Genomic DNA, 115,343 nt, shown 5'->3' with positions numbered 1-115,343 from the left:
AGGCCGGATCCTCGATCAGGGTGAGCAACCGCCGGTGCAGATCGTCCAGCTCGTCGTCGCGCCTGCCGATCTCGGCGGCCAGTTCGGGATCATGCGTGCGCAGAACCCGTTCGGCGAGGCCGGCCAACTCGGCCGCCACCCGCCCCATCTCGGAGAGCAAATCCTCCGCCGCACCGGAAGCGACGTGCTCGGGATGACGCCGGCGGACACTTTCGGCCACATGCTGCACCAGCCCGCCCATCCGGCTCAGATCCGCCACCAGGTGCACACCAGTGACCACCTGACGGAGATCACGCGCCACCGGGCCCTGCAACGCCAACAGCGCCATCGCCAAGTCCTCACACGGACCGCGCAACTCCTCGATCTGTTCGTTCAGGTCGAACACCCGCTCCGCCAGCGGCAGGTCAGCGAGCACCAGGGCCTCGGTCGCCGCTCGGACCGCCCTCCCCGGCCAGGCGGCACATCGACGCCAGACGGTCTGTCAGCTCGTCGAGCTGCTCGTGAAACTTCATCCGCATACCCATCATCCTCGCGCACCTGCCGAAGACAGCACCGGACGTGTCATCTCCCCAGGTCAGAGCGCTCACTCAGGCCGCGGTTCTACCCCGTCCATCCACGCGATCACATCAAACACCCGCAGCGCGAGACCTCTTCGGGGAGGCCGGCCTCCCCGCGGAGCGACAGCAACCGGCGATGCAACACCCCGCGTCGGCGCAAAGGGCCTCCCGGCCGGATTCGGATGTGCCCGCTCGGTGCCCAGGACCTGACTGACCACCGAGTCCGAAGATCGGATACAGCCGGGGACGTGTGCGGGCGATCAGGTTCGTCGCCTTCATCCCGGCGATCCCCGGCAACGCCCACAGGGCCGTTTCCAGGTCCCAGGCGCGCCATCCCGGGGTCAGCGGGTCCGGTACGTCAAACTAGGTTCCGATCCGGGCCCACCGCCCCTGAGAAGGGCGTTCAGTGCCTCTGCTTTCCTGTCGAGGATCGCGCGGGTCGCCCTCGCTGGGACCTCCCGCCGACAAGAGGTGGTGCAGGCCGATCACGATCGCCCCGCGGTCTGCGTCCAGACTTGGTCCGGCGCGGCTTCGTCCCGATCAGCCGCAGCCGTCGTCGAATTTCTCGAGGCCGGCAAGCCAGTTCCGGGCACGACCGAGTGCTACATCCTTGTCCGCGTCGTAGCTGTCGGGCCACTCGATCCCGTAATCGTCGATGCGGCCCAGAATCTGGGTGGCAGTGACGATCCCATCCTCCACGAGAGCCGCCACGAACACGCGGTCCTTCTCACGACCAGCAATGGCCTTGGACGCACACAGGTCGACCGGATCGAGACAAAAGCCCGTCCACCCGTATTCCGACCCCTCCTCGACCTTCACCGCGACCAGCCGGTTGTCCCATTGCTTCGGCAGGACCACCACGTCCTTGTGGATCCCCTCGACGTACACGCCGAAAGACTCATGAAACGGTGAGCCTTCACCGAGGCGTCCGTTGAGCATGAGGATCTTCTCCACCACTGCCGGCGACGCCGGAGCGTCGATGCCGCTCCGCGGAAACACATCGACCTCACGCGACAACGTCGCGTACTCCGGCAACTCCGTTTCGTCATAGGACCCGAGGATCGACTGGGAGCCGAAGACAATCACCTGACCCTCGTCGAGGTTCGCGCAGGCCGCCTTGATGACCTGCTCGAGCTCCTCGCGGTTCACTTCAGGACGAGCTCACGCAGATCATCGAGGACCTTCATGCGTTCATCCTCGGTCAGCAGCACGTGCAGCGGGGAAAGGTTGCGCATCTCGCTCCCGGTCTCGTCGTCCGACTCCACGATCCGACGAAGGGTCTCGACGTCGTTGTCGTCGACGATTCGTTCCCACCGATCCAGGAAGTCGGTGAAATACGGGCTGCGACTCACATGCTCGCGGACACTCTGCAGACTGCGGCGAACGCGGACGGTGTCGAGGGGCAGATGCTCACGCTCGACCTTGTTCAGGATCGCGGTCTGCATGAGCTTCTGCCGGGTGACCTTCATGTTGACGACGGTCATCTCTCGCTCCCTCATTACTTCAGCCCACTACCGCTGCGGTCGGTGCCCACAGTGTACGGGTCCGGCCACCATTTACGCAGGTCACCCCATGCTCATGCAGCGACAGCCCAACCCCCACCCGCCGAGACGAACACGGGCTCACAGAACCATCCGCGCCACCGCGATCATCCCCAATCGATACAGACCGGCCGCCGACGACCGCAGCCCGCACAGCGGGCGCGGAGCACAAAGGCACCCAGCCTCGTCTGATGTAGCTGATCGAGCCCGTCATCAGTCGGCTTCGGCATACGGTCTCCTGTTCTGTCCGGCCGTGTGGATGAACCGTCATCTCCGTACGCTGCCGGTCGTCGATGATCACTCGACCAAGATAGCGCAATTTTGTACTACAGAAATTACGAATTTTGTAGTACAGTATTCGCGTGGCAGTCGAATGGGCGAACAGCGCGAACAAGCACGGGATCGACCACGAAGACGCGTTGCACGCGATCGAGAACGCGGTCTACGTCGAGCAGGAGTTCGACGAACCCCGCGTCCCCGGTTATGCGAAGCCCTGGCTGTTCATCGGCCCCCCGCGGACACTGGGTGGGCCGCTGCTCGAGGTCATGGTGGAGATCGTTCCACCGCGGGGCATGGTGGTCTTCCATGTGATGGAGGCGCGAGAAAAACACCTCACCCGCATGCGAGACCGGCGCTGATCCTCCATGGCGCCGGGGCGAAGGCGCCCGGCACCGCGACTCGATGCACCACCGTCCACGCGGGTACCCGAAGGGATGACCCAGCACCACCACCTGAAAGAGGTGACATACCGATGAACAGCAACGATAAGAACACCGATTACGACGAGCTCGGCGAGTGGGCCGAGCACGACATGACGCTGCCCAAGGACTCGGCGACCGCCAAGCGCGGCGACGACGCCGCCGCCGCCGGTAAGGCCCTGCTCGAGAGGGTCGGCGCCGGCCGCCCGTCCCTGGCGCAGGACGCGGGCATCAGCGGCGCCTCCCCCAAACGGCAAGTCCGGCTTCCGCAGCCGCTGAGTAACAAGCTCGACGAACTCGCGCAGCGCCAGCACCGCAAGCCCAGCGAACTCATGCGCGAGGCAGTCGAGGAATACATACAGAAGCACTCCGCCTGAAAGGACCTCCGCGAGTTTTCCGGCCTACCCGAAAACGCGCGGAAACACCTACCTCGCCCTCAGAAGGGCGGTCAACACCTCCGCCTCGGTGTCGAGGGTCGCCCGGGCCGCCCGCGGCGGGATCTCCCGCCGACTATCCCAACGTCAGAGTGAAATCATCGAGGAGCGAGGCGGTCACCGCATCCCGTGCCCATCCATCGGTGTCGAGTGGTGCCGAGCACACCACCGTCAGCGCCGGTGCTGTTCGCCCGTCGATCAGCATGAGCGCAAGTTCGTTTCGTCCGTGCCGGCACTCGTATCGAAGCCCGCGAGCCGCAGGAGTGTTCGTCAGAATGTCGGTTGCGGTCCGGCGAGTCTGCCCGTAGTCCCGCCAGGTGCACGCCGTCAGGGAGGCGTCCTGGCCGAGGCGGATCAGATTCCGCTGCCCGTCCAGGACTGCGATGTCGACGTCCTCGTCCAGCACGAGTTGCGCCAACGACTTGCCGGCCAAGAGCCGCTTGCGGATGATCAGATCCGGTGGGATGTCCTGGCCACGCAGAATCGCCTTCGGCGACCACCGCGCCCACGGACAACCCGAGATACAGGTACCCGCCCAACGCGGCCCCACCCGGGCACACGGCAGGGTCGTGGACCGAATCGAACCGCCCCTGCACCGGAATGGACGTCTTCCGGAGATCGAGGGTGCGGGCATCGACCCAAGGTGCGATGTTGCTGCGGCCCAAACGCATTCGGAGGATAGGACGAGGACGTCCAGTGCACCCGCCACACCGGTGTCCCCGCCGCGATGATGTCGGTATTCGCCGGATTGCCGTTATAGGCCCCCACCCGCCTACATTCCCCGCTCGGCCAGGTCGATCATGTTGTCGACGGCGACCTCCGTCAGACCGCCGTCCTCGAGCTCCTGCAACGGGGTCCGGCCGTCGAGGACGTCGGAAGGGGTCCGCCACCAGGACGTGACCCCCCACGGATCCTCAGCAGCCCCCAACCTACTGTTCGCATACGCCACGATCGGCCACACCCGGTGATGCACCGAATCGAACTGGAACGCCGGATAGTGATAATCGGGGCGCCGCCCCAACGGCAAACCCAGCAACACACCCTCATCCCGCAACTTCTTCACCAGGGTCCTCGACTCCCTCGCCCGCGGGGCCAGCACCCGGCCCACCTCCCCGGCCTTGAGGGTCGCCACCTGCTCGAGCAACGACTGCCGCCGCTCGGCCGCCGCCGCCCCCGCGAGCTCCGCGGCACGAGTTCCCACCGGGTCGGCGAACGCCTCATCGAGAATCAACTTCGCGATCAGCGCCCACTCCTGCCGCGGCGCATTCCGGGTCACATACTCGGCGAACCCGCCAGCCACCTCCGCGCCACGGCTCTCACCTGCGGGGCGGGCAGCGCTCAACCGGTGACCGCGCCCGGCAACCGCCCGCGGCCCACCCCCGCTCTTCGCGGCCGGCACTTTGATCACCTTCCGCCGTGTTCCATTCCCCGCCATCCCACACCCCCGATACGTGAAGTACGTATTGATAATCGTACTCCACGTACATGCCGGCGGCACCGACGGTGGAGGCTCGTTCCGGCTTCCGCCGCACCCGGGCGCCGGTAGGGGACGGTTCCGCATGGAGACCGGATGCACCGGGACCGTGCATTGGCGCAACCTCACCACCGGCGCGACCGGGGATGCTGAGGTGCGAGCATCCAACTCCCAGCAATCACCGCCACCGGCGGCCGCCGCGACCGGGTCCGGTGTCCTCGTCGCCACCATCACCCTGGGTATCCCCTACAGCACCACATTTTGGCCGGGGATGGGTATGTGGACTGTGCCCTGACCCGGACACTTGGGCTGGTTTCCAGGCACGCGGGTGACGTGGCAGCTGATACCTAGCCCGGTGACGTCCTCGGGGCGCGGCCAACCCCGTGCCCGCCGCCCCTTCACACCGGTGACCAGCACCCCCGGGCCCTGTACGGCATCAGGTGGGATCCCCCGGTGATCGTTCGAGTCTGTTGAGCTCATCTAGGACCTGGTCGACGGCGCTGGTCGGGATGCGGAAGTCGCTCCCCTCCGAAGCCCGCAGGCGGCCGCGCACGTAGGCGAGCGTGGCGAGCTCACGCTCGACGTCTGCTGCGGTTCGGTCGCTCACGGTTTCATCCTGCCCTGAGTGGGCGGTGATCAACAGCATGCACCCCTGGCTACTCGTCGCAACGAAAGCAACGATGTAAGATTGCGGTGCAAACGTAGCAAGGAGTGCCCATGTCGACCCACCGCTCGACCTCTCCCAGGCGACACCACAAGCTCGCCGGCCACCGGCTGCGCCGCGACACCGTCACCGGCCGCTACCCACGCGCCGGCGACCGCCCGCAGAGCACTCCGTCGCCGGAGGAACGGCGTTTGTCGGATCTGTCGACCCCCGAACTCATCGACGTCGTCGCCTCCGAACTCGCCGCACGCCCCGAGATGCACCTGGTCCGCAATCAGGTGACCGCTCTGCTGGCGATGGCACCGACCCTGACCGACCGCACCCAGGCCGCCCGGATCGGCGCCGACCTCGTCGACGACGCCATCGCCCAGGCCGAAATCGAGCAAGCCGCCCGCCGGCACATCCTCGACCACCCGATGCTCACCGCCGGCCAGGTCGCCGCCGCCCTGCACCGGCCCGCAGCCGATCGCACCGTCGCCTCGAGGCTCCGCACCACAGGCAAACTCGTGGCCCTGCCCGTCGGCAACAGCTACCGGTACCCGGCATTCCAGTTCGACGAGGCCACCGCCTCGGTCCGCGACACCGTCGCCGCCGTCAACACGGCCCTCGGTGCCGCTGATGACCCGTGGGGGGTGGCGTCATGGTGGCTGACCCCCTCCACCCGCCTGCGCGAGGGGCAGACCCCGGCCGACCTCGCGGCCGACCCGGACCCCGCGTCCGGCCAAAAGCTCGAGCGGCTCGCCGCCGCGGTGCTGCCCGACTGATGCCGAACATCGAACCACCGGCCGGAGGGTTACTCCGGCCGGCGCATCGGACCGTGCTCACTACCGGAACGGTGGTATGGCGGGTGCACAGCAGCCACCGCGCCCCGCACGCCCCGAACCCGACCGCGCAGCCCGACGAGCTCGCCGGTGGCCGGTTCGACTCTCTCGACGGCAGCTACGCCTACCTCTATATCGCCGACAGCCCCGACGGTGCGATCGCCGAAACCATCTGCCGGGACCTACCACTCGATCCCACCGTCGCCCGGATCGTGCCCGCCTCCGCAGCGACCGGCCGCACCCTGACCGCGCTCACCGTCACCCGCACCCTCACCGTCGCCGCACTCCACGGACCACACCTCTCAGCGGTCGGCCAAGACCTCTGGCTCACCAAATGCGAAGCCCGGCACTTTGTCACCACCCGGCGGTGGGCCCACGCCATCCGTACCGCCGACCCCGACCTCGACGGCCTCGCCTACCGGCCCCGGCACAACGAAGACACCCTCGCCGCGGTCCTCACCACCGACCCCTCGATCACACCCCACCCCGCCCTGACCATCGACCCCACCACCACACCCCTGCCACTCGACCACGGCCCCGGCCGTGACCTCGTCGCCCGCATCATCGCCGACCACAGCGCCATCCTCTCCCCCACCTGAACCACACCAGCGTCAACACCCGCCGACACACGACACCGACGGTGATGCGCACCGACCTCGACGAGCGGCCGGCGCCTTCGTCTCTGTGAACGGTCCTTCAGTTCAGGCCACCACCCCGGAAGCGCACGGACCAGTGCGGGGTTCGCCCATTTGACCCAGTGATGTCGCGCAAAACCTACCTGACTTCCGAAAAGGACAGGATCCTCGCTCGGATGATCGTTGACTGGACAAGTGCGAATGTTGAATCTCTCTAGCACACATCGGATTCCAAGCATGAAGAACTGAGGTTCACCGAGGCGCCGACGGATCACCGGGCCACCCTCAGCGCTCCCGCCCATCGCGTCGCCGCTCCGGCGAGACCGGCGAGGCGGCGCGCATTTGCGTCGGCGGGATGGCATCGGCGGCGGGGCAACCACAGCACCCGATAACCCCGGATGCGTGTCCCGGCGGCGGACCCTCTAATCTGGCGGATCCGAACACCCAGAGCATGAGGAAAGATCAGGCAATGGCCACCGATTACGACGCCCCGTGAGTCACCGAATCCGACGAGGCGGACACGTCCCTCGAACAGCTGACCGCCAGCCGCAAAGACACCCAGTCCCCCGTCGTGGACGTCGAAGACTCCGACACCGCCGAATCCTTCGAACTGCCCGGTGCCGACCTGTCCGGCGAAGAACTCACCGTCCGCGTCATCCCGAAGCAGGCGGATGAATTCACCTGATATCTGTAGTTGGCGTCGCCGATCGTGTTGTCTACGCTGGTAGACCGCTTGCAGTCGCGTCTGTAAGCGATCAGCAGTTCCACGAGGGTGAGATTTCCGCCGGGTGAGGGCGGTGGCCGCCGAGGCGGCGGCGGAGCTCGAGGTTCTCGCCGTGTACAGCCTCCAGGGCCGCCTTCAGCGTCTGCACTTCCTCGCGGTGCCGGCGTTTGAGTTCGGTGATCTGGACGGTCAGGGTGCGTACCACGCTGCTCGGGTGGTCGGGATCGGCGGGCGGCGATGGGGCCGGCGGGGCGCCGCGCTGCTGGGTCCGCAACTGCTCGACGCGGCGACGGATCTCGGGATTGCGGTAGAGGAAATCCAGTGAGACGCCCGCGGTTTGAGCCAGGCCGCGGAAGGTGACGGGGACGTTGCGGCGAATCATTTCCCGGATGCCGTGGTCGGCGCGGGAGTGAGCGGCGGCGCTCTTGGCGGCGGCGGCGCGGCGCAGATTGTCGGGGTTGCCTCGGCTCACGGTCGCCTCTCCTCGTCGTGTTCGGCGGCCAGGGCGTCGGTGCGGGCGGCGACGCCGGCGCCGCGAACGGCCCGGCCGTCGCTGTCGGTTCGGTGGCCGGTTTGTTCGAGCGTGTCGATGATGCGGCCGAGGGCGTCGTGTTCTTGCGTGCGCCCGGCCAGCCACACGTTGTCCGGGCTCATCTCCTGCCCGGTGCGGGCCGCGAACGCCTGGCGGCGTTCATCGATGAGCTGCAGTGTGTGGTGCTGCTGGGTTTTCAGCTCGGGCAGGAAGCTGGCGTCGGTGGCGAACTTGTCGCAGGTCAGGCAGGCGTTGCCCTTGTCGCAGGCCTGCCGGGGCGGCAACAAACACCACCCGTTGGGCAGGATCCGGTCGGTGCGCTTGTCGAGCTCGAGCATGTCGTAGAGGTCACGGGTGTCGACCGGCAGGTCGCGGCCGTCCGCGGTGACCTTGTGGTAACGCAGAAACTCCCGTTGGTGCGTCTCGGCGAGGGTTTCTGCGTATTCCATGGTCATCGTCGGGCTGACGTGGCCCATGTACCGCTGCACGACGTGTAACGGCACGCCGGCGTTGAGCAGGCTGGTGGCCTTGGTGTGCCGGAATCGGTGGGTGCGATTGAAGTCCACGAGCCGCCCGGCGCTGTCGCGAACGTCGAGCCGACGCGCGAACACCGCCAGGGTTTGGTTGATGCGGGACGGGGGAAAGGGCTTGTCGGCGTTGCGGTTCATGTTATGCCCGAGGAATAGGTATTTGGGTGTGACACCCTGTGCCCAGCGGGGCCCGAGATGCTGGTCGGCCCAGCGTCGCTGTTCGTCGATGATGGCGACGATTTCGGCGTCGACCAGCACGGTGTCGGGGGCTTGTTCGATCTTGGTTTGCTGGTATCGCAGCTTGGCGACGAAGGCGCCGTCGGCGTCGGCCGGACCGGTGGAGCCGCAGAGGCGGTCCAGCGGCAACAGCGGCTCACGATCGAGCATCCTGATTTCGCTGATCCGCCGACCGGTGCGGGCCACCAGCATCAGGATGCGCATGATCTGCTCGTCGCCGAGCCCACCGCCCTCGATCGGCTCCCCGAGCAGGTGCACGTTGCTCATGATCTGGGAGAACGCGGTGTCGTCGATGACTTCCTGGCGGCGCTCGCGCACCACACGGGTACGACGGCCCTTCTCCCCGTGTCGCCACAGCATGGCGTGGTAGGGACCGAGTCGCAACCATCCGGCTTCATCGAGAACCTGTGCGGCGGTCTCGCGATGGTCGGTCATGAACGCGTAGAACGTCTCGAGGCAGGTGACAAGGGTGTTGACTCGCTGGGGCGAGAGAGGCTTGCCCTTGTTCGGGCCGGACTGGGTGATCAGGCCGCGCACGTGGCTGAGGAAATCCAGCATGAACGCCCGGATCCCGGCCGGGTCCTCGCGCAACCACGGCGGCGGGACAGGGTCGTGGCCGGCGATCCAGTCGGCGAAGACCTGCAGCGCAGTCCGTTGGGGGCCCGCGACCGTGCTCCAGGTCAGCTGCCCGGTCTCCAGAGAGACTTTGAAATACCACTGGATGGCGATCCGCAACCACAACGGCTCGAGTTGCTGGAAATAGACAGCGTGATTGCCGAGTGGTTCGTGGGGGCGCAGCGGTATCCGCGGATCGAGCGTCGGATCCCACACCTCGCGCCGCCACCACGGGCGCTGGTCGTATGCGGCCCACAGGATTTCATAGCAGCGCCGAAGCGTTGAGCCGACGTTCTCTTGCCAGAACCTGCCCGGCAGGCTGCCGTTTCGCCGGGCATAGGCGGCGGCGATGGATCTCTCCCATTCCCGTGGGGCTGCGCGCATCAGCGAGCCACTCAGTTCCGGGTGGTCCTCGACCGTGGCGGCCAACCAGCGGATCAGCGAACGCAAGACACCTACCGGGACCCGACCGCCGAGTTCGGCGATGCGCCAGCAGCACCAGGCCATTTCGCGGTCCATGTCCGCCGGAAGCTGCCCGAAACGAATGCGGAAACCCGGACCGCGAGGATCCGTCAGGAACGCGGTCAGGTCATCGGTATCGAGGGCGTTCGACTCGAGGTCGATCGTGCGAAACCGATCGGGCATCTCGGCCCAGAGCGACTCGAGCACATCACCTCGGAAGCGCCCAGAGGTGTCGCGCAGGTTCTCGAGCAGCCGTCGTGACCCCATCAGCAGGGCCCGATCACGCCGGTGCCGACCGCCCGCCACCCCGCGGTGAACTTGGCCCAGTCGGCCACCGCCCGCAGCTCGGCGTCCTCAGTGACATGTAACGGTGACGTCGGATATTCGAACTGTCCGAATGCCTCATCCTCTCGATGATCGTCGGCTGATCTCGGCGGCGTAGTTGGTCCAATCCCCGGCGGACAGTCGCTGCCATGCGACGGCGACATCGGTGTGAATGCCGAGGGTGCGGGCCAGGATCGCTGCGGGGATCTCGGTGGCGAGCTGAAACAGGGCGGTGCTGCGGTCGGCGCCGGGCCGGATGCCGAGCTTGTTCAGTCGCTGGACGAGGTGACCGGTGCTGATGGGCCGGCCGGGCTGCCCGCCCGGGAACAGCCAGAGCGATGGTGTCAACGCGCCGATTGTCGCGTGACCCTTGCGTTTTGCGGCGACCGCTTGTGCAAGCTCGCCGACGGGGTGGGGAAGATAGATGGGTGAGGGGCCCAGGTGCAGCCGGACGGCGCCATTGCTGGTCTCGAGGTCCACGATGGTCATCCGCGAGATTGCTGCCGGGGTTTGGGCGTAGAGAAGCACGAACAGGCCCGCGAGCCGGTCTTCGGCCTTGATGGTGTCGTCGTGCAGCAGCCGCCGCGCGATGTCCCATCGGTGTTGGTCATCGAGCGGCCGGGTCGGGCCCATCCAGCGGCGGGCGGGGATCCGGACGCTGATCAGCTTGTTCTTGTGGGCCCAGCGTATGAAGTGCCCGGCGGAGCCGCGGTTGACCGCGGTGTTGTCGGTGAGCCATTGGTCGAGGTCGGCTTGCCGACAGGTGCCGAGGGCGAGCTGGTGATCGGTCAGCCAGTCGAGGAAGGCGACGGCTCCGTAGATCCGTTGCCGGACCGAGTTGAACTGCTGGATCGTGGTGAGGGCGCCGTTGTTGCGTTGCCGCAATCGCCGGACGAGCTGCCAGGTTGTGTAGCGGTGCAGCACGCTGCGCTGTTCGGGATCCGACTGGGCGGCCACCACGCGGCCGACCAGCCGCTCAGCGCGGATCATGTGCTCGTCACGTTCGGGCAGGGCGCCGACACCGACGAGGACCTGCCGCAGGTGAGCGAGAGCCTGGCTGTCGGGCAGTTCGTCCAGCGCTTCGTGAGTCAGCGCCCGCCGACCGGCGGCGAGATCGGCCAGCACGGGCGCAACGGACTTCTTCCTCAGCCATCGCATCGCGGTGATCGGGTGCTCGGCGGTCGCGATGTTGTTCCGCAGCGCTTGCAGCCCGGGATGCAGAGACGCCGAAGGCACGGTGTTGTTCCTGCGGCCGGACCGCGGCCATCGTCTCAGGCACCCTGGACCAGCCACGATGTGAGGACTGCACCACCCTCGCCAGCACGGCAGCGCGTGCTGCGAACAACCACGACAGACCGGTACTGCTCTGCGGTGACCGTTCAGATGTCATTAGGGACACGGCCAACCGAAATTGGGTAGGTCTCTTTGTAACGTGGGTGCCGGGCGTCGATGCCGGATCGGCGACCGGCCGACCGAGACACAAGGGACGACCCCTGAATGGACTCGAACTATGCGGTGTACTGCGGCATCGACGTCGGCAAAGGCGAACACCACGCCGTCGGACTGACCGCCGCCGGAAAGAAAATCTACGACAAGGCGTTGCCGAACGACGAAGCGAAGCTGCGGGCGGTGTTCGACCGCCTGGCCAGCCACGGATCGGTGCTGGTGGTCGTCGACCAACCCAATACGATCGGCGCCCTACCGGTCACCGTGGCCCGCGTAGGCGGCCACGAGGTCGGCTACCTGCCCGGACTGGCGATGCGCCGCATCGCCGACCTCTACCCCGGGCAGGCGAAAACCGACGCCCGAGACGCCTTCATCATTGCCGATACCGCCCGCACCATGCCGCACACCCTGCGCCGCGTCGACACCGGCGACGAGGCCCTCGCCGAACTCGAGGTCCTCGTCGGATTCGACGACGACCTCGCCGGTGAGGCCACCCGGGTCAGCAACCGGATCCGAGGCCTGCTCACCTCCGTCCACCCCGCCCTCGAGCGGGTCCTCGGCCCCCGCATTACCCACCCCGCGGTGCTCGAGCTCCTCTCCCGCTGCAGCGGGCCGGCCGGAATCCGGCAGGCCGGCAAGCGCAAGCTCACCGCGATCGCGGTCAAGCACGCACCACGGATGGGCGCCCGGTTGGCCACCGACATCCTTGCCGCCCTCGACGAGCAGACCGTGGTGGTACCCGGCGCCGCGGCCGCCGAGACCGTTCTCCCCAAACTCGCCGACACCTTGAAAGAGACTCTGTTACAACGCAAAGCGGTCGCCGCGGACGTGGAGAGGGCACTCGATGACCACCCTCTTTCCTCAGTCCTGACCTCGATGCCCGGCATCGGCGTCAGGACAGCAGCTCGGATCCTGATCGAGGTCGGCGACGGCTCCGCCTTCCCGTCCGCCGCGCACCTGGCGGCCTCATGCAGGCATAGCACCGGTCACCCGAAAATCGGGATCCTCCATCCGCGGCGAGCACCCCGCCCGCTCCGGCAACAAGAAACTCAAACGCGCCCTGTTCCTGTCCGCCTTCGCGGCCCTGGGCGACCCCACCAGTCGCGCCTACTACGACAAAAAACGGGACGAGAAGAAGAAACACAACGCCGCCCTGATCTGCCTCGCCCGACGCCGCTGCGACGTCCTCTACGCCATGCTCAAGAACAAGGAACTCTACCGGAATCCAACCCCCTCAGCGGCTTGACGAAAACCATAGGGACACCCCCCGATCTGGTGCCGCTGCGTGCCGGGGATGTCCTGGTCGTCAACGCCGCCCGCGCCAGCCCTCCGCGCGCACGCCACCTCCCCCGCCGCCCTCACCCACTACGTTCAGGCCGGGGTACGGGGGCCGTCCACCGGCGAATCTGCACGCAGGCGTCCTCGTCACCAGCCGGCGGGCGGTCGTCGGATCCGCCGGCGCTTCCCGCGGCTCGACCATCGCCGATGAGGCCGTCATCATCACCGACGACCCCGCACGATCACGGCCGCCCCGCAGGTTCATCGACACCCTCGACGAAAACACCGAAACGACCAGCATTCCAAGGGTCACCGAGATTTGGCAGATCGGCCCGATGCGTGCCCCCTGCCCGGGATCGGCGGCCCGGTACGCGCTGAACCCGAAATTTCTCCCCATCCCGGTCACCCGAATGTTCCTGTGGCACAGCATCGACTACCGACCGCGCCCCGCCGTGGCCGTCGAAGGCAACGACACCGCAGAATCCTTCGCATTACCCCGGCGCCGACCTGCCCGGCGAAGAACTCACCGTCCGCGTCATCGGCAAACAAGCCGACGAATTCACCAGTTGCTTCCTCGTCCACCACCGCACCCGCCTCGCCGATGCTGCGCAGCTGATCTGTCGAGACTGCGCCTAAGGACACATCGATGACCCGAGGGCCTCGGGATAGATCGAGATTCTGCGAATCACCGGGCAACACGCCCTCCCGAACTCCTCAGGTCGAACGCATCTGCGGGCGGTATCCTCTGCCGCCGATCACTCTCCCCGATGCCGGCCGGGTGGCCGCATTGCCGAATCCGAATCCGAATCCGAAACCGAATCCGGGTGCGGATTCGGTTCCGGGTGCGGGTTCGGTTCCGGGTGCGGGTTCGGTTCCGGGTGCGGGTTCGGTTCCGGGTGCGGGTTCAGTTCCGGGGCGGAGCGATAGGAGCCCGGATCGATGGTCAGGTCTTCGGTGTCGGCAAAGACCAGCCGCCCGTCGTCGAGCGCAACCGCCCACCGATGCACCGGCGCCCACTCGTGCCCACCGCCGCCGGGGTCGGTCACTGCCGCGTAATCCTCGGCCACCTCACCGGTGAGATCGGCCTCGGCGCTCCTGCGGACCAGCACCCGGACACCGACCGTCAACTCCGGGCCATCGACCGGTTGCTTGCCGCTGTTTCGCGCCATGGTGATGCACCTCTTCGCTCGCCGAACACCCGAGATCGAGCATAAGCACCGACCGGCCCTGTACGCGACCGGACGTCGCGGTCCTCACCCGATACAGATCAGCACACCCACGACCATCACCGCGACCAGCGAGGCACCGCCGCAGACCAGCCACGCCCGCGTCGCCCGCTGCCGCCACCGACCACCCTCCTCCGCGATCGCGAGCAATCCACCCCGGGTTCTCCTCAGGCGCCCGCGACCCGATAAGACGCCGAGTCTTCGCATCCGCACGCACCGCCACACCGAACGACATCGGAACCACCACCAGCGCCACCCCCAGTAAACCAATCAACGCGCCCAGACCCGTCCCGAACATCGCTCGTCCTTCCCCACCGGCGGGCGGTGCCCGGCGTGGGCACCGCACATCGATGAAGCGATTACCCGAACCCACGGGCACCACCCTCCCCCGTCGGGTGTGACCGAACTGCGCCCGGTGATACCCGAACGACGTAGCGGGATCCACCACCGGCCGCCGGCGACCGGCCACACCTGACTGCAGGCCTACACGCCGGGCATCGGGAACTTCCACACCGCCACCACGACCACCCCGATGACCAACCCGGCGTAGAGAACGGTGCCCATCACACTCACACGCAACGCATGCAGCAGATTGGCGCCCAGGTTTTCGGTAGTCCGTGCCATCACAACTCTTCTCTCAACGTGCGAAGGTTTCGATACGACACCGTCGCTGACGGCGCACCAGACACAGTGAACCGATTGCGGCACCAGCACATCGGCCGAAGTACCGACACCCATACCCGAATCTTGGCCCGGGACGTCTCGGGTTCGACTTCCGCGTCGCAAGCACCCATTCCCGACACCAGACTCCCCTTCCCCCCGCAGAAACTACCGCGCTTCACCTCACACAGGGGTGTTCGAACCTCCCGGAACCGTCGACCGCGCGGACAGCTCCAAAGGAGAACAGATAGATTGCGGCACAGCAGAATCGCACCCCCAAAAAATCTCTGTATTTCGTCAACCGATGCCGGATTCCACAGACCCAGCTCCGGCGACGCAGAAACGACCGTTCCGGCATCGCCCACTCCGCCGAAGGCTCACCCCGGCCCAGACTCGGCAGTGTCACCGAATCATCATGCACCCAGCAGCCAACTCGTGAAATCGCACTTACCGGTCGGTAATTCGGTACGTGAAAAAATATGCCATGGCCTGGATCACACTCGCTGGACATGAACACTCCCCGCTCACCAAGATCACTGATGCGCCGCCCGTGACTACGGGCAGGTTGACCGTGTAGCGCCCCCGCCAGCTGATACCCATCGTTGGCGGGGGCTGCGCTTGGCCAGCCACCCACCCACCCGGCCTCGCCCACCTTCCGCATTCTCCTTAGGGCGCCACCGTCCGGGCGAGGCTTCCCGACCGCGCAGCGAGTCTGCCCACGCCGCCGAAAACCGCTACGCACACGTTCAAGAATCGAACTCTTCTGCCCGCCAATAACGCTCCACCGACTTCCCGACACCACGCGCGGCACCGACATCGACATCGCGGCCACCCGGCTGGATCTCGCCACACAGATCACACTCCAACGGCCGGGCCTCGAGACGGGGGAAAGAGTACGGGCCCGTGCTGCTGACTTACTGTGTTCCCAGTGGGAATCGAACGAGTGTCACTGGAGCTGCGCCGGCTCCGCGGCAGAGGACGCGCAGGCGCAGGCCGTCGCTCAGTTGCGGGCCCAGAAAATACGCACCTGGTCCGATCTGTCCCTACAGACCATCCTGACCACCGATTCACCCGGCATCTGCAGATACACCTTCACCTACTGGGTCGACGACGACAACCGTAACTGACCACCCGCAATCATTTATTCGACTGTCAACACAAGGACCCGGCCCAGCACAACTGCCGGCCCAGATGTTCGTGCAGGTGGGAGTGCGGAGATCACCTCCGAGACCGTGCTCGGCGATCGGCCGATTCGCGCGGCGATCTGGCGCACACCCGCCGGTTCGTCCGGGGCGAGCAGCAATGACACCGCGACCTCGATACCGGCGCGACCGGCAAACGGGGTCGAGCGTGTGGGCCGGCCCTTCTGCGCAGCAACATCGGTATCGACATACAGACCCGGCGCGTTCAGATGAAGGTGGCCACGAAGATCCAACCAACTCCACCCCGCGCTCCGCAGCACCTCACGTGCGTCACCGGTCACACGGTCGGCGACCAGCACCTTGACGACCTCACCGGGACCGCGATCCTCGCTGTCCCACTGCCGCAGTCTGCGCGAGAGCCCCTCCGCCGATCCGAGCGCCAGCCGCTTGACCTCGAGCGGGACACGATTCCCCCGCGGTATCAACAGGTACGCCTCGACACCACCACCCCCGGGGCCGGGATCATGGGTCTCCACAACTTCCAACCCCACGCCCGCCGCCGCCTCGGTCAACGCGGCGATCGCATCGTCCGAAGTCAACGTCATTCACTCATCATCTCCCTTTGTTCGATGTTCGGTTAATACCGAACGCCGAACAACCGCGCTTTCGGGTCAACAAGCAGGGCCGGCATCCTGCTTGTCCGGCATGAGCCCGAGGTACCGGTACGACAAAGCAGCTCAGTCCACTCCTTGTGCCACCGTGCCGCGCATGTCGTGCGACGTACCGCGGTGATGGTGGCCCCGTGGTCGGTGCGCCCTGTGACTGATCGGCCTACCACCGATCCCTGTGGTTAGTGTGGCGCGCAACTCCCGCACCCCCAGCCCGGACAACGCCGCGAAGCAATGCGCCCGTACCCCGCGGGACCGCAGAGCGTCCACGGTCCCGGATTCGTCGTCAACGAACGCCGACAACTACCGCCCCACTGCTCGACAATGACCGGCCTTGACCTCGACCGCCGGACGGTGATCACCACGAGGCCGGCACAGCAACGCCCGACCTGGAGGAAACCCCTTCTCCTCGAGCCACATCCGGGTCTGCGGCGCGCACGAGGCGGGCCGGGACGTCGAATACACCACCACGAACCCGAGGCCGGCCACCGCCTCCACGACATCCCGGCCCGGCTCGATGACCACCGCCTGCCCGACATTGTCGAAGAACTGCTGCCACGTCTGCCGGCGGGTCCCACCCGAGTCGTCGGTCAAGAGGTGAGCAAATGCCGACAGGCCCGCCAGACCGCCGTCGATGTCGAACATCACCACCCGCTCGCTGCCGGTCACCTCCCCGACCCTAATCACGCGGCCGGCAGACACCCTGGTGCCACGCCCACACCGACGAAGGTCACTGAACCGACGATCCTGCGCCGCTAGAGAGCCGTAGAGAGCGCAACAACCGTGTTCAACGCACCACCAGTCGCAAGCCGAGGGACCGTCACTGAAGTTTTCGCGCTGTGCCCCGCACTCGGGACGATTCGCTCATGGGACCTTGCGATCTTTATGCTCATCACTGTTGTTTCCGCCCAGTCCGGGGTCACGAACATAACTCGAATCTCAAGGCTCAAGCAGGCTAAGGATTCCGGCATGCGCGTAGCGGGTGATGTGGTCAGCGAGTTGCTTGGGATCGCAACTGTCGGTGTTCTGCGCGAAGAGCACATCTCTGAGCAACACGACCGACAGGATCAATCCAATTGATAGGGACATTGCCATTTCCTCGTCTTTGCCACGGTTGCCGACCAGCGCTGACGAGAGCCGGCGGATCCCCTGGCCGTGTGTGCTGCCGGCAGCGATCTCGCGTCGACCGTTGTGACCTGCCGCGGCCCAGCTCAGCAGCAAGTCTTCGTACTTTTCGGCGAAATCGAGTAGTTCGATCACAAAGTTGCGAATTTTGTCCTCGCCGCCGGGTTTGGTTTGCGGGTCCGCCCACCTCGCGAGGAACCGGTCGACGAATTCGCGGGCCGGTCCGATGACGGATTCCTCGAACAGTTCGGACTTGGACCCGAAGTAGCGGTAGACCAGCGTCTCGGACACTTCCGCGCGGACGGCAACCTCCTTGATACTGGCATCGTGATAGCCGTGTTCGGAAAAAACGGTTCGCGCGCAGTCCAGGATCGCTGGTCGCGCCTGGCCACGCCGATACGGACTGCGGCGAATCACGGTCATCGTTGACCCCACGGTCCGGAGGCGCCCGCCAGCACCCGGTCGAGGTGCCGCCCGGCCTGGTGCCCTGTTGTCGCTGCCGGGTGGTCCACTGCTCGTCCGATGACCCACCTACCGCGCTCGAACATCCTGATCATGAAGGTCCTCCCGCCTGCGACGTACTGTGATGTGCCTTAAGGCTCTTGCATTGTTGTGATGTACTCGACTATCGTTATGAACACATCGTCTCATAAATGTTGAGATTAGACGGAGCTGGACCAGGCGCACACCGATGACGTCGCGCCCTTAGCGAGCGCTATGCGACAGGGGGCCAGGACACCGACATCTTCTTTGATCTGACCATGCCGCGCAACATGTGAATGAGAGTGTGATGAGGTATCAGGAACTCACCGAGTCCAACGGAGCACCGGGCGGTGCAGCTGCCTCGGACGCGGTTGCGGTAGCCCTCGACGGCATTTCTGACCTTCCCCGGGAGGTGCTGGGCAACAAGGCGTTTGGCATAAATTTGATGCGCGGTTTGGGAGTTGCAGTCCCGCCTGCGTTTTGTCTGACCACTCGGGCGTGTGAGCAGTACTTCGCCGACCCACATAGCTACCTCGACCAGGTCTGGCCGGAGGTGCTGGCATTGCTGGCCTCGCTGGAGGCCCAGCTCGATCGCACGTTCGGGCATGGCCCCAGGCCGCTGCTGGTCAGTGTGCGTAGCGGGGCGGCCCAGTCGATGCCGGGAATGCTGGATACGATCTTGAATCTGGGTTTCACCGACGAAGTGCAGCAAGCGCTGGCGAGGGCCTCGACCGCCGAATTCAGCGCTGACACCCGCCGCCGATTCGAGGACATGTACCGACGCATCGTAGTCGGTGACCCTGGCGGGGAGATCCCTTCGGACCCACTGGTACAGCTGCGCAACGCAATTGAGTCCGTGTTTCAGTCGTGGCATTCCGACCGGGCCGCGACCTACCGCCGCTACCACGGACTCGACGGTGCCGAAGGAACTGCAGTCATCGTGCAGGCGATGGTGTTCGGCAATATGGGCACCAACTCAGGCACCGGTGTGCTATTCACGCGAAACCCGACAACCGGGGCACCCGAGCCACTCGGAGAATGGCTGTGCGGCGGTCAGGGTGAAGATGTGGTATCGGGATCCTGTGATGCGGCCGATCTGGCTGACCTGCGTGCCGAGCAGCCCCAGGTGTATACCGATCTGATGACAGTGGCCACCATGCTGGAGCAACGCGCCGGCGACGTCCAGGACATCGAATACACTGTGGAGGAAGGGCGACTGTGGATCCTGCAGACCCGCAACGCTAAACGCTCAGCACAAGCAGCGATACGACTGGCACTGCAATTTGTGCAGGAGGGGCGCATCGACGAAGCCGAGGTGGCCCAGCGTGTAACACCCGAGCACATCAAGGACTTGTTGCGCCCGACGCTGCTGCCTGAAACCCGCCGTGGAGCACCGCTGCTAGCGAAGGGACTTGCCGCTTCACCGGGGATCGCTTCCGGCCGTGCTTACGCCGATATCGACGAGGCCCTCGACGCCGCCGACGCCGGGCAGGCAGTGATTCTGGTGCGCCCCACCACCAGCCCCGACGACGTCGAGGGGATGATCGCCGCTGGCGGCATCGTCACCGACGTCGGCGGCGCCACCAGCCACGCCGCGGTCGTCAGCCGTGAAATTGGCCGCCCCACAGTCGTGGGATGCGGAAAAGGCACCGCAGAACGTCTCGCCGGCAAGATCATCACCGTCGACGGTGACCACGGCGAGATCCGCGAAGGACAGCTGCCGCTCGTCTCATGGCCAGAAAGCGATCACCCCGAACTGCAAGAACTCAGCGACGTGTTGAGCCGGGTCAGCCCACTACGTGCGCACCCCACCGGTGACTTTTCCACCCTGCCGGACATATCCGCGGAATCGATCCGATCCGTGATCGCCGAAGGCCATCGTGACGTCGTCTGCGCCAGCCCGTTACGCGCCATGCTGACAGCACTTCGACTCGACGAGCACGTGCCGACTCACCGCCCCTTCTAACCTTTTCGAGAAAGCAACAACTATGAACGCTCTTCCTATCCTGCAGGCAGTCCGCCTCAAAGGGCGGGTCAGTCGACCCGACCTGAGCATAACCACCGGACTCGACGGATCGTCCGTAGAAACCGCAGTGGCGGAGCTGATTTCAGCCGGACATCTCACCGGTGATACACGAGTCCGTCTGACGATCGCGGGACGCGAAAAGTTGTCAGCAATGCTTTCCGCTGAGCGCAGCGGCATCGACAGCGCGGTGATCACCGAGGCCTACGCTCGATTCTGCGACGTCAACGGTGCATTTAAAGCTCTTGTCACCGAATGGCAACTCAAAGACGGCGAACCCAACGACCACACCGATGCCGACTACGACACTGCGATCCTGACACGCTTGTTTGACGTGCACGATCAGGTGATCCCGATCATCGCTGACGTGGCAGCGGTGATGCCGCGCGTGCAGGTCTACGCCGACAAACTCTGCACGGCGCTGAAAAAGGTGCAGGCCGGTGACACAAGCTGGTTCACCATGCCCATCGCTGACTCCTACCACACGGTCTGGTTCGAACTGCACGAAGAGCTGATCGGCGCCGCTGGGCTGACCCGCGAAGAAGAAGCGCAGGCCGGACATGCGCAGTAATCGTCGCCGGCGCACCTCAGCGACCTAGGCGCCGCGCGATCAATGCCGAACCCGACCGCAGAACCGACACCACGGCACCACAACAGTTCGCGTAGGTTACACCACTTCGGTAACGCACCCACGCATGGCAGCAAGGCAGGGAAATGACCGAACATTCCGATCCCGTTCGCGGGTACAGCCAGCCGGACCGGTGCTGGACATTCACCAACGTCTCGGAGGCAACCCCCGACATCTTGTCGCCGCTGTGCTGGAGCGTATGGGACCGCCCGCTGCAGGAAACCCTGCTGGCCAGCCTCGCCGCTTTAGGGGTGCTGTCGAGAAGCGATGTGGTGGTGTCCTCAGATCAGAACTTCAATGGCACCGGGGTTATCTACGGGCGCCAAGCCTTCAATGTTGACGTGATGCGCGAGGTCATGTCGAAGGTTCCTGGCATGAACATCGACGACTTCGAGCGTGACCTGCTCGGCACCGTACGCCCCAACGCTTCGACCCCACCAGGCGCATCACTGTGGCGCATCCCGCTCATCGCCGCCAAAGCACCCTACGCTCTGGTGAGCTCTGCTCGCGAGGTGGAGCGCAACTACCACGCCACGAAGGCGTGGTGGCGGTCGGAAGTGTTCAATGTCCATCAAGGCGCACCGCCCAAACGGCCTCCACTCGAAGACCTGCTGTATGCGCGCGACCGATTCGCCCGGTCGTTCTATCTGCACGCGTTCACCCGTTTCGCCCTCGTCTCCATCCAAGGAGCCGTGTGCAAGACCGCTGCGCGCATTGGTGTTCCCGCGTTGGGGACTGCGGCGCTGGCCGGTCAGGGCGGTGTCACAGAGACTCAACTCGCCGAAGACACATGGCGACTGGCCCGAGGCGAGATGGGTATTGCGTCGTTCCTCGCCGAGTACGGATACCGTGGCCCCAACGAGGGCAACGTCTACACCAAATCATGGCGCGAGCAACCCGACCGCGTCCGTGCCATGGCCAAGGCCCAGGCAAACCGCGCCGAATTGGAGCGGCCCACCGTTAGGGCCCAGCGTGCCGCCGAAGCAGCCCGTGACGCAGCGGCATCCCTGATCGGTGCAGTGGGAGCCAAAGATCGCGTCCTCCTGCGCTTCATGCTCGCGCGCGCCCGCACCGTAATCCCCCGCCTGGAGATCGGCAAAGCGGCCTACGTCATGCCTTTGGACGGGGTGCGGGCGGCCGCGCGTCGCCTCGGCGCCGAACTCACCCGCCAAGGCCTCCTGGAACAGATCGATGACGTGTTCTTCTTGGCTATCCCTGAGTTGCAGCTTCTGGCGGCCCGCCAACTCACCGAGGCACCAGAGCTTGTTCAATACCGCAAGGCTACGCGTGAAACCTACCGCGAGATGACGCTTCCGGTGCACTTCACGGGTATGCCCGAACCGCTGGTCACCACGGCTGCGTCCCCGCAGACTGATGAGCCGATCTTCCTGACCGGCGCGGCATCGGGCGGTGGCACCGTGGAAGGCCGGGCGCGTGTCCTCCTGGACCCCAATGACGACATCGAACTCGACGACGGCGACATCCTGGTCTGCAAGTTCACCGACCCCAGCTGGGCACCACTGTTCACCCTCGCAGACGCACTCGTCATCGATCTCGGCGGTGCGGCCAGCCATGGCGCGGTGGTCGCGCGTGAGATCGGCATCCCATACGTGATCGGCACGCAGACCGGCACCACCATTATCCGCGACGGCGACCGCCTGCGCGTGGACGGCAACAACAATCTGGTGACCATTCTTCCCTGATTTCAGTACCAAGACATCGTCGTCTGACCTACACCAACTTGATTCGGAGGACACCATGGTTCTTGCTGAACAACCGGGTATCACAGACCTACTCATCCCCACCCCCGACACCGGAAAGCATTGGGACCCACACCGCATCCACACCCACTATTTCGGATTCTCAGTCCCGGACGCGCAGATCGGCGCTTTCCTCTATATCCGGTACCAACCCGAGTTCCGGTCCTCTCACGGCGGGGTGTGCATCTTCCAAGGCCACAACAACGTCAGCCCCACCGACATCGAGCACATCGACTACCAGATCGCCATGCCCTGGCCGGCCGTCGACGGCAACGCCATCATCACCACCAACGGTCTGCGCGTGGAATTCCTCGATCCCGGGCGCAGCATTCGGCTGACCTACACGAGCGAAGACGGCAAGACTTCCTTCGACGTGCTTCAAGAAGCGGTCACCCCGCTGATTGCGCGCGGACACATTATGCCCGGCGAAGAGCTCCACCATGACGGGCTCAACCAACAGGCGGGCGGCAGTGAGCAATTCATGCACGCCACCGGCGCCCTGAAACTGAACGGTACGACCTACGTCATTGACTGCTACGCACCGCGGGACCGGTCGTGGAATCAGGTCCGCGAAGAAAAATACGTCTCAACACCGCCACTGGGGTGGACGCCAATGTACTTCGGTTCCGATCTGTCCTTGAGCCAGATTTGTTTTGAACCACTCGACACTGGCCCCGACTGGGCTGGCCTGTACGACGTCGGAGATCGCCCCTCCCACCATTTCGGCTGGATCCAGCGGGGCGAGGAGACAAGATCGATCACAGCAGTGCGCCGTACCGTTCTCGACACCCACCCCCGGAACTACATTCCGTTACGCCAGGAAGTCGACCTCTGCGACGAGCAGGGGGAGCACTATCACTTCCGCGGGGAGGCCATCGCAAGCGCGCCCTTGGCAGCATGGCCGAACTCGCTGTTCCACGATTCAGTTTATCGGTGGACCGACAGCAAAACCGGCCGTATCACCCACGCCACTTTTCAGGGTGTATGGATGGCCGACTATCAGCGAGCGATGAAGCATCGTTTCCCGGCGGCGCACGCAACACAACTCACATAGTTTGACATGGGTGATCGACATGCTTCGCTCGGGCGTTCCGGGTGGGTCTCGATGAGCTCGGGCGCACGCCGGACCGGCGCCGTGCCGATGTGCTGGTGCACTCCGAGTACCGGGCGTCGAACGGGCCGACCGAGGCGATCAACGGACCGGCTCAATCACTGGGCCGGCACGCTCTCGGATTCCCCAACCTGATGTCACTACCAAGCCCTCCAGTCCGAGGCAGCATTTGAACCACCGAGCTCCGACCGTGGACAGTGCGTGGGTAGACTACTTCGCCGGTGTTCGGCCGAAAGGCTGGAGCTTTGGGTCAAGCCCCAGGGCGTGGTGTACGAGGTCGTCGCGTGACTCCGCGTAAGGGTTATGCAGTCAGAGCCGCAGGCGCCACCTCCTCGGCGGGTTCGGGTGTTGTTTGGGTGCCGCGGGACCGTGCCAGCACGTCGAGGCCGAGGTAGCGGCGGGCTTCGATCCACTCGTCGTGCTGCTCTGCGAGTACCGCGCCGACGAGCCGGATGAGGGCGGTGCGATCGGGGGAGATTTCCGACAACGTCGGTTCTGCGCCGGATCTCTTTGTTGAGCCGATAGTGGATTGTTGGACCAGATCTGACGCCAGATCTGCTTCGGAAACGCCGTGAAGGCGAGCAGATCTATCCTGGCTGCGACGAGGTGGTCGGCGACCCTCGGCAGCTTCTCCGACAAGGCGTCGATCCCCCGATCATATTGAGCATGAACCGAATCCGTCCGGTTGGTCGTAAACCGAATGCAGGAGCGCACACACCTTCCCCCGCACGCGGGTGGTACCCCCAGGCCATGAATTCTTCGGGGTCTGGGACATTCCCCCGAGCACTTCGTGCAGGGTGGTGCCCCCAGGTTCGTCGAATAGTGCGTTCGGCAACGCTGCCAGGCCGCACCGGACAGGGTGGCGCCGATCGCTGACACGAGGCCGGCGTGCGCGTCGGAGGTCACCAACCGCACCCCGGTCAGCCCGCGGCCGACCAACGATCAGAAGAACGCCAACCAACCGGCACCGTCCTCGGCGGAGGTGACCCCGATTCCCAAGATTTCCCGGTAGCCCTCGGCGTTGACCCCGACCGCGACCAGGGTGTGCACGTTGACCACCCTCCCGTTCTCGCGGACCTTGAGGACGAGGGCGTCGGCGGCGACGAACGTGTACGGGCCGGCGTCTAACGGGCGGCTGCGGAACGCCTCCACCTGGGCATCGAGGTCCTTCGCCATCAGGGACACCTGCGACTTGGACAGGCTGGTTATTCGGAGCGAGTCGACGAGCTTCTCCATCCGCCGGGTCGAGACGCCGAGCAGGTAGCAGGTGGCGGCCACCACCGAGGTCAGGGGCACGCTCGGCACGCTTGCGGCGCTGCAGCAACCAATCCGGAAAGTATGAGCCGGAGCGCAGCTTCGTCGATCGCCACGTCGAGAGTTCCGGCACGGGTATCGAAGTCCCGATGCCGGTACCCGTCCGGCTGTTGACGCGGTTTTCGGAGCGTTCACCGAAGCCGGCGCCGCACAGGCTGTCGGCCTCGGCCCCCATCAGCGCGTCGATGAACGTGGACAACGGACTGCGCTGCAGGTCCGGGCTGGCGTCGGTGAGCCGGTCGGTCAGGAACTGGTGCAGGTCGATATCGTGGGCAATGGTCATCGCGTGGTCCAACACCCGAGTGACTTTGGTCGGTCTCTCGAAGAGTCACGCGATGGCCGCCTTCTTGGGCTACGACACGCCGGTCAGGTTCGAATCCGATTCGTACACCAACTTGTTGAATCTCCCGCAGGAGATCACGGTCTGCAGCCATGATCTCCGAGGTGGTAACCAGTCAGGCTCGTCATACACACGTCGCCCTTGATGCTGACTTCAGAGTGGCCTGTCGGCCGGTTGCCGCCGTCAGCGCGGAGTGGCTGAAGAGGGCCTGCAACGCCCAAAGTTGGTGTGCCCTCCTTGCGACCGAACGGAACCGAGAAGAGGAAGCTGGTGATGATCGAGTGCCCGAGGACACCATAAGTCAGGTGATGATCGCCGTTGATCCACACAAGGCGTCGTGGACAGCAGCCGCGGTCGACGCCGAACTGCGCGCGTTGGCCACCATCCGTGTCCCGGTCGGCGAGGACGGCTATCGAACGCTACGCCGATTCGCGCGGCGCTGGTGGGACGCCGGCTGGGCGATCGAGGGAGCCACCGGCCTGGGCGCACCACTGACGAACCAACTGAGCGACGACGGCGTGGACGTGACCGACGTCCCCGCGAAGCTGGCCGCGCGGGTGCGGCTGCTCTCCGCCGGTCACGGCCGCAAGAGCGACGACACCGACGCCGTGTCCGTCGGGGTCGCCGCGTTAACCGGCCACGGGCTGACCACCGCCCGGATGGACGCCACGGTCACCGCGCTGCGCGCGATCGCACCGCGACGACCTGGTCAAGACACGCACCCAGACCGTCAACCGACGCCACGTCGTACTCACCCACCTGATCCCCGCCGACGCACCCCGGAGTCTGAGCGCCGACCGGGCCGTCGAGATGCTGCGCAGGGTGCGTCCCCGCGAGGTCGCCGGAAAGACCCTTCGCGGTCTCGCTGTCGATCTCGTCGCCGAGGTGCGGCAACTGGATCGTCGAATCGTCAAAGCCGCCAGCGACATCAAGGCGGCGGTCGTCGACTCCAGCAGCTCATTGACCGAGCTGTGCGGGATCGCAACGCTGACCGCAGGCAAGATCATCGCTCGCGTCGACTCGATCCACCGATTCCGGTCGGCGGCCGCATTCGCCAGCTACACCGGCACCGCACCCATCGAGGCGTCCTCCGGCGACGTCGTCCGGCATAGGCTCTCCCGCGCGGGAGATCGGCAACTGAACTACTGCCTGCACACCATGGCGATCACCCAGATCAGTCGAGACACACCCGGCCGCGCGTACTACCAACGGAAGCGAGCCGCCGGAAAGAGTCACAAGGAAGCGTTGCACTGCTTGAAGAGGCGGCTCTCGGACGTCGCCTACCAACAACTTCTTCGCGACTCCGAAGCGGAGCCCTGCGGCGGGCCCGGAACACCAGTCGGGGGCGACTCTCATGTCCTGCGCGGCCGGCTCACACCCCGCACCGGCGCTTCGGATTAGTCACTTCCCGAATCCAACCGCAGGCCACTCTACAACCCGAACCGATTCGGCGACTTGACATTGACACAGAGAGGCGCCACTCTGCTGGACGCAACCGAGCTTTGATCACGTCGCGTCGACCCAACAATGACCGGCCGTGTGTACCGTCCCATACGGCAGTAGCCGGAGGTGCGAGCGCCGAGAGCGTACATGTGCGCGTATTCAGCGCTGCCGTGCAGGTGCGACGGCAGTTCAAAGATCGTTGTGTCCGGGTCGAGGAACGTCCTCAGTTTCGGACCGAGGCGGGCCAGGTGAGCGGCTGACGGCAGAGACCGGCCTCCCCGTGCCGTCGACAAAAAGCTCGGGTGCGATGCCGGGGGGCGACCACTTCTTCTCGCACCACGGTATCTCGATCCAAGCCACCACCCCAGTGGGGGTAGTGGTGGGCTGATGGTGCGGGACGCTGAGGGGATCCAACAGATCCAACCCGCGATAGCGGTGCACCCAATTGTGGGCGCAGGCCGGAGATGTCCAGCCCCGCGGCGAGGTAAGAGATCGGGCGGGTATGACACCCCGTTGCACGAGGCGGCGGCCGTCTTCGACGGACAGCGGGCGTGAGCGTGGAGCACGGACGGGTTCTTCCCTGTCGGCGGATGTGCTGTTGGTGCTGCTCATCCTGCCGACGGAAGACCCGTCCGTCTCGCTCGGCTCGTTCACATGGCTACAACGCCGTGACCTGCAACACGTTAGCCCAGAGCCTGTGTCATCTGCGCATCCGGGTCGCTCGTGCCCGCACCGGCGGCTCCGATGCCGGTGCCACCACCTTGACCGGGCTTGCGGCGAAGGATCGCGACCGCGATCAGAACCAGCCCACCAGTGCTGATGCCAGCGGTGATGATGGCTCATCGAAATTTCGATGAGCCTCATCAGCAAGCCCGCGATGCGCCCACGCGGGGGCTGGCGAGGCGTTGGAGACGTCGAGTGGGCGGTCGCCGAGTACATCGACTGGATCAATCACCGCCGGCACGGCGAGCTCGGCCACGTTCCACCTGCCGAGTACGAGGCCGCCTACTGGTCGAATCACGCGGTGGCCGACTACCGTGAGACATCGGTCCTCGCTGAGGCCGGAACCAGATAACCGAACCTCCGCCGAACTCGGGGCGATTTAGGTCCGTCGATCACCGCGGCGCATTAGCGGTTGGTGGCAAACTCGAATCAATACCTCCGATGTCGGTGATCGCCCAGCTATTGTTTCCGTCTACAGTGAGCTTGTACGTCGCGGTCGACTGGATGCCATCGGGTGCTTGGATATTCTTGGTCAGTACGTTCACAAAGCACTCGACCGAGTAAACGCCGTTCGTCACCGAGCTAACCTTGGCCGCCGCTGGCGTCGCCGTGGAGACCCACTGCAACGGCGTGATTATTTGTTCCATGGAAGACGAGGCTTGCGTCAGCCGATCGGACAATTCGGGGGTGGTTCCCTTGGTGAGTCGGCCACGCCAGCCCACCAAATCGCGCACGTCCATCTCTGCGGCGCCGGTGGCATAGTCGAGGGCGACCTGCTCGGCCTGAGCCTCATTCGCCAAGCGACCGTTCAACTGATTGAGCTCGTTCGTCCTACTGCTCAGCTGCCAGCCCAGCACACCTAAAGATGCGACCATTGCGCCGAACAGCACCAGGACCACGATCGTCTTGATTTTGACGACTGATCCACCGGCCCGCCTACCAACGGCACCAATTTCGGCCAATCTACTCTTGTCCTGCCGGGACTCGTTGTCGATTGCGGATTGATCTTCCAGTATTGCGGTTTTCTGAGTCATTTACCAAACTTCCTATTAGCTGACTTACGGCACGTTTGAGGGCGAAATCGAGCATCAGCCTACTTCCCCGGCATCTTCACATGCACGGTGACGCTGCCATCAGAGTCGGTTGATGCAAGCGCATTGTCAAGAAGCTGAGACACATTCACCGTCGACAGCGCTGTGGCACCGGCGCGTACCCCCGGTAATAGATCGACTCCCAGATTTTGCAAGTCGCTGGAATTGTTGTCAAGAAAACCCTGGAGGCCACCAAGAAAAGGAATCACGCCGTCTCTGGCGCCAGCAGTAAGGGGCGTCTCACTCCGAGAAAACTCCACATTATTCACCAAATCGGTCAGCGAACTTCCGAGATGGGTAAGATTCGGCGTCGTGCCCACCAAATCGCCTGGCACCGTCGCACTTTGCAGCAACAGTGGCTGCATTGTGTTGAACAGCTTGGTGAGATCGCCGGACTGGTTGGTGAACATCGTGGCCAATAATTCACCGGCATGATTTAGGTTTACGAGCACCCGCGTGTCGTCAGGCAGAGCAATATTCAACTCTTCGAAGATACGTTGAATTTTATCCGGCTCTATCTGCTCCAGCATTCGGGTAAGTCGAGCTGACAGTTCATTGAATGTCGTGGGAACAATCACGTGAGCGGGATCGATCATGGCGCGGTCGCCAAGGTAAGGCCCCGACTCGGCCGCCGGCAGCACCCCCACATACGCCTCGCCCAGCGCCGACAGGTTGTCCACCCGAAAGCGACTGTCGATGGGTATTTGATAGCCGCGGTCATAGTCGATGACGATGGACACGTGATCGGCCGCCGAGGAAATGTCGGTGACCTGACCGATCGGCACCCCCCGCAGCAACACTCGGGATCCAACCACTAGGCCATTGGTGTCGGACACCGTCATGTTAGCGGTGCGCCTGTTCTCCAATACGCCGGTTTCCAGTCCGAGGTGGCCCATGTAGAGGAATGACGCGATGGCGAGCGCCGCCATTCCTGCAAATGAGGCCCGCGTTGGTGTGAAGATCATTTCACGGCTCCCAGCATGCGCAACACATTTTCAACGTCGCCGATAATTTGTTGACCATTGGCGTCCTCGACCGAACGAACGTTAATCGAAGGATGCTCGATGTATGGCCCCAAACTCTGTTGCAAAAAGCTTGTCAGCTTGCCGGAGGATGCGATATCGTAAATTCCCCTGATTTCGCCGCCGGTGTTCGCGAGCGAATCTAGCATTGGGACCATCCACATACCGCCAGAAAAGATGCTGCCAATTGAGGGCAACACTTCGGCAATATAGCCGATCATACTGTGGGAAAGCCGATCCCAATAGTGGACTCCGGGCTCGGCGAACAGCAGGGACAAAGTGCTGCCGTTGTCGTTCAGCGTCTCCGCAGTGGCATTGAATCCGTCCAGAATTCTGTCTATTTCATTGGTGTTCTGAGACAGATCCTGTAGGTCACGGGCAACCGTCGATGCGAGGTTCTGCACGTCCGGTAGAGCGGGCATCACCTTGTTGATCCCACTCATGGCGTCTTGGATCTTTTGGATGCTGCCACCGTTTACGAAGTACGCCAAAACCGCCAAGGTGTCTTCTAGTGGCGGCGGTGAGGTCGTACGACCCACTGGGACGGTATCGCCCGCCTGGAGGTCGGCAGCGACGGCAGAGTTCGGGTCCTTGTCGAACGCGATGTATGTGTCACCAAGCAAGGTGTCCTGTCGAATCACTGCGCGAACATCAGCAGGTACCTTGGTGCCGGCCTTTAGCTCAAGTCCCACGGTCGCGAACGAGTTAGACACATCGACGTTGTCCACCATGCCGACCCGCAGACCGTCCATCACGACGTCTGCGCCAGTCGGCAGGTTCATCATGCTGGCAAATTGGAGCGTCACCTGGTAGGAATCGCCGATGCCGCGCCCAGACGGCAAATCATTCGGACCAAGCGAACACGAGGACGTTACGGCAACACTGCAACATAGTGCGACTACACCGATGCCTACGCGCAACCTTCCTGAGAGCGTCATCATTGTCCCTTCGCGAGAACCAGGTCCAGCAGTCGCAGGCTGCTGGACACGCGCACATGTCCGTCGGCATGCGAGCAACTGCCCATGGCAATCTTGTTGAGAAGGTCGCACACCGGCACTGCGTCGGGTGAATTGACCTCGACGGTCGGTGGCTGGTAACTCATTGTGAGTCCACCTTGGGCCTGCGACTGTTGGCGCAGGACTGTGGCAACCGACGGTATGGACTCCACCAAGCTTGAGATGTCCTTCGACCGCGTCGCGGCAAGGTGAACGGCGTCCGTGACGGGACCGTTCAAGAATGGCCAAATGAGATCTCCGTAATTGCCCTGGATATCATACAGGGTCCCAACCAACCAGCGGAGGTTTCTACCAATAATTGCGGAGCTTGCCATCACATCGCCTGCGGCTGGCACAACTGCCGGCATTTGGTCGAGGATCGACTGAAGTGTCGACCACTTCTGTAGGGCTTCGTCGGTGAGTGGCGCCGTATTCGTGATGATCGAGCCGATATCGGCGACCAACTGGTTCGGATGCGACAGTGCCTCTGAGGCGTGTTGCATCATTTGTCGAGCCAGTTCACCGTTGCCGTGCATGGCCGCATCGAAGCCGTCGACCGCCTCCTCAAAGCTCTGCTTTCCGTCGTTCGGAGACATCGCGTCGATGAAATCAGCGGCCGATCCTGCGATCTCGGATATGCTCTTCGGCGTATACGAACGCGATTTCGGAATACATTGGCCAGATGCAAGTCGCGCACCGTCCTGATAGTTTCCGACGAGTTCGAGGCTACGGTCGGCGAGAAGCGATTTGGACCGCGTCACCGCTTTCACGTCTGCGGGATATTCGCGGCCCGGGTCAAGTGCGAACGTGACTTTCACATGGTCACCCTTAGGCAGAATTTCCTCGACGCGCCCTATCTGGAAGCCCATCTGGGTGACCGGGTTGCCCACGTATAGTCCAACGGCGTCGGGCATGTCCGCACAGAAGCCGGATCCCCCGTCTGGACTAGCGTCGTCGGTCACTGCAGAGGCCACGGCGCCGGTAGTGACCGCGACGCCGACCACGACCGCGGCCGTTAAAACTTTAATGCGGATCCTTTTCATCTCAGCAAGTCCGCCCCTGGATAGGAACGCAAATTGCCGATGCGACTATCGACCCACTATCGATGGTCTTCAGTCCTTCTGGACCCAACCAGTCTTGAAGCTGATCGCGAAGGACTGTTAGTTTGTCGATTGCCGGCCCCAGCGTAGTCTGATAGTCGCTGATCGCGGACCGAAGCCTGTCGACGGTATCTTTTACGAGATCAGAGTGCTCAAGATAGAATTTTTCGACGGGCTCGACTCGGTATAGCACGTCAGCTAGCAGTCGATAGGCTTCGTTGAATCCGACACGCGAGTTGTTATAAGTAGATAGTACGATTTCCACCTTGCGGATCAATTCGAACACCCAATCGCGGCTACCGTTGAACGTTTGCATATATTCCGACGCCAGGTCGGCAACCGTGCGGACCTGGTCTCGCTGTTGATCCATCACAGTAGCGATGCTGTTCATCCCAGCGATAACCGAGCTAACGGAAGACGAATTGTGCTGCAGCGCCGCGGCGACTTGATCGATGTTTGCGTCAACAGTGCCCCCGTCAACCTTGTCGGTCACGTGGGGAGCGGCCTGTAGCACATCCCCAATGGAGTACGGAACGCTCACGTGATCGCTTGGAATCACCTCATTGCCCAGCTGGTCGTTTCCAGCGGGAAGAACAGTCACGGCGTAACCGCCGACGGGGGTTAGCATGCGTACCTCCACCGTCGAATCAGCCCCGATGAACGTATCGCCGGATACCTCAGCCTCCACCTGAACCGTTCTGGGCCCGATCGACATTTGGGTAACCTTGCCAACGGTGATACCTGCGACACGTATACCATCGCCAATATTGATCGACGAGGCGTCAGTCGTTTCGAATCTGATCGTCTTCTGGTCAATCGGGTGCATATACAGCAACGTCGCCGCCGCAAGTGTGACTACTGCAACCAACACCACGCCCGATCCGAGCAACACGTGACTACGCCGGACTCTGCTCAGCAGGAGTCTGACACGGCCGGGTGGGTTCCTCATTTCGCGTTGCATACCGTTACCTCACTGCCGTTCAGAAGGATCTCCACATCTGTAGGGAGTTTCGCGACGCCACTGCTACATTTCTGTCCCGCCGACTGCTGTGGCAATTGCAATCCAGCAATGGTTGCTGGGAGCAGCCGTAACGCGTCGGCTGCATCCGGCAGAGAAGAAAAGGTATGAGTCAGTAACTGATCGACATCAAACTCCCCATTCAGGCCGAGTTGGGTAACGAGACGGTGGACAGGTGTCATGAACTGCGGACCGAATACCGCGGTCTCGTTGAATTTATCGAGGACAGTCATCGCGCGGTCAATCGCGTACTCTGCTGAGTGTAGAAACTCAATGACCTGGGGCGACTTGCCGCCCATTGAGTCAGAAATGCGTGCCAGATTAGTGGTCAGTATCGAGATTACCTGTTGACGGTCACGCGCCAGATCCGCGATCTTCTGCACGCTGTCCATCATCGGTGCAAGTCCGCCGCCGTCACCCTGCAGCAGGGTGATCGCATTCTGTGTGAAGGTGTTGATCTCGTCGGTGCTCATGGTAGCCAGCACCGGCTGAAGTCCGTTGAACAACTCAGTGATGTCGAACGAGGCGCGGGTCTGCGTTGGCCCCAAGTGATCGACTGAGTTTCCGGATTGAGCAGCAGTCTCGTCGAGGTCTACGTAACGCAGGCCCGTGAGGTTTTGATACTTGATCGCGAGCACGGTGGTATCCGTAAGCTGGTGTGGTTCTTGCAAAGTAAATCCGACCTTCGCGATACTTCTATCGCCCTCGCGGACCAGATCGATCGACACCACCTTTCCGATCTGCATCCCCTTGGCACGGACATCACCGTTGACATGTAGTCCGGAAACATCGGTGAACTCTGCCGTGTATGAGGTTTTTGCGTCTTTCGCTGGGTTCGTCATTGCATTGATGACGATCACGAACAGCAGCACCGACACGACGACTGCGCCGCCCAACTTGAATAATGTCGCAGTGAACTTGACTCTTGGGTTCATCGTGGACTCTCCTGACCGGGAATCTGTGGCAGACCGGTCATCGCGAGCGGCGCGGCAAGCCCCGGCAAATCATCAAGGATGATCCGCAGATTCAAGGCCTTCGAGCCCTCCGGTGTGCTGCTAAATGCCCGGCTGTATCGATCGACCAGAATTGAAAGCTTCCCCGCCGTCGCACCACCGCCCAGCATGTGAGGAACCGCGTCCGTCAGCGTTTGAACTACCTGGGTCATAGGAGTGAGCTCTACTCCGTGCGATCCCAGCAAACGTCCCGCACCCCCGAAGAGGCCGTTAACCACCAGACCCATTGCAGCATCCATATCATCAAATCTGGCTTCGTCTACGCTGAAGGAACCATCCGGTTGCTTGTGGATATCGGATTTGTACACGGTGTTCAGCATCTCAATCGTTTGCTGACTGAATGCCGGCAGTACCTCGAGAATGTCATTCGCTCGATCCAGCAACTCTGACGGCATGGCCTTCTGCGTCTGCGCAACTCGGTCGGCAAGTATAATACCGGTCTGAATCATCGGAGTAACGCCGTCGGTGTAACGGATAACCTCGTCCAGCGCTGTAATCATTGACTTCGTCAGTGTGCCGTCAATGGCGAGCGAACCCGTTTCCAGCATGTGTGACATGGTGAAGTCACCTGCCGGCACCCTGTTAAGCACCTGCCCTGCAACCAATGTGTCACCGCCGGAATTGGCTATCAGGTTAACCGCCGTAATCCCGAAATAGTTCGCCGGGCGAAAGTCGATGTCAAACGCGTCGGTCATCCCGTCCAACCGTTCAGGATCCAACGACAAATTCATACGCACGTTTCTATTGCCGATGCTCACCAAATCGGTGATCTCGCCGACCTCGGCTCCGTGAAGAAGAGCCTTAGTGCCTTTGCCGACCCCCGGTGCCACGAACGGGACATCGATACTCAGCGCCAACCCATCTGGCTTCTCCATCCGAGGTTGGACCCACACCATCACCATAGCGGACAGCGTCACCAGCACAATTAGGACAAGGGCGGTGATCGTGACCACACGTGCCTGCTGTGCGTCCGTGCCCCGCAGAAAGTCTTGATTTCTCGATTTGGTCATCGTCTCATCCCTTGAAGACCAGCAGTGGGCTCAGTCCCCAGATGGCGACAGTCATGCAGAAGTTCAGTACTACGATCGCGACCAGGCTCGCGCGGATCGCCCGCCCGGACGCTGCGCCGACGCCGGCAGGTCCGCCAGTAGCGAAGTATCCGTAGTAGCAGTGAATTAGGGTCACCACCGCGCAGAAGACCAGCACCTTGAGTACTGAAGCTAGGAGGTCCGGCACCGTCAGGAACTGACTGAAATAGTGGTCATATGTTCCCGAGGGCTGACCATGGAATATCTTGATGATGATTCCGCCGGTGAAGAAGCTAACCACCAACGCCATAAGGTAACCCGGCAGCACGATAAGCATGCCGCCGATAAGCCTGGGACCGATGACGAACGGAATCGCCTGCAGCCCCATCGATTCCGTGGCGTCGATCTCTTCAGAAATTCGCATTGCGCCTATCTCTGCCGTCATACGGCAGCCGGCCTGCGCTGCGAAACCGATACCGGTAATGATTGGCGCGATCACTCGAATGTTCCCGAACGACCCTATTATTCCGGTCAACGCGCCGAAGCCGAGCAGGTCCAATGCCATGAACGCCTCGATCGCCACAACGGCTCCGACCGCAACACCCAGAAAGAACATCAAGCTTATTACGCCGCCGTCGACGACCAGCGAGCCGCTGCCCCAAGCCATTTTGTTCATTGTCTGCCAGGTTGTCTGGCGATAGTGCCGGATTGTCTTCGGTAGCAAGTAAAGAGTTTTACCTGTGAATACCGTCACCTGGCCAATCTCGCCCAACATTCCCGCAAGACCCCGTCCGGCAGCGCGCAGTGGCCGTAGGAGAGCTCCCAGCCCAGATGCAGACACTCCGCCTTTCACTGAAGTAGCCATGTCACGCCAACCGGGCCGGGAAGAACATCATCTGCAACTGGCTGATGAGCAGATTCGTCATGAAGATGCAAAAGACACTAAGTACCACGGAAGCGTTCACCGCGTTGGCCACACCCTTTGGCCCGCCTTTTGCTTCGAGTCCACGCAAGCTGGCAATGAGCACGACGATTGCCGCAAACACCAACGCCTTCAATACCGAGAATGCAAGATCGGTAGTGGTGGCGAAAGCCCCGAACGAGGCCCAGAAGCTACCTGGGACGACATGATTGACATGAGCCGAAATCGCCAACCCGGCGAAGACACCCGCTGCGACGATAATGATGCATAGCATGGGGGCGATGGCGATCATTGCCAGAAAGCGCGGCATAACCAGCCGCTCAACCGGATCGATTCCCATAACGCGCATGGCGTCGATCTCCTCGCGGATTGACCGGGCACCAAGGTCGGAAGCGATCGACGAAGCAGCTGCGCCACTCATCAGCAGTCCGGCTGCCATCGGCGCACCCTGCCCGACAACGCCTAACCCGCTGGCCGCGCCCGCTAGTGAGTTGGCGCCGACCTGGTTCATGATTCCGCCAACCTGCACCGAGACCTCGGCCCCAATCGGCACCGCCATCAGCAGCGCAGGTAACGCGGTCACCTTCAGCAGCGTCCACATTTGGTCCACGATCTCGTGCATTGGTAAACGCAGACGCACCAGATCCACCACCGCATAGCGCACGACTGCCCCAGTCAGCTCGGCCGATCTGCCGAGGGTGGCAAGCGAACGTACAGGTCGCTCCTTCAGCTGCGCAGCCACGCGGGCGGCGAGCGGTCTAGTGTGTGGCCTCGGTTGGGATGCGAGAGCCTCTTCCCGCGGGGCAAATATCCGCATGCGCGGAGGCCGTAACGTCTGCGTCACCGGTTCCCGTCCATCTCCGCGTCGCGATCGGCCATCTCGGTACACCGCGGTGTCACGTCCAGGAAGACGTTCCGCTGGATGGGTGAGAACATCGACGAATTCGCTCTCGCAATATCATATTTCATGAAGTTACCCCTGTTCCGCGTAGCTTTGGTGTCGACTGCGACATGGCGATACCGTCCGAGGATCGCGCCTCTCCACAGCGACATTCTTTGTCACGTGATCCGCGGTGCAGCAATACGTTGCAACTCGTCAAAGTCAACGATCGGCAACGGCGGGCGACAGCGCCATCTCGCGCAAAGCTGCCTGTTCGAGAAGTCAGGTCTCGTTGGTAGCCTGGACCTCAGTTTTGCGCGCTGATCATGTCCATAGGTAAAGCCCCACTGTTGCTGATGCAGCAAGCCCGAACCATGCTGCGACGACAATGCGGAGCGGCAGTACGGACTCTCGTACCTCCATGAAGTACCGTGCAACCGCCCCAGCTTTGGCAAAGGCCATCAGTAATACGAGAACGGTCGCAAGTCGCCCGCTCATACCGCCGACGTTGTGCCCGGCACCCATCCACAGCGACGCGAATGTGAGTGCGATGAGGACCGCCCAGACAATCACCAGCGGATCTTTGACCGAGAACTTTACCGTGCCCATCTGTTGTTCCTTCATCATTCCCTGCTCCTAGACGGTGAGATAGAGAAGCGCGAACAGGACAACCCAGAGCATGTCCACGAGGTGCCAATAGACGCCGCCCGCCTCGGTGTTCCGCTGGAGGACTGGAGACGCACCCTTCCCGCGACGTAGATCTCGGGTGATGGCGGCATAGAGGTATGCAAGGACGCTGAGCCCGATGAACACGTGCAACAGGTGAATGCCAGCCGACGTAAAATACATGAGAAAGAACTTGTTCTCGGTTGGCACGTGGCCAGCGCGAATCTCTGCGCCCCATTCCAGTCCCTTGTTGAGCAAGAACCACACTCCGAGGCCCGCCGCTGCGGCCACGAAGCGTCGGCCTTGCACGAGCGCTCCATTATGGACGCAGCGCACCGCGAACGCCATTGCAAGTGACGACGTCAGCAGGATGACCGTATTGGCTGCGCCCCAAGCGATCTCGAGGTTCGCGCGCGATGCGTCGAACACTTCGGGCTCGTTCGAGCGCTCGACCATGAACGTCCCGAAGATCGACGCAAAGAACAATAGGTCCAACAGGAGGAAGACCCACAGGCCAGCTTCTCCCGGGACTCGAGACGCAACGGCACCTCCGCGGCGAGTTGACGCAGTTATAGCGGACATGTCAAGACTCCTTTGCTAGACGGTTTGCGTCAGCGACGGCCGGGCGCGACGTTCAACGAGGTCCTTCGCGGACCTATTGGGTGCATCGACCGGGCCCATTTCCGAGGAGGCCTCAGGATCATCGAGGTCGGTGTAGTGGTAGTGAACGCCGATGCCGGTCGCCTTATCGAGTGCCGCCTGGCGGTTGAGTGCCTTCCAACAGAGGAGGGTCATCACGATCACCCAAACGAAGAAGCTGCCGAATGGCCACCACAGTGCCAGAAAGCCGTTGTAGGAGTATGGGCCGTTCTTGAAGAAGATGATCATGATTGCCGGAAGGATCACGAATGCTTCGACCAGGCAGTAGTAGCCGGACCACCGCGGCAGCATCTGATAGTCGCGCGGAGTCCAAAGGATTCCGAGGCCGAGCGCGATGAGCCACACCGAGAACGGGGCGACGTCGAAGAGGAACATGAACCACCCGAACTCGTGGAGCATCTGGGTGATCTCTGGATCTATCTCTCCTGCACGGAACGCCGCGAGTGCCCACGGGATGTACAGAATTACGAAGATCGCGACAGAACACCCGAGCGAGACCAGTTGCGTATAGGTCAAAACCGGAAGTCGGGATTCGGTCTTCTTTGTCCACATTGTCATGGCGACGGCCCACGGGGCCATCAGTGCCGCTGCGATAATCATCAAGAAGAATCCGATTTGAAAACCGAAGCGGTTCTCCTGGTACATCTCCGAGACCGCTTCGGCACTCATCATTGGACTCGGGGCGGGCAGCCACTTCGTGCCGGCGAACCATCCAACTAGGAAAAGGATGGTCATAGCTGGACCGGCGGCAAGGCACAGGCGCTGTGCGGTCATGCTCATACGTTGTTCCACAGTCGTGTCCTCCTTCAGGTGAAAGTGGGCAATCTCGGCGACATTCGTCTCGGCAAAGACGGCGGGATGAAGTTGGCCAGCAAATCAGTCGTGCGAAGTTTTTGACGCGCGCAACTCGGTCAGGCCCCTATAGGTCGCTGGGCGCCTGGGGCCTTCTCACCACTGCCCCAGACGATGTGATCTTGGCGACAATATCGTTTTGAGATGCCGTGTGTCAATAGCGGCGTTGCGTCAGTTGTGGCCGCGTGCCCTATTATGACTAGCAACATGAGCGCGCTACGGGAACGGAAGAAGGCGGCGCTGCGCGCAACCATCGTGCGTGCGGCCGTTCAGCTTTTTATGGAACGTGGCTACGACTCGGTCGGGATGGAGGAGATCGCCCACGCGTCGATGTGCTCGCGCAGCACGCTGAATCGGCACTTCGGGACAAAAGAGGACGTCTTGTTCTCAACGGTTCCCGAAGTCACTGCCGGGTTACGACACGTCCTCGACGGCGCTGCGGGCGATGATCGGTGGCTTGCGGCCCGCCGCGCCCTCACCGCTCAACTCGCGCAGTTCTTCAACAACGTCGAGCCAGATCTGCGCGTGCTCCTCGTGGGTCTGTGGTTCAGCGAACCTGCACTGCAGCGCCGATACCTCGAGATAACGCATGAGTGGGAAGAGATCTTGAAGCGGTTCTTCGCCGCCGGATTGCCCGACAACACGGTCACCCGCCTGCACACGCAAGTTCTGGCTTCCGCCATGGTGTCGGCGCTGCGAGCGGTGTTGCACGCCGCGATTGAATCAGACGACGACATAGGAACTCTGAGCGATGCGGCATTCGGCATGCTCGAAGTAGGGCTGCCGGCCGATCCGTGGAACGCAAAGCGGACGCACGCACGATGAAAGCAAGTGGTCCCAAAAACCGAGATAAGTGTCGATTCGGGCGTCTGCTGTCGATCAGCACGTCGACGATCTCACCGGACACTGCCGGAACTGACTGTCTGTCACCGCCGCGAATGGTTTGAGCCACAGACAGAAAGGGGCGCGTGTGAGAAATGACCCGTTGCTGCTTCACGATTCCTTAGCTGTCCGTCCATTCGAGCAGCCTGCCGCAGATCGCGCGTGGTGATCGCACTTGTACCGCGACACGGGAGCCGACTCTCATCGCACTCGCAAATCGAGCAAGAGTTGCTTACTCGTCTTCAGAGATCTAGTACTGCAGACGAACTGGATCAAGTGATTCTCCTGCTTCAACTCCCTTCTCGGGTATACCAACGAAGGTCGGCGCTGGCACCCTCTGAGGAACTATTTTGATATCAACGATCTCAAATGATCGGGCTGGGCAACGTGTGATGTCAATTACAGGCGCCTGCCGTCGCGACCTACATTACCGACGGTGGACCGAGGGTCGGTCGTCGCACACGATCCTCGGGCGAAAGACTGAATTCCGCAAACTATTTCGATCCCTTCGAGTTCTCCCGCCACACAATGACTCGCCCCACGACCGGACGCACACGGCAGTCTGGATCAGACTCAACCTCAGAGGCCGTTTGACGGATATGAGCCTGGTCACATATTATTGCGACGTTCGGTCTTAAAAGAGGCATCGGCAGCGGCCCAGGCATCGGTTCCGACCAATTATGCAGCTACGGAGCCTATTAACTCTCGCACTGCGGTGACAAAGTAGCAATCGCGTCCGCAGTCCAGTTCGATGAAACCGCTCAACGTGGCCGCGCAGACCGGTCAATAACAGTCAAAAGACAACAGAACCCACAGCGCCAGCGTGATTACCCCGGACGAAACCCTCGATGTGATATGTGTTCGGCCGACGGGCTGGTTCACGGCCTTTGATCCCAGCGAGGAAGGGATCCCAACTGTCCTTCTGTTGAACTCCTAGGTCCCCAAAAACATTGTTCTCACGAAACAAACAACACTGGAGGTAGTGGTGGGTGTCGAGGTATCCGTCGAGGGACTGACCAAGTCGTTCGGACCACAGAGGATCTGGCAGGACGTCACGTTGACCCTTCCCGCCGGTGAGGTCAGTGCGCTGCTGGGCCCGTCGGGTACGGGTAAATCGGTGTTCCTGAAATCGCTGATCGGTCTGCTCCGCCCGGAACAAGGCTCGATCGTGGTCGACGGCACCAACATTCTCGAGTGCTCGAGCAAGGAGCTCTACGAGATCCGCAAACTGTTCGGTGTGCTGTTCCAGGACGGCGCCCTGTTCGGCTCGATGAACCTATACGACAACGTGGCGTTCCCGCTGCGCGAGCACACCAAGAAATCCGAATCCGAAGTCCGCAAGATCGTCATGGACAAGATGGAACTCGTCGGCCTGCTCGGGGCCGAGGACAAGCTCCCGGGCGAGATCTCCGGGGGTATGCGCAAACGCGCCGGCCTGGCCCGCGCCCTGGTGCTCGACCCGCAGATCATCCTGGTCGACGAGCCGGACTCGGGTCTGGACCCGGTGCGCACCACCTACATCTCGCAGACGTTGATCGACATCAACGCCGAGATCGATGCCACGATTCTGATCGTCTCGCACAACATCAACCTCGCCCGCACAGTGCCGGACAACATCGGCATGCTCTTCCGCCGGAAATTGGTGATGTTCGGTCCCCGCGAGGTGCTGCTTACCTCGGACCAGCCGGTGGTCAAACAGTTCCTCAACGGCACCATGATCGGTCCGATCGGGATGTCCGAAGAGAAGGACGAGGCGACCATGGCCGCTGAACAGGCGATGGTCGATGCCGGCCACCATGCCGGTGGTGTCGACGACGTGGAGGGCATCGTCCCGCAGATGAAGGCCACCCCGGGGATGCCGTTTCGGCAGGCCGTGGCCCGCCGGCAGGAACGCGTCCGCCGCATACTGCACACGCTGCCCGAGAGCGCCCAGATTGCGATCCAGGAAAGTCTCGACGAACACCAGCTCTACACCGACTTCGATTCCGCTACCGAGGAACTCGACGCCGTCGACGTCCATGACTGGAGTACGCCGTGACCGAACTCATGGCACGAGGGAGCCCGGCACCGGAACCCGACGACGACTGTCCGATGTAGAGAAACGAGCGAAAGATGTCCGACCCCTCCGCCATTATCGCGGCGATTGTGATCGCCGCCGGTGGCGCTGTAAGCAACACCGACCTGCCTCCCGAGGTGAAGGCCCCGGTCACCGATACCGTGGCCGCGATCGAGGAGGCAGCACCGGCCCTGGATCGGCAGGTCGGGGATGTGTTGGCCACACTTCCCGCCCCCGTACAGCAGTTCGCGCAGCAGGGTATCGACGATGCCGCGCAGAAGTTGTCCGGGGTGATACCCCCTGGACCTCTCACGCCCCCGCTGCCTGCCGCCGACACGTCACCACGCGCGGATTCTTCACCGGCGGGTCCCGAGCCGTCGGCCATCGGCGACGTCGCACCCGGTCCGGTCGACGCCGACGGTTCCGTCGGCTCGAACTGGGCGAGCACAAACTCCACCGACACCGTGTTTGCCGCACCGACCAGTAGTGTGCTGCCCCGCCTCACCTTCGCACCCGGTAACACCTTCGCCACCTTTGTGCCGTGGTTGACCAAAGCCGGAAAACTCTGCGACGGAATCACCGCGCCGACACTGGCAGCGCTCTATTCAGTGGAGAACGGGTTCCGCTACGGTCCCTCCGCTCCGGTCTCACCCGTAGGTGCCAAGGGGCCCGGACAGTTCATGGACGGCACCTGGCGCACCTACGGCAAGGACGCTGACGGCGACGGAACCGCCGACATTCTCGGCGTCGCGGACTCGGTGATGGCCTCGGGACACTTCCTGTGCGATCTGTACACCCAGATCGACGCGTGGAAGCAACGAGGTCGAGTGCGCGGGGACACACTCGACCTGGCGATCGCCGGATACAACGCGGGGGCCGGTGCCGTGCTCGCCTCCGGGGGCATGCCCTCCGGCAGCCCCGACTACGAGAACCAGACGAAACCGTACGTGGCGAAGATCCGTGCGGCCGAGGACTATTTCGCCCGGCTGCTCTCCCCCTTCGGCGGATCTGTCCTGTCGGAGGTGGGCGCGCGGGCCGTCGAGAGCGCCATGAACTTCCTCGGTCTTCCCTATGTGTGGGGCGGTGGCAACATTCACGGCCCCTCCCACGGAGGATTCGACTGCTCCGGCCTCACCTCGTACGCGGTATACACCGCGACGGCCGGCAAGGTCACCTTGCCCCGCACCTCCGAAACCCAATGGAACATAGGGGTCGAACGGCCCCTGTCGGAGGCTATGCCCGGTGACCTGCTGTTCGGGAACTGGGGACCGAATGGGCCGGGCCACGTCGCCATCTATGTCGGAAACGGGCAGATGATCCATGCTCCCACCACGGGTGATGTTGTACGAATCGCGGATATTTTCCCCGAGATGAAGGTCCGACGCATCGTCTGAGAAATTGCGCACGCCGCGGAGAGTCAATATTGCGATACCACTTAAATTATCCGCGTGTGTTCCGACAGGCTGGTACACAGTCGGTAGTCAAATCGAGGTCACCGGAAGCGCTGGCCCCGGATCGTCGGGCAATCACGAGGGTTAGGCGCCGGCACAATGAACAGAGATGAAGTGAGGGACCTACCGCTGGGCGGGCTCAGCACGGTCGCTGCAGCGTCGCGCCTGGGCGAACCGATTCGGCGGCGGCCGAACGTCTCGTTCGCCTCATTCGTATCCGCTCGCGCCCCAGCTAGCAGGAGCGAAGCTTTGCTCCAACGAACAGGGGCGCGGGATCGTGAATGAACTGCTGGAGTTGAGCGAGACGGATATGACATTGGTTCCCTTTGTGCCGGATGGTGTCGCCTCCCAGCTCGACTTGTGAGACAGTTAGGTTCCAAAAGACGAATGGAGTATGCCGTGCGAACACCTCGCGTGCGCGCAGCCGAAAGGAGTTCGATGACACAGACCGAGTCACGAAGCAGCACGCAGAAGCGCGGACGGCCCAAACTGGACATCGATCCCGACGCCGTTGCCGACGCTGTCGCGGAACTTTTCGCCGAGGGCGGGGTGGACGCAGTGTCCATGGTGGACGCAGCAGAGAAGCTCCAGGTGTCGCGGGCCACTCTGTACCGCACCGTGCCGACCAAGGAGCATTTGCTGGGTGTTCTCTTCGAAAGGAGTACGCGAGAGCTTACCGAGCGTGCACAGGCGGTCGTCGACACCCACGAACACGCCTGGGAACAACTGCATGGGCTGGTCCGAATTCTAGTGGACGCCGCTATTCGCATGCGCCGGTACATGCCGGTGTTCTTTGGCGGTGGCGACCTTCCGGGGGAGGTGTTTTTCTGGTGGCACAAATGGAGTCGCGACTTCGAGTCACTGTGGGTAGGGGTGGTGGCTGCTGCAATGCGGGAGGGCTACCTCACCGATGCGGATCCGCTTGTCACCGCTCGATTGCTCCTCGGTGAGTGTATCTGGGTCTCGCGGTGGTATCGACCTGCCGAATCCTACGACGTCGAAATCATCACGGATGCTGTGCTCAAGCTGTTGCCGCCCGTTCCCGGCAACCTGCCGCCCAAGCGCCGTGCCGCTCGTTCGCGCAAAGCTTCGGCGACGAAGCCGAATACCGATCGCTGACTTCACCGGGGACGAACTGCCTTGGCTACTCTCCTGGGCAGATCGAGTCGACTGTGTCCCTGGACTCGGACCGCACGACTGTCCCGACATCGTGCATAGCTGACCCGACAAGTCGTCCTCGGCCCGCTCGTTGATCGGCGGGTATGAGGACCATGGTCAACGACATGGTTAGCGCCGTCCCCGTGCCGCCATGCGCGACGACACCCACGGTCTGGATTCCCCGGGATCCGGGGCACACCGAGGTCTCGAGTCGGACTGGCAGGTAGGCCCGACCATGGAGCTGCGTGAAGAGACTGCCGGTAACGGAGATAAAGCCTTCGGGGGCCGCCCGTACGGCACTTGCGCCAGCGACGATGTCGGCGGCAGCCATGAGAAGAGCGTGCATGACCGAACCATCGGTTTCGAGCGGCAGCGAGACTCCACCGGTGGCGTCGAGAACGAACTCCGCACCATCCGAAGCGATATCGAGGCACTCTAGACCGATCGCCTCGAAGGTGGGCGTTTCGTTCACCCACCTGAGCCAGCTCGCCGTGGAAGCGTGCGGGCTCGGTGGCAATCGATGCGCCCGCAGGGATGAGGCACCCGATGCCCGGTTCATGTCGACGCCACGCCGGCGGATCCGGCCACCACCATGGTTCCCTGTGCACTCGCGCAGCGAATCCCCTCGGCGTCCCGAAAAAGCACCTCGATGAACTGCACCCTCCGGCCTCCCGGCAACTGTGAGACCACCATAGTGAACGGTGCGCGCACCGGCCGATGAAATTGCAGGTGAAGCGAGCCTGTTCGCGGCAGCGTTCCCGGTTCGCAGGACCGCGCCCCGACGACTCCCATTGCTTGATCAGCCATCGCAGCGACGGCGCCACCGTTCACCGCTCCATTCGGATTTGGAACGAAGGGGTCGCCTGCGACCTCGAAGACAGCCTCGCCGACTCGCAGGGCGGTGCACTTTAGTCCCAACGGCGCCAGGGTCGGCCATGCGTTCGCCCAGGACACCCACTCCGCGTCGGAAGCGTGGGACTGCGGAATGTCCGGAAAATTCCCGATTGCGTTGTTGTTCAACTTTTTTCCTGCCCTTCTCAAAGGTACGCTATTTTTGAGCTATACTGTCTTAATAATAGCGGAGGGGCATCAGTCAGGCCAACAGACCCGCGTGCACCGAAGATCATCCAAGGAGCCCACCGATGGAACACAGCTATACCGCCCTCACGGTCGATCAGCGGGTGGACGGTGTAACCGAAATACGCCTGAGCCGCCCGGAGTTGTTCAACCGGGTGGACGCGGTCCTGCATCGCGAGCTTGCCGATGCCGTCGAACGCGTCGGCGCCGACCAATCGGTGCGGGCCATCGTGCTCGGCTCGACCGGAAAGGCATTCTCCGCGGGTGGAGATTTCGATCTCATGCACGCCGCACACAAAGACCTGGGTGCGCGCCGCGCAATCGTCGATGACGGTCGTCGACTGTTGAATGCATTCGTGTCTGTGCCGCAACCTGTCGTCGTGGCCGTGCAGGGACCCGCAATCGGATTGGGCGCAACGATCGTGCTGCTCTGTGACGTCGTCGTCGCGGCCCGAACGGCATCGCTAGCGGACTCGCACGTGGCACTAGGCCTCGTGGCCGGGGATGGTGGCTGCCTGGTCTGGCCGCAAGCGGTCGGGATGGTGCGCGCTCGTCGTCATCTCCTCACCGGTGACCCCCTCGACGCCGAGACCGCCTTCGGTTTCGGAATGGTGACCGATCTGGTCGATCGCGCCGACGATGCACTTCCGACGGCACACGCTATTGCCACGCGGATTGCGCGGCTCGCCCCACTCGCGGTGCAAGGGACCAAGCGTGCTCTGAACCGAGTGACCCAGCAACGGGCCGGTGAGGTAGTCGATCTCTCCTTCGCCTATGAGGAGCACACGCTGGCGAGCGACGATCTCCTCGAGGGGATCGCGGCGTTCCAGGAACGCCGCGATCCCGAGTTCCGTGGTCGCTGACCAGGCCTCAGAGACCGAGGTCGGCGGCGATCAGGTCACGCGTGTCGGCGACCAGGTGCTGTTGTTGACGAAGGTACTGCGCATCGGCGAACGCGTGGGAAATGGGATATTCGCGCATATAGCCATATCCGCCGTGCAGTTGCAAGCCCCGGTCCACCACCTCGTCGTGCAGGGCGATCGCCTCCAGGGAAGCGGCCGCCGCGGTGGCGGTGCCGAGGCGGTCCTGGGATCGTGCGACCAGGGACGAGTCGACGAGCAACTGCGTTGCCGACAGTCGGGCGGCGACCTCGGCGAGCCGGTGGCGGGTGTTTTCGAACGTCGAAAGGGGACGGCCGAATACTTGCCGTTCGGCGACATACCGCAGTGTCATCGCGATCACCGACCGCGCGGACGCAGCCGCTATGACGGCCGACCACAGGTGGAGCGCAAGGACCATATCTCGCCACGCCTCACCGTCGAGGCTGTGACTTCCGACAGCGGCGAGATCGAGCGCGGTCATCGTCAGGTCGGCCTGTCCACACTCCCGGCCGCCCAGAGAGTCCGTCACCAGCGACCGGGACAGACCTGCGGCCTCGCCCGGCAGGAGCTCGAGACGCCGCTCTCCATCATGTGACACGCTGGTCAGGAAGATGCCCGCGCCGCGGCCACCGGCTACGCCGCCCACCTCTCCGTTGAGCACCGCACGGTGGTTCTCTACAGTGAGGCCGATCGGGGTCCCGGCCCCGATCGGGGCGCCCATCCGTTCTCCGGAAACCAGTGCTGGCACCCACGTCGTGCGCGCCTCCTCGCTTCCGTAGCGAAGAAGGACAGGCAGGACAACCCCACTGTGCAGGGCAAGTAGATGCGCGAGCCCGACGGCGCCGAGGGCCGCCGCTTCCTCGACAAGGACGACGACGAATCGCAGATCGTCCACCCCTCCCCCACCGAATTCCTCGGGCGCCGCGGTACCGAGAAGGCCCTGCTTTCCTGCCTTCATAAAGAAATCGTCGGGAATGCGACTTGCGGTACGCCATTCGTCGAGATGGGGTTCGGCTTCGGTTTGTAAGAAGTGTCGGACGGAGTCTCGGAAGGCCTCGTGGTCGTCGTCGAACACAGCGCGCGTAAACAGACTCATCTCAGGCTCGCTGATCGAAGCGGCGACCGAGGAACTCCGACGCGATGCGGGTGCGCTGGACTGCCGGCGTTCCACCGGCGATGGCCCAGTACTCCTCGGGTAGACCGAGAGCGAGTAGCCCCAACTCGGCAATCCGGCGTCGCTCCGCGGCAGGAAAGTGGGTGCGATCGGCATCCCGCTCTCTCGCCTTGGACGCGTACCAGTCCTGGGCGAACCTTGCGCGCCAGGTTTTGGATCTCTTGCTGTTCCTCGGTCAGCTCGATCATGTCGATCTCCTTCGGTCGGGTTCCGAGTGCGTCAACGGTCGGTCCAGGCCGGGTCGCGCTTCTCGACGAATGCCCGCGCCCCTTCTGCTGCGTCGGCGGACTGACGGACTGTGTCGGTATAGGGGCGCTGCCGGTCGAAGAGTTCGTCCTGCTGCCAATCCACGGACGCCTTGACCAGGAATTTCGCAGTCCGCACCGCCAGCGGGGCGTTGGCCGCGATCGCGGTCGCCAGCCGCACCGCCTCAGCACACGCCTCCCCCGGGGCAACCACGCGATTGACGACACCCAGCCGTTGGGCCTGTGCCGCGGAGATGGATCCGCCCGTCATGACCAACTCGAGCGCGATCTTCTGCGGGATGGCGCGCGGTAGCCGCAGCACGCCGCCCGCCGCCGCGACGAGTCCGCGCTTGACCTCCGGCAGGCCGAACTGAGCGTCCTCTGCTGCGACGACGAGGTCACAGGCCAGGGCGATCTCGAATCCGCCGCCGAGCGCTTTGCCCTCCACTGCCGCGATAAGCGGTTTCGCCGTTGCGCTTTCGCAGATTCCGAAGGCACCCCGACCCGCCACGATCGGCCGCTCACCGGTAGCGTTGAACGCCTTGAGGTCCATCCCGGCGCTGAAGATTTTCCCGGTACCGGTGAGTACAGCAGCACGGACGTCACTGCGCTCGTCGACCTTGTCGAGGGCGTGGGCGAGTTGCTGAGCGGTCTGGAGGTCGATTGCGTTGCGGACCTCGGGTCGGTCAATGGTGATGACGGCGATTCCGTCCTCCACCGTGAAGTCGACGGTGTCGGTCACCGGGGTGCCATTCGGATGGCGCCGTCGAGGCGGATGGTTTCCCCGTTCAACATGCCGTTGTCAACGATGGCCATGGCCAGGCGGGCGTACTCGTCGGCATCACCGAGGCGGCTGGGATGCGGCACCGTGGCCGCGAGCGAGCCGCGCACGTCGTCCGACAGGCGAGCAAGTAGCGGCGTGTCGAATGTCCCGGGGGCGATGGTGCAGACACGGATCTGCTTCGACGCGAGATCGCGGGCGGCGACGATGGTCATGCCGACGATGCCAGCTTTGGACGAGGCGTAGGGGATCTGCCCGATCTGACCCTCGAACGCTGCGACGGATGCGGTCAGGACGCAGACACCGCGGTCGCCGTCCCTGGGTTCGTTGGCCGCCATGCGCGCGGCGGCCAAACGTAGGACGTTGAAGGATCCGACCAGATTGATCTGCACGATCTCGGCGTAGGTCTCCAGTGAACCGGGAGAACCGTCCTTTCCGACCAGCCGTACCGGCCCGCCCCGACCGGCACAGTGCACCACAGCCCGGATCGGGCCCGCCTCTTCGGCGGTGTCGAGCACCGTGTTGATGGCGTCGGCGTCCCTTACGTCGGCGGGGACGAAGTGCACTCGCTCGCCCAGATCCTCTGCGACAGCCTTGCCGTCCGAGGACTCGAGGTCTGCGATCGTCACGGAGGCGGCGCCCTCCTGAAGGAAGCGGCGCACGGTGGCGAGGCCGAGGCCCGAGGCGCCGCCGGTGACGACTGCCGAAATTCCGTTGATTTCCATGGTTTCCTCGTTCTCAGAGTCGCTCGATGATGGTGGCGTTGGCCATGCCGCCGGCTTCACACATCGTGATGAGGCCGTACCTTCCCCCGGTGGCCTCGAGCCCGTGCAGCAAGGTGGTGAGCAGACGACCACCGGACGCGCCGAGTGGGTGCCCGAGTGCAATGGCGCCGCCGCGGGGATTCAACTTGGCCGGATCAGCCCCGAAGTGCTGCGCCCACGCCATCGGCACGGGTGCAAAAGCCTCGTTCACCTCGTACTGGTCGAGATCGTCGATGGTGAGGCCGGCGCGCTTGAGCACCTTTTCGGTGGCCGGGATCGGACCGGTGAGCATCGTGATCGGGTCATCGCCGGCTACGGCGAACGCGTGGAAGCGGGCCCGGGGGCGGAGGCCGAGTTGCTCGGCCTTCTCCTCCGACATGATCAACAAGGCGGACGCGCCGTCCGTCAGCTGCGACGAGTTACCGGGCGTGATGTGCCAGTCCTCGATTTCCGGAAAGCGTGCCACCATGTCGTCCGTCCGGAACGACGGCGTGAGCTGCGACAGCGTCTCGACCGTCGTCTGCGGCCGCACCGTCTCGTCCGCGTTGACGACGCTCCCGTCGGCCAGGGTGATGGGCACTATTTCGGTTGAGAGGTCGGTGCGCGCTGCGTTCTGGTGTGAGCGGGCCGCGAATTCGTCGATCGCCTCCCGGTCGAACTTCCACCGTGATGCGATTAACTCCGCCGAAACCCCCTGCGGGATCAGGCCGGGGGCGTAGCGCTCGGCGACCGACGGACCGAATGGATCCTGGCCGATCCGGGCGGTGAGCATGGGAATGCGGCTCATCGACTCGACGCCCGAGGCGATGGCGACGTCGTAGACCCCCGTAAGGACGCCCTGCGCGGCGAAGTCGGCGGCCTGCTGACTCGAGCCACAGGCCCGGTGCACGGTCACCGACGGCACACTCTCGGGCAGGCCTGCTGCCAGCCACGCCCATCGGCCGACCGGCCCGGACTGCTCACCCACCTGGCTCACGCAGCCGGTGATGACGTCGTCGACGATCGCAGGATCGATTCCGTTGCGCTGGACCAGCTCTTGCATGACCTGGCCCAGCAGCTCGACCGGGTGGAGCGAACTCAGCGCGCCCCCCGGCTTGCCATTCTTGGGCGCCCTGCCCTTGGCCATGGGCGAACGGACAGCATCAACGATGACGGCGGTGCGGGACAATGAAACTCCTCGGTCTGTGGTGTGCTAACGAATCAAGACATGGCCGCGACCAACGCCGCGGTGTCCCAGTAATACGCGCGAATCTCGACGACCTTCATGTCCTCGAATCGCCAGATCTCACAGGCGCCGGATGGCACCGGCTGGTCCGAACGCGGCGGGTACCAGTCGAAACGGAGGAGGGCGACTGCCCGGGCGCCGTTGCACACGATGTCCTCGACGGTCACAGTACGGGGGCCTACCGCGGCCTTGCCGGCTGCCATGCCGGTGAAGACCTTCCGCAGCGTCTGTGCGCCCTCGAGGCGTCCTCCATAGGGAAGTGAAGACGGGAACTCAACGGCGGCGTAGTCGGCGAAGCTCTCGTCGATCAGAGCTCCGAGGGCTTCGACATTGCGCTGATTGATCGCTTCGTAGAAGGCCTGAACGATGTTCACAGGCTGGATCGCGTTGATTGCGTGGGTTTCCGGCATCGCGCATTCCTCTCGTTACTTTTTGAACCATATCGTCTCATAAGTTGGGTCGCAACCATCCGTTCCGTAAACCGCCTGAGCCGACTCTCCTGCACACGACGAAAGGACCCCTGCGCGCGAACGGGCGCGTGTCACCTGGCCACCACCCCGATCGCCGTGCCAGGTCCCGCCAAGGACCAGCAGTTCGGGCCCCACTGCACGGCACAGCAGCATCTAGGGTAGTGAGCGATGACATCGACCTTGACGGCCCTGCGCCCCTGAGGAGCAACCATCTCGAACGCGCAGTCACCGGCAAGGCCCGAATGAATGCAGGTAACCATCAAGGCCAGGGGTGCGCCAAAATGACCCGCGGCTCTTCTGCGATGCCCGTCCATATGACGACCCGGATCTTCCCGAGGGCCACCTGTTCGACGGCATCCCTCCTTACAGCAGCGCCCGCACGAGAGTCCACGCGAGCGACTTCCGGGCACTAATCGATCAACAGGGGAAGGGGCATTTCCCTGGCGCCCAGGGCGCCCAGGCTTGCCCGCGCCATTCGCAGCAGCAGCTCCTCGGCGTCGCGAGCACGACGACCGGTTGGGGGCCTGAGCGCTTCGGACAGCAGAAGAAGCTGTAATCCTCGCGTAGCAGTGACGATCTCGTCACCGCTCGCCCTCGGATAAAGGCGGGTGAGGCAGTCGACCCAGCGCTGCGTGATATAGCGCTGCCGGCGATCGTGGTCCCGGCGATAGGCCTCGGCAAGGGAGCGCTGCTCGCGCACCCAGATTCCAGCCAACCTCTCGTGGCGAGTCGTCAGGTCCACGAAGGCCTTCAGTAACTTCTCGAGTTCCACCGCCGGATCGGGATCCGGGTCGCCGAGCCGTCGAAGCAAGGCTTCGACGGCTCGGGTGAACAGTGAGGCAAGGATCTCGTCTTTGGCCCGGAAGTGTGTGTATATCGCCGAGCCGGTGACCCCCGCCTCACGCCCGATCTCATCGACACTGACACCGTCAAAGCTTCGCTCGAAGAACAGCCGCTCGGCGGCATCGAGTATTTGCTGGTCGCGCCCCGCGGCGCGTTCCGTTCCGGGCATAGACGACCTCACCATCTCGTCACAGCCCCAGATGCTGACTGACGATGACCTTCATGATTTCCGACGAACCCCCGTAGATCCGACTCACCCGGCCATCGAGGTGCGCTTGGCCGATACGGCTCGATGACCGATAGGCGGTGTCCGGCGGATGCAAATCCAGGCACGCCCGCACAACACGGCTCTGCAGTTCCGTGCAGAACAACTTGGCGGCCGCAGCGTCGGCGCCCGAGAGCGAGCCGGCAGAAAGACGGACCATCGCTTGGTCGATGAGAGCCTGCCCGGCGGCCACCTGGACGGCGCAGTCCGCGACAGTGAACTTTGCATCCTGAGTGGGTCGAGTGCCCGCGAGCGCGTCCACCGTCCACGAAAGTGCGCTGACCGCGGCCGCTTGCGAATTGACCGCAATCGACAACCGCTCGGCCGCGAGATTCGACGTCAAGTAGGAAAACCCGGCGTTCACCTCACCGAGGACGTTGCCCACCGGAACCCGCATGTCGGTGAACGACAACTCCGCGAGATCCTGGGCTCTCAAGCCCATCTTGTCGAGCTTGCGGCCAACCTCGTAGCCAGGGGTCGACGTTTCTACAAGCAACAGGGTGATCCCGTCCCTGCCCGCCGCCGGATCTGTCTTAACCGCCAGAATGACCAGATCAGCGATGCTGCCATTGGAAATGAACGTCTTCGCGCCGTTGACCACGAAATGGTCATCATCACGGACCGCACGCGTTCTCATCGACTTGACGTCGGACCCGGCACCCGGCTCCGACAGCGCCAGGGCGACGACCGTCTCCCCCGACGCCAGCCTCGGCAACCAGTGCTTGCACTGCGCTTCCGAACCGTTATGCAACAGATAGGGCACGCAGATGTCGGTTTGCACACGAAGCCCACCGATTGCCAGACCGAGACGCTGAATCTCCTCGGTCACCACCGCACTATGGCGGAAATCCGAGTCCGGTAGCCCCCCGAGTTCTGCGGGGATACCGACACCGAGGATTCCCAGCTCACCGGCACGGACCCAGAACCGCCTGGAGGGCCTACCGTTTTCGATCCAGGACGGATACTCGGGGACGACCTCCTCGGTGAGGAACCGGCGCACCCGGTCCCGGAAGGCGTGATGTTCCTCGGTATAGACCGCACGGTCAGGAGGGACGGTAACCACCGCCATCAGCGGAAGTCCATCCAGTGACCGTGCGGAGTCCACCCCATGGCGAACGGCAGCTCGATGGTGGCGACGGGGCCCTGCGTGATGTCATGGGTGTCGAAGATCTGGTACTCGCCACGCTTGTCCGCCCACCAGGAAACGGGGACGATGATGAATCCGTCGCCTTCGGGCGAATCTGGGGACCGGGGCGCGAACGTCGACTCGAGCACTGCGGCCGGCTCACCGGAACGGATCTGGTAGACCTGATCGCTCATCGTCTTCATGTTGGTGACGACCAGGCTGTTCATCGACATTCCCTTGCGCTTGACGACACCGCCGACCTGGAAACCCCAGGTGTAGCCCTTGCCGTAGAAACGCTCGTCCACCTTGGGCAACTCGGAGGGGCGATCCGAGAGCTGCTCCATCTTCGCAGCTCCGGTGTCGAGGTCGATCGTCCAACGGCCCAGGTAGCTCTTGGCGATCGAGAAGAACAGGGCGATGTCGTCACCCTCGGCGAAGTCCTGTTCGAAGGGGAACGGGGGCCGGTTGAAGATCGGTGCGTCGAGCGTCAACTTCCCGTTTTCGACGTTCGCCGACATCGTGTGCATGACGTACTGGGCCGGGAGGTCGGTCTTGATCCAGCGAACCTTCGCGTTGACGTCGTCGCGAGGGATCAGCGCGATCACGATGGGCAGGGATTCGTCCCAGCCCCAGATGCCGAGCTTGCGGTCGGTGATCTTTGCCTTGTCGATGGTGAAGGGCTGGAACGGCATCACCACCCATTCGGGAGTCAGCCAAATATCGTGGGCCACAGTGTTATATGGCGCATCCCACAGATCGCGGCTGTCGATGGTCCCGTCCGGGTGGACGGTATGCATGGTGACGAAGGGTGCGGTGTCGCGGTAGTTCCAGCCGTAGAGCACACCGGTCTCGTGATCCCACTTGGGGTGCGCGGCGAAACATGCGTCGCCGTAAGTGACTTTCTCGTGCAAGCCGGTGGAAAGCTGTGTCGACCAGGGAACAATGCCCTTGGTCTCGAGCGTGAGCGGGTCGATCGCGATGGGAGCGCCGCCCTGCTCACCGGCGGCGACCATCTCACCGGCGAATGGGAAGATGTTGATGTTGTTCGTGCCCTGAGGTGTGCACCGGTTGAAACGGTTGCGTTCGACGTCACCGTACGCGAAATCCCGCCAGTCATGGAAGCCACCGTCAGTCCAGGAGAACATGCCGCGCTGGTGCGTCTCCTCCAACAGGTACTTGGGGGTGCGGATCCACCGGTTCCGGAAGTCGGCGCGACCATTGTCGAGGACAAGGCCCTGGACCATGCCATCCATCGACAGCAGCGGGTTGGTGCCCTGCTCGGTGGGTCGTTTCCACGTCGGCCCGGTCCGATAAAAGCCTCCCGACAGCTCCCGGGGAATCTCGCCCTGGCTGACGATGCACTCCTCCACCGTGGCCTCGAAACGCATCGGCGTGAATGCCCCCTTCAGGGCTGTCTCGTCGGGCAGTGGATAACCCATTTTTCACTCCTCCAGATCCTGCCGCTTTTCCGCGGCCCGAGAGACCGAGGCTCGTGTACGTCAAAGCCCCGGCGGTGCCTATTTTTGAGGCGACTAATTTCAGAATAGTTGCAAGATAGCACTCTTACGCCCATTGGCAAACGATCGTTCTGAAATCGCCGCAATCCGAGACTTGGCCGGGGACGGCGGGTCGCACAAGGCGGCACCCCGTACGCCGCAGGATCGGGGGCCGCTTTCCGTCATTCTCCCGCACCGACGCCGCGTCACCTGCGCAATCACGGGGCGATTGACCGCACCCGCCCAGCCTGCTTACTATTGAGACGTCTCGCCTCATAAATGAGGTTGCCGATGGTTTGCCCAAACCATCGTTGAACGGCCGGCGCATCTGAACGGTCGTTCTGAATCTTTCACGGCATAGCGGCCGATCGAGCGAACGGAAGGCGTGCTCCATGACCCAAGCTGCAGCTCCCGCCCAGGGGACCGACCTCGCCCTGCGGGACGCCCTACAAGAGGCCAACATCCCGAGCCTCCTGATGGCGCTGGTGCACCTGACGGGTGACCGGCGGTGGCTGGAGCCGCCGTATCGGCCCGCCCGCCCAAAGGGGCTCGACGACAACGACTCCGGAGGTCTCCCCGAATCCGTGCAGGACGAGATCCGGGAGGCCGCCCTGGAAGCTGCCGAGGCCTTCCGCACCGGCGCGCTGCAGCCATCCGCACTCTCGGTCGACGAGGTGTCGGAGATGTTGGCGGTCGCGCTGGACGAGCAGGTGCCAGGCGAGTACGGCCCCTTACTCGCGGAAGAATTGGGACTGCACAGTCGCGACATCGAGCTCCCCGCCGCACCGGAGGGTTTCCACGTCCTCATCATCGGTGCCGGCATTTCTGGTCTCTGCGCCGCATTCAAGTTGAAGTTGGCGGGTATCCCCTTCACCATTTTGGAGAAGAACGACACGGTCGGTGGAACCTGGCTGGAAAACACGTACCCCGGGTGCGGAGTCGACACCCCGGGACATCTGTACTGCTTCTCGTTCGACGCCAACACCGAGTGGACCCGGTACTTCGCCAAACGTGACGAGGTCTGGGCCTATCTGGACCGGTTGACGGACCAGTACGACATCCGTCAGCACATCAAATTCGGCGTCGAAGTCATGCGTGCCGACTACGACACGGACACGGCGACCTGGCACGTAGTCACCCGCGACAGCTCGGGCGCGCAGGAGCGGGTCGCCGGCAACATCCTGGTGCCCGCTGTCGGCATGGTGAACAGGCCGTCAACTCCGAGCATTCCCGGCCTCGAGTCCTTCGCGGGCCCGACGATGCACACCGCCGAGTGGGACGCGTCTGTGGACCTGAAGGGCAAGCGTGTCGCCGTGATCGGCACCGGTGCCAGCGCGATGCAGTTGGTCCCGTCCATCGCCGACGATACCGAAAGCATCGTGGTCTTCCAGCGGTCCAAGCAGTGGGCGGTTCCGCACCCGAATTACCACCGCTCGGTCAGCGAGAAGGTCCGCCTGGTGATGAGAGAGGTGCCGTTCTATGCGGCCTGGTACCGCCTGCGCGCGTTCTGGAATTTCAGTGACCGGCTCCATCCGCAGGTCCAGGTGGACCCCGCATGGCCGCACAAGGAGCGCTCGGTCAACGCCAGCAACGAAAACCACCGCCAGTTTCTCACCAAGTACATCGAAAGCCAGCTCGCCGACCGCCCCGATCTCATCGACGCATGCCTGCCGGACTATCCGCCGTACGGCAAGCGGCCACTCATCGACAACGGATGGTTCACCACCATCAAACGTGATGACGTCGAGCTGGTGACCGATGCGGTCGCGGAGGTTCGGCCCCACTCGGTGGTCACCCGCGACGGGCGGGAGTACGAGGTCGACGTGCTGGTTCTGGCCACCGGATTCAAGGCCCTGCAGTTCCTGTGGCCGATGGAGATCCGGGGTAGCTCGGGTCAGACGTTGGCCGAGACCTGGGGCAAGGACGACGCGCGCGCCTACCTCGGAGTGACCGTGCCGGACTTTCCCAACATGTTCATTCTCAACGGACCCAACACGAACGCCGGGCACGGTGGCAGTGCCGTCATCGCGACCGAACTCCAGGTTCGCTATTTCATGCAGGCGTTGCGGACACTGATGGAGGACGAGGTGTCGAGCCTCGAAGTGCGCGACGATGTGTTCTGGACATACAACCACGAGTTGGACGACGCTCTGGCGCGTTCGGTCTGGGCCCATCCCGGAATGACGAACTGGTACCGCAACGACGCCGGCCGTGTCGTCATCAGTAGCCCCTGGAAGTACCTCGACTACTGGAAGAGAACGTTGGAGTTCCGCCCGGACGACTACCAGGTCGGGACCGCGACCGAAGTGCAGGAACGATGACCATTACGACACCCGACGAGGTCGGTGAAGCACTGGTCTCGGTCGAACGTGACGGCCGGGTGGCTGTTGTGCAGCTGAACAGGCCCCGCGTACTCAATGCGCTCTCCCCGGAGATGATGGATGCCCTCCTGACCGAACTGCGCGCACTCGACACCGATCCGGGTGTGGGAGCGGTGGTCATCGCCGGACACGACCGCGCCTTCGTCGCCGGCGCCGACATCGCGTCGATGCAACATCGCCCCCTGAGTGACGTTCTCGCGGCCCAGGCAAGTCGATTCTGGTTCCGTCTCACCGAAATCGAGGTTCCCCTGGTGGCTGCGGTCTCCGGGCCGGCCTTCGGGGGCGGATGTGAACTGGCGTTGGCGTGTGACATCGTGGTCGCCTCGGCGACTGCCCGCTTCTCCCAGGCCGAGATCAAGGTAGGCATCATGCCCGGCGGAGGCGGCACCCAACGTCTTGCCAGGACCCTGGGAAAACACAAAGCCATGGAGTTGGTGTTGACCGGTCGTGCCGTGACCGCCGAGGAAGCCGAACGGTTGGGCTTCGTGAACCGGGTCGTTCCGGAGCAGACCTGGCGCCAGGAAGCCGTCGCCTTCGCGCAGCAAGTGGCGGCAGGCCCTCCGCTTGCCACTCGATTGGCGAAGAAGGCAGTGCTGGCGGCCGAGGAAACGTCACTCACCGCGGGCATGCAGGTCGAGCGTCGACTGATGGAACTGGCCTTCGCCAGTGAGGACCGTGTGGAAGGAATGACAGCCTTTCTGGAGAAACGAGCCCCGCTCTGGGCGGGTGGCTGAAAGGGACGACGAACATCATGGACGTGTACGGATTCACCCAGGAGCAGAGGGACTTCGCGGCCGCAGTGCGGGATTTTTGCACCAAGGAATGCGGGAGCCGAGAGCAACTAGCCGCACTCACCGATGGCGGCACCGAGCAACACCACCAGGGGCTGCACGAAAAACTTGCGCGCACCAGTTACCTCGGGGTGTCCATCCCCGAGGAATACGGCGGCAGCGGTGGCGGATTGACCGAGCAGGTCCTGCTCTTCGAAGAGCTCTGGCGCGCCCTGGCGCCGGTGCACGGCGCGGGCACATCACACACCGCGGCCGGCATCTACAGGCATTACGCCTCGGAACAGCAGAAGAAGGATGTCCTCGGCGCCATCTGCGCCGGCGAGGTCATGTCGATCAGTATCTCCGAGCCGGGCGCCGGATCGGACGCCGCGGCAATCGCATGCAAAGCAGAACGCACGGAGACCGGGTTCCGCATCAACGGTCAAAAGACTTGGTGCTCGGATGCACAGTTCGCAACACGGATCCTTCTCGTGACGCGGACGTCGCGAGGCGAGCGTCCTCACGACGGCCTCACCATGCTCGAGATCCCGGCAGATGCACCGGGACTGGAGATCCGGCCCATCGCCACGATGGGCGGTAGCGAAGTCAATGATCTGTTCTTCACCAACGTGGAAGTGCCGGCCTCGGCGGTGATCGGCGAGGAAGGCCACGCGTGGAAGCAGCTCATGTCCGGGCTGAACGGTGAACGGCTGGTCTGCGCCGCACAGGGACTCGGCATGGCGCAGCGAACCTTTGACGATCTCCTCGCGTACGTCACCGAACGGGAACAGTTCGGCAGCAAAATCGGTTCCTTTCAAGCGCTCCGACACCGCATCGCGGACCTCGCCATCGAATTGGAGTCCGCCCGCGCCTTGACCTATGCGACCACACGCCGCATCGAATCGGGAGCCGGATCGGCAGCTGAACGGATGCGAGCGGCATCGATGGCCAAGGTCAAGGTCACCGAGACGGCGAAGAAAATCGCCCTCGAAGGGGTGCAGATGATGGGTGGTTACGGCTACTCCGTCGAATACGGCATGGAGCGACATCTTCGGTTGAGCATCGCCCCGACCATTTACGCCGGCACCAACGAGATCCAGCGCGACATCATTGCCGGAACGTTCGGGCTGCGGGCGGGCCCTCGCACGTGAGCCGACACTGCCGGCACTGCCGGCACTTGACAAGTGACGCCCGTCACCTTTTAATGCAACAGTACATCTCAAAAACTTTTCTCCACATCCCACCGAGCGAGGAGACTCATGGCTACTTACCAGTCCACCGAGGAGATCTACGAGGTCTTCGTGCCGTTCTACGAACGGCTCACCGCCGACCCCGAGGTCGGGCCGAAGTTCGTCAAGGCGAACACGTCCTTCCGTATCCGTCACCACGATCCCGAAGCGGTGTTCCTTCTCGATGCCACCCAGGATCCGGCGGTCCTCAGCTACGGCACGGAGGCGGAGACCCGGGAGCCGGAGGTCGAACTGCTCATGAGCGGAGACGACGGGCACAAGTTCTGGCTGGGCAAGCTGAATCTTCCAGTTTCCCTCGCCCGCAAGAAGATCAAGGTCCAGGGCGGGGTCACGAAGCTCATGGGACTGGTACCGGCGCTGCAGCCCGCCTACACGCAGTACCGAGCACATCTGGAGAGCCTCGGCCGCCCCACCGACTCCTGATGGCTCCAGCTTCAATCCATCGACAAGTGACCGGAATCCCACGGCACCATGTCGCAGGCGTCACGGCTGTTGAAGTTCTTGCGGGCCGCTCTGTTTGTCGGCCAGTTCACCCTCGTCACATTGCAGGTTACGACGCCTATTGCGCAAAGTGAGTGGCACTAACTAGTATGGTGGGCGTCACTTACTACATCTACATCTACATCTACATCTAGAGACACGCTCTCAAATCAATCTTGCGCTACTCGCAATCAATCGGAACAACCGCCGCATTTTCGTAAAATCTGCGGCCTCAAGGAGGAATCGACATGGGACTCGCTGACGGCAAAGTTGCCTTCATCTCCGGACTCGCACGCGGTCAGGGCCGGTCCCACGCGGTCCGCCTGGCCGAGGAGGGCGCGGACATCATCGGCTTCGATATCTGCCACGACGAGCCGTCCGTGGAGTATCCGCTGGCGACGCCGGAGGACCTCGACGAGACGATTGCGCTCGTCGAGAAGACCGGACAGCGCATCCACGCGGCGCAGGCCGACGCGCGGGACGCCGAGGCGGTGAAGAAGGTTGTCGACGACGGCGTGGCGGAGTTCGGCCGCCTGGACATCGTCCTCGCCAATGCCGGCATCATGGCCATCACCGGCGAACAGCGGCTGATGCCCGAAGCCTGGCACGCCGGCATCGACATCATGCTCAAGGGTGTGTACAACACCGTCAACCCGGCGATCCCGCACCTCCGCGCGGGCGGCCGTGGCGGCTCGATCATCATCACCAGCTCCACCGCCGGCCTCGTCGGTGGGATGTCCGACGGATCGCCGGGAGTGCTCGGGTACATCGCCTCCAAGCACGGCGTCGTCGGCCTCATGCGCGCCTGGACACTGCAGCTGGCACCGGAGCGGATCCGCGTCAACACCGTCCACCCCACCGGAGTTGCGTCGCCGATGATCCTCAACGAGGCCTTCGGCCGGTTCGTGCAGGAGTTCCCGACCATCGCCGAGAACCTGCAGAACCCGCTCCCCGTGCACGACAACGGCATGCTGTTGCCGGAGGACGTGACGAACACGATCATGCACCTGGTCTCCGACGCCGGGCAGTTCGTCACGGGTCAGACCGTGGTCGTCGACGCCGGCTTCACCGCCCGCTGATCCTGATTCGTCTCAGCACACCTGGAGATACCTATGCCCGCCACCACCATCAACGTCTTCGATCCAGAGGTGTATGCCTCCGGTGACCCGTCGACGTTCGGTCTTCCGCTTGACGCCTACGACAAGCTCCGAGACGAAACTCCGTGCTACCGGCACGAATTCAACGATCCCATGCTCATCGACCGGGCATGGGTGGTCAGCCGCAACGAGGACATCTGGGCGGTCGACCGCAACAGCGAGTTGTACGCAGCCGACCGGGGCTACGTGAACGCGTGGAAGGTCACCCCGATCGACCCGACCATGGGCGGCATGCCGGCGATGCTCACGATGGACGGGGCCAAGCACAAGGAACAGCGTGGGGTCCTGGCCAAGGGCTTCACCCCGGCCTTCGTCCGCAAGCTCGAGGAGAAGTTCCGCGAGTACGCGGTGACGATCGTCGACCGCGCCCTGGAGATGGGCACGTTCAATTTCGTCCACGACATCGGTCATGCGATGCCGATGGAGGCCCTCGGGGATGTGCTCGGCGTTCCGGCGGAGGACCGACCGAAGTTCTTCGGCTGGGTCGACACCTTCGCAGCGCCGTTCGACGAGCGCATCACCCCGTCCTTCGATCATGTCATGGAGGCCATCGGCAATCTGATGGTCTACGCCGGCGACCTCGCGGAACTCAAACGCCAGCATCCCGGGGACGACGTCATGAGCCGCATCGTGGCCGCCGCCGATGTCATCAGCGAGGACGAGGTGTTGGGCAACGTGGCACTGCTGGCCAGCGGCGCCGCCGAGAGCACCCGCACCGCACTGTCCCACGGGATGCACTCGCTGCTGCGCAACCCCGAGCAGATGGCATGGCTCCGCGAGCGGGCGAGTGACATTCCGAACACCGCTATCCAGGAGTTCGTGCGGATCGCGTCGCCGTTCACGCACCTCGTGCGCACCGCGACCGCGACACACGAGTTGCACGGGCAGACGATCGAAGAGGGCGATATCGTCCTCATGTTGTTCACGGCCGGCAACTTCGATCCCCGAGCATTCGACGATCCGCGCACATTCGATCTCTCGCGGGAGAAGAATCCCCACGTCAGTTTCGGGCGCGGCCCGCACCAGTGCCTCGGCAAGCACGTGGCCACGCTCGAGATGAAAATCCTGCTCGAGGAACTGCTGCGGCGCACCAAGGACATCGAACAAGTAGGCGACATTTCCTACGTCAAGGACAACTACTCGCGGGGAGTGTACGAGCTTCCCGTCACCATCACCCCCGCCTGAGGCGGGCCAGTACCGACGTACCCGAGGACTGAGCACCATGAAGATCACTGTCGACTTCGCCGCCTGCGAGATGCACGGCGACTGCGTCATCGAGGCCCCGGAGGTCTTCGACCTCCACGACGACTCCGACGCGGTCATCCTGCTGGACGACCAACCGGCGGACGAACTCCGCCCGAAGGTGGAGGCCGCGGCACGCCTGTGCCCGGTCGCGGCCATCCTGGTCAAGGACTGACGTATGCGACATGTTGTTGTGGTGGGAGCCAGTTTGGCCGGTTTCCGGGTCGGTCGGTCGCTACGGGATGCGGGCTTCACGGACGCGATCACCCTGATCGGGGACGAGGAGCACTTGCCCTACGACCGTCCGCCGCTGTCCAAGGCGTTGTTGGCGGGCAACGTCACCGACGATCAGTGCCGGTTACCCGGTCGCACGGATGATCTGACGTGGCGTCTGGGGGTGCCGGTGCACGGGGTCGACTTCGATCGGCGTGCCGTCATCCTCGGGGACGGCACGCAACAGTCGTTCGACGACCTCGTCATCGCCACCGGACGCCGCGCTCGGTCATGGCCGGGACGGACACCCGCCACGGGCGTCTTCACCCTCCGCTCACTCGGCGACGTGGCATCCTTTGCGGCCGCGGCAGTGCCGCGCAGTCGGGTGGTCATCATCGGCGCCGGTTTCATCGGCTGTGAGGTCGCGGCCACTCTGCGGGCACGTGACGTCGAGGTGACCGTAGTCGATGTCAGCGATGCTCCGATGCCGGTGATCGGCCCCGAGGCCGGCGCCCGCGCACGACAGTTGCATGAGCGTCACGGTGTCCGCTGGCGACTGGGGGCGTCGGTCGATGCCATCGAGGGTGAAGAACACGTCACCGGCGTCCGCCTCGGCGACGGCGAGGTGCTCGACGCGGACCTCGTGCTCGTGTCCATCGGTTCGGTTCCGAACACCGAGTGGCTGGCCGACTCACCCCTCGACGTCGACTCCGGTGTCGTGCGCGTGGACCCCCTGTGCCAGGCACTGGATCGCTCCGGGACGCCCGTTGCCGGGGTGTGGGCGGCCGGGGACGTCGCGGCCTGGATACACCCCCACTCGGAGGGGCACGTCTGCGTGGAACATTGGTCCAACGCCCGCGATATGGCCGATAGGGTCGCCGCCAATCTGGTCCTCGACGGATCCGACAGAAAACCACTGACATCGGTACCCGCATTCTGGTCCGATCAGTACGACGTGAAAATCAAATCGGTGGGTTATCTGCGCGGGGCCGACGAACTCGCCGTTGTGGCAGAGGATGCGGACCGCAATTCCCTGGTCATCGAAGCCCGGCGCGGAAGCGAGGTCGTCGGCGCCATCGGCTTCAACGCCACCAAGGCCGTACTCGGCTACCAGCGCGCGTTGCGATCCATCCCTGCCTGAGGTCGCGCGGGTGCGGCATCGCGTCCCACTCGCCGTTAATTTGAGATCAGTAAACTCATAATATGGCTTTTACTGTGGCCCACGTCACCATCTTTGATCAGATAGCTCGCCACTCGAGCCCGTTGCCGGAGGAACCCATGACACAGACCGAGGTCGGTACCGACGCTACCGGCGGCCCGACACCCGACACCGCCGACCTCGAGGTCGTCAACCCCGCCACCGGCCAGCTGGTCGCCACCGTCGAAGCGATGACACCCGCACAGGTCGACAGGTTGGCCACGCGGCTGCGCGCGGCCCAGCCCGAGTGGGAGGCGTTGGGCCCGAAGAAGCGGGCGAAGCATTTGCTGGCGTGGCTGAACTGGATCGTGGACAACAAAGATCACCTCCTCGGCCTGGTGCACCGCGAGGGCGGAAAGTCGTGGGGGGACGCGTCGATCGAGTTGATGGTCTGTGTCGAGGTCATCAACTACTACGCCAAGCACGGTGAGAAGTTCCTCGCCGACGAACGGCGCCGAATCCACGGACCGGCCTCGTTCAACAAGAAGCTGCGAATTCTGCGTCGCCCCTACCAGCTCGTCGGGATCATCACGCCGTGGAACTATCCCCTCGCCATGGCCATGATGGATGTTCCCGGTGCACTCATGTCGGGGGCTGCCGTGTTGACCAAGCCTTCGGAGATCGTCCCCCTTGCATGGGCGGAGGTGGTGCGCGCCTGGAACGAGGAAATCGGCGCTCCCCCGGTGCTCGGGTGCGCCACCGGGCGGGGCCCGACCGGGCGAGCGGTCGTCGACGCGGTCGACATGATCCAGTTCACCGGTTCGACACGGACCGGGCGTGCCATCGGCATACGGGCTGCGGAACGGCTGATTCCCGCCAGCCTCGAGCTCGGCGGCAAGGACCCGATGATCGTGCTCTCCGACGCCGACCTCGACCGTGCCGTCCGCGGCGCGGTCTGGGGCGGCCTTTTCAACGCCGGCCAATCCTGCGTGGCGATCGAGCGTATCTACGCCGAAAGCCCGGTGTACGACGAGTTCGTCGACCGGCTCGTCGCCGAGGTCCGCACTCTGCGCCAAGGGCACGACGCACAAGGTGCGTTCGCGGCCGAGTACGGTGCGATGGCCACCGAAGCACAACTCGAGCTCGTTGAGCGGCACGTTGCGGATGCAGTCTCCAAGGGAGCCCGCGTCCTCACCGGTGGCCGACGCTCCGACGAAGGCCTGTTCTACCCCGCGACCGTTCTCGTCGACGTCGACCACTCGATGGCATGCATGCGGGAAGAGACGTTCGGGCCGCTTCTACCGGTGATGAAGGTGGACTCCGAGGATCAGGCGATCGCCCTGGCCAACGACTCGGTCTACGGCCTCGCCGGCAGTGTGTGGACGTCCTCGCCGTCTCGCGGTCGTCGCGTCGGCAGCCGAATCGAGTCCGGCGGCATGAACATCAACAATGCCATGACCAATGTCTTCCAGTTCCCACTACCGATGGGCGGCTGGAAGCAGTCCGGACTCGGGCACCGCTTCGGCGGACCGAACGGAGTCCGCAAGTTCACCAGGCAACAGGCGTTCGTCAGCGAGCGGCTTCCGCTCAAGAACGAGATGCACTGGTACCCCTACTCCCCCGCCAAGGGAGCGCTGGTCGAGCGCGCCCTTCGCCTCACCGGATTGCACGACTGGCGACGTCGACTGGGACTGCGTCCCAACGACGCTCACAGCTCGTCTCGATCTGCCCGCTGAACCCAGGAGCTCATGTGACCAGCTACCCCGACACCATCGCCCGAGTCGAGAACACCCCACTCGCTGCGGCCACGATTCCAGAAGCCTTCCAGCAGGTCGTCGCGATGTATGGTGACCAGACGGCACTGCGGACAATCGACGAGGACGTCAGTTACACCTGGCGAGAACTCGACGAGCGCGTCCGCTCCCTCGCCGCCGGGTTGGCCGGACTGGGTGTAGGCCGCGGTGACACCGTGGCGATCATCCTCCCGAACACCGTCGAGTGCCATCTTGTCGACTACGCGGCCTACCACATCGGCGCGGTGCCGTTCGCGGTCTTCAACAGTTCCCCGGCCGAGCAGATCGAGCATCAGCTCCGAATTGCGGACTGCACGCTCGTCGTCACGCAACTCGCCTTCCTCGACAAGGTGCAGGCTGCGGTTGCCGCGCTCGGCGACCAGGTCCGCCACATCGTGGTAGTGGACGGTGATGTGCCGGACACACTCACCCTCGGTGACGTGGAAGGGGCAGCGGATCCAGCGTTCGACCTGGATGCGGCGTGGCGCGCCGTGCGCGCCGAAGACCTGTCCACCCTCATCTTCACCTCCGGGACCACCGGCGCCCCCAAGGGCGCGCAGTGGTCCCACCGGACGGTGATGGCGCAGCAGCGCGCACTGGCCGCAGCGCTTCCTCTGCCGTCCATCGGGATCATTTCCTTCCTTCCCATGGCCCACGCTGGCGGCCGGATCACCTCGCAGTACATGGCCCTCGCCCACGGTGCTTCGATCACGGCCTGCCCGGACATGGCACAGGTGCCCGTTGCGCTGGCCAAGCACCGCCCCGACGCCTTCTTCTCCGTGCCCCGCTTGTGGGAGAAACTGCAGGTAGCGATCGAACTGATGATCGCCAACGAAGCTGACGATACTCATCGTGGTGCCCTGCAAGCCGCCCTCGAGACCGGCAAGCAGGCTGTGCTCGCGGCGCAGACCGGCTCCGATGCGGACCCCGCCGAGGTCACCCGACTCCTCACCGAGCACCAGCAGGCATTGACGCTTCTGCGGCCGCTCCTCGGTCGACTCGGACTGGACCGCATCAAGGCCGCATTCGTCGGAGGGGCCCCCTCGGCCCCCGAGCTTTCGGTGTTCTTCCGCGCTGTCGGAGTGCCGATGCTCGAGGCGTACGGCCTGACCGAGGGATCACTCAACGTCTTCAACCGCGTCGAGGATTTCAAGGCAGGCACCGCGGGCAAACCGCTGCCCGGTGTCGAGTTGAAGATCGGTGACGACGGCGAGTTGCTCGCCAAGGCCGACCTCAATTTCGTCGGCTACCGCAAACAGCCCGACGAGACCGCCGCAGCATTCGACGAGCACGGGTGGCTGTGCACCGGGGACATCGCCGTCATCGACGACGACGGTTTCGTCCGCATCGTCGACCGCAAAAAAGAAATCATCATCAACTCGGCGGGCAAGAACATGTCGCCCGCCACCATCGAGTCCACCATCAAAGGAGAAAGTTCGCTGATCGGCCAGCTCGTCGCCGTCGGTGACCGCCGCAAATACGTGACCGCCCTCGTCACTCTGGACCCCGAGGCGCTCGCCGTCTACGCCAAGCGACTCGGGCTCGACGACAAGCCCGAATCCGAAATCGTCGAGGCACCCGAGATCCGAGTGGAGATTGCCGCCGCCGTCGAACGCGGCAATCGTCGACTCAACAGCAACGAACAGGTCAAGAAGTTCGCAATCCTGCCGACGGCGTGGTTGCCGGATTCCGAGGAACTCACCCCCACCGCCAAGCTCAAGCGGCGCGTGATCCATCGCAAGTATGCGGATCAGATCGAAGCTCTCTACCTCGCCTGATCCGATCACATTCGTTCCGGCGACGCTGATCTCCCCAACTCGCGCCCGGGGAGATCAGCCCGGCCGCTCGCCGGCGCCGCCTCACATCCTTCTCATGAGGAGACGTCATGCCCACAACGGTCGGACCCGCTGCCGGTGACTTCCTCCGGCTGTCAGCCCAACGGCACCCCGACCGGGCATGTTTTATCGTTGGGGATGGAAGCCAATGGACCTTCGCGGAAGTCAACAGCCGGGTCAATCGACTCGCGGACGCACTCGCCGCACACGACATCGGCCGCGGAGACCGGGTGGCCATCTTCGCGGTCAACGGTATCGGCTACGCCGAAGTGATCTTCGCGTGCCTGAAACTGGGTTGCATCTATGTCCCGCTCAACAATCGCCTGGCCGCCGAGGAAACCGCAGACCTTCTCACAATCGCCGCTCCTGCAGCATTATTCACGGATTCGCGGTACATCGAGCATGTGGCTCCGTTGCTGTCCGAGGTTGCCGATCTACGACTCGCGGCGCTCTTCGACGGACAGGCAGCGGGATTCATGTCCTACGAAAGACTCGTTGCCGAAGGTCGGGACGTGGAACCGGCAGTCGGCGTGGGGGACGACGAGATTGTCGGGCTGGCCTTTACCAGCGGAACGACCGGTAAACCGAAGGGCGTCCTCCAGTCTCAGCGTATGATCAAGAATCTGGTCACTGCGATCACACTCGACTACGAGATTCAGCCGGACGAGTTTCGCTACTCCTCGTCACCGATGTTTCACATCGGGGGCCAGAGTCCCGTCCTCATGCACGCCTGGCGCGGCTTTCCGACCCTGATTCTGCCGCAGTTCGACGTCGACGAGGTGCTCAGGTGGATGCAGCACGGTGGCCTCACCGGTTGTTTTCTGGTCCCCACGATGATCTCCAGCCTGCTCGCGCACCCAGCCGTCGAACAATCCGACTATGCGCAACTGCGGTCGATCATCTACGGCGCCGCGCCGATGCCCCCGACGGTCCTCCGCCGTGCACTCGAGGTCTTTCAGTGCGACTTCGTCAATGCCTTCGGTGCAGGAACCGAAACAGGACTTCAGACAGTCCTCGGATCGGCGGATCACCGGCGGGCCGCGGCCGGCGCCGAGCACCTTCTCGGCTCGATCGGCAAGCCCGCATACGGTGTCGACCTCCGGTTACTCGACGCGGATGGTGACGAAGTTCCCCGGGGAAGTATCGGGGAAATCGTCACCCGCAACGCACAGACCATGTCCGGCTACCTCGACCAACCAGATGAGACGGCACAAGCAGTGCAGGACGGATGGTTTCGAGCCGGCGACCTCGCTTACATGGATGACGAGGGCTACCTGTATCTCGCGGGACGGCGCAACGACATGATTATCCGCGGTGCGGAGAACATCTATCCGATCGAGATCGAGGACGTCCTCTGCCGCCATGGAGACGTCGACCAGGCCGCTGTGATCGGCGCTCCGGACGAGCTCTGGGGGGAAGTCGTCGTGGCGTTCATCGTTCCCCGCCGCGACCGCGACGTGGATGCTCACAGTATCCGCGCGCATTGTCGGCAATACCTCGCCGCGTACAAAGTGCCGCTCGAGGTGATCACCATCGACGAAATGCCGGTGAACGCAGGAGGCAAAGTTCTACGGCGCGAACTCCGCAGACGAGTCAGCAGCAACGACCCCAACCCGAACGCGGCAGGATAATGCCGCTCGGAGACATCACCTTTCAGCGCATCGATAACCGGAGTACCGCACAATTCACTGGTGAGTAACGCCCGCGCAGTACGGCGAATTAGACACCCAGACAGTACGCCGGTGGTCCTGAAATCGGGCCACCGCGCCAGCGAGGAGATAAGACCATGACCGACACCATGCCCGCCCCGAGCTCCGGGCCGCTGACGGGGCTGAAAATTGTTGAGCTCGCGGGCATCGGGCCTGGACCCTATGCTGCGATGCTTCTGGCCGACCTCGGCGCCGAGGTCATTCGCGTCGAAAAGCCCGGCCCCCCAGTGAGCGGCATCGACCCCCAGTCCGACGTTCTTCGTCGGAACCGGACGTCCATCGTGGTCGATTTGCGGTCGCCCGCGGGCGTCGATGTGGTCAAGCAGCTCGCCGCTGATGCGGACGTGCTGATCGAGGGGTTCCGGCCCGGCGTGACCGAACGGCTCGGACTGGGCCCTGAGGATCTCAGCTCGATCAACCCTCGACTGGTCTACGGGAGGATGACCGGGTGGGGGCAAGAAGGGCCACTTGCTCACGCCGCTGGGCACGACATCGGGTACATCGCCATCACCGGCGCCCTCGCCTCGATCGGACGACGCGACGAAGGACCCGTACCCCCGGTCAACTTCGTTGGCGACTTCGGCGGCGGGTCATTGTTCCTGGTAGTCGGAATCCTCGCCGCCGTGTGGGAAGCCACGCGGTCAGGCCGAGGCCAAGTCGTCGATGCTGCCATCGTCGACGGTGCGGCGTCGCTGACCGGAATCCTGCACGGATTGATGGCATCGGGGCGATGGCACGACGAGCGCGGAACAAACTTCCTCGACACCGGTGTGCCCTGGTACGACACCTACGCCACATCCGACGGCGGGTGGATGGCCGTTGGAGCGCTCGAGCCTCAGTTCTACGCATTGTTCACCGACATCCTGGGACTTCCGGAGCATGTAGCCGACAGGAGTGATCCGCGTCAGTGGCCGCGACTGCGCGCTGCCATCCGCGACGCCTTCGCGTCGCGCACACAGACGGAGTGGTCAGAAATATTCGAAGGCACCGACGCATGTGTCGCTCCGGTCCTGTCCCTGACCGAGGCACCCGAGCACCCCCATCTGAGGGCGCGTAGCACCTTCATCGAGGTCGGATCGATTCGCCAACCCGCCCCGGCACCACGCTTCAGCCGGACCGTGCCACCCCTACCGACCGCCCCACCGGTTCCCGGTGCCCACACCGTAGAGGTTTTGCGCGATCTCGGAATCATCGACGTGGATGCATTAGTGGCTGCAGGTGTAGTCACCGTGCCCGATCACGCCGCCCAGACAGTGCACCTGAACCACGGTGACAGAAGATGACGCGCATCACAGTCGACGACGGCACCGAGCTCTACCTTCAGGATCTGGGTGAGGGCCCTGCCATCGTACTGGTGGCCGGGTTCGGGCTCGACGGAGCATTGTGGGATCGCCAAGTTCGGGTGTTGTGCGCCGCCGGTCATCGCGTCCTATGCGTCGATCAGCGCGGACACGGCAGATCAGACAAGCCGCTCGCCGGTTATGGCATAGGTGAATTGGCCGGCGACTTGGCGGCGGTCCTGGATCACCTAGGTCTTGCGGACGTCACGCTCGTGGGCCATTCTTTCGGCGGTCAGGTCGCGTTCGCCGCGGCCGCGATCTCGCCGCATGTGGTCAGCCGGCTCGTCCTTGCGGGTTCCAATGCAGTCAGCGCCGCTCGGACTCCCCAATTCCCGTTCGGTGCGCCGGCAGATGCTGTTCTCCCCGAGCTCGTTCGGGACGAGGAGCAGGATCGCGCCGCCTCACGCCGCGCGACCCTTGTCCGTGCATTCGCGGCAGCCCCTACCCCCGAGGTGATCTCATGGCTGCACGCAATCTCGTTGCAGATGCCGTCCTGGGCAGCTGTGGCCTGCTACCACTCGATGCTCACGACCGATCAGACAAATTTGCTGCCCGAAGTGCGCCAGCCTGTGCTGCAGGTGATTGGTGCGCACGATCCGGTGCACTCAGCCAAAGGGGCTCGGTGGCTTCGCCAACAACTGAACAATTCCCGCCTCGTCGAATTGGACAGGTGCGGTCATTACCCGATGCTCGAGGCACCCGCCGAGTTCGAACATGCGCTATTGGACTTCATTCAAGACTGACTGGTATCCAAATAAACGGGAATGCAGCAACTATCGATTAGACGTGTCAGGATTGAGGGTGGCATCCAGGATAGAAACGTATGAGTTGAGGTTGCTGACCACGGACCTGTCCGGCATACACTCTGAGGCCACCGCCCACGTCGGCATCCTGCTACCTCCACACCGCCGAGCGCAGGAGAATCGCAACAGCACCCGAGCGAAGTCCGGCAATCCGGCGTGACGATTGTCAATCTTGACCTCCCAGCTACTTCTCCCCATCGCTACTCGCGCTCCCCGGCGGGTCACCGCGCAGGCATGCGAATCCGGTGGAAATCACACCAATATGGCTGCCGACAGGCGCGGGAAGTCCTGTGCAATCGGGGCGATGCGGCCCTGCGATTCCTGACCCTGTCCCAGCGCGGCCAGATGCCTTTCCCGAGTCGACCTCACCAACCGCCAGGCCGTCAGTCCCCTCCCCCGGAAATAAACGTGCATCCGTTGTGAGCTGCAGCTCCGTGTGGCGGGCCCACCAGGAAGCTGGAGGTTGTGAACGTGAACCAGCGATTGGCGTCGGCTCCAGGCTGTTCCCGGTGACGCGCTCGCCCGACCACTCGTGCAAGGTCCGGTTCCGCTGCGCTGCGAACATCCATCTGCGTGGGGCCGCGATACGGCGTTCAACTCGATGAAGACTTCCCCTGCCGCGGCTGCGTTCGATGTAATAAGTTTCTCGGACGAGACGATCAGAATGGCTCCGACCGATCTGTCCTCAAGTGCCGCTGATGCGGTGGGGGTGGGTGTAGATGTTCATGGTGGTGCCGCGGAGGAATCCGATGAGGGTCAGTCCGGTGTCGTGGGCGAGGTCGATCGCCAACGAGGAGGGCGCGGACACGGCGGCAAGGACCGGGATCCCGGCCATCACCGCTTTCTGGGCCAGTTCGAACGACGCCCGCCCCGACACCAGCAGGATGCTTCCCCGCAGCGGGATGCGGCCCTGTTCGGTGGCCCAGCCGATCAGCTTGTCGACCGCGTTGTGCCGGCCGACGTCCTCCTTGACCGTCAGCAGGTCCCCGGTGGCGGTGAACAACCCGGCCGCGTGCAACCCGCCGGTGCTGGCGAACACCTTCTGCGCCGCCCGCAGCCGGTCCGGCAGCTCCGCGATCGTCGCGGACGGCACCCGCACCGGGTCGGTGGCCGGGGAATGCTTCGTGCGTTGCCGGATCGCGTCGAGGGACGCCTTCCCACACACCCCGCAGGAGGAGGTGGTGTAGAAGTTGCGTTCGATGCCGGTGTCGGGCAGAAAGATCCCCGGGGCGAGGTCGACGTCGAGAACGTTGTAGGTGTTCACCCCGTGCTCGTCGACACTGTTGCAGTACCGGATCGACGCAATATCCGCCCGGTCCGCGATGATCCCCTCGGTCAGCAGGAACCCCTGCGCCAGTTCCACATCCGAACCCGGGGTCCGCATCGTCACCGCCAGCGGGGTCCCGTTCACCCGGATCTCGAGCGGCTCCTCGACCACCACCGTGTCCGGGCGGGTCGACTGCCGGGTGTCGGTGATCCGGGTGACCGGGGTCCGCAGCGTCACCCGCCCCATCAGGGCCGCCGCTCGAGCCGGATCAGCACGGCCTTCGACACCGGAGTATTCGACACCGCCGCCACGTGATCGAGCGGAATCAGCGGATTCGTCTCCGGATAGTAGGCGGCCACATTCCCCACCGGCGTCGGATACGGCACCAGCCGGAAATCGCCGGCCCGCCGCTCCTGCACGGTGCCGTCCGGGGTGGTCCACTCCGACACCAGATCCACCCGATCCCCGTCGGTGAAGCCCAGTGCGGCAAGGTCGTCGGTGTTGATGAACAGCACCCGCCGGCCGCCCTTGACGCCGCGGTAACGGTCGTCGAGACCGTAGATGGTGGTGTTGTACTGATCGTGCGACCGCATGGTCTGCAGGATCAGCTTCCCCGCCGGCACCGGCAGCCAGGACAGTGCGTTGACGGTGAAGTTCGCCTTCCCCGTGCTGGTGTCGAACCGGCGCTCATCCCGCGGTGGATGCGGCAGGGCGAACCCGTCGGGCGCACGCACCTTCCGGTTGAAGTCCGCGAACCCGGGAACCACCCGGGCAATACAGTCGCGGATCCGGTCGTAGTCGGCGGCGAACTCCTGCCAGGGCACCGGGTGATCGGGCCCGAACAACGCCTGGGCGATCCCGCACACGATCGCGACCTCACTGCGTAGATGCTCACTGGCCGGGGGCAGGCTGCCGCGGGACAGATGCACCACCGACATCGAGTCCTCCACCGACACCTGCTGCTTGCGCCCGGACTGCACATCCTTGTCGGTGCGGCCCAACGAGGGCAGGATCAGCCCGGTTCGCCCGGTCACCAGGTGGGAGCGGTTCAGTTTCGTCGACACCTGCACCGTCAACGCACAGTTACGCAGGGCGGCCTCGGTGGTGTCGGTGTCCGGGGTCGCGGAGACGAAGTTCCCGCCCATCCCGACAAACACCGACGCCTTCCCGTCCCGCATCGCCCGAATCGAGTCGACCGCATCCCACCCATGTGTGCGGGGGGACCGGATCCCGAACTCGGTGTCCAACGCGGTCAGGAAGGGTTCGGGCATCTTCTCCCAGATCCCCATCGTCCGATCGCCCTGGACGTTGGAGTGCCCGCGGACCGGGCACACCCCGGCCCCGGGTTTGCCGATCATCCCCTGCAACAGCAGCAGGTTCACCGCGTCCTGAATGGTCGCGACCCCGTGCGTGTGCTGGGTCAACCCCATCGCCCAGCAGATGATCGTCTTCTTCGAGACGATCAGTGCCTGCGCCGTCTGCTGGATCTGTTCGAGGGTCAGCCCAGTAGCCTCGACGACAAGGTCCAGATCGACCCGCCGGATGGCGGCGGCATAGTCGTCGAATCCGGCGGTGTGCCGGTCGATGAAGTCGCGGTCGATCACCGTGCCCGGGTTGCGGTCCTCTTCCTCGAGCAGGAGCCGGCCCAATCCTTGGAACAGGGCCTGGTCGCCGCCGATCCGGATCTGTAGGAACTCGTCCGCGATCTGCACCCCGTTCCCGACCACCCCGTGCACCTTCTGGGGGTCCTTGAACCGCAGCAGTCCCGCCTCCGGCAACGGGTTGATCGCGATTACTTTCGCCCCGTTACCTTTGGCTTTTTCCAGGGTGGAGAGCATGCGGGGGTGGTTGGTGCCCGGGTTCTGGCCGGCGATCAGGATCAGGTCGGCGTTCTCGATATCCGGGACGGTCACCGAGCCCTTCCCGATCCCGATCGTCTCCACCAGCGCCGACCCGGACGATTCGTGGCACATGTTCGAGCAGTCCGGCAGGTTGTTCGTGCCGAACGCTCGAATCATCAACTGGTACACGAACGCCGCCTCATTACTGGTGCGCCCGGACGTGTAGAACACCGCCTCGTCCGGCGATCCCAGCGCGCGTAGTTCCCCGGCGATCATCGCGAACGCGGCGTCCCAGCCGATCGGCTCGTAATGCGTTCCCCCGGGCAGCAGCACCATCGGATGCGTCAGCCGGCCCTGCTGCCCCAACCAGAACTCGGTCTTACCGAGCAGCTCCGCCACCGAATGCTCGGCGAAGAAGGGCGGCCCTATCTTCCGGGTGGTCGCCTCCTCCGCCACCGCCTTCGCCCCGTTCTCACAGAACTCGGCGTGTTTGCGGTGCCCCGGTGTTTCCGGCCACGCACACCCCGGGCAGTCGAACCCGTCCCGCTGATTCAGCTTGAACAACGTGCGGGCCGTGCGCACCGGACCCATCTGCTCCAACCCGCGGCGCAACGACACCAACACCGCAGGAACACCCGCCGCATAGGACATGGGGGCGGAGACGGTCAGCTGAGGCTCGTCGGCCTCCGACACGTGGTACTCCATCAACAGTCCTACCTCGAGGAAACGGATACTGGACGTGGGCGTCCCTAGCGACGCGATGCAGCCTTCGCTCGTGCGGTACGCCGGATCGATCGTTCCACCACTTGAGCGCGCAAATGTGCGCGTATGTCGCTCGGCATCCGGCGAGAATCGACGCTGTCGAGCAGCGTCAGCAATTGCTGTTCATATCTGACGGTCGTCATCCCGAACTCCGTCCAGATGTCGTCGGCAGTCGGGCCGCCGTAGGGCAACCAACGCCGCGCAAACTCGAGGATATTTGCATCAAACTGGTCCATCTACGGGCCTTTCTCGTTCGCCGCACCCAAACAACGGCATCTTTCCGAGGCGGCAGACACCGGCGATCGATCCATGCAAATCCTCGATATTGAGCCGATGCGTCTCATAAGTTACAAGCGGCAACTAATCTTTGTCAACGAAACCCGCTGATCACTGCCGCGAACCCCAGACAGGAAGCTCCAACAGCACAGACAGCGCCAGCCCTGTGGGGCCTCCCGGTAGTCGGTTGATTTGATCGGGCCGACACGCCGAGCTTTAGTCGGCGGAAAGGCAGGATCATCTCCGAGACACTCGATTCCGCGGATGTGTGTGGTGCGCGCGCACAGCACGAACAACAAACCAGGACCCGGTTACGAGGCTATGAGGCTGCGGTGGCCGCGGGCCAGTGCGCTCAGTAGCGGGTGGAGGCCCCACGCGCGGGTTCCACCGTGCCGGGCGCCGGCATCACTCTACTAGTGCTGCCCGAGGGCGGTCTCGGCCGCGAGGCGGCCGGGCCAGCCGCTGACTTCACCGCCGGGGTGAGAGCCGGCACCGGCGTGAAAGTATCCGACGACCGGCGACCGGTAGCCGCCCCGGCCGGTGCGGGCCGGTTCATCGCCAGCCGCAGGGGTGTCATGTCGACATGGAAGTACGACGCGTTAGGTGCGGTGAAGTCAGTCATCAGGTCGCCGGGACTGGTCTCGATGCCGCCGATCTCGGTGTCGAGCCCATCGAGGTGAGCCGAGACGGACCGCATGATTGCCTCCGAGTACCAGGGCTTCCTCCGGGCAGATCCGTCGTGGGGGAAGGCCGGGACGTTCGAGGCGAGGTAGACCACCTCCTGCCCCTCCGGGGCGAGGCTCGCGCCGTTGGCCGTCAGCACCGCCATGTAGACGGGCTGGTTCTCCATCGACGTGCCCCGGCGGATCGCATGCAGCTGGGTGATCTGGTCGGCGAAGGTGCCTGTCATCCGCGGTCTTGCGCACGGTGAAGCCGCTTCGTTCCGGATCGGCCTGGCAGGGCCCGCCCTGCCGAACCCAGCCGGTGGCCGTCACGCTGGACCGGCGTCAGTTGCACGCTCGAACGCCCGTGGGATCGGAAGGCGAAGGCGGACGACGAGATACCGAGATCTGCTGCGGCAGCGAGCCACGTGGTCGTTGCCTGCGCCACGGCGCGCAACGCGTCCTCATCGTCTCCGCCGGAGCCGAAGTGATCCACCAGGGTCAGTAGGACCACCTGCGGGCGGTGCGACCGCGAGCCCGCCACAACGCTTCCTGGCGACCGTCGTCCCGGCCCGCGCGAACATCGACCCGATGCCGCACGACGGCGTGGACGTCCAGTTCGGCGCCGGCGAGGTCGCGGTGCGGTGGGCCGACTCCGCGGGTCAACGGCCGCAGGGCCCGCTGCATGCGGCGGACGTCGACGGAGCGTAAGGGCAGCGCCGGGCCAGTTGCTCGACGAGGTGCGACGTGCACGGCACAGTGGTCGTGCCGCACTCGCTCGGCGCGCTCGTCCCATTCGGGCAGGAGAACGACCTGGTCCTCGATGAATCGCGTGTCCGGGGCGTCGACACCACCGGCCGAGACGATTCGTCTCGTCGGCGGCGGTGGGTCGTCGACCGAGACCGGTCCCAGCGGTGAGTGACCGTTCACCGCCGAAGCGTGAGCCAATTCAGGACACACCGTGCCCGCACACCCGATCCACGGTCGCCCCACCCAATCCGAAGATGCTTAGGTCGACACCCTGCCCGTGCGAAAGATTGAGGTTAGCGGGTGTGGACCACTCGTTGCGAGCGCATGAAGGTGCGCGACTGGTGAAGGGGCCAGTAGTCCTGTCCCTCCCCCAGAATTTTCTGGCCATCGACTTCCCATTCCACGAGGGACCAGAAGGTCATCAACCACGAATACCCCTGCCAGTTGAGCATATTGCGTACTCGTCCGGTTGCGGACAGTTTCCGTCCGCGGTCATCGACAGCATCGAGCTGATAGGTCACCGGGCGGCCTGTGATATCACGCTCGGTGACCGATATCGTGCTCGATGTTCCGACCAGATTTCCGTATTCGCCGTCTTTGAGGTAGTAGCCGATGATCACTCGCTCGGACGTCCCGATGACCGGATCATCTGCCGGCGGTATGTCGCTGATGGCGAGAGCGTGGAAAGCGCATTTGCTTCCCACGCCCCAGATCATCTGGCCGCGAGGGTTGTTTACGATATTCCGAATACCCCAGGATCGGTCACGTTGCGCGACACAATCCACGTCAATGACCTCACCATCGATGGCCAAGTGCCCCACCATACGGCCGGGCTGATCGTAGTGGCCCTTACCCCACTCCTCAAGTCCACTCGGCATTCCCGCGTCATGAGGCGGAGTGAGAGCAGTGAAGGTCAGATCCAGTTCAACGTCACTGTTGAACGAGTTCGTTCCCTTGTAGGTGAATTTGTACTCTCTCAAGGGTTCGACGAGTTCCACAGTCAACCCGTTGTCGAGACGAAAATCGAACATCTCGGATCCGGCCTCGAGTCGGTGAGCTTCTCCCCAGTCGTAGAGGAGACAATCGTATGTCTCCGCGCCGTGGAGGTCCCACGCCGCAACGCCGGCAACCGTATACCCGATGTTCGGACGATGATAGAAATATACGAATCCGGCGATATCGCGTTCGGGGACCATGAACGAGAACCAACTGGCTTCGTTCCAGTACGGACTGTCTGCTCGATCATGGAAGTAGTCGTCGCGTTCTACAATTGTCATTTTCCAGCCTCTCGTTGACGCGGATTTTCGGTGTTCGTTCGTACTCGTTCGAGAATCTCCACGACCCCCGTGCGCCCGTTGACTCGAACGCGATCGCCGGTCCGAAGGACCGATGTTCCCGTTCCCGTGTTGACCACGCAAGGAAGGTGCAACTCTCTGGCAACGACTGCCGCGTGGCTGAGGACCCCACCGATATCCACGATCAGACCGGCCGAGACGAACATGATCGATGCCCAGGACGGATCCGTTGTGGTGGCAACCAAAATCTCGCCGGGCTCGACCTCGGTGAACGCAGGGTCTGTCACCACACGTACCCGGCCCTCCACGATTCCCGCGCTGGCGCCGATCCCCGTCAGACATTCGTCACTATTCTCATCGGCCCTCAGTTCATCGCCTTCGCCCTTGGCGGTGCGCGGTGCCGGCTGTCCCCAGAACGCCGCGGGAATCTCTATCGACCGGAACAGCGCCTGCTCCGCCTTGCGCTCGGCGACAAGTGCTCGCACGTTTTCCGGCAAGCTTGGAGCAGTCAGCTCGTCGGCCGTCAAGTACATGATGTCGTCGACAGCGTCGAGAACACCGTCTGCCACGAGAAGTGAACCGATCCGCCGCGCGGAAGCGCGCGCGATATCCAGCGAACGCAGGAAACTCGCCTTTCCAATTCCTCGAAGGGGCATGTGACGCTGAACCAGTTTGAGTATTAGCCGGGCCTTGAATCGACCGAGAACGCCCAGTCGAGACATCAACTCAGCCTTGGCGATCTTTTTTTCCTCAACTCTTCGGAGCGCCACCGTCCGAGGGTCCTTGCCGTCATCTTGTGCGGCGTACATCTGTGCCATACGCCGTATCGGGGTGGGGTCTTCCCTCCAGACGGTCCCAGCGATATCGCCTTCTAGAGTTCCGTGGAATCCGTGTCGGTTCAAGAACTCCTCTTCGCTCAGTCGTCCGCGTCCGAGGTCCCAGAGATCCGCGATGCCCTCGACTTCCGTATGGTCACCACCCGAGCTCAGCACACCGTAGTATTCGTCCATCCCGACGTCGGTGACGAGCTTTTCCAGTGCTGAGAACACAGGAGGTACTGCGATCATGTTTCCTACTGCCTGAACGGCTGTGGATCGCAGGAACTGTTCGACGGCATCAGCGAATTGTGCCCGCGCGCCGTTGATGTCCAGATGTGGTGTGCGCGCCAGTTCGCGCTGCCACCACCTCGCGATCTTCGCATGCTGACCGTCGATAACGGACTTTGCGCCGATGAAAGATTTCGGCATCTTGACCATGACGTGGGGATACCGACGTTTTGTCGGATTGGCGAGCATCCCATCCGGCACCGACCCGAGGAGTTGCTCGGCCAGCATCGCTCCACTGGCGCCCGGGATGCGCTCGCCCAGGTCGTAGAAGGCCGAGACCGAGGCGACCGCACGCCCGTAGGCCACTTGGATGATGCGATCGTGTGGGTTCTTGGGCACGTTGGCTTCGGATTTTTCCAGGACGCCCATTTGGACGAAGCCGTATCGGGCAGCGACTTCCGCGCCGACGCCCCACACGGACCAGGTGAGCGGCGAGAGCACACCGGGGGCGGCCTCACCCAGGTTTGCGGTGGAGTAGTAGTGGTCGGGGTTGAGATCGCCATGTGTGGCGCTGCCTCGTGCCGCCGCCACCAGTGCGGCGTTTCGCTCGCTCCAGACGGTTTCGGGACGGGCCTGGAGCAGGTGGATCTGACCGTCCGAAACCGCCCATTCGATGTCCATCGCCATGCCGAATGCTTGCTCGACGGTCAGTCCGAGACGAGCAAGGTCTAGTGCGATTTCGTCGCTCAGGGCGGGCTGCGCACCCAGGTGGGGGTCCATCGACCGGAGGACGACCGTACCCACACTCTCGTCGTAGATGTATTGAGACTCCTGCCGGCCAATCCGTTTGCACAGAAGGTCGAGGTTCTCCTTGCCGAACTGGAATTGGTCCGACTGGACGTCGCCGACCACGACGCCTTCCCCTAAGCCGTGGGCAGCATCGATGTGCAGGACCGTGTTGTCGCCGGTGACCGGTTCAAGGGTCATCATCACGCCTCCGGCGACCGCCGGCACCATCTTCTGGACGACGACTCCCATCGCCACATCTTCCGCGGGGATGTCGAACTTCGCCCGATAACCGATCGCACTCGAGTTGAACAGGCTAGCCCAGCATTTCAGTACGTGCGACTTGACGTTGTCAGCGCCTTCGATCCACAGGTAGGTGTCGTGCTGCCCCGCGAACGACGCCGCTGCTGTGTCTTCGGCAATTCCACTAGAGCGCACAGCTACGGGTCCCGATCCCATAGCAAAGTAGGCTTTTTCGATGGACTCCGATAAGTCCACCGGCATTTCGACTCGCGTGAAGAGCTCGATTACCTTGCTCGACTTGTCCGTGTCCGTGAGGGCCGGGTCCGCGAGTACCGACTCGATGTCCGAAGCGATACCGGTCGCCGACACACACGCACGGTAGGCGTCGGCCGAGATGGCGAAACCTTCCGGGACCGGAAGGCCAAGTTCCATCAGCCGATAGAGGCCTTTCGCTTTGCCACCCACCACACCGAACGTGTCCGGGGTGCACTTCCTTAGGGGCAGAACCGTCAGTGTCTCAACGACGTCACGACTAGTGGTCGACACCGCTCACTCCTTTTGCTTCAGCTGTCCCGTGCCGCTTTCCACTACATCGATCGCAGCGAATGCGGATCAGGGCAGAACGATCGACCATATGTGGGGTGATGCACGGTCACGTGCATGGCCGCGATAGAAATTATCAGGCGCGGCGTCTCAAAATACTAGTGAGGTGCACCACACGTGTCAAACGTGTGCTCGAATATTCGGGGCTCGTTCTTCCGTGGCCGCGAGTTCGCCTCTGCAAGACGCCGCGTTGGCGTGGTGCACCGACGTCTACGACCCTCACCGCCATCGCGGCCTCACGACAGACACCCGGCAGCGGTGTTCGAGGTGATCGAACATGAGCGCCGGCCACGCCCTGCGGCACCAACATCGTCGCCGCACCGCCCGTGGCCGGCGGCTGGGATTCGATCATCCGAAGCCTCGCGATTCACGACGCCGAGCGGATTTGCACTAGCTACCTAGGTCGGTAACACTGACTACCCTAGCCAGCTTGACTAACTATGAGCGACGGATTGGGGGAATAATAACCCTCGTGACGAGCACCCCTTCCCCCGCTTCCGCACAGCGCGCCAAACGTCCACGCCGCACCAGCAACGAGGTGCGTGCCCGTTTACTGGCTGCTGCCCGCGATCTCTTCCTGGCGCAAGGGTATGACGGCACCTCCACCAAGGAGATCGCGCTTGAGGCCGGAGTGGCGGAGAAGGTGCTCTACGGGAACTTTTCCAGCAAGGCAGGGATCTTCAACGCGGCCTTCACCGAGCCGTTCGCCCAACTCACGGACGAGTATGTTGCCGAATGGCAGAGCGATCTTGCGATGTCGCTAGAAGAGCGTGTCACCCGTTTCGTCTCGAGCCTTTTCGACTTGGCGCATCGCAACCGCATTGTCCTTCGCTCGGTGCTCGCTCACCAGATCGCCGACGGAGACTCGGCGCCGGAGATCATCGTTCACGTCGCCCGTGCGATTGACAGTCTCAGACGGGTCGACTGGGCTCCGATGGTCGACTGGGCTCCGATGGAGGGTGTCGACTTGGACGCCGCGATCCTCGCGACAGGAGGCATGGTCTTCGGCGTCGCTCTGCTCGACGACATGCTCACCCCGCCCGGTCGACGTCGACCGGGTCGGGATCGACTCAAAGTCGAGATGACCAATCTGATCCTGCACGGCGTCCTCCACCGGTCGGGCGCCGACTGATCTTTCGTGCACGTCGCCGACGGGCCAGAGCCTTTCTGCGGAGGCGGGGCCCGCGCCGCGCGCGGATACGGCTGATTCTGCACTTCTCGACGCTGCAGGTCCACTTACTGCTGCGCCCCCTCGAATGGCGTCGCATCATCGAAGAGTAAGTCGGCGCCCACACCGCCGTCGACGAGAGCCCTGCGAAATCGCCCAGCGTTCTCTGGTGCTCGTCGTGACGCCCAGTGGCTTGAGGTCGCGTCCTCTAACCTGAGACGATAGCGCAAAACTGAGAGGCTACGCTCCTCCGCGGCCGAGAATTCCAAAAGCGCTGCCTCGAAGGCGTCCAGAGCTCCGAACATAGGGTAATGGCCGCAACCGTCCAGTGAGACCAACTTGGCGTTCGAAAGGGTTTCGGTGAGCCAGCGGGCGCCCTTGACCGAATGGACCGGATCCTTGTTACCCACGATCTGAAGCACCGGTTGCGGAACATTCGCGAGGTCAGCGACCATATCGGCGGTCAACATCGTCCGGTAGCAGGCCTCAGCGGCCCATGAAGGCATCCGCAACGAAGTCGCGAGCAAGCCTCCCAAGCAAATCCTCCGAGGGGCGCTCTGCGAATGCAGACGCGGGTGTGCGCCGACATGACCCGATTCGGTCACCACGCTCCTCCCTGAGTAGAACCGGAAGCACGGTGTGAGGTCAGGACCCCGCGCTTCTTGCCGCGCAACACAGGCGCGGATGATTCGTCCCAGTCAGCGTCCTTGTCATCGACGTTGTCGTAGTAATCTGCTTTCTCCCAATCGATCCCAGGGTCGGCGAGGAACATCCCGTATGCGACCAGATTCAGGGATTCACGGATCCTGTGCGCATCGGTGGCAACGAGTTCACCGACCGACGAGATTCCCCATGCGCCGAGGTGACGAGCACGTTCGCGGCCGAGCTGGCATGGATGGCGCATTGGCAGGCCGGCGACGGTCTGCGAGTCTCGGTGCTGGCGATGGCGCAGCTGGCGAACATGCTGCGCCGGGCAAGCGAGCACGGCCATCGGTTCGCCCCGTCGATTCGGGCGCTGGACTACGACGCTGCCGCCGCACTGCAGGGCTGGTTCTACGTCCACCGAGGCAAACGTCTGCCGTCCCGCGGCGCCCCGGGCTCGGCTACGCGTGTTGTTCGGGTTCGCCCGGCAGGCGCTGATCGCCGCCTACCACAACGGACCGTGATGGCAGCTCGACGAGTGGCACCCACGCTGCAACCCGACGATCCCGCTGACCACCCGGGAACCGGTCGCCAACTACGACTGCGCGCCTCGACAGATCACCCAGCCATGGCTACGAGCAGCCGTCAAATGGCACCTGGGCACCATGCTCGAATCCGGTGTGCTGCGGTGGACCACGATCAGCCAGGAACGACTGCGGAGTCTGCGCCGCTTCGACACGTGGCTGACCACGTGTTTTCCCGATCCGACGGACGTGCTCGGTGACCCGGCCACGGCCGTCGAGCAGGCAGCGGCCTTCGCCCGGTGGACCGCCGATCCCCGCAACCGCGTCACCCGACAATCCGATACCCGACACCTCGGCAAAACGGTGCCGATTCGCGGCAGCAACGACGACCTGCGGGCCGTTGCCGGACTGTTCGAGTTCGTCGCCGCCAACCCCGCCGACGCCCGCGCAGTCGCCCAGCCAATGGGAGGAACTCACAGCCGCCGACCCAGCGCATTCCACGTGGTACGTGGAGCGGTTCCGGACGATGGCGGCCGAGGGAAAAGACATCGTCGGGGAGGCTCGGCTGGTCGACGTGATGCTCGGCCGTGGGGGCCGGGTTCTCGATGCCGGGTGCGGGCCGGGTCGCCTGGGTGGCTATCTGCACGAGGCTGGGCACGTCGTGGTCGGTGTCGATGTGGATCCGGTGCTGATTGCGGCTGCCGAGGAGGACTATCCCGGCCCGACCTGGCCATGCCTGCACCGACGAGAGCGCCCTGGTCGCCAGGGTCCCTCATAGCAGATGAGATGATCTCGAATCGAGCAAATTGCACTGGCGAGACGGGCCCGGATATGCACGATTCATTGGCGAAAAGGAAGATCGGCTGTCACCGGACAACCGACACGTAAACGTGGAACCTGCACTACATTCGGCTGCTGTAGGGTCCAATCCTCGGTGTCAGTCTTCTGCACATCCGACCTGCAGGTTCTTCACGTCATGTCAGTGCCTGATTCTCACGAACTTGTCGGAATCCTCGGCCCCCGTCGCTATCCCGTAAATCGATTCGGGTGCGGTGAAGAATGGAACACCAGGGGCTCGGACATCGGGCAGGGCGTGTCAACGCCACCGGAGTCTTGTGTCGGTTGCCCTCCGAGGAGCACGGAGTTCGAGGCGCACCGCGGCCCGGATCGCAAGCAACTCAGGTTGAAGCGCAGGATGTTTACGGTCGCGCAAGCGGGGGCTCTCGCCGAGATGATCGGTCGCTAATCCGAACTGCGGTTGCACACTCGTCGTCGGCGGATTTCGTTGCGCGCTCAGAACGCTCAGGTTCCCAACATATTTCGGGGCGCACTCCCCGGCAGGTGGTGCTGGAGCTTTGCTCAGGCGAGGGCGCGCTGATCGTCCCTGCCGTCGAGTTGCTCGGCGTAGCGGACGAGGGCGGCGGTGGTGCGTTCGATGTGCTCGCGCAGCGCCTGGGTGGCGCCGGCTTCGTCGCGGGCGACGGTGAGCTCGGCGATGGTCTTGTGCTCGGCCGCGATGTCGCGGGTGGCGTCGCGGGCGAATTCCTGGGACCAGTGCTGGTAAAGCTCCGCGCAGTCGCGCAGGCCGGTGGCGATGGCCTCGAGCCGTGAGCTGCCGCAGCCGGCGAGCAGGGTGTGGTGGAAGTCGCGGTGGACGATGGTGAAGGCCGGGTCGACGTGCCCTTCGCGGGTCATCATGGGGGTGTGGGCCAGCGCATGGTGCGTGGCGAGAACCGAAGCCTCCCAGGCCAGGTCGCCGTGCTTGATCGACTCCGCGAGTGCCAGGGTCTCAATCAGCACACGGGTCCGCGTCAGGTCCTGCAGGTCGTCGATCGTGAGTGTCGCGACGGCGAATCCGCGCTGAGGTGTCGCCTCGACGAGGCCCTCGCCGGCCAGTCGGATCACGGCCTCCCGGACGACGGAGAGGCTCACGCCGTATTGCTCGGTGAAGTCGTTCATCTTGAGCTTGCTCCCGGGCGCCAGTTCACCGCTGAGGAGGTCGCCGCGGATGCGGTCGTAGACCTCCTGGACGCGCGTGGGCTTGGCGGGAGTGTTGGTCATGCGGTCAGTCTACGGAATCCATCCGAATATCGGTATAGGAAGAAATAATCGATTTTCTGTTGACACATCGATGAGACCTGGAGCACACTGTGATCCAGGCAATACACCTGCCAGGGCCGCAGCGCCGGGCCGTCGCACCCCTCTCGACCACTGATCCGGCGGTCCCGATAAAGGAGACATTCCATGACTGACATCCAGGTTCCCGTTCTCATCGTGGGCGGCGGTGGCGCCGGTCTCACCGCGTCGATGACGCTGTCCAACCTCGGCGTCGACTCGCTGCTGGTGAGCTCGCTGCCGGGCACCTCGACGCTGCCGAAGGCGCACGTGCTCAACCAGCGGGCGATGGAAATCTTCACCGAGGTGGGTGTGGCTCCGGAGATCTACAAGCGCAGCACCCCGGCGGCGAACATGCGGGCGAACGGCTGGTACGCCGGCCTGGCCGGCGCCCACGACGGCTACGGCCGGAAGCTGGGCGAGCTCGAGGCGTGGGGCGGTGGTTACACCGACCCGGACTACGTGGCGGCGAGTCCCTGCCGGACCTGCAACCTGCCGCAGATCCGCCTCGAGCCGGTCCTGAAGGAGCACGCCGAGAAGCTGAACCCGGGTGGGATCCGGTTCAACCATGAGCTCATCGATCTGGTCCAGGACGCCGACGGGGTGACCGCGACCGTGCGGGACAAGGACGCCGACGCGACCTACCAGGTGCGCTCGCAGTACCTGATCGCTGCCGACGGCGGCCGGACGGTCGGCAAGCTCGTGGGGGTGGAGATGAACGGTCCGCGGGACATCATGAAGATGGTCTCGATCCACATGACCGCGGACCTCTCGCGGTGGGCCACCGACGATGACGTGCTGATCCGCTGGCTGGTCAACCCCGACTTCGGCGGCTCGTGGAGCGGGGTGCTCGTCCCGATGGGCCCCGACCACTGGGGCCCGGCATCGGAGGAGTGGGTCTTCCACATGCAGTACGCCACCGACGACCCGGACGCGATGCAGGAGGAGAAGGTCCTCGCTCGGATGCGGGCCTCGCTCGGTCTTCCGCCCGAGCTGGTGCCGACGGTGCACCGAATCAGCCAGTGGGTGATGGAGGGCGTCATCGCGGACAAGTTCCGCCAGGGCCGGGTGTTCTTCGCCGGCGACGCCGCGCACCGCCACCCCCCGACCGGCGGCCTGGGCCTGACCTCGGCGATCCACGACGTCTACAACCTGAGCTGGAAGCTGGCCGCCGTCCTGGCCGGCCGCGCCGGCGACGGCCTGCTGGACACCTACGAGGCCGAGCGTAAACCGGTCGACCAGAACAACATCGACAACGCGATCGCCAACGCGATGAACCACTTCACGATCGACCAGGCCCTGGGCCTCTCAGCCGAGAAGACCCCGGAGGAGAACTGGGCCGAGCTCGCCCCGCTGTGGCACGACCTCCCGGAGTCGGCGGCCAAGCGGCACGCCCTCAACCGGGCGATCGGCTCACAGACCATGGAGTTCCGCCACCACAACGTCGAATTCGGCTACCGCTACGACTCCACCGCCATCGTGCCCGACGGGAGCCCGGAGTACGTGCCGCTCGACCCGGTCCGCCTCTACGAGCCCAGCACCAAGCCGGGCCACCCGATGCCGCACGCGTTCGTCGAGCGCCGCGGCGAGCGGATCCCGCTCGGCACCCTCGTCCACGGCGGCAAGTTCCTGCTCCTCGCCGGTGAGGAGGGCCACGCGTGGGTCGAGGCCGCCGACAAACTCGCCGCCGAGAACGACCTCCCGCTGGTCGCCGGGACCGTCGGCGTCCTCGACTCCGACTTCATCGACGTGCGCTGCGCCTGGTTGAAGAACCGCGGCATCTCCTCCACCGGCGCCGTCCTGGTGCGCCCCGACCGATACGTCGCGTTCCGCGCGAGCGAGGGCGTGGCGGACCCGCGCGCCGCGCTCGAAGACGCCCTGTCCCAGGTGCTCTCGACCGAGCTCCGCTGACCCCGAATCTCACAAGGAGAATCCCCCCATGCGTATCGCCAACCTCGCCGGACGGCTCGTCCTGGTCACCGACACCGGTGCCGTCGACGTCGAAGAGGCCAGCCGGGGCCAGTTCGGGCCCGACCCGACCGCCATCTACCGCCGGTGGCCCGACTTCACCGCCTGGGCCGCATCGACCGAGCTTCCGTCCGGCCGGTCCTACGACGAGACCGAACTCGGCGCACCGGTGCCGGAGCCGGGACAGGTGTTCGCGATCGGCCTGAACTACCGCGCGCACGCCACCGAGAGCGGGTTCGACTTCCCGGTCGAGCCGCCGGTCTTCACCAAGTTCCGCACCTCGATCACCGGTCCAGTCGGTGATCTCGCCCTACCGGGGAAGACCGTCGACTGGGAGGCCGAGTTGGTCGTCGTCATCGGCCGCGAGGCCCGCCATGTCGCCGCGGCCGACGCGTGGGACTACGTCGCCGGCCTGACCGTCGGGCAGGACTACTCCGAGCGCACGCGGCAACTCGTCGCGCCCGCACCGCAGTTCAGCCTCGGCAAGTCGTTCCCCGGCTTCGCGCCGATCGGCCCGGTCGTCGTCACCCTCGACGAGCTGCCGGACCCCGCAGACCTCGAGATCGGCTGCAGCATCAACGGCGAGCAGGTCCAGAAGGCCCGCACCAGCGACCTGATCTTTTCGGTCCCGGTTCTCATCGAGCGGCTCTCGGCGGTCCTGCCGCTGCAGCCGGGTGACCTGATCTTCACCGGCACACCCAGCGGCGTGGGCGGCGGACGGAACCCGAAGCGGTTCCTCGTCCCCGGCGAGGAGGTCGTCACCTGGATCGAGGGCATCGGCACACTCCGTCAACGATGTGTGCCCGGCCCCCCGTACACCACCGCATCCGCCTCGTAAGAGCTGACAGGGAAGGACACCCGCCATGGCTCTGCACCGCCTCACCTCGATCACCGTCGGCGTCCCCAACGTCGAGGAGACCGCCGCCTACTACACCGACTTCGGTCTCACACCGCTCGGTAAAACGCGTTCGCCACCACCGACGGCGGCGAACAGTTCAAACTCACCCACGCACCCCGCAGGCGCCTCGTCGAGATCGGCATCGGCGCGGAGACTCCCGATGACCTCGACCGCATCGCCGGTAAGCTCCGCACCTTGGACCTGCCGGTCGAGCGGACCGCCGACACGCTGGTCACCGAGGAGCCGATCGCCGGCTTCCGCGCCGTGATCTCGGTGGCGCCGCGCATCGAGCAGCAGCGCACCGCACCCACCCCGTACAACGGGCCCGGCCGGATCGACCGCCCCAACGTGCGGGCGCCGGGCATCGTCCGCGAGGACCCGGTGACCCCGCGCAAGCTCGGTCACGTGGTCATCGGGTCGACCGACCAGGCCGCGACCCAGCGGTTCTTCACCGAGGGCATCGGATTCAAGGTCAGCGACGTCGTCCCGTCCATCGCCGCGTTCATGCGCTGCTCGACCGACCACCACAACGTGCTGGTCCAGCAGGCCCCGGTGAACTTCCTGCACCACACCTCCTGGCAGGTCGAGGACATCGACGAAATCGGCCGCGGCGCAATGGCGATGCTCGAGGACAACCCCGAGCGGCACGTCTGGGGCCTGGGTCGCCACCACGTCGGATCCAACTTCTTCTGGTACCTGAAAGACCCGGCCGGCAACTTCTCCGAGTACTACTCCGACATCGACTGCATCGTCGACGACGCGCTCTGGACGCCCGGCACCTGGGAAGGTGTGAAAGGCCTGTTCAACTGGGGACCGCCCCCACCCCCGTCCTTCCTCATGCCCGAGGACGTCGCCGCGATGATGACCGGGGCCCACAATGCCGGCTGACGACCCCGCCCCCGTGCCGGCGTGGACCCCGACACCCGGCGCCGCCGCCCGAACACAGATCAACGCGTTCGGGCGGTGGCTGGCCGCCGAGGGACGCGGTGAATTCGGCGGCTACGAGGAACTCTGGCGCTGGTCGACCACCGAACTCGACGAGTTCTGGCAGGCGATCGCCGACTTCTACGACGTGCGCTTCCGCCGGCCGGCAATACGAGTGCTGGCCGACGACGCGATGCCGGGGGCGCAGTGGTTCCCCGGCGCCACACTCAACTACACCGACCAGGCGCTGCGCCACACCGGCGAGAAGACCGCGATCGTCGCCGTCTCCGAAGGCGGGCACCGCCGCGAGGTGACCCGCGACGAGCTCCGCAACCAGGTCGCCTCCCTCGCACACTGGCTCCGCACCCAGAACATCGGCCCGGGCGACCGTGTGGTCGGCTACCTCCCGAACATCACCGCCACCGTCATCGCGTTCTCGCCACCGCCGCCGTCGGCGCCACCTGGTCTGCCTGCTCCCAGGAGTACTCACCCGACGGCGCCGCCGACCGCCTCGGCCAACTCGAACCCACCGTGCTGTTCCTCGCCGACGGCTACCGCTACGCCGGCAAGGAACACGACCGCTCCACCCATAACACCGAACTCCGGCGCCTGCTGCCCACGGTGCGCACCACCGTGTGGGTGCCGCACCTCGGCGAGGCCCAGCCACCCGGCACCGAACACTTCGACACCCTCACCCAGGGCCACCACCCGCTCGCGACGACCCCGGTGCCGTTCGACCAGCCGCTGTGGGTGCTGTACTCGAGCGGCACCACCGGCCGACCCAAGGGCATCGTGCACGGCCACGGCGGCGTCACCCTCGAGCACCTCAAGTTCCTCGGCCTCCACCTCGACCTCGACGACTCCTCCCGCTTCGCCTGGTACACCAGCACCAGCTGGATGATGTGGAACATCCAGGTCTCCGGCCTGCTCCACGGCGCCACCATCGTGCTCTACGACGGCAGCCCCGGCTGGCCCCACCCCGGCGCCCTGTGGCAACTGGCCGCCCACGAGCAGCTGACCTTCCTGGGCACCAGCGCCGCCTACCTGACCGCCGCCCACAAGGACGGCACCCACCTCGGCGCGGCCTACGACCTCGCGCTGACCGGCCTCGGCAGCACCGGCTCACCACTGCCCGCCAGCACCTCCCAGTGGATCCACGACACCCTGCCCACCACCTGGCTCGCCGCCGCCAGCGGCGGCACCGACATCGTCTCCGGGTTCGCCGGCGGCGTACCCACCCTCCCGTCGTACCCCGGCGAGATGCAGGCCCGGTTACTCGGCGTGGCCCTCGAATCCTGGGACGGGCACGGACAACCCGTGACCGACGAGGTCGGCGAACTCGTCGTCACCCGCCCGATGCCGTCCATGCCACTGCACTTCTGGAACGACCCCGACGGAGCCCGCTACCGCGACGCCTACTTCTCCACCTACCCCAACGTGTGGCGCCACGGCGACTGGGTCACCGTCAACACCCGCGGCGGCGTCATCGTCCACGGCCGCTCCGACGCCACCATGAACCGGTACGGCGTCCGCATGGGCAGCGCCGAAATCTACGAAGTCGTCGACCAACTCGACGAAATCGCCGACACAGTCATCGTCGGCGTCGAGGAACCCGACGGCGGCTACTGGATGCCACTCTTCGTGGTCCTCGCCGACGGACACAACCTCGACCCCGACCTCATCGCCCGAATCCGCGGCAAGATCCGGTCCCAAGTCTCCCCCCGCCACGTCCCCGACGACGTCATCGCCCTCCCCACCCTGCCCCACACCATGACCGGCAAACGCCTCGAAGTCCCCATCAAGCGAGTCCTCCAGGGCGCCACACCATCGAGCGTCGCCAACCCCGCCGCCCTCGACGACGCCAACGCGCTCACACAGTTCGTCCAGATCGCAACCCACCGGAAGACGGCCCTGCACAACCACATTCCACGCACCTCCTGACCAGCAGCCCGGGCCCCGCCAACCATCCGGTCCCGGACAGCCGGCCGACGCTGCACGAGACCATCGCGCGAGGACCCACCCGGACGGTCCCGATCGGGCGCCCGAGGTTACTCGATCACGGTGCCGTGAGCGGGCGGTAGCCGTCGGTACTGCACTCGGCGCTGCGAGAGTACTACCCAGCCGCTCTGGAGGTGTTCGACGACCTGCACGACCGCGACACCCCGGCCGTGCTTGGGCGCGCCCCGACACCCGCCGAGGCCGCGCACCTGACCCTGCCGGCGCTGTCACCGGCGGCGGCCCGGAGTTCCCGGAGCTGACCGAAGCGGTGGCACCGCGAATCAGATGTTTGATCGCATGTCCGAATTAGGCTGTGCCACAATGCCTCAAAGGCCGATATCCGAGATAATGTCAACTTACGTGTCCGTTGACAGGAGAGTTGGCATTTTTGACAAGGAGTGCGACACACTACGGTTTGGCGCTTTATTGTCAGGCATTGTGGCACAGGTTCGTCTCGTGAAACTGGGTGGCGGCTTCGTCGTCTGTGCACGTCAACGCCACTCGGTGCTCGTAGCGGACCCGCCGAATCGCTACGGAAATGCCAACTACGCTGTCCGTCAACGTCTCGATTCTCGTCAACATAGTTGGCATTCCCGCAGGTCGCGTATGCCAACTCGATTGAGAGCGGACATCCGTCCGCTGCCGTGCCCATCACTATGCCGAAGCAATGGTAGAACGACCCGGCAATTCCCACCCCAGTCCTGCCTGGTGTAGTGACATAGTTCGCCTACTGAAGGCCTTCTATCGCTCGAGAAGTGTCGAGATCGCCTGGCACTGTCTCCTACTCGGTGGAATCCGGATCGCGAGTGATGCCTCGCATAATCGACCACGAACCGTCACCGGTCACCGGTCACCGGCGCCAACCATCCGCTACGAACACATCGCCGAATTCCTCCGCCTGGCCACCACCCTCTTCAGCTCCAGGAAACTCGCCACATAAGACGGGACTATCAGATATTCGGTGGATCTGGATCTGGCACATCGTTTAATTCTCACTCGGGGTGAGCCGGCCCTCGAACGTGATCGCGAATGCGTTCAGTGCTGGCTTCCACCTCATTGCCCATCGTGCTCTGCCCTTCCCGGTCGGGTCCAGGGCCCGGGTCGCGAGATACAGACACTTGAGAGCCGATTGGTCCGTTGTTCTGTGGAATCAAGATTGTCAAATTCGTGCTGGTCGGCCGTGGTTGACAGCGACGATCGGCAACGGGGTGGCGGTCAGTCGGCGTGGTGTTGTTCCGGCCGGGGTCGGGACGTCGGCGAGGCGTTGCAGTAGCTGCTCGAGGGCGGCTTGACCGTCTTCGACGGCTGCTTGTTCATCGTCGGTGAGCGGGATGCTGACGAGCATGCGCTGAAGGTTCGATTTCGCCTGCAAGAGTTCGCTTTTGCTGGACTCTTTGGGTATGTAGAAGTCACAGCGGGCGCAGGCCATGCGGTGCGGGCATTGCTCGAAGAAGGTGTAGCTGCAGAACCCGTGGCCGAGGTCGTAGTGCTGCCAAGGCTCACCAGCGGCGGCAGCGCCGGAGGTCGCCGCGTCGCGGTCAACGAGGACTTCGATGGTGCGGACGTTGCGGGCGAAGTAGCCGGCGTCGTTGTATGCCTTGGCCAGGGTATTCGGGGTAATTCGGGCGTAGTGCTGGGTCGATTCCGGGCTGCGGTGTCCGAGCCAAGCCTGCAGCTCGAACAGCGTCATCGGTTCCTTGGCGTTGTAGAGCTGTGTCGCGATGGTGGAGCGAGCGCGGTGGCTGGTGATCGGCCCGCGAACGTCGGCGGCAGGAATGTCGGCCTTGCGGCAGAGCGCAGGGATGATCGTGTCGTTGATGTAGTTCTTGCTGATCCGCCCGGCCCGGACTGCGAACAGGAAGTGCACCTTCTCACCGGTTTTCCGGTCCAGCATCGGTGGTTGCGCGGGGCGCAGGGCCTGCCATGCTTCGATCGCCCGGCCCAACAACGGGTCGACGGGCTTGGTGAACGCGGTGCCGGTCTTGTGGGTAGGGATATCGAGCAGACAGACCGATGAGTCGGTCTGCTGTGGGTCGTCGCCGACGGCGGGCTGATCGTGTTGCCAGCGGATGCAGCCGACCCGAAGCCGGGCGATTTCGTCGCTGCGCTGGCCGGCGAACAGCCAGGTCAGCGTGACGGCGCGGACCATGTCGACCGGGTGGGCCCCGGGTCCTGCGGGCAGGTCGCCGGGATCGAGGTTGAGGCCGGCCCAGAGAAGTTTGGCCCAGAGGTCATCGGCGATCACTCGCGGGTCGGGTCCTTGCAGTGCCCGGATGCTGCGCGGGGTTTCCAATGCTCGCGCGGGGTCGAATCGACGCGGGATCCAGTCCCAGTCCTGGATATCGCGGAAGAAGGTGCGGACGATGCGGATGTAGGTGCGTTTCGTTTTCGCCGACAATGGTTTTCCGAGCTGTTCGATGCGGCTCTCACGCCAGCTCTCCGATTGGATGTGGTCGCCGACACGCATGCGGTCGACGGCGGCGATCCAGGCCGAGCAGGTCTGCCGTGTCCAGTCAGCGGGCCCGGTGATATCGGGATGGTCGGCGGCGAGCCAACGGCCGATCTTGGCCAGCACGACGCGATGGGTGTCGCGGGTACTTGGTTGGACCGTCGCGGTGGCGTGCCAGCGTTCGACCGCCTGCGCCCAGCCCGGAGCGGTGCCGGTGATGGGGCCGGGCCCGTCCCCGTATCGCGGTGCCGGTGGAGGGCCGGTGTGGCCGAGCGTGGCCAGAGCCCGGTGAACGCCGTGCAGGTGGCGGCCGTGGAAGTGCCGTTCGATCGCCGCGTCCGCCCGCAGGCGGTCCAGCGCCGGCGAGGTGAGCTCGGCTAGCATCGGACTGCGGTTGAGCAGCAGCAAGGTGCAGATCATCGACTCCAGATTCGCGGCACGATATCCCCATCCGTTCAGCACCGCGCGAACCGGCTCGACCGCCTGATCGACGCTGACGGAACCGAATATCCGCTGCGCCAACGTCTGCCGCGCGAACGGGCCGACCAGATCGAATGCGGTGAACCCGGTGAGCAGATAGGCATGAACGAGCAGATAGGGACGTGCCTGCATGCCGACCTGCCCCCGGAAACGCTCCCGCAGCTGCTGTGGGCGCAGCAGCTCGGCCCACTCCTGCGTCGACCAGGACCAGAAGTCGCGGCCCAGCTCACCGCAGCGGTGCAGGATGATCGCGGTCGCGTAGCGGGCGAACCGTCGCTGGAACACGGTGTCGGGATGCCAGTGCAGAGCCGCGATCGCCTCGTCCAGTGGTGCGGTCAACCGCGCAATCGCCTGCCACTGCGGGTGTTCGCGCTCCCGGTCGAGCCGTAGCAGGTCGAAACCGAGGGTCTGCAGCGCATCGGACTCGTTCTTCGAGAGCCGTCCGTGGCGCTGGAAACGATCCAGCCGTAGCGGCCACTCCCAAACGGATGGTGCTGCCTGCGGATTCACCATCATTGTCATCGGCGACTGGTCTCCTGCTCGTCGAGGCGAGCCAGCATCTCCACCCGCCAGGAGTGGATGTGGTTCATGCCGCGAGCGAGCTTGTCGGCCAGCTCCCGCCCGGACAGGTGGATATAGGTGAGTGTGGTTTCGGTGCTGCGATGTCCGGCGAAGGTGGCGATCGCGTGTAGTTCCCAACCCGTCCGTGCCAGGTCCGTCAAGCACAGATGCCGGGTCGTGTGGGTGGAGAACTGCGGCACTCCCGCATCGACCGCGATGCGTCGCACCACTTTCGACCATGTCCACAAACTCAGCGGATCGGCATGGTTGCGGCGTGACTCGGACAGAAACAGCGGTCCTCGAGCCTGGCTTATGGTCGCTCGATGCGTCAAATACTTTTGCAGCAACACCCCGGTTGGCGCCGAATACGGCACTATTCGCTCGAGCCGGTTCTTCGTCGTCTCCGCCCGCACTCGTAACATCCGACGAGCTGGATCCAGGTCGTCGGTGCGCAGGGAGCACAACTCCTCGCGGCGCAGCGCGGCGTCGTAGGCCAGTGCGAGCATCAGCCGGTTGCGCGGCGGCTCGGCCGCCGCGACGGCGAGGATGTCGAGCCACTGCTGCTCGGTTGGGATCCACGGAAGTTTCACGAGCCGTGGCACCAGGCCACGCTGCTGCCCACCCCACTTCCGCCCTGGCGTATATCGGCCTCGGCCAACAGGATTAGATTCCCGAACACCTTCTTCCACCAAGAAGTCGAAGAATAACCGCACCGGCACCAGCCGCTGCTGGATGGTGGCATTTGCCAATCCGCACCCGGAATCGATCGACACCACGTTCGTGCCGCGCCGGCTGGCCCGCCCGGTCAGCTCGCGAACGAACACCGCGACATCAGCCCGGTTCGCGGCGACCGGGTCGATGCCATGGTCCTCACAGACCTGCAGGAACTCCGCCAGCCCGCGCGCATACGCGTCGATCGTCCGCGGTGCTCGACCCAGATCGACCCACACTCGCAACCAGCCTGCCGCGCGTTCGTGCCTGCCGAGCACCGGCCACTTCTCCTCCAGCATCACCGTTCCCAAGCCTGCCTCCCAGTTCCGTGGTTTCCTTGGCCGAGATCGTTCCAGCCTCGTTCTGATTCCACGTAACTAATAGGAAGTGCCCGCGTGCCCGGATTGCCCGCCGGTACCGGGCATTGAGGCTCTCGATGGCATTCGTCGAGCAGATGACTCGCCTGATCTCGACGTCGTAGTCGAGGAAGGGAATGAATTCCGTCCAGGCGTTCTGCCAGAGCCGGATGATCGCTGGATACCGCGAGCCCCACTTGCCGGTGAACTCGTCGAACTGCTCCCGCGCGGCAGCCTCGTTTGCAGCGGTATAGATCGGTCGTAGATCTCGTGACATCTCGTCCCAGTATCTGCGGGAGGCGTACCGAAACGTGTTGCGGAGCAGATGAATGACACATGTCTGGACAATCGTTCGATCCCACACCGCGGTGATCGCGTCCGGGAGGCCCTTCAGCCCGTCACACACCACAATGCACACATCGGCGACACCTCGATGCTTGAGCTCGGTGAGGACGGCGAGCCAGAACTTCGCGAAAGCGCACATGTTCGCGCGAACGTGTGCGAGGTGGCGCCTGAACTGTCACGGGTTCGCCAGGCGGGCGGTGTCGACGTGGTCGAAGAGGTAGGCGATGACGGCCTCGTTGGTCATGCCGTAAGCGGCGGCGACGAGTTTGGCGTCGACCGTGCCGACGAGGTCGACCAGCCGGGTGGAGCGCAGGATTCTGGGTTGGATATCGACCGCGCGCAGGGTGTGCTTGACGTAGCTGTCGGAGGCGGCCGTGCGGGTGGCCTTGGTCTGCATGGTGATCAGCACATGGGGGTTACTGCTGCTCAGGTTCCGCCGGTGCTGCAGGCAGCGGTGCAGCGCGGTCCAGGTCCACGGGTCCAACGGAGTGGGCTGCGGTCGACGCCCCAGCCTGATGCGGCGCTGGTCATGGTCGATGTCGTCGTCGGTGAGGTGCTGCAGGTCCTGGGTGGTCGCGCCGTGCAGGAGGGCGGCCAGCCCGACGAACGCCTCGTGCGGGTGCACGTCGGGGTCGGTGCTCCATCGCCGGAACAATTCGCGCTGGCGGTCGACGGGAAGCGTCGGTCCGCGGAATGCCATGGTCTGCGGCGCTTGCACCCCTGCGGTGGGGTCGATGAGCAGCAACCGTCGGCGCAGCGCGTAGCGGCAGAACTGCCGCACTCCGGTCAGATAGAAGGAGCGCCGGCGGGGATGCGCGTGCAGGAACGCTTCGACGTCGCCGACATCGACGACGGCCCAGTCGGTTTTGCCGCGGCGGGTGGTCAGAAACTCGGTGAAGTCGCGCAGGGCGGTCAAGCGCGCTTCGAGCGTGGCGTGCCCGCGGGGCTGGGTGCCGGTGCGGCGGGCGCGGTCGCGGCCGGCGACCAGGTGCTCGGCGAATCCGGCCACGGCTGGTTGCAGGGGTGCGGGGACCGCGTCGATGCGGGACTGTCGGCGGACGGCGGCGCGGCGTTCGTCCCGGTCCGGCGGCAGAGCCAGCTTGCTCGTGGTGAGGAAGTCCTCGAGGGCCCGCGCGAGGGGCACATCGGTGGCGACAGCGTCCAGTAGTACCTGCGGATGCACCGGGGCATCGTTGGTCAGGTGCTTGCCGAGTCGGGTGAGCATGGCGCACGCGCGGCTGGGGTGATGGCGGCCGATCAGGTAGGCGGCGAAGGCACACAGCCAGCCTGGCGGAGTATTCAGTGTTTCAGCAAGATTGGCCGCGCGGACGGCAATCCTGTGTGGCGAGCGTTCCCAACAGTATCGGCACCGCCCGGCACCGTAGAGCCGGGTGACCCGGCCGCAGTCGACGCAGGCCGCATCCGGATTTGGTGGCCGGCCCGGATGTGAACACGGGCCGCACCAGCCGGTGTCGGATCGCAAGATCCTGCGTTTGCTGCAGCGTGGGCAGTCGGCTCGATCGGCGTCTCGCCGTTGACGTCGGAGACATTCCTTGCACAGGTCACGGTCGACGAACAACACCGGGGCCTGGCACTGTCGGCAGGTGCGCGAGCAGCGCACGCAACGACCGGTGCCCGGCTGCAGCACCCGGTCGGCACCGCAGCCTGGGCAACGATGTTTGGCCGGAGCGTGCGAGGCCGCCCAGTGGCAGCGTGCACACAGGTCCCGATCGGGTTTGCCGACCGCGCGACCGCAGCGGCGGCAGTCCCGGATCCGGCGGGTCATGCTCAGATCGGCGGCATCGACCGGCCTCGCCGCGACGCCTGTGTGTCGTTCGCCGCGATCTTGGCCGGGTTCGACGAGATCGGTTGTGCGACTGGGGTGGTATCGATGTCGAACAGGTCGTTCGGTGTGCAGTCCAAGGCGGTGCACAGCGCGATCAGGGTGGTCAGCTTGAGTTGGCTGGGTTGTTTGGTGAACAACGCCGACACCGACGCCGAGGACAGTTCTAATCCGGCCTTCTCGGCGAGCAACCGTTGCAGCTGGGTGCCGGTCCAGACCTCGCGTTGAGCGGCGGCCATCCGGAGTTTCCACCTGATCTGCATGCTCACTCCTGTCCGGTCAACTCGGTCAGCGTCGACGAGATCGCGCGCTGGTAGGCGTCTTCGATGAACGTTTCCGACGGGCGCACGTACCGCATGGTCGACGCGACCGTCCAGTGGCCTAGGAGTTGTTGGATAGCAACGAGATCCACTCCTCGCTCGTAGTTGTGGGTGGCGCAGGCACGGCGCATCGCGTGCGGGCTGAACCACTCCGCTTCCGGCCGTCCTTCCACACCCATCAGGTGCCGCAGCCGGTTGCGGATCGTGGCCGCGGCCATCCGGCCGCCGGACTCGTCGCACAGCAATACCGAGCTGTCCGGGAACCGGCCACGCACGTCATTGAGATACCAACGCAGAACCAGATCCAGCCCGTCCAACATCGGCACCCACCGGGGCCGGGGCCCGGATCCCCTGGCGCCCTTCCCGAACCGCACATGCAGCTTGCCGAACGTGCCGCGCCCGAAGTGCACGTCACCGCGGTCGAGCATCACGACCTCCTCGGCGCGCAGCCCGGCGTGATACAGCGTGCGGAACAACGCATAGTCCCGGGCGGCCGGGCCGTACTTGCGGGCGGTCGCAATCCGCGCCTTGAGGAACTCGAAGAACGCCGCCACCCGCTCCGGCGCCGGCGGCGCCTCCGCGGCCGGTGCGTCGTCGCTGACGTGGCGCGCGGCGTTGAACTCGTCCAGCGGACAGGCCAGCCGCACCCCGAACGCTGCCTCGATCTCCGCCGCTTTGCGGACCTCGAGGAACCGGTGAAACCCCTTGAACACTTGCAGATAGTTCCGCCGCGTCGACACCGCCCGGCCCGAGCTGGCCAGCTCGCCCACCACCCGGTCGACATCGGCGGCGGTCACCTCCCACACCGGCCGACCCAGCCCCGCGAGCATCCGCTCCAGCACACCGACATCGTTCGCGATCGTCGAGTCCGCGAACCCACGCACGGTCCACGACGCGACGAACGCCTCCACGCATTCGGCCTGGAACCGCAGCGGATCTCGCGTCGCCACGACCGGCGCGACCTCGCCCGGGATCACCCGCAGTCGCCCGTCACCCACCGCACACCTTCCTCACACCTGGGGTTTCATGGCAGTACCTTAACTTGCGGGCTTACACCTCGAAGATCAACGACACGCCGATCAGTGGGAAAACCTCAGGCAGCAGCACGAAACTCCGGAAAGGAACCTGTGCGCGTTCCATATCCCTCACCACCGTCACCGGCCCATAGCCCCAGGATGTCGCGTTCCCCGTTCACAGTGACGCCGATCGCGACATAGATCGGCCGGTTGGTGACCTGACCGTCCCGGACCTTGACATGGATGGCGTCGATGAAGATCACCGGGTACACCGGGTCCAGGGGCCGGACGGACCATTCGGCCATCTCCGCGAGGACTTTGTCGGTGGGGGTACCTCCCTGCACGAAGTGCTTGGGGGAATCTTGCTGATCGTCTCCCTCGACACCGAGGCGCCGTAGACGTCATCGAAATGGGCGACGATCTCACCTGTGGTGAGGCCTTTCGATGAGAGCGACAAGATGATCTCGTCGACACCGGTGAGCCGTCTCTGTCGTTTCTTCACGATCTGGGGATCGAACGAGGCATCGGTATCACGGGGTACTTGGATTTCGACCGGTCCGATCTCCGTCAGCACCGTTTTCGCTCGTCTGCCGTTGCGGGAGTTCCCTCCATTTCTTCCTTCGACCTGGTGTTTCTCATAGCCTAGGTGCTCTTCCATCTCTGCCTCGAGAGCGGTTTCGAGCACGTTCGCTGTGAGTTGGTTGAGTAGTCCGTTCGGGCCGACCAGTTCCACGCCGTCAGCCTTGGCCTGCGCCAGCAGTTGCTGCGCCAACTTCTGGTGATCGATCTTCGTCTGATCCATAGGATCGAGTGTCTCGGTCATGATTCCGCCTTCCCGCCAAGCAAAGCTCGGCGTGTCGGCCAGACTCAGATCAACCGATTACCGGACAGTCCCCATAAGACACGCTCTATGGCATGACGTAACGCAGCGAGTACTTGATTCGCCACTCGCGTCGAGATCGCTGCGGCGGTTCCTTTTTAGGATGTCTCAAGTGTGGAGTCCGTCGAGTTTGGTGAGGACTTGCAGCATTACTTCGTCGGCACCGCCACCGATGGACGTCAGCGCCATGTCCCGGAGAAATCGGGCGGTCCAGGTTTCCTCCATGTAGCCGATGCCGCCGTGGTACTGCAGGCAGGTCGCTGCCACCTCGCGGGAGAGCCGGCCGATCTCGAGCTTGGCCACCGTCGCGTAGCGGCTGGTGTCCTCGCCGCGCATGTAGGCCTCGGCGCAGGCGTAGTTGTACTGCCGCAGCATGTCGAGGCGGGCGTAGAGTTCTGCGAGCCGGAACGCGACGTGCTGGTTGTCGATGAGGGCCTTGCCGAACGCGGTCCGCTGCTTGAGGTAGTCGCGGGTCCGGTCGAGGGCCTGCTGCAGTCCCCCGACCCGGTCGTAGGCAGCGCTCATCCGCTCGTTCTGGAACTGGGTCATCTGCTGCTGGAAGCCCCGGCCGATCTCCCCGATGGTATTGGTGACGGGGACCCGCAGGTCCGTGAACGTCAGCTCGGCGGTGTCGGAGGACCGCATCCCCAGTTTGTCGAGCTTGCGGGAGACCGCGAAGCCCGGCAGGTCGGTCGGCACCACGATCTGGGAGAAACCCTTCGCGCCGGGCTCGTCGGAGGTGCGGGCGAGCAAGCAGATCCAGTCCGCCTGGGTTCCGTTGGTGATGTAGAGCTTCGATCCGTTGATGACCCATTCGTCGCCGTCACGCACTGCGCGGGTGCGTAGCCGTGCGACGTCGGATCCGGCGTCCGCTTCGGTCACCGCGATCGAACACACCGCCGTGCCGGCGATCGCCGGCGCGAGATAGCTTTGTTTGAGTTCTTCGCTGCCGAAGCGGTGCAGCGAGGGGGTGGCCATGTCCGTCTGAACTCCGATCGACATGGGGACACCGCCGGCGTCGATCCGGCCGAGTTCTTCCCGCAGGATGACCGTGTACAGGTGATCGGCGTCCTGTCCGCCGTAGGCGCTGTCGTATTCGAGGCCCAGCAGACCGAGTGCACCGAGTTTGGGGAACAGTTCGTGTGCCGGGAACCCGCCGTCTGCTTCCCACTTGTCGACGTTCGGCTGGATTTCCTTGTCCACGAACTGGCGAACCATCTCGCGGAACGCGATGTGCTCTTCGGTGAACATCACCATGTCGGTGATTCCTCTCTGTTGTGTCTGTGCTTTTCGGCCGAAGTCGCTTGCTGCGCCGCTGCTTGCCTCTGCCCGAGGGCTGTCGCCGAACGAGGTGGGCGGTGGAAGCTGATGCTGTTCCCCGCCCACCTGCTGCGATTCGTCTAGCTCGCCAGGCCGAGGCGGTCGCGGAGCCACCGTCCGGCGTTGGCGATGGTGGTGTCGGCTTCTGTGGACTTGCCAGCCATGAATAGGTAGACGTGCTGTTGGCCTGGCTGGATCTCCAGCGTCACGTCGACTCCCGCGTCGCGGGCCTTGTCGTGGAACCGTTCGGCGTTGTCCTGCAGGGTCTCCGCATCGCCTGCGCTGACGAAGACAGGCGGTAGCCCGGCCAGGTCGGCATACAACGGGTTGGCGAGCGGTTCGGTCCGCGACGTCTCACCAAGGTAGAGCGTGACCATCAACTCGCTGACATCACGGGATACCAGAGCCTCACTGTCGGCGTTGCTCTCCATCGTCTTGCCGAGGTTTTCCATGTCCAACCACGGGGAGAAACCGAGAATGGCGGCCGGCAGCGGCTCGCCGAGCTCACGCAACTTCAGGATGGTTGCAATGGAAAGATTTCCACCCGCCGAGTCACCCGCGGTAGCCGTATTCTCCGGCCGGTAGCCCTTTGCGCGCAGCCACTTGTGCACGGTGACGAGGTCCTCGATCTGCGCGGGAAAAGGAAACTCCGGCGCCAGGCGAAAGTTCGGAATGATCGCTTGAACTCCCGCAGCCTTGGCAACATGCGCGGCGAGCTTGCGGTGACTGGCTGCGGACCCGGTCACGCAGCCTCCACCATGGGCGTACACCAGGATGTGCTCCGTGCTGGCGCCGGCCGGGGTGACGAGGATGGCGGACACGCCACCGGCGTCGACGTCCTGGTAGGTGACGTCGGTCGGCTCGGCCGCAAGCGACTCCAGGCTGTCGAGCATGTTGCGAAGCGTGACGATGTCCATGTCCGGATTGGCTGCCATGCGAGCGGACATGTCGGTATAGCTGTCTTGCAACGCATTAGGAAGAGCGGTACCCATGTTGTTCTCCTGTCGCTTGGTCACGATGTCTTGGTAAGAGTGAAGCCTTCGAAGCCCTCGTCGATGCAGGCTTGTGCTTCCTGCCGATAGGCTCCGGCGCCGGCGAAGTAGAACAGGCAGGCGTGCGGCTTTCCGGGAATGTTGTCGCCGAGCCACCAGGCGCCCTTGCCCTTGACCAGAACTGTCGCGTTGACGATGTCATCGAGATGCTTGCGCCACCGCTCGACCGCGTCGGGATCGGCCTCCATCCGCTCGATCCCGTTGTCGTGCATGTGCTGCAGGGCGGCACCGATCCACTCGATGATCCCCTCAGCGACGACGGGGATGTTGGCGAAGGGTGTCTGTGGTCCGCCCACCATGAACATGTTGGGGAAACCGTCCACACCGATCCCGAGCTGCGTGCGTGGCCCGTGCTCCCACTTGGAGCGTAGCTCCACGCCGTCTCGACCCCGAATGTCGATCTGGTTCAGCGTCCCGGTCACCGCGTCGAATCCGGTAGCGAAGATGATGATGTCAGCCTCGTACCTGTCGTTACCGACCTGAATCCCGTTCGGGGTGATGCGGGTGATCGGGGTCGTGCTCACATCCACCAGACGCACATTGTCGCGGTTGTAGGTCTCGTAGTAGTAGTGTCCGAGCGGGGGCCGCTTGCCGCCGATCGGATGGTCCTTGGGACAGAGCAATTCGGCGGTCGCAGGGTCCTCGACGATCATGCGGATCTTGTTGCGGACGAAGTCCGCGACGATCTTGTTCGCTTCGTCGTCGACGAGGATGTCGTCGAAGGTTTCGAAGATGAACCCGAACCCACCGATCTCCCAGCCGCGCTCGAGGATCCGTTGGTGCTCTTCGGGAGTGACATCGGACCTGGTGCGGCCGGCGGGGTCCATCGGAAAGCCGTAGAAGTGCTGGCGGGCCTGCTTCCAGATCGCCTCATAGTTAGCCTTGATCTCGCGGTCCTCGAAGTCGGTGAGGACGTCGTTTCGCGCGGGCAGGACCCAGTTGGGGGTGCGCTGGAGGACCGTGAGTTCAGCGGCCTCGCGCGCCACCTGCGGGATGACCTGCACCGCCGTGGCCCCGGTACCGACGACGGCGACCCGCTTGCCGGCGAAGTCGACGCCCTCTTCCGGCCACCGCGCGGTCTGGAACCACTGGCCCTCGAAGTCGGCGAGCCCGTCGAAGTCGGGAAGATACGGCTGCGACAGCGGTCCCGTGGCTGTGATGAAGTACCTGCAGGTGTAACTCTGCCCCTGGTCGGTAGTGACGGTCCAAGTGGTGCTGGCATCGTCGAACTCCGCTGACTGCACCTTCGTGTCGAACTCGACATCGCGCCGCAGATCGAACTGGTTAGCCACGTGCTCGAGATACGACAGAGTCTCGGGTTGGGCCGGGTATCGCTCACTCCACCGCCAGTTCTGCTGCAAATCCTCGGAGAAGGAATAGGCGTACACCCAGCTCTGGCTGTCCACGCGGGCTCCGGGGTAGCGGTTCCAGTACCAGGTGCCGCCGACGTCGGAGCCGGCTTCGATCACTCGTGCCGACATGTCCAGCCCGCGTAGTTCCTGCAACATCCGCAACCCGCTGAAACCTGCGCCGACGACCACCGCATCGAAGTCTGTAGACCTCAGCTGGGTGGCGTCTCGGTGCGGGTCGGTCTGTATCGACATGTCTGGCTCCGTTTCTGTCCGTGCTCGCGGCGCAGGCGCCTGAGGATGACTGTGTGCCGGGGATCAAATCGACCCCAGCAATTTTCTGGGGTGTCCGCTGCGGCTAGGTGTGCTGTGCTGTTGACGCTGCCCTTTGAGCACTGTGCGCGTCAATAACGCAGAGGTCGTTGGGTGATAGGAAACCCAGATCGGGTGCTACTCAAATGATGGCTAGCCTCGGTAATTCTCGGGCACGAGACTTCGGATGAGGGCCCGGTCAGTCGAGCCTCCCTGACGAATAGGAGTGAGAACGATGTCCCTGCGTCCGGAACTCGGTGGTGTCGCGCCCTTGACCGTCAATCTCGTGCAGCGCGTCTGCCTCGGTGACCTTCCCACCCGTGCAGCTCAACAATTCCCACACCGGCCCGCAGTTGTCGACGGGGATGTGGTGCTGACCTACAGCGAACTCGAGGCGCGGTCGAACGCCGCCGCCGCTGGACTGCTCGACCTCGGCCTGCAGAGGGGCGATGTGGTGGCGATGCTGATACCTAACTCCTGGGAGTTTCTGGTGACGTTTTTCGGCTGCGCGAAGATTGGTGCGGTATGCATGCCGATCAATCTCGGCATCACGGCCGAGGGCGTAGCGTTCCAGTTCGACGACGCCCGACCGAAGCTGGTTGTCGTCGAGGAGACGGTCGCGGCGCTGCTCGAGACGGCCCTTGCCGCGACCACGGCGTCGTCGGTAGAGCGCGTCGTGGTGGCCCGTACGGGCGCCCCGCGCGCCGAGCTCGCCGGCCTCCCGGTGATGCCGTTCGCGGAGCTCATCAGCGCAACGGTCCCCGCGGTCGAGGTGATAGTCGAGGACCGTGACATCGCCCAGTGTCTGTACACATCGGGGACCACCTCGCGGCCCAAGGCCGTCCTGACCAGCCATGTCGCGGTGATGATGGCCGCGCTGAGTACTTGCGTGCAATTTCGGCACGAACGGGGAGATAGTTGCTCGGTTTTTCCCATCGTGCTGCCTCTGTTTCACGTCACTGCCCTGAACTGTCTGACGTTGCCGGTGCTGCTGACGGGTGGGACCGTGGTGCTTCACCGGAGCTTCGATCCGAATGCACTTCTGCATGATCTCGCCGCCAGACAAGTCACTCATTTGATGCTGCTGCCGGTCATGTGGGGTCAGCTGGTGGACGCGGCGGGCAAGGGAGCCCCTGTTAGCGAAAACGTACGAATGGCGATCTACGCCATGGCTCCGATGAGTCAGCAGCGTCTGGACGAGATACGCGAGGTGTTCCCGAACGCCGATGTCGTGCTCGGATCCGGCCAGACCGAGTTCACCCCGCCGTCGGTGCTGCAGTGGCCGTCGCACCAGTGGGACAAGAACGCCTCATGGGGCACCGCCGTCATTACCACCGACGTGCGCATCATGGGGCCGAACGGCAAGCTGCTGCCACGCGGGCAGGAAGGCGAGATTGTCTACCGCGGCCCGCAGGCGATGCAAGGCTACGGCAACAATGAGGCGGCCAATACGGCTGCCTTCACCCACGGGTGGTTTCACAGCGGCGACGTCGGCTACCTCGACGACGAAGGCGTCTTGTGGTTCACCGACCGGATCAAAGACATCGTCAAGTCCGGAGGGGAGAACGTCTCCTCTGTTGAGGTCGAGCGAGCCCTGCTGGACCATCCGGACGTGGCCGATTGTGCGGTCGTCGGGATGCCGGACGAGCGGTGGGGCGAGAGTGTGACAGCAGTAGTGGTCCCGGTCCCCGGCCGAACCATCTCCGACGACGCGATCCGCAACTTCGCGAAAGAGCACCTGGCCGGATACAAGGTACCGAAACGCGTGATCGTGGTCGACGGACTGCCCAAGACCAGCACCGGCAAGATCCAGAAGCACCGAGTGCGCGCACAGCTCGAGTCGCGGTCTCAGGCGTAAAGGCAGAGCCTGCTGACTCCATCGAGATAACCGGAGATCGCCAGAAGGTGCGGCACGTCTCGCTCGGACGCGGCTCAGCGGCGAACGATCCGGTTCGCCGCTAAACGATTCCGCTCTCTTCTGCTGAACCAGACTTCATCACGGCCGCTGACCACCCTTGTCAGGCCTCGGCTCTCGCGCGAAACCGCAGGGGATTCGCCCGGCTATGGAGGAGCCTTCGGGGACGCGGCGACGGGACGAGTGTTCGACAATCGGCTCGTCGCGCCGATTGCATCGGCTTTCAGAGAAACTCGATCGACGATGCCGCATGTGTGTCGCGGAAGGGGCTTAGCGGCGGCTCGAACAGCTTCCCGGTGGCATGTCACCCCAGGGGAGCCCAACCGTAATTGCGCGGCCGGCCTCAGCGGCCACGTGAACCAGCTGGACCGCCTGCGCCAAATCGCGAATGATGTTCAAGGCCTACTTCATACGAATGCGTTCCACCGGGTGAATTCGAATCCACCCGGCGAACGGTTCAGCAGGGTCGCACCGGACGTCACGTCCAACCGGGATGATCTGCGACAGCTGCGGCTGCACGATGTAGAGCTTAGGCGCTGCGTAACAGAGACGCCTTCTTCGACAGCGGCAACAAAGATTCGCTGTGACCGCAGACAAGTCAAGCCGATACCGCGGTGAACCAGAGCATATAGAGCGGACCGCGCCTGAGGAATAGGCTTGAGGTGCTCATTCCTGACCCGATTGAATGAGACGAAATCCTAATAGCCCGAGATGAATTCGAGTACTGGCATGACTCGGCAGGCGACATAGCATCGTTGTATCAATCGGAACGACGACAATGAGGTCACTGATGAGTCGAATGGATGGAAAAGTCGCATTTATTACTGGTGCCGGCCGCGGGCAGGGTCGAGCACACGCGCTGAGACTCGCCGAGGAGGGGGCCCACATCATCGCCCTCGACTGCCCGAGCCAGGGCTCAATCCCTCACCCACTGGCGACCGAAGACGACCTGAACGAGACCGTGAAATTGGTCGAAAAGCTCGATCGGCGCATCCTGGGTGTCGTGGGAGACGTTCGAAATCAGGCCGATCTCGACTCAGCAGTCGAATCCGGCTTAGCCGAGTTCGGTCGGATCGACGTCGTGGTGGCCAACGCCGGAGCATGGAGCACCGGCCCGTTCTGGGAGATTCCCGAAGAGCAGTGGAAGGATGTTGTCGACATCGATCTGCTCGGTGTGATGCGTACCTTGAAGGCGGTGACGCCGCACATGATCGAGCGCGGGACCGGTTCCATGATCGTCATCGCGTCGGTGAACGGCCGGGAGGCGGGGGCGAACTATGCGCACTACGTCAGCGCCAAGCACGGTGTCCTCGGCCTGACGAAGGCTGTGGCGCTTGAACTCGGACCGCACGGCATCCGCTGTAACGCGGTGCTGCCCGGTGTCGTCAGAACGCCGATTCTCGACTGGCAGGGCGGGTGGGACCTGATGGCGGGCGGTCCTGGATTGGGAACCAGGGAAAGCATGGAATCCGGTGGCAAGGCGTATGCCCTACTGAAGGACGTCGGAATGCTCCCTCCGGAGGCGACCAGCGAGGGTGTGCTCTGGCTGGCCTCCGACGAGTCGCGCTATGTCTCAGGTCAGGAGCTGGTGATCGACGGTGGACACATGCTTCTGCCAGGACTGAACATGACCAATATCGCTGCAGCGACCGCCGAGCAGAGCTGACGCCTGGGCGGAACCGGTCGTCCGGTGTGGGCTCATCGCTACCGACGAGCCCACACCGGTTATCAGTGGCTGGCCCACGAATTCACGATTTGAGCGAGATGTACCAGTAACTGTCTGTTCACTCGCTTCGAGTCCATGTCCGAGCAATCCCTGCTCGATCGCCGGGCGATCCTCGGCGCCCCCGCACGGCTCGAGTCCCCCGCGGACCGCGTGCTCGACGCGAATGGACCAACAATCGTCGAACGCGACCCCCTCGCGGAAGTTGCTCGCCCACGAACAGGTCGATCCGCTCCTGGACGAGGACACGCCGTTCCCCGAGTTGTCATACTCCGCCGGGGCGCACGATCCTGACGAACAGCCCCGCGTCCGGCTCATCACCGGGATCGGTCCGGTCAGCGGCGTGAAGTGCATGATCATCGCAATCAGTCGACGGTCGAAGGTGGCTCGCTCAACCCCCCGATACCACCGCCAAGCAGGTGCGTGCCCTCGACATCGCCGAGCGCAAGCGGCTGCCTATGATCACGCTCGTCGAATCCGATGGCGCAGGTCTTCCCCGTCAGACCGACATCTTCGTGCCTGGCTCACGGACCTTCCTTGAACTCACCCGAGTCACGGCCGCCGGAATCCCGACCGTTTCTCTCGTCCTCGGCAGTTTCACCGGCGATGCGTACGTGCCGAGGATGAGTCGGTATACCGTGCTGGTGAACCTCTGCTGACTCAGAAGTGCCTTCGCACGCTCAGCAGTCGTGTGCCGGCTCCGTTGAAAACATACTTACCGAGAAAGCTCGCAGAGATTGCCGCCGGGAATACGATCGATCATGAGGCGGCTGATTTCCTGTGCGCAGGCTGCGAAGGCACGAACTTCGGGCCTCGTCTCCTCCTGGTTGAATGCCACAGCGATCTCGGATGGCGTGGCATCGTTGAGCGGAATCGCCCTGAGCGACGAGTCCTCAAGGCCCATACGCCAAGTGCTCCCCGCAATCGGCATGAGAACATGCTCGAACATCAGCGTGAATTTCAGTTCAGCGACCGTCACCGCGGGCGTGCTGCAGGTTTGACCGGGCTCCTGACGAATGTCGTTCAGAAGCCAGAAATCGATCCAGCTACGAGGAACATTGACAAGATCAATCATGGGTTCGTAGAGGATGTCTTCGACAGACAAGCTACTGGCGTCCGCTAGGGGGTGAGTTTTACTCATGCACACCATTCGGGGTTCACTGAAAAGCGGCAGAACAGTAAGACGATCGTCGGAGCACGGTGGGCGCACAAGCGCGATGTCAACATTGCCATCCGCCAGCCCGCTGAACTGTTCGTCGAAAGTGCACTCATGAATCTTGATCGGTACGCCAGGATGTGCGTCCTTGAATGCCCTCACGATGGGCACGGTCAGTTCCGCTGCTGCAATCTGTCCTGCCATCAGACCAACGACTAGCGGACGCGCTACCGCAGTGTCCCGCACCTTCTCGACCGCGTGATCGAATCTGCGAATAAGGTGCCGCGCTTGATCGAGCAGAACGAGGCCGGCGGGGGTCAGCTCAACTCCGCGGTGCGAACGTTCGAAGAGGTCCACACCGATCTCTCGTTCCAGCCTTCGAATGACCTGCGAAACTTGAGGTTGGGCGGTGAAGCACTTCTGAGCCGCGCGGCGAATGCTGCCTTCTTCAGCTACGGCAACGAACATCCTCAGGTGCCGTACATCCATGTCCATCTACGTGTACTCCTGACTGCCTGGACGAGTGCGGCGCTAACGACAATCATCCCATCGATGTGACCTATATTACAGACAGCCGCTGGGGTCAAACGTGAGGTGTGCCGCGCATCAGGCAGGCGACTTCCCGCCGAGCTTCCGGTGGCGGCAGACCCCGTTTCCGCCGGTCAGTTTCTCGCGCTCGGCCTGGGCGCCGCGTTCACGGCCGGGGCGTCCACCGCCTGTCGCGGTTCTCGCGCCAAACACACCCGGAACTCCCCCGGTGCAGACATCGACTTCCTAGTCGGCGTTCCTGCTCGCCGTGACGAATCCCCAGCGTCACTGGACGACCCGAGCCTCACCGCCGCGCAGCGAGTGCCGTTGCGCTCGCAGGGCGAGAGTTCAGCAGCCGTGCATCTTGATCAACGCTTACCCACCACGATCGGACCGAAGTCTCGTCGCGCACCCTCGCTCGGACGTTTCCACGCGGCGATGCCTGCGGCCCGGCGCGCAAGGGATCGATCCGCGAGAGCGGTGGCAGATTTCTATTTGCACGCCCAGGCCGAGTTATGGAAATGGACCGATACGAAAAGTATGGCACGCGAGAGCAATCACCGACCTACCCACACTGTGACCCACAACATAGCCTTTCGTGCAGAGCCTCCGGCCCGTATTGACATCCCAAGAACGACTCAGTGTGAGGACTCGAAGGAAGGACAAGTCATGGCCAGCGCATGTCCCCGAATCACGGGTGAGTGTTGTTACCCTGCGATCCAAGCCCTAAGAACTCACCACTCGCCGACAGCAACCATGCAAGCAGTACAGTGCTGAAGCTTCGTGAAGCCGGACAGCCCTGCCGGCCGCAATAATCGTGGGCTTCTCGCCATAATTGGACGGAACATCACCGCAGCGCGCTCAAAACGACACCGACACTGATCCCCCGCCACTCGTCGAGACGTAGCCGACATCATGTCGACGATGTTCCTGGGACATCTCCCCTAGGCCGGTTGGTCAATCCACTCCACGCCGACCTCGTTGGGTTGTCGCCGCTACTGGTGATCGCGGGCGGCTCCGAGACGCTGCTCAACGACTCCGAACAGCGCTCTGACCGAGCCGTTGCGGCAGGAGTCGAAGTCGAACTCAGCACGTATTCGGAACAACAGCACATTTTCTCATTCATGGCGGGCGGGGCCGCAAAAGAGGACACGGACATCGCCGAGTTTGGGATGTGGCTCCGGGCGCGGTTTGGACCCAACTGAAATATCGATGCGGGGAACACTTTCCGCAGGAATTAGTAATACGCAAACAATCACAAGGAGGCGGAAGTGTCGGTTCACACCCAGGCTGTCCAGGGAAAGAAAGATAGCCGAAACGAAGAGTTCGATGCAGTCGTCGTCGGGGCGGGCATTGGAGGAATGCGAATGCTCCACGAGCTTCGGCAACTAGGTCTCTCGGTCAAGGTTATCGAAGCGGCACCGGAGGTAGGCGGGACCTGGTTCTGGAACCGCTACCCCGGGGCGCGCACAGATAGCGAGAGCTGGGTATACGCGTACTCGTTCTCGAAGGAACTGCAAGATGAGTGGGATTGGTCTGAGCGGTTCGCAACTCAGCCTGAGGCTCTTGCCTATCTGAAGTACGTTGCCGATAGATTCGACATGCGAAAAGACATCCTTTTCAACACACGCGTCAACTCCGCAATCTATGATGAACAGTCCAATGAATGGACGATTACCACCGAGCAAGGCGGAACATACACCTGCAAGTACTTCATCCCGGCCTCAGGACTGCTGTCACTACCATACAAGCCGGACTTTAAAGGTCTCAACAATTTCCAGGGAGAATGGTATGTAACCGGAAATTGGCCCGAGGAAAAGGTCGATTTCACCGGAAAGCGGGTCGCGGTTATCGGAACCGGCGCGACTGCCGTGCAGGTTATTCCAATTGTGGCCCTCACGGCCAAGCAGCTGACGGTTTTTCAGCGAACACCTAACTACGTAATGCCGGGTCGGAATTACGTCTTGACAGAGGACGAGCGCCAGTCCATTCGCGCGAACTCGGACACCATTTGGGCAATGGCCCGCCAGCATTTCTTCGGGTTCGCCATGGCTCCAGCAGGACGCGTAATGGCCGATTACACACCGGAGGAACAGCAGAAGATCCTCGAAGGAGGCTGGGAAGCGGGTGGGTTCCGGTTCATCTTCGAGACGTTCGATGACCTCCTGGTTAACGACGAATCGAATGCAGTCGCTTCCGAATTCGTGCGGAACAAGATTCGCGCGATCGTCAACGACCCTGCAACCGCAGAGATGCTCTGCCCGAAGGATTATCCACTGGCGGGAAAGCGGCCTCCGCTCGGCCACTTCTATTATGAAACCTTCAACCGCGACAATGTATCGCTCGTGGACGTCAGCAACAACCCAATCACCGAAATCTCAAAAAACGGGGTCCGTGTCGGGAACGACGAGTACGAAGCTGACGTGATCATCTTCGCAACCGGGTTCGATGCAGGAACGGGCGCCCTGACCCATATGAACGTGCAAGGAAGGGGTGGCGTGACTCTGAAGGAAAAGTGGGAGCACGGACCGAGGACTCACCTCGGCATTGGGGTCGATGCCTTTCCGAACATGTTTATGATTTCCGGCCCGCAAACGCCATTCGCCAACATTCCTGTAGTCATCGAAGGTGCCGTTGAGTGGATCGGCCAGGCGATCAAGTCGCTCCGAGACAACGGTCTCGACCGGATTGAGGCGACACCCGACGCGACGGAAGCGTGGAATGACCATATAGCGCAGATCGTCAATGCGACAGTACTGTCCAAGGGCAAGCGTTCGTGGTTCTTCGGCGACAACGTGCCAGGCAAGGCACATGCATCCCTCTTCTACTTCGGTGGCGCAGGCGAATACAGAAGAGAGTGCCTGGCATCTGCCGATAACAACTACGACGGATTCGTCGTGGCTTGAACCAAATCGGCGACGGCCAGGAATATGAGCACTAGAAACGAGCGTTTCCTGACCGTCGCCGTGCGGAGACCGTGACATCCCAGCGCACTGGCGGTAGTCAAGAGTTCGATGATTCCGCCGAGCGCATCGCGACTATAGAGTCGCACAGTTCCGCGCCCTTGTCAGTCGGTTCCTTCCTCTCGCCCGATGCCTCAAGAAGGAATGCGACACCGCACGGAAGACGACCACGGTCGCGGGCGACACACGCAACGACGTAAGTACCTGGCTCTCGCTGCAGCTTCGCTGTACGCGTCCTCCACATAACCGGACACAGCTGCGGCGGTCGGGCTCACTGCGTGGCCTGAACGGTGTGCCTACAGTGCGATTACACTCGGGCACCATAGGATTCGCACGAAGTAACTTCCGAATCACTGCGACGACCGATGTCGTCGGTGCCTCCAGACCCGGATCGCCGAATGTCGCTCACAGCAAAAGAATTTGACTCGAAGCGCGAGGACGGCAGCATCAGCCACTCGACGTGATGCACGTTGTAGGCGCTCGCGTTCCGCGAGCCGCCAACGTTGTCCCTCAGCACTTGCCGCGCAACACAGAACAAGTGGAAGCCATCCATTTCGACGGCCCAAGATCAATAACCGACAACGTCCGCCTTCTAGCGCACAGGGCGTCCCTGAGCCACCGTTCGGCAAAGTCGCCGGGCGGCGATATCAGGAACGCCCTGGCACGCACAAATGTGTCGTTCAGGTGGCGAGTCCGCCGTCAACCATGAGTCGCTGTCCAGTGATGTAGGAAGCCTTGGTGGACGCCAGGAAGACGATCCCTTCCGCGACCTCTTCTGGAAGCGCGAGGCGTGCCAACGGGGTCTGCTCTACGGCTAGGGCGAGAAGGTCGCGTGTGGCCTCGTCGGCGTCGCGCATCGGGGGAACCATTCCGCCCTCGACGACGCCGGGCCCTACCGCATTCGCCCGGATACCGTTGGCTGCCTCCTCTGTAGCCAGCATCCGCATCATCATGGCTACGGCCGCTTTGGGAGTCGCGGACAGTGCGTCTGTGGGCACCGTGCGGTCCACTGCCGTGGTGATGAGCGCGGTGATCGATCCCCCACCTCCGGCTCGAAGTGCAGGCACGGTTGCTTTGGCGATGTTGAAGAACCCGAGGACATCGGTGTGGATGACGTCGGCGAACTCGTCGTCGGTGAACTCGATCAGCGGCCGGGTGCGAAAGACGAGGCCGGCCGCCGAGACTACGGTATGGATCCGACCATGTTCGGCCAGCGCGGCTTCCACTACCGCGGCCACGGACTCACGATCGGTTACATCGCAGGCCTGGGTTGTCGCCTTGTGTCCCAGCGCCCGGATCGTATCGGCGAGTTCGTCCGCTTCTGCTCGGCGGGACCGGTAGGTCATGATGACGTCGCAGCCGCGTTCTGCGAGCAGACCCGCTGTGGCGGCGCCGATTCCACCAGTTGCGCCGAACACTATAGCGCACCCGGTGGAAGGGAAATCGGGCGTCTGGACTCCGAAGGACGGCATGTCTTCTCCTGATGTGTGTGGATGGATGCTGATCGAGGACCTGACGCCGAAGCGGAATATGGCTTGGCGAGGCGTGGCCGGGAGTTATTGCCCCCAAGGGGCGGGCCGGGTGTTAGCAACATCACTATCCATCAAAGATGACACCTACGTCACTAAATTGGCGTGGAACGGTGAAACTTATCCGGTATCGCCGGTTTTAAGTGCATTTAAATGCCGGTAGCACGAATATGACAAGTGAGTCATTAGTACGGTTTTCGCGTATCAGTGGACGAGCCGAGGTAATCGATTCGGCTGGCTTCTCAGGCGAACCCTGATCGGGCCGCTGCGTCGTCTCGTTGCCGTCAAGATTGGGACGAACGACCACCCATGAAGCTCAGCCGCGTATCGGGCACCTCCGCGCGGACTGCACACGTTAAGCGCCGCCGCTATCGCCGCCCGCACCCTGACGCCCTTCGTCGGTGGGCGGCGCACTGCCGAAATGCCGAGAATATTCCGTGTCACGGTGAGCAACCGGCGCAGACAACCGTGGGGTCTGGTCGCCGTTACGATCCCGACCAAATCGGCACACGTCTCTCACGGAATGCTGTGGCACCCTCCCGGGCGTCGTTTGAGGAGAGGATTTGCGGGGCGGCGAAGTCAACCATGTCGAAGGCTTGCTCGGTTGTCAGGCTCATGCTTGCGGTGAATAGTTCTTTTGTTCGAGCGACGGCAAGGGGCGCATTCCCGCTGATTCTGTGTGCCAGGTCGATGGCATCCTTTGCCGCCATTCCAGTTGATGAGATTGAGTTCACGATTCCGATCTCTTTTGCTTCGCCGACCGGGATCGTGTCGCCCGTGAGAAGCAGGTGGGCTGCTCGGTTGCGTGGGATCATCTGGGTGAGACGGACGATTCCCCCGCCCGCGGCGATGAGTCCTCTCTTCACTTCGGGTAGTCCGAACTTTGCAGTTTCCGAGGCGATGACGAGGTCGCATGCCAGGACGAGTTCGAAGCCGCCCGCTACTGCATGACCTTCGACGGCAGCGATCAATGGTTTGCTCGGAGGCATGCGCGTAAGACCTGCCAGGCCACGGCCTCGTGTTTCCGGCAGCGATCCATCGGTGAAGGCTTTGAGATCCATGCCGGCGCAGAAGTCGGGCCCTTCCCCTGTGAGAACCCCGGCTTTGAGGTTGTCGTCCGCATCCAGCCGGTCGAAGGCGTCGGCCAGGGAGTCGGCCATCTCGCGATTGATCGCATTCTTCACCTGCGGTCGATCGAGAGTGATCACCAGTACGCTGTCGATCTCCCTGCACGTGAGTGTGGCTGACACTTGCTGGCCTCCTGTTGTGTTGCCGGCCCCTACCGAGCCGAGCCCCTAGACGACATTGCATTTCTGCCTGCCCGTCGACCAGCGCCGGGCAGGCTCTCGTTCTGTAAATCCCCCAGTGGAGCAGGGCCAGTCGCCGTAGCCGACGTCCACGGTGTAGGCGGCCGCTGCATGACAACAGCTCGGTCAACATGCCGAGAATCCGCAGGTTCGGTGCCGGGCTACTCCGCAAAGTTCCGTATGTCACCGAGAAGTTGACCACCGTCGACGACCAATGTTTCGCCTGTGATCCAGCGGGCGGCGTCGGAGGCGAGGAACAGGATCGCCGAGGCGACGTCGTCCGGCTCACCGATACGTCCGAGTGGGGTGGCCGCGGCCACCTCGTGCTCCTGGTCAACCCACAGTGCTTCGGCGAGCTTTGTCCTTACCACCCCGGGTGCGACGGCATTGACGCGGACTGCCGGTGCGAGTTCCATCGCGAGTTGCTTCGTGAGATGGATCAACGCTGCCTTCGAGGCGTTGTACACGCCGATCCCCTTCTCGGCGACCATGCCTCCGAGCGAGGCGGTGTTTACGATCGCCCCACCGTTGTCCATCATCCATGCCTTGGAGGCGAGATCACTCCACAGCATTGGTGCCCAGAGGTTGAC

Annotated in this window: 100 protein-coding genes and 14 pseudogenes (2 of these 114 running past the window's edge); 47 read left to right on the top strand and 67 right to left on the bottom strand. The window is 63.8% G+C overall.

What is annotated here, in order from left to right:
* The 4 genes and pseudogenes from phoU to HYG77_RS35520 all read right to left on the bottom strand — a co-directional run.
* Positions 1–518: pseudogene (phoU, locus tag HYG77_RS35530) on the bottom strand (phosphate signaling complex protein PhoU); it reaches 131 nt to the left of the window's first position.
* Positions 519–626: 108 nt separating this feature from the next.
* Positions 627–854, bottom strand: coding sequence for a hypothetical protein (locus HYG77_RS41080; RefSeq protein ID WP_348273605.1), 228 nt, complete (start codon positions 852–854; stop codon positions 627–629).
* Positions 855–1,097: 243 nt separating this feature from the next.
* Entirely contained in the window at positions 1,098–1,706 is a 609-nt protein-coding gene (locus tag HYG77_RS35525; RefSeq protein WP_208964213.1) for a DUF6036 family nucleotidyltransferase, read from the bottom strand.
* Positions 1,703–2,041, bottom strand: coding sequence for a hypothetical protein (locus HYG77_RS35520; RefSeq protein WP_208964212.1), 339 nt, complete (start codon positions 2,039–2,041; stop codon positions 1,703–1,705). Before HYG77_RS35520 ends, HYG77_RS35525 begins: the two co-directional genes overlap by 4 nt.
* A gap of 419 nt (positions 2,042–2,460) precedes the next feature.
* Between HYG77_RS35520 and HYG77_RS35515 the strand changes: the two genes are divergently transcribed.
* Both HYG77_RS35515 and HYG77_RS35510 read left to right on the top strand, forming a co-directional pair.
* Complete coding sequence (locus HYG77_RS35515) at positions 2,461–2,736, top strand: hypothetical protein (RefSeq protein WP_208964211.1); 276 nt, start codon at positions 2,461–2,463, stop codon at positions 2,734–2,736.
* A 113-nt stretch (positions 2,737–2,849) separates the two neighbouring features.
* A complete protein-coding gene (locus HYG77_RS35510; RefSeq protein ID WP_208964210.1) occupies positions 2,850–3,173 on the top strand; it encodes a ribbon-helix-helix domain-containing protein in 324 nt (107 codons plus the stop codon).
* A gap of 133 nt (positions 3,174–3,306) precedes the next feature.
* Here HYG77_RS35510 and HYG77_RS35505 read toward each other — a convergent pair whose 3' ends face one another.
* The gene (locus tag HYG77_RS35505; RefSeq protein ID WP_244461521.1) at positions 3,307–3,780 is read right to left on the bottom strand and encodes a hypothetical protein; all 474 of its coding nucleotides are present in this window, start codon (positions 3,778–3,780) and stop codon (positions 3,307–3,309) included.
* Between the two features lie 222 nt (positions 3,781–4,002).
* A complete protein-coding gene (locus HYG77_RS35500; protein ID WP_208964209.1) occupies positions 4,003–4,629 on the bottom strand; it encodes a hypothetical protein in 627 nt (208 codons plus the stop codon).
* Positions 4,630–4,681: 52 nt separating this feature from the next.
* On the opposite strand from HYG77_RS35500, the gene HYG77_RS35495 reads away from it, so the two are divergent.
* Positions 4,682–4,999, top strand: a complete 318-nt coding sequence (locus HYG77_RS35495) for a hypothetical protein (protein ID WP_244461520.1) — start codon at positions 4,682–4,684, stop codon at positions 4,997–4,999.
* 141 nt (positions 5,000–5,140) lie between these two features.
* Here the strand turns inward: HYG77_RS35495 and HYG77_RS35490 are convergent, their stop codons facing one another.
* The gene (locus HYG77_RS35490) at positions 5,141–5,311 is read right to left on the bottom strand and encodes a hypothetical protein (protein ID WP_208964208.1); all 171 of its coding nucleotides are present in this window, start codon (positions 5,309–5,311) and stop codon (positions 5,141–5,143) included.
* 110 nt (positions 5,312–5,421) lie between these two features.
* On the opposite strand from HYG77_RS35490, the gene HYG77_RS35485 reads away from it, so the two are divergent.
* The 3 genes and pseudogenes from HYG77_RS35485 to HYG77_RS35475 form a co-directional block, all read left to right on the top strand.
* A complete protein-coding gene (locus HYG77_RS35485; RefSeq protein WP_208964207.1) occupies positions 5,422–6,132 on the top strand; it encodes a hypothetical protein in 711 nt (236 codons plus the stop codon).
* Positions 6,132–6,788: an RES family NAD+ phosphorylase gene (locus tag HYG77_RS35480; RefSeq protein WP_208964206.1), complete on the top strand. Its 657-nt coding sequence runs from the start codon at positions 6,132–6,134 to the stop codon at positions 6,786–6,788. The genes HYG77_RS35485 and HYG77_RS35480 overlap by 1 nt, the downstream gene beginning before the upstream one ends.
* 505 nt (positions 6,789–7,293) lie before the next feature.
* A pseudogene (locus tag HYG77_RS35475) lies at positions 7,294–7,506 on the top strand (DUF4193 family protein); the annotation flags it as partial.
* Positions 7,507–7,579: 73 nt separating this feature from the next.
* On the opposite strand, the gene HYG77_RS35470 reads toward HYG77_RS35475, so the two are convergent.
* From HYG77_RS35470 to HYG77_RS35460, 3 genes are all read right to left on the bottom strand, one after another.
* Positions 7,580–8,020: a DUF6262 family protein gene (locus HYG77_RS35470; RefSeq protein WP_208964205.1), complete on the bottom strand. Its 441-nt coding sequence runs from the start codon at positions 8,018–8,020 to the stop codon at positions 7,580–7,582.
* On the bottom strand, positions 8,017–10,131 hold the full coding sequence (locus tag HYG77_RS35465; protein ID WP_208964204.1) for a site-specific integrase: 2,115 nt from the start codon (positions 10,129–10,131) through the stop codon (positions 8,017–8,019). The genes HYG77_RS35470 and HYG77_RS35465 overlap by 4 nt, the downstream gene beginning before the upstream one ends.
* A 195-nt stretch (positions 10,132–10,326) precedes the next feature.
* Positions 10,327–11,484, bottom strand: coding sequence for a hypothetical protein (locus HYG77_RS35460; RefSeq protein ID WP_208964203.1), 1,158 nt, complete (start codon positions 11,482–11,484; stop codon positions 10,327–10,329).
* A 261-nt stretch (positions 11,485–11,745) separates the two neighbouring features.
* Between HYG77_RS35460 and HYG77_RS35455 the strand changes: the two are divergent.
* Together HYG77_RS35455 and HYG77_RS35445 are read left to right on the top strand one after the other, a co-directional pair.
* Positions 11,746–12,940, top strand: a pseudogene (locus tag HYG77_RS35455) (IS110 family transposase).
* Between the two features lie 478 nt (positions 12,941–13,418).
* Positions 13,419–13,608: pseudogene (locus HYG77_RS35445) on the top strand (DUF4193 family protein); the annotation flags it as partial.
* Positions 13,609–13,727: 119 nt separating this feature from the next.
* On the opposite strand, the gene HYG77_RS40240 reads toward HYG77_RS35445, so the two are convergent.
* From HYG77_RS40240 to HYG77_RS35420, 6 genes and pseudogenes are all read right to left on the bottom strand, one after another.
* Complete coding sequence (locus HYG77_RS40240; protein ID WP_244461519.1) at positions 13,728–14,141, bottom strand: hypothetical protein; 414 nt, start codon at positions 14,139–14,141, stop codon at positions 13,728–13,730.
* Between the two features lie 84 nt (positions 14,142–14,225).
* A pseudogene (locus HYG77_RS40235) lies at positions 14,226–14,496 on the bottom strand (hypothetical protein).
* Positions 14,497–14,681: 185 nt separating this feature from the next.
* Positions 14,682–14,822, bottom strand: a complete 141-nt coding sequence (locus HYG77_RS35435; protein WP_208964201.1) for a hypothetical protein — start codon at positions 14,820–14,822, stop codon at positions 14,682–14,684.
* Between the two features lie 1,177 nt (positions 14,823–15,999).
* Positions 16,000–16,605 (bottom strand): hypothetical protein, encoded by a 606-nt coding sequence (locus HYG77_RS35430; RefSeq protein ID WP_208964200.1) that lies wholly within the window; start codon positions 16,603–16,605, stop codon positions 16,000–16,002.
* 366 nt (positions 16,606–16,971) lie between these two features.
* Positions 16,972–17,337 carry a hypothetical protein gene (locus HYG77_RS40230; RefSeq protein WP_244461518.1) on the bottom strand — a complete coding sequence of 122 codons (366 nt, stop codon included), beginning with the start codon at positions 17,335–17,337 and terminating at the stop codon, positions 16,972–16,974.
* A gap of 270 nt (positions 17,338–17,607) precedes the next feature.
* Positions 17,608–18,216: a TetR/AcrR family transcriptional regulator gene (locus HYG77_RS35420; protein ID WP_208964199.1), complete on the bottom strand. Its 609-nt coding sequence runs from the start codon at positions 18,214–18,216 to the stop codon at positions 17,608–17,610.
* 367 nt (positions 18,217–18,583) lie between these two features.
* On the opposite strand from HYG77_RS35420, the gene HYG77_RS35415 reads away from it, so the two are divergent.
* The 5 genes from HYG77_RS35415 (at position 18,584) to HYG77_RS35395 (ending at position 23,971) form a co-directional block, all read left to right on the top strand.
* Complete coding sequence (locus HYG77_RS35415; protein ID WP_208964198.1) at positions 18,584–20,242, top strand: pyruvate, phosphate dikinase; 1,659 nt, start codon at positions 18,584–18,586, stop codon at positions 20,240–20,242.
* 22 nt (positions 20,243–20,264) lie between these two features.
* Positions 20,265–20,870, top strand: coding sequence for a MarR family transcriptional regulator (locus HYG77_RS35410; protein ID WP_208964197.1), 606 nt, complete (start codon positions 20,265–20,267; stop codon positions 20,868–20,870).
* 143 nt (positions 20,871–21,013) lie between these two features.
* Positions 21,014–22,630, top strand: coding sequence for a PEP-utilizing enzyme (locus HYG77_RS35405; protein WP_208964196.1), 1,617 nt, complete (start codon positions 21,014–21,016; stop codon positions 22,628–22,630).
* Positions 22,631–22,685: 55 nt separating this feature from the next.
* Positions 22,686–23,741 (top strand): tyrosine protein kinase, encoded by a 1,056-nt coding sequence (locus HYG77_RS35400; protein WP_208964195.1) that lies wholly within the window; start codon positions 22,686–22,688, stop codon positions 23,739–23,741.
* A 41-nt stretch (positions 23,742–23,782) separates the two neighbouring features.
* Entirely contained in the window at positions 23,783–23,971 is a 189-nt protein-coding gene (locus HYG77_RS35395) for a transposase (protein WP_208964194.1), read from the top strand.
* A 128-nt stretch (positions 23,972–24,099) separates the two neighbouring features.
* Here HYG77_RS35395 and HYG77_RS40810 read toward each other — a convergent pair whose 3' ends face one another.
* On the bottom strand, positions 24,100–24,285 hold the full coding sequence (locus HYG77_RS40810) for a hypothetical protein (protein WP_280123339.1): 186 nt from the start codon (positions 24,283–24,285) through the stop codon (positions 24,100–24,102).
* Positions 24,286–24,374: 89 nt separating this feature from the next.
* A pseudogene (locus tag HYG77_RS40805) lies at positions 24,375–25,034 on the bottom strand (transposase); the annotation flags it as partial.
* A gap of 510 nt (positions 25,035–25,544) precedes the next feature.
* Here HYG77_RS40805 and HYG77_RS41075 point away from each other — a divergent pair.
* From HYG77_RS41075 to HYG77_RS35380, 3 genes and pseudogenes are all read left to right on the top strand, one after another.
* Positions 25,545–26,090 (top strand): annotated as a pseudogene (locus HYG77_RS41075) (transposase); the annotation flags it as partial.
* A 184-nt stretch (positions 26,091–26,274) separates the two neighbouring features.
* Entirely contained in the window at positions 26,275–26,853 is a 579-nt protein-coding gene (locus HYG77_RS40220) for a transposase (protein WP_244461517.1), read from the top strand.
* An 895-nt stretch (positions 26,854–27,748) separates the two neighbouring features.
* Positions 27,749–27,970 (top strand): IS3 family transposase, encoded by a 222-nt coding sequence (locus HYG77_RS35380; protein WP_208964193.1) that lies wholly within the window; start codon positions 27,749–27,751, stop codon positions 27,968–27,970.
* Between the two features lie 40 nt (positions 27,971–28,010).
* Here HYG77_RS35380 and HYG77_RS35375 read toward each other — a convergent pair whose 3' ends face one another.
* From HYG77_RS35375 to HYG77_RS35320, 12 genes are all read right to left on the bottom strand, one after another.
* The gene (locus HYG77_RS35375) at positions 28,011–28,652 is read right to left on the bottom strand and encodes a hypothetical protein (RefSeq protein WP_244461516.1); all 642 of its coding nucleotides are present in this window, start codon (positions 28,650–28,652) and stop codon (positions 28,011–28,013) included.
* 59 nt (positions 28,653–28,711) lie between these two features.
* The gene (locus HYG77_RS35370) at positions 28,712–29,674 is read right to left on the bottom strand and encodes an MlaD family protein (RefSeq protein WP_208964192.1); all 963 of its coding nucleotides are present in this window, start codon (positions 29,672–29,674) and stop codon (positions 28,712–28,714) included.
* Positions 29,671–30,669, bottom strand: coding sequence for an MlaD family protein (locus HYG77_RS35365; protein ID WP_208964295.1), 999 nt, complete (start codon positions 30,667–30,669; stop codon positions 29,671–29,673). Before HYG77_RS35365 ends, HYG77_RS35370 begins: the two co-directional genes overlap by 4 nt.
* Positions 30,669–31,769 (bottom strand): MlaD family protein, encoded by a 1,101-nt coding sequence (locus tag HYG77_RS35360; RefSeq protein ID WP_208964191.1) that lies wholly within the window; start codon positions 31,767–31,769, stop codon positions 30,669–30,671. Before HYG77_RS35360 ends, HYG77_RS35365 begins: the two co-directional genes overlap by 1 nt.
* A gap of 1 nt (position 31,770) precedes the next feature.
* Positions 31,771–32,718 (bottom strand): MlaD family protein, encoded by a 948-nt coding sequence (locus HYG77_RS35355; RefSeq protein ID WP_244461514.1) that lies wholly within the window; start codon positions 32,716–32,718, stop codon positions 31,771–31,773.
* A gap of 53 nt (positions 32,719–32,771) precedes the next feature.
* Positions 32,772–33,779 carry an MlaD family protein gene (locus tag HYG77_RS35350; protein ID WP_208964189.1) on the bottom strand — a complete coding sequence of 336 codons (1,008 nt, stop codon included), beginning with the start codon at positions 33,777–33,779 and terminating at the stop codon, positions 32,772–32,774.
* Positions 33,776–34,867, bottom strand: coding sequence for an Mce family protein (locus HYG77_RS35345; protein WP_208964188.1), 1,092 nt, complete (start codon positions 34,865–34,867; stop codon positions 33,776–33,778). The genes HYG77_RS35350 and HYG77_RS35345 overlap by 4 nt, the downstream gene beginning before the upstream one ends.
* Positions 34,868–34,871: 4 nt before the next feature.
* Positions 34,872–35,660: an ABC transporter permease gene (locus tag HYG77_RS35340; protein WP_244461513.1), complete on the bottom strand. Its 789-nt coding sequence runs from the start codon at positions 35,658–35,660 to the stop codon at positions 34,872–34,874.
* Positions 35,661–35,751: 91 nt separating this feature from the next.
* Positions 35,752–36,549 (bottom strand): ABC transporter permease, encoded by a 798-nt coding sequence (locus tag HYG77_RS35335; protein WP_208964186.1) that lies wholly within the window; start codon positions 36,547–36,549, stop codon positions 35,752–35,754.
* A gap of 462 nt (positions 36,550–37,011) precedes the next feature.
* Positions 37,012–37,314 carry a cytochrome C oxidase subunit IV family protein gene (locus HYG77_RS35330; protein WP_208964185.1) on the bottom strand — a complete coding sequence of 101 codons (303 nt, stop codon included), beginning with the start codon at positions 37,312–37,314 and terminating at the stop codon, positions 37,012–37,014.
* 9 nt (positions 37,315–37,323) lie between these two features.
* Entirely contained in the window at positions 37,324–37,935 is a 612-nt protein-coding gene (locus HYG77_RS35325; RefSeq protein WP_208964184.1) for a cytochrome c oxidase subunit 3, read from the bottom strand.
* Positions 37,936–37,950: 15 nt separating this feature from the next.
* Complete coding sequence (locus HYG77_RS35320; RefSeq protein ID WP_208964183.1) at positions 37,951–38,787, bottom strand: hypothetical protein; 837 nt, start codon at positions 38,785–38,787, stop codon at positions 37,951–37,953.
* Between the two features lie 285 nt (positions 38,788–39,072).
* On the opposite strand from HYG77_RS35320, the gene HYG77_RS35315 reads away from it, so the two are divergent.
* From HYG77_RS35315 to HYG77_RS35295, 5 genes are all read left to right on the top strand, one after another.
* On the top strand, positions 39,073–39,690 hold the full coding sequence (locus HYG77_RS35315; protein ID WP_208964182.1) for a TetR/AcrR family transcriptional regulator: 618 nt from the start codon (positions 39,073–39,075) through the stop codon (positions 39,688–39,690).
* Between the two features lie 1,042 nt (positions 39,691–40,732).
* Positions 40,733–41,785 (top strand): ABC transporter ATP-binding protein, encoded by a 1,053-nt coding sequence (locus HYG77_RS35310; protein ID WP_208964181.1) that lies wholly within the window; start codon positions 40,733–40,735, stop codon positions 41,783–41,785.
* A gap of 74 nt (positions 41,786–41,859) precedes the next feature.
* On the top strand, positions 41,860–43,197 hold the full coding sequence (locus tag HYG77_RS35305; protein WP_208964180.1) for a bifunctional lytic transglycosylase/C40 family peptidase: 1,338 nt from the start codon (positions 41,860–41,862) through the stop codon (positions 43,195–43,197).
* A 495-nt stretch (positions 43,198–43,692) separates the two neighbouring features.
* Positions 43,693–44,373: a TetR/AcrR family transcriptional regulator gene (locus HYG77_RS35300; RefSeq protein WP_208964179.1), complete on the top strand. Its 681-nt coding sequence runs from the start codon at positions 43,693–43,695 to the stop codon at positions 44,371–44,373.
* A 190-nt stretch (positions 44,374–44,563) separates the two neighbouring features.
* On the top strand, positions 44,564–44,851 hold the full coding sequence (locus tag HYG77_RS35295) for a hypothetical protein (RefSeq protein ID WP_208964178.1): 288 nt from the start codon (positions 44,564–44,566) through the stop codon (positions 44,849–44,851).
* 116 nt (positions 44,852–44,967) lie between these two features.
* On the opposite strand, the gene HYG77_RS35290 is transcribed toward HYG77_RS35295, so the two are convergent.
* A complete protein-coding gene (locus HYG77_RS35290) occupies positions 44,968–45,432 on the bottom strand; it encodes a PaaI family thioesterase (protein WP_208964177.1) in 465 nt (154 codons plus the stop codon).
* A gap of 122 nt (positions 45,433–45,554) precedes the next feature.
* On the opposite strand from HYG77_RS35290, the gene HYG77_RS35285 reads away from it, so the two are divergent.
* Entirely contained in the window at positions 45,555–46,352 is a 798-nt protein-coding gene (locus HYG77_RS35285) for an enoyl-CoA hydratase-related protein (RefSeq protein ID WP_208964176.1), read from the top strand.
* 7 nt (positions 46,353–46,359) lie between these two features.
* Here the strand turns inward: HYG77_RS35285 and HYG77_RS35280 are convergent, their stop codons facing one another.
* The 9 genes from HYG77_RS35280 to HYG77_RS35240 all read right to left on the bottom strand — a co-directional run bounded on the left by HYG77_RS35280 (position 46,360) and on the right by HYG77_RS35240 (position 54,702).
* Positions 46,360–47,466, bottom strand: coding sequence for an acyl-CoA dehydrogenase family protein (locus HYG77_RS35280; protein WP_208964175.1), 1,107 nt, complete (start codon positions 47,464–47,466; stop codon positions 46,360–46,362).
* A 1-nt stretch (position 47,467) separates the two neighbouring features.
* On the bottom strand, positions 47,468–47,590 hold the full coding sequence (locus HYG77_RS40215) for a hypothetical protein (protein ID WP_348273604.1): 123 nt from the start codon (positions 47,588–47,590) through the stop codon (positions 47,468–47,470).
* A gap of 173 nt (positions 47,591–47,763) precedes the next feature.
* Positions 47,764–48,531 carry a crotonase/enoyl-CoA hydratase family protein gene (locus HYG77_RS35270; RefSeq protein ID WP_208964174.1) on the bottom strand — a complete coding sequence of 256 codons (768 nt, stop codon included), beginning with the start codon at positions 48,529–48,531 and terminating at the stop codon, positions 47,764–47,766.
* The gene (locus HYG77_RS35265) at positions 48,528–49,295 is read right to left on the bottom strand and encodes an SDR family NAD(P)-dependent oxidoreductase (protein WP_208964173.1); all 768 of its coding nucleotides are present in this window, start codon (positions 49,293–49,295) and stop codon (positions 48,528–48,530) included. Before HYG77_RS35265 ends, HYG77_RS35270 begins: the two co-directional genes overlap by 4 nt.
* Positions 49,296–49,308: 13 nt before the next feature.
* Positions 49,309–50,502 carry a thiolase family protein gene (locus HYG77_RS35260; protein ID WP_208964172.1) on the bottom strand — a complete coding sequence of 398 codons (1,194 nt, stop codon included), beginning with the start codon at positions 50,500–50,502 and terminating at the stop codon, positions 49,309–49,311.
* 32 nt (positions 50,503–50,534) lie between these two features.
* Positions 50,535–50,969 (bottom strand): nuclear transport factor 2 family protein, encoded by a 435-nt coding sequence (locus HYG77_RS35255; RefSeq protein ID WP_208964171.1) that lies wholly within the window; start codon positions 50,967–50,969, stop codon positions 50,535–50,537.
* Positions 50,970–51,438: 469 nt separating this feature from the next.
* Positions 51,439–52,041, bottom strand: a complete 603-nt coding sequence (locus HYG77_RS35250; protein WP_208964170.1) for a TetR/AcrR family transcriptional regulator — start codon at positions 52,039–52,041, stop codon at positions 51,439–51,441.
* Between the two features lie 19 nt (positions 52,042–52,060).
* The gene (locus tag HYG77_RS35245) at positions 52,061–53,206 is read right to left on the bottom strand and encodes an acyl-CoA dehydrogenase family protein (RefSeq protein ID WP_208964169.1); all 1,146 of its coding nucleotides are present in this window, start codon (positions 53,204–53,206) and stop codon (positions 52,061–52,063) included.
* Positions 53,206–54,702, bottom strand: a complete 1,497-nt coding sequence (locus HYG77_RS35240; protein WP_208964168.1) for a carotenoid oxygenase family protein — start codon at positions 54,700–54,702, stop codon at positions 53,206–53,208. Before HYG77_RS35240 ends, HYG77_RS35245 begins: the two co-directional genes overlap by 1 nt.
* A 449-nt stretch (positions 54,703–55,151) precedes the next feature.
* Between HYG77_RS35240 and HYG77_RS35235 the strand changes: the two genes are divergently transcribed.
* From HYG77_RS35235 to HYG77_RS35175, 13 genes are all read left to right on the top strand, one after another.
* Complete coding sequence (locus HYG77_RS35235) at positions 55,152–57,080, top strand: NAD(P)/FAD-dependent oxidoreductase (protein WP_208964167.1); 1,929 nt, start codon at positions 55,152–55,154, stop codon at positions 57,078–57,080.
* A complete protein-coding gene (locus tag HYG77_RS35230; protein WP_208964166.1) occupies positions 57,077–57,874 on the top strand; it encodes an enoyl-CoA hydratase-related protein in 798 nt (265 codons plus the stop codon). Before HYG77_RS35235 ends, HYG77_RS35230 begins: the two co-directional genes overlap by 4 nt.
* 17 nt (positions 57,875–57,891) lie before the next feature.
* Positions 57,892–59,061, top strand: coding sequence for an acyl-CoA dehydrogenase family protein (locus HYG77_RS35225; RefSeq protein WP_208964165.1), 1,170 nt, complete (start codon positions 57,892–57,894; stop codon positions 59,059–59,061).
* A 108-nt stretch (positions 59,062–59,169) separates the two neighbouring features.
* Entirely contained in the window at positions 59,170–59,583 is a 414-nt protein-coding gene (locus tag HYG77_RS35220; RefSeq protein ID WP_208964164.1) for a hypothetical protein, read from the top strand.
* Between the two features lie 305 nt (positions 59,584–59,888).
* Entirely contained in the window at positions 59,889–60,719 is an 831-nt protein-coding gene (locus HYG77_RS35215; RefSeq protein WP_208964163.1) for a mycofactocin-coupled SDR family oxidoreductase, read from the top strand.
* 33 nt (positions 60,720–60,752) lie between these two features.
* Positions 60,753–61,982, top strand: a complete 1,230-nt coding sequence (locus tag HYG77_RS35210; RefSeq protein WP_208964162.1) for a cytochrome P450 — start codon at positions 60,753–60,755, stop codon at positions 61,980–61,982.
* A gap of 37 nt (positions 61,983–62,019) precedes the next feature.
* Positions 62,020–62,214 (top strand): ferredoxin, encoded by a 195-nt coding sequence (locus HYG77_RS35205; RefSeq protein ID WP_208964161.1) that lies wholly within the window; start codon positions 62,020–62,022, stop codon positions 62,212–62,214.
* Between the two features lie 3 nt (positions 62,215–62,217).
* Entirely contained in the window at positions 62,218–63,393 is a 1,176-nt protein-coding gene (locus tag HYG77_RS35200; protein ID WP_208964160.1) for an FAD-dependent oxidoreductase, read from the top strand.
* A gap of 137 nt (positions 63,394–63,530) precedes the next feature.
* Positions 63,531–65,126: an aldehyde dehydrogenase family protein gene (locus HYG77_RS35195; RefSeq protein ID WP_208964159.1), complete on the top strand. Its 1,596-nt coding sequence runs from the start codon at positions 63,531–63,533 to the stop codon at positions 65,124–65,126.
* A 14-nt stretch (positions 65,127–65,140) separates the two neighbouring features.
* Entirely contained in the window at positions 65,141–66,961 is a 1,821-nt protein-coding gene (locus tag HYG77_RS35190) for an AMP-dependent synthetase/ligase (RefSeq protein WP_244461512.1), read from the top strand.
* A 107-nt stretch (positions 66,962–67,068) separates the two neighbouring features.
* The gene (locus HYG77_RS35185; RefSeq protein ID WP_208964158.1) at positions 67,069–68,649 is read left to right on the top strand and encodes an AMP-binding protein; all 1,581 of its coding nucleotides are present in this window, start codon (positions 67,069–67,071) and stop codon (positions 68,647–68,649) included.
* A 155-nt stretch (positions 68,650–68,804) separates the two neighbouring features.
* Positions 68,805–70,010, top strand: coding sequence for a CaiB/BaiF CoA-transferase family protein (locus HYG77_RS35180; RefSeq protein WP_208964157.1), 1,206 nt, complete (start codon positions 68,805–68,807; stop codon positions 70,008–70,010).
* Positions 70,007–70,810 carry an alpha/beta hydrolase gene (locus tag HYG77_RS35175; RefSeq protein WP_208964156.1) on the top strand — a complete coding sequence of 268 codons (804 nt, stop codon included), beginning with the start codon at positions 70,007–70,009 and terminating at the stop codon, positions 70,808–70,810. The genes HYG77_RS35180 and HYG77_RS35175 overlap by 4 nt, the downstream gene beginning before the upstream one ends.
* A gap of 745 nt (positions 70,811–71,555) precedes the next feature.
* Here the strand turns inward: HYG77_RS35175 and fdhD are convergent.
* The 8 genes from fdhD to HYG77_RS35135 all read right to left on the bottom strand — a co-directional run bounded on the left by fdhD (position 71,556) and on the right by HYG77_RS35135 (position 80,344).
* Positions 71,556–72,383, bottom strand: coding sequence for a formate dehydrogenase accessory sulfurtransferase FdhD (fdhD, locus tag HYG77_RS35170; RefSeq protein ID WP_208964155.1), 828 nt, complete (start codon positions 72,381–72,383; stop codon positions 71,556–71,558).
* Positions 72,383–74,683 (bottom strand): FdhF/YdeP family oxidoreductase, encoded by a 2,301-nt coding sequence (locus HYG77_RS35165; protein WP_208964154.1) that lies wholly within the window; start codon positions 74,681–74,683, stop codon positions 72,383–72,385. Before HYG77_RS35165 ends, fdhD begins: the two co-directional genes overlap by 1 nt.
* Before the next feature lie 44 nt (positions 74,684–74,727).
* Positions 74,728–74,976, bottom strand: coding sequence for a DUF3263 domain-containing protein (locus tag HYG77_RS35160; protein ID WP_208964153.1), 249 nt, complete (start codon positions 74,974–74,976; stop codon positions 74,728–74,730).
* Between the two features lie 392 nt (positions 74,977–75,368).
* A complete protein-coding gene (locus tag HYG77_RS35155; RefSeq protein ID WP_208964152.1) occupies positions 75,369–75,926 on the bottom strand; it encodes a hypothetical protein in 558 nt (185 codons plus the stop codon).
* Positions 75,923–76,192, bottom strand: a complete 270-nt coding sequence (locus HYG77_RS35150; protein ID WP_208964151.1) for a hypothetical protein — start codon at positions 76,190–76,192, stop codon at positions 75,923–75,925. Before HYG77_RS35150 ends, HYG77_RS35155 begins: the two co-directional genes overlap by 4 nt.
* Complete coding sequence (locus HYG77_RS35145) at positions 76,180–76,608, bottom strand: hypothetical protein (protein WP_208964150.1); 429 nt, start codon at positions 76,606–76,608, stop codon at positions 76,180–76,182. The genes HYG77_RS35150 and HYG77_RS35145 overlap by 13 nt, the downstream gene beginning before the upstream one ends.
* A 113-nt stretch (positions 76,609–76,721) precedes the next feature.
* Positions 76,722–77,624 carry a hypothetical protein gene (locus HYG77_RS35140; RefSeq protein ID WP_208964149.1) on the bottom strand — a complete coding sequence of 301 codons (903 nt, stop codon included), beginning with the start codon at positions 77,622–77,624 and terminating at the stop codon, positions 76,722–76,724.
* A gap of 77 nt (positions 77,625–77,701) precedes the next feature.
* Positions 77,702–80,344 (bottom strand): PEP/pyruvate-binding domain-containing protein, encoded by a 2,643-nt coding sequence (locus HYG77_RS35135; RefSeq protein ID WP_244461511.1) that lies wholly within the window; start codon positions 80,342–80,344, stop codon positions 77,702–77,704.
* Positions 80,345–80,873: 529 nt separating this feature from the next.
* On the opposite strand from HYG77_RS35135, the gene HYG77_RS35130 reads away from it, so the two are divergent.
* The gene (locus tag HYG77_RS35130) at positions 80,874–81,533 is read left to right on the top strand and encodes a TetR/AcrR family transcriptional regulator (RefSeq protein ID WP_208964148.1); all 660 of its coding nucleotides are present in this window, start codon (positions 80,874–80,876) and stop codon (positions 81,531–81,533) included.
* A gap of 104 nt (positions 81,534–81,637) precedes the next feature.
* On the opposite strand, the gene HYG77_RS35125 is transcribed toward HYG77_RS35130, so the two are convergent.
* From HYG77_RS35125 to HYG77_RS41070, 3 genes are all read right to left on the bottom strand, one after another.
* Positions 81,638–82,039: an alpha/beta hydrolase gene (locus HYG77_RS35125; protein WP_208964147.1), complete on the bottom strand. Its 402-nt coding sequence runs from the start codon at positions 82,037–82,039 to the stop codon at positions 81,638–81,640.
* Positions 82,040–82,170: 131 nt separating this feature from the next.
* Positions 82,171–82,560: a hypothetical protein gene (locus HYG77_RS35120; protein ID WP_208964146.1), complete on the bottom strand. Its 390-nt coding sequence runs from the start codon at positions 82,558–82,560 to the stop codon at positions 82,171–82,173.
* A 283-nt stretch (positions 82,561–82,843) separates the two neighbouring features.
* A complete protein-coding gene (locus HYG77_RS41070; RefSeq protein WP_208964305.1) occupies positions 82,844–83,212 on the bottom strand; it encodes a hypothetical protein in 369 nt (122 codons plus the stop codon).
* Between HYG77_RS41070 and HYG77_RS35110 the strand changes: the two are divergent.
* A pseudogene (locus HYG77_RS35110) lies at positions 83,136–83,465 on the top strand (methyltransferase domain-containing protein); the annotation flags it as partial. The gene HYG77_RS41070 and the pseudogene HYG77_RS35110 overlap by 77 nt on opposite strands.
* A 629-nt stretch (positions 83,466–84,094) precedes the next feature.
* On the opposite strand, the gene HYG77_RS35105 reads toward HYG77_RS35110, so the two are convergent.
* Positions 84,095–84,796 carry a GntR family transcriptional regulator gene (locus HYG77_RS35105; protein ID WP_208963766.1) on the bottom strand — a complete coding sequence of 234 codons (702 nt, stop codon included), beginning with the start codon at positions 84,794–84,796 and terminating at the stop codon, positions 84,095–84,097.
* Positions 84,797–84,979: 183 nt separating this feature from the next.
* Here HYG77_RS35105 and HYG77_RS35100 point away from each other — a divergent pair, with 183 nt between their 5' ends.
* The 5 genes and pseudogenes from HYG77_RS35100 to HYG77_RS35075 all read left to right on the top strand — a co-directional run.
* Positions 84,980–86,761, top strand: a complete 1,782-nt coding sequence (locus HYG77_RS35100) for an FAD-dependent monooxygenase (protein WP_208963767.1) — start codon at positions 84,980–84,982, stop codon at positions 86,759–86,761.
* Positions 86,762–86,789: 28 nt separating this feature from the next.
* Positions 86,790–87,656 (top strand): fumarylacetoacetate hydrolase family protein, encoded by an 867-nt coding sequence (locus HYG77_RS35095; RefSeq protein ID WP_208963768.1) that lies wholly within the window; start codon positions 86,790–86,792, stop codon positions 87,654–87,656.
* A gap of 25 nt (positions 87,657–87,681) precedes the next feature.
* Positions 87,682–88,604: pseudogene (locus tag HYG77_RS35090) on the top strand (VOC family protein).
* 243 nt (positions 88,605–88,847) lie between these two features.
* Positions 88,848–90,581, top strand: coding sequence for an acetoacetate--CoA ligase (locus HYG77_RS35080; RefSeq protein WP_208964145.1), 1,734 nt, complete (start codon positions 88,848–88,850; stop codon positions 90,579–90,581).
* 143 nt (positions 90,582–90,724) lie between these two features.
* Positions 90,725–90,856 (top strand): annotated as a pseudogene (locus HYG77_RS35075) (IS110 family transposase); the annotation flags it as partial.
* Between the two features lie 767 nt (positions 90,857–91,623).
* Here HYG77_RS35075 and HYG77_RS35070 read toward each other — a convergent pair.
* The 11 genes and pseudogenes from HYG77_RS35070 to HYG77_RS35020 form a co-directional block, all read right to left on the bottom strand.
* Positions 91,624–91,776 (bottom strand): annotated as a pseudogene (locus tag HYG77_RS35070) (IS256 family transposase); the annotation flags it as partial.
* Between the two features lie 21 nt (positions 91,777–91,797).
* A complete protein-coding gene (locus HYG77_RS35065) occupies positions 91,798–94,089 on the bottom strand; it encodes a tyrosine-type recombinase/integrase (RefSeq protein ID WP_208964144.1) in 2,292 nt (763 codons plus the stop codon).
* Complete coding sequence (locus tag HYG77_RS35060) at positions 94,086–95,138, bottom strand: tyrosine-type recombinase/integrase (protein WP_208964143.1); 1,053 nt, start codon at positions 95,136–95,138, stop codon at positions 94,086–94,088. Before HYG77_RS35060 ends, HYG77_RS35065 begins: the two co-directional genes overlap by 4 nt.
* 85 nt (positions 95,139–95,223) lie before the next feature.
* Positions 95,224–95,667: pseudogene (locus HYG77_RS35055) on the bottom strand (transposase); the annotation flags it as partial.
* A 48-nt stretch (positions 95,668–95,715) separates the two neighbouring features.
* On the bottom strand, positions 95,716–96,765 hold the full coding sequence (locus tag HYG77_RS35050; RefSeq protein ID WP_244461510.1) for an integrase: 1,050 nt from the start codon (positions 96,763–96,765) through the stop codon (positions 95,716–95,718).
* A 563-nt stretch (positions 96,766–97,328) separates the two neighbouring features.
* Positions 97,329–97,646: a helix-turn-helix transcriptional regulator gene (locus HYG77_RS35045; RefSeq protein WP_208964141.1), complete on the bottom strand. Its 318-nt coding sequence runs from the start codon at positions 97,644–97,646 to the stop codon at positions 97,329–97,331.
* Positions 97,647–97,648: 2 nt separating this feature from the next.
* Positions 97,649–98,701, bottom strand: coding sequence for a site-specific integrase (locus HYG77_RS35040; RefSeq protein ID WP_208964140.1), 1,053 nt, complete (start codon positions 98,699–98,701; stop codon positions 97,649–97,651).
* 143 nt (positions 98,702–98,844) lie between these two features.
* A pseudogene (locus HYG77_RS35035) lies at positions 98,845–99,542 on the bottom strand (transposase); the annotation flags it as partial.
* Positions 99,543–99,707: 165 nt separating this feature from the next.
* Positions 99,708–100,853 carry an acyl-CoA dehydrogenase family protein gene (locus HYG77_RS35030; RefSeq protein WP_208964292.1) on the bottom strand — a complete coding sequence of 382 codons (1,146 nt, stop codon included), beginning with the start codon at positions 100,851–100,853 and terminating at the stop codon, positions 99,708–99,710.
* A 146-nt stretch (positions 100,854–100,999) separates the two neighbouring features.
* Entirely contained in the window at positions 101,000–101,935 is a 936-nt protein-coding gene (locus HYG77_RS35025; protein ID WP_348273603.1) for an alpha/beta hydrolase, read from the bottom strand.
* The gene (locus HYG77_RS35020) at positions 101,932–103,575 is read right to left on the bottom strand and encodes an NAD(P)/FAD-dependent oxidoreductase (protein WP_244461509.1); all 1,644 of its coding nucleotides are present in this window, start codon (positions 103,573–103,575) and stop codon (positions 101,932–101,934) included. The genes HYG77_RS35025 and HYG77_RS35020 overlap by 4 nt, the downstream gene beginning before the upstream one ends.
* Before the next feature lie 292 nt (positions 103,576–103,867).
* Between HYG77_RS35020 and HYG77_RS35015 the strand changes: the two genes are divergently transcribed.
* The 3 genes from HYG77_RS35015 to HYG77_RS40205 all read left to right on the top strand — a co-directional run bounded on the left by HYG77_RS35015 (position 103,868) and on the right by HYG77_RS40205 (position 107,929).
* Positions 103,868–105,490, top strand: coding sequence for an AMP-binding protein (locus HYG77_RS35015; protein WP_208964139.1), 1,623 nt, complete (start codon positions 103,868–103,870; stop codon positions 105,488–105,490).
* A gap of 847 nt (positions 105,491–106,337) precedes the next feature.
* Entirely contained in the window at positions 106,338–107,213 is an 876-nt protein-coding gene (locus tag HYG77_RS35010) for a mycofactocin-coupled SDR family oxidoreductase (RefSeq protein WP_208964138.1), read from the top strand.
* A 476-nt stretch (positions 107,214–107,689) separates the two neighbouring features.
* Positions 107,690–107,929: a carboxyl transferase domain-containing protein gene (locus HYG77_RS40205; RefSeq protein WP_244461508.1), complete on the top strand. Its 240-nt coding sequence runs from the start codon at positions 107,690–107,692 to the stop codon at positions 107,927–107,929.
* Positions 107,930–107,985: 56 nt separating this feature from the next.
* Here HYG77_RS40205 and HYG77_RS35000 read toward each other — a convergent pair whose 3' ends face one another.
* Positions 107,986–108,921, bottom strand: a complete 936-nt coding sequence (locus HYG77_RS35000) for a LysR family transcriptional regulator (protein WP_159928479.1) — start codon at positions 108,919–108,921, stop codon at positions 107,986–107,988.
* A 902-nt stretch (positions 108,922–109,823) separates the two neighbouring features.
* Between HYG77_RS35000 and HYG77_RS34995 the strand changes: the two are divergent.
* Positions 109,824–110,159: pseudogene (locus HYG77_RS34995) on the top strand (alpha/beta hydrolase fold domain-containing protein); the annotation flags it as partial.
* A 66-nt stretch (positions 110,160–110,225) separates the two neighbouring features.
* Positions 110,226–111,860: an NAD(P)/FAD-dependent oxidoreductase gene (locus tag HYG77_RS34990; protein WP_244461507.1), complete on the top strand. Its 1,635-nt coding sequence runs from the start codon at positions 110,226–110,228 to the stop codon at positions 111,858–111,860.
* 737 nt (positions 111,861–112,597) lie between these two features.
* Here HYG77_RS34990 and HYG77_RS34985 read toward each other — a convergent pair.
* The 3 genes from HYG77_RS34985 to HYG77_RS34975 all read right to left on the bottom strand — a co-directional run.
* Positions 112,598–113,335, bottom strand: a complete 738-nt coding sequence (locus HYG77_RS34985) for an SDR family oxidoreductase (RefSeq protein ID WP_208964137.1) — start codon at positions 113,333–113,335, stop codon at positions 112,598–112,600.
* Positions 113,336–113,931: 596 nt separating this feature from the next.
* Positions 113,932–114,696 (bottom strand): crotonase/enoyl-CoA hydratase family protein, encoded by a 765-nt coding sequence (locus HYG77_RS34980; RefSeq protein WP_208964136.1) that lies wholly within the window; start codon positions 114,694–114,696, stop codon positions 113,932–113,934.
* Positions 114,697–114,914: 218 nt separating this feature from the next.
* Positions 114,915–115,343, bottom strand: partial view of an SDR family oxidoreductase gene (locus HYG77_RS34975; protein ID WP_208964135.1) — the 3' portion only. The gene runs 336 nt beyond the window's last position; only the last 429 of its 765 coding nucleotides appear in the window; the start codon falls outside the window, past its right edge — the gene reads right to left on this strand; it ends in the stop codon at positions 114,915–114,917.

The organism is Rhodococcus sp. ZPP, assembly GCF_017656075.1.
GTDB classification, from domain to species: Bacteria; Actinomycetota; Actinomycetes; order Mycobacteriales; family Mycobacteriaceae; genus Rhodococcus_F; species Rhodococcus_F oxybenzonivorans.
The sequence above is the reverse complement of the archived record's forward strand: the minus strand, read 5'-3'. Positions and strand labels throughout refer to the sequence as shown.

Excerpts from the sequence above, each read along its gene's own strand:
- HYG77_RS35520 (WP_208964212.1), bottom strand. The coding sequence starts at position 2,041 with ATGACCGTCGTCAACATGAAGGTCACCCGGCAGAAGCTCATGCAGACC.
- HYG77_RS35510 (WP_208964210.1), top strand. The coding sequence starts at position 2,850 with ATGAACAGCAACGATAAGAACACCGATTACGACGAGCTCGGCGAGTGG.
- HYG77_RS35485 (WP_208964207.1), top strand. The coding sequence starts at position 5,422 with ATGTCGACCCACCGCTCGACCTCTCCCAGGCGACACCACAAGCTCGCC.
- HYG77_RS35480 (WP_208964206.1), top strand. The coding sequence starts at position 6,132 with ATGCCGAACATCGAACCACCGGCCGGAGGGTTACTCCGGCCGGCGCAT.
- HYG77_RS40240 (WP_244461519.1), bottom strand. The coding sequence starts at position 14,141 with ATGGCGCGAAACAGCGGCAAGCAACCGGTCGATGGCCCGGAGTTGACG.
- HYG77_RS35435 (WP_208964201.1), bottom strand. The coding sequence starts at position 14,822 with ATGGCACGGACTACCGAAAACCTGGGCGCCAATCTGCTGCATGCGTTG.
- HYG77_RS35430 (WP_208964200.1), bottom strand. The coding sequence starts at position 16,605 with ATGACGTTGACTTCGGACGATGCGATCGCCGCGTTGACCGAGGCGGCG.
- HYG77_RS35420 (WP_208964199.1), bottom strand. The coding sequence starts at position 18,216 with ATGACCGTGATTCGCCGCAGTCCGTATCGGCGTGGCCAGGCGCGACCA.
- HYG77_RS35415 (WP_208964198.1), top strand. The coding sequence starts at position 18,584 with ATGAGGTATCAGGAACTCACCGAGTCCAACGGAGCACCGGGCGGTGCA.
- HYG77_RS35410 (WP_208964197.1), top strand. The coding sequence starts at position 20,265 with ATGAACGCTCTTCCTATCCTGCAGGCAGTCCGCCTCAAAGGGCGGGTC.
- HYG77_RS35405 (WP_208964196.1), top strand. The coding sequence starts at position 21,014 with ATGACCGAACATTCCGATCCCGTTCGCGGGTACAGCCAGCCGGACCGG.
- HYG77_RS35400 (WP_208964195.1), top strand. The coding sequence starts at position 22,686 with ATGGTTCTTGCTGAACAACCGGGTATCACAGACCTACTCATCCCCACC.
- HYG77_RS35380 (WP_208964193.1), top strand. The coding sequence starts at position 27,749 with ATGAGCCTCATCAGCAAGCCCGCGATGCGCCCACGCGGGGGCTGGCGA.
- HYG77_RS35375 (WP_244461516.1), bottom strand. The coding sequence starts at position 28,652 with ATGACTCAGAAAACCGCAATACTGGAAGATCAATCCGCAATCGACAAC.
- HYG77_RS35370 (WP_208964192.1), bottom strand. The coding sequence starts at position 29,674 with ATGATCTTCACACCAACGCGGGCCTCATTTGCAGGAATGGCGGCGCTC.
- HYG77_RS35365 (WP_208964295.1), bottom strand. The coding sequence starts at position 30,669 with ATGACGCTCTCAGGAAGGTTGCGCGTAGGCATCGGTGTAGTCGCACTA.
- HYG77_RS35360 (WP_208964191.1), bottom strand. The coding sequence starts at position 31,769 with ATGAAAAGGATCCGCATTAAAGTTTTAACGGCCGCGGTCGTGGTCGGC.
- HYG77_RS35350 (WP_208964189.1), bottom strand. The coding sequence starts at position 33,779 with ATGAACCCAAGAGTCAAGTTCACTGCGACATTATTCAAGTTGGGCGGC.
- HYG77_RS35345 (WP_208964188.1), bottom strand. The coding sequence starts at position 34,867 with ATGACCAAATCGAGAAATCAAGACTTTCTGCGGGGCACGGACGCACAG.
- HYG77_RS35340 (WP_244461513.1), bottom strand. The coding sequence starts at position 35,660 with ATGTTGGGCGAGATTGGCCAGGTGACGGTATTCACAGGTAAAACTCTT.
- HYG77_RS35330 (WP_208964185.1), bottom strand. The coding sequence starts at position 37,314 with ATGATGAAGGAACAACAGATGGGCACGGTAAAGTTCTCGGTCAAAGAT.
- HYG77_RS35325 (WP_208964184.1), bottom strand. The coding sequence starts at position 37,935 with ATGTCCGCTATAACTGCGTCAACTCGCCGCGGAGGTGCCGTTGCGTCT.
- HYG77_RS35320 (WP_208964183.1), bottom strand. The coding sequence starts at position 38,787 with ATGACCGCACAGCGCCTGTGCCTTGCCGCCGGTCCAGCTATGACCATC.
- HYG77_RS35315 (WP_208964182.1), top strand. The coding sequence starts at position 39,073 with ATGAGCGCGCTACGGGAACGGAAGAAGGCGGCGCTGCGCGCAACCATC.
- HYG77_RS35305 (WP_208964180.1), top strand. The coding sequence starts at position 41,860 with ATGTCCGACCCCTCCGCCATTATCGCGGCGATTGTGATCGCCGCCGGT.
- HYG77_RS35300 (WP_208964179.1), top strand. The coding sequence starts at position 43,693 with ATGACACAGACCGAGTCACGAAGCAGCACGCAGAAGCGCGGACGGCCC.
- HYG77_RS35295 (WP_208964178.1), top strand. The coding sequence starts at position 44,564 with ATGCGCGACGACACCCACGGTCTGGATTCCCCGGGATCCGGGGCACAC.
- HYG77_RS35285 (WP_208964176.1), top strand. The coding sequence starts at position 45,555 with ATGGAACACAGCTATACCGCCCTCACGGTCGATCAGCGGGTGGACGGT.
- HYG77_RS35280 (WP_208964175.1), bottom strand. The coding sequence starts at position 47,466 with ATGAGTCTGTTTACGCGCGCTGTGTTCGACGACGACCACGAGGCCTTC.
- HYG77_RS35265 (WP_208964173.1), bottom strand. The coding sequence starts at position 49,295 with ATGGAAATCAACGGAATTTCGGCAGTCGTCACCGGCGGCGCCTCGGGC.
- HYG77_RS35255 (WP_208964171.1), bottom strand. The coding sequence starts at position 50,969 with ATGCCGGAAACCCACGCAATCAACGCGATCCAGCCTGTGAACATCGTT.
- HYG77_RS35250 (WP_208964170.1), bottom strand. The coding sequence starts at position 52,041 with ATGCCCGGAACGGAACGCGCCGCGGGGCGCGACCAGCAAATACTCGAT.
- HYG77_RS35245 (WP_208964169.1), bottom strand. The coding sequence starts at position 53,206 with ATGGCGGTGGTTACCGTCCCTCCTGACCGTGCGGTCTATACCGAGGAA.
- HYG77_RS35240 (WP_208964168.1), bottom strand. The coding sequence starts at position 54,702 with ATGGGTTATCCACTGCCCGACGAGACAGCCCTGAAGGGGGCATTCACG.
- HYG77_RS35235 (WP_208964167.1), top strand. The coding sequence starts at position 55,152 with ATGACCCAAGCTGCAGCTCCCGCCCAGGGGACCGACCTCGCCCTGCGG.
- HYG77_RS35230 (WP_208964166.1), top strand. The coding sequence starts at position 57,077 with ATGACCATTACGACACCCGACGAGGTCGGTGAAGCACTGGTCTCGGTC.
- HYG77_RS35225 (WP_208964165.1), top strand. The coding sequence starts at position 57,892 with ATGGACGTGTACGGATTCACCCAGGAGCAGAGGGACTTCGCGGCCGCA.
- HYG77_RS35220 (WP_208964164.1), top strand. The coding sequence starts at position 59,170 with ATGGCTACTTACCAGTCCACCGAGGAGATCTACGAGGTCTTCGTGCCG.
- HYG77_RS35215 (WP_208964163.1), top strand. The coding sequence starts at position 59,889 with ATGGGACTCGCTGACGGCAAAGTTGCCTTCATCTCCGGACTCGCACGC.
- HYG77_RS35210 (WP_208964162.1), top strand. The coding sequence starts at position 60,753 with ATGCCCGCCACCACCATCAACGTCTTCGATCCAGAGGTGTATGCCTCC.
- HYG77_RS35205 (WP_208964161.1), top strand. The coding sequence starts at position 62,020 with ATGAAGATCACTGTCGACTTCGCCGCCTGCGAGATGCACGGCGACTGC.
- HYG77_RS35200 (WP_208964160.1), top strand. The coding sequence starts at position 62,218 with ATGCGACATGTTGTTGTGGTGGGAGCCAGTTTGGCCGGTTTCCGGGTC.
- HYG77_RS35195 (WP_208964159.1), top strand. The coding sequence starts at position 63,531 with ATGACACAGACCGAGGTCGGTACCGACGCTACCGGCGGCCCGACACCC.
- HYG77_RS35185 (WP_208964158.1), top strand. The coding sequence starts at position 67,069 with ATGCCCACAACGGTCGGACCCGCTGCCGGTGACTTCCTCCGGCTGTCA.
- HYG77_RS35180 (WP_208964157.1), top strand. The coding sequence starts at position 68,805 with ATGACCGACACCATGCCCGCCCCGAGCTCCGGGCCGCTGACGGGGCTG.
- HYG77_RS35175 (WP_208964156.1), top strand. The coding sequence starts at position 70,007 with ATGACGCGCATCACAGTCGACGACGGCACCGAGCTCTACCTTCAGGAT.
- fdhD (WP_208964155.1), bottom strand. The coding sequence starts at position 72,383 with ATGGGGCGGGTGACGCTGCGGACCCCGGTCACCCGGATCACCGACACC.
- HYG77_RS35165 (WP_208964154.1), bottom strand. The coding sequence starts at position 74,683 with ATGGAGTACCACGTGTCGGAGGCCGACGAGCCTCAGCTGACCGTCTCC.
- HYG77_RS35160 (WP_208964153.1), bottom strand. The coding sequence starts at position 74,976 with ATGGACCAGTTTGATGCAAATATCCTCGAGTTTGCGCGGCGTTGGTTG.
- HYG77_RS35155 (WP_208964152.1), bottom strand. The coding sequence starts at position 75,926 with ATGACAGGCACCTTCGCCGACCAGATCACCCAGCTGCATGCGATCCGC.
- HYG77_RS35140 (WP_208964149.1), bottom strand. The coding sequence starts at position 77,624 with ATGGTCCCCGAACGCGATATCGCCGGATTCGTATATTTCTATCATCGT.
- HYG77_RS35125 (WP_208964147.1), bottom strand. The coding sequence starts at position 82,039 with ATGTTGACCGCCGATATGGTCGCTGACCTCGCGAATGTTCCGCAACCG.
- HYG77_RS35120 (WP_208964146.1), bottom strand. The coding sequence starts at position 82,560 with ATGGCCGTGCTCGCTTGCCCGGCGCAGCATGTTCGCCAGCTGCGCCAT.
- HYG77_RS35105 (WP_208963766.1), bottom strand. The coding sequence starts at position 84,796 with ATGACCAACACTCCCGCCAAGCCCACGCGCGTCCAGGAGGTCTACGAC.
- HYG77_RS35100 (WP_208963767.1), top strand. The coding sequence starts at position 84,980 with ATGACTGACATCCAGGTTCCCGTTCTCATCGTGGGCGGCGGTGGCGCC.
- HYG77_RS35095 (WP_208963768.1), top strand. The coding sequence starts at position 86,790 with ATGCGTATCGCCAACCTCGCCGGACGGCTCGTCCTGGTCACCGACACC.
- HYG77_RS35065 (WP_208964144.1), bottom strand. The coding sequence starts at position 94,089 with ATGACAATGATGGTGAATCCGCAGGCAGCACCATCCGTTTGGGAGTGG.
- HYG77_RS35060 (WP_208964143.1), bottom strand. The coding sequence starts at position 95,138 with ATGCTGGAGGAGAAGTGGCCGGTGCTCGGCAGGCACGAACGCGCGGCA.
- HYG77_RS35050 (WP_244461510.1), bottom strand. The coding sequence starts at position 96,765 with ATGCTCACCCGACTCGGCAAGCACCTGACCAACGATGCCCCGGTGCAT.
- HYG77_RS35045 (WP_208964141.1), bottom strand. The coding sequence starts at position 97,646 with ATGCAGATCAGGTGGAAACTCCGGATGGCCGCCGCTCAACGCGAGGTC.
- HYG77_RS35020 (WP_244461509.1), bottom strand. The coding sequence starts at position 103,575 with ATGTCGATACAGACCGACCCGCACCGAGACGCCACCCAGCTGAGGTCT.
- HYG77_RS35015 (WP_208964139.1), top strand. The coding sequence starts at position 103,868 with ATGTCCCTGCGTCCGGAACTCGGTGGTGTCGCGCCCTTGACCGTCAAT.
- HYG77_RS35010 (WP_208964138.1), top strand. The coding sequence starts at position 106,338 with ATGAGTCGAATGGATGGAAAAGTCGCATTTATTACTGGTGCCGGCCGC.
- HYG77_RS35000 (WP_159928479.1), bottom strand. The coding sequence starts at position 108,921 with ATGGACATGGATGTACGGCACCTGAGGATGTTCGTTGCCGTAGCTGAA.